118 protein-coding genes, 1 pseudogene and 1 riboswitch (1 of these 120 only partly in view) are annotated in these 108357 nt (G+C 67.5%); of the genes and pseudogenes, 70 read left to right on the top strand and 49 right to left on the bottom strand.

The window, feature by feature from the left end; all coding sequences use genetic code 11:
- Window positions 1-246, top strand: the 3' portion of a protein-coding gene (locus ACFTSF_RS37805; RefSeq protein ID WP_380159965.1) for a hypothetical protein. 165 nt of this gene lie to the left of the window's left edge; only the last 246 of its 411 coding nucleotides appear in the window; its start codon lies beyond the left edge, outside the window; the stop codon is at window positions 244-246.
- On the opposite strand, the gene ACFTSF_RS37800 is transcribed toward ACFTSF_RS37805, so the two are convergent.
- A complete protein-coding gene (locus ACFTSF_RS37800; protein WP_344160378.1) occupies window positions 247-1050 on the bottom strand; it encodes a deoxyribonuclease IV in 804 nt (267 codons plus the stop codon).
- Between the two features lie 59 nt (window positions 1051-1109).
- Between ACFTSF_RS37800 and ACFTSF_RS37795 the strand changes: the two genes are divergently transcribed.
- The 7 genes from ACFTSF_RS37795 (at window position 1110) to ACFTSF_RS37765 (ending at window position 5302) form a co-directional block, all read left to right on the top strand.
- A complete protein-coding gene (locus tag ACFTSF_RS37795; protein WP_380159963.1) occupies window positions 1110-1769 on the top strand; it encodes a DUF4241 domain-containing protein in 660 nt (219 codons plus the stop codon).
- A 212-nt stretch (window positions 1770-1981) separates the two neighbouring features.
- Window positions 1982-2272, top strand: coding sequence for a 30S ribosomal protein S6 (gene rpsF, locus ACFTSF_RS37790; protein ID WP_132211461.1), 291 nt, complete (start codon window positions 1982-1984; stop codon window positions 2270-2272).
- A gap of 92 nt (window positions 2273-2364) precedes the next feature.
- The gene (locus ACFTSF_RS37785; protein WP_344160372.1) at window positions 2365-2949 is read left to right on the top strand and encodes a single-stranded DNA-binding protein; all 585 of its coding nucleotides are present in this window, start codon (window positions 2365-2367) and stop codon (window positions 2947-2949) included.
- A gap of 82 nt (window positions 2950-3031) precedes the next feature.
- Entirely contained in the window at window positions 3032-3265 is a 234-nt protein-coding gene (gene rpsR, locus ACFTSF_RS37780; protein WP_012924539.1) for a 30S ribosomal protein S18, read from the top strand.
- Window positions 3266-3279: 14 nt separating this feature from the next.
- A complete protein-coding gene (gene rplI, locus ACFTSF_RS37775; protein ID WP_344160369.1) occupies window positions 3280-3726 on the top strand; it encodes a 50S ribosomal protein L9 in 447 nt (148 codons plus the stop codon).
- An 83-nt stretch (window positions 3727-3809) separates the two neighbouring features.
- Entirely contained in the window at window positions 3810-4649 is an 840-nt protein-coding gene (locus tag ACFTSF_RS37770) for a helix-turn-helix domain-containing protein (protein WP_380159960.1), read from the top strand.
- A gap of 65 nt (window positions 4650-4714) precedes the next feature.
- Complete coding sequence (locus ACFTSF_RS37765) at window positions 4715-5302, top strand: dihydrofolate reductase family protein (RefSeq protein ID WP_380159959.1); 588 nt, start codon at window positions 4715-4717, stop codon at window positions 5300-5302.
- A gap of 262 nt (window positions 5303-5564) precedes the next feature.
- On the opposite strand, the gene ACFTSF_RS37760 is transcribed toward ACFTSF_RS37765, so the two are convergent.
- Entirely contained in the window at window positions 5565-5807 is a 243-nt protein-coding gene (locus ACFTSF_RS37760; protein ID WP_380159957.1) for a hypothetical protein, read from the bottom strand.
- A complete protein-coding gene (locus tag ACFTSF_RS37755) occupies window positions 5804-7252 on the bottom strand; it encodes a hypothetical protein (RefSeq protein ID WP_380159955.1) in 1449 nt (482 codons plus the stop codon). The genes ACFTSF_RS37760 and ACFTSF_RS37755 overlap by 4 nt, the downstream gene beginning before the upstream one ends.
- A gap of 252 nt (window positions 7253-7504) precedes the next feature.
- Between ACFTSF_RS37755 and ACFTSF_RS37750 the strand changes: the two genes are divergently transcribed.
- Genes ACFTSF_RS37750 through ACFTSF_RS37710 form a run of 9 tightly spaced genes read left to right on the top strand, consistent with a single transcriptional unit; the run spans window position 7505 to window position 17152 of the window.
- Window positions 7505-8122, top strand: coding sequence for a DUF6668 family protein (locus ACFTSF_RS37750; protein ID WP_380159953.1), 618 nt, complete (start codon window positions 7505-7507; stop codon window positions 8120-8122).
- Window positions 8123-8136: 14 nt separating this feature from the next.
- A complete protein-coding gene (locus ACFTSF_RS37745) occupies window positions 8137-8415 on the top strand; it encodes a conjugal transfer protein TrbC (protein ID WP_380159952.1) in 279 nt (92 codons plus the stop codon).
- A 29-nt stretch (window positions 8416-8444) separates the two neighbouring features.
- On the top strand, window positions 8445-9284 hold the full coding sequence (locus ACFTSF_RS37740; protein ID WP_380159950.1) for a hypothetical protein: 840 nt from the start codon (window positions 8445-8447) through the stop codon (window positions 9282-9284).
- Window positions 9284-10192, top strand: coding sequence for a hypothetical protein (locus ACFTSF_RS37735; RefSeq protein WP_344160347.1), 909 nt, complete (start codon window positions 9284-9286; stop codon window positions 10190-10192). Before ACFTSF_RS37740 ends, ACFTSF_RS37735 begins: the two co-directional genes overlap by 1 nt.
- A 1-nt stretch (window position 10193) precedes the next feature.
- Window positions 10194-11843, top strand: a complete 1650-nt coding sequence (locus ACFTSF_RS37730) for a type IV secretion system protein (protein ID WP_380159948.1) — start codon at window positions 10194-10196, stop codon at window positions 11841-11843.
- A complete protein-coding gene (locus tag ACFTSF_RS37725) occupies window positions 11830-13338 on the top strand; it encodes an SCO6880 family protein (protein ID WP_344160341.1) in 1509 nt (502 codons plus the stop codon). The genes ACFTSF_RS37730 and ACFTSF_RS37725 overlap by 14 nt, the downstream gene beginning before the upstream one ends.
- Window positions 13335-14954: an ATP/GTP-binding protein gene (locus ACFTSF_RS37720; RefSeq protein ID WP_380159946.1), complete on the top strand. Its 1620-nt coding sequence runs from the start codon at window positions 13335-13337 to the stop codon at window positions 14952-14954. The genes ACFTSF_RS37725 and ACFTSF_RS37720 overlap by 4 nt, the downstream gene beginning before the upstream one ends.
- On the top strand, window positions 14947-16788 hold the full coding sequence (locus ACFTSF_RS37715; protein ID WP_344160336.1) for a TraM recognition domain-containing protein: 1842 nt from the start codon (window positions 14947-14949) through the stop codon (window positions 16786-16788). The genes ACFTSF_RS37720 and ACFTSF_RS37715 overlap by 8 nt, the downstream gene beginning before the upstream one ends.
- Window positions 16778-17152, top strand: a complete 375-nt coding sequence (locus ACFTSF_RS37710; protein WP_132414483.1) for a DUF4913 domain-containing protein — start codon at window positions 16778-16780, stop codon at window positions 17150-17152. Before ACFTSF_RS37715 ends, ACFTSF_RS37710 begins: the two co-directional genes overlap by 11 nt.
- Before the next feature lie 3 nt (window positions 17153-17155).
- Here ACFTSF_RS37710 and ACFTSF_RS37705 read toward each other — a convergent pair whose 3' ends face one another.
- Window positions 17156-17656, bottom strand: coding sequence for a hypothetical protein (locus tag ACFTSF_RS37705; protein ID WP_380159943.1), 501 nt, complete (start codon window positions 17654-17656; stop codon window positions 17156-17158).
- 27 nt (window positions 17657-17683) lie between these two features.
- Window positions 17684-19006 (bottom strand): MATE family efflux transporter, encoded by a 1323-nt coding sequence (locus tag ACFTSF_RS37700; protein WP_380159942.1) that lies wholly within the window; start codon window positions 19004-19006, stop codon window positions 17684-17686.
- Window positions 19007-19365: 359 nt separating this feature from the next.
- On the opposite strand from ACFTSF_RS37700, the gene ACFTSF_RS37695 reads away from it, so the two are divergent.
- Entirely contained in the window at window positions 19366-22500 is a 3135-nt protein-coding gene (locus ACFTSF_RS37695) for a replicative DNA helicase (protein ID WP_380159941.1), read from the top strand.
- Between the two features lie 1278 nt (window positions 22501-23778).
- On the opposite strand, the gene ACFTSF_RS37690 is transcribed toward ACFTSF_RS37695, so the two are convergent.
- From ACFTSF_RS37690 to ACFTSF_RS37680, 3 genes are all read right to left on the bottom strand, one after another.
- Window positions 23779-24489, bottom strand: coding sequence for a hypothetical protein (locus ACFTSF_RS37690; RefSeq protein ID WP_380159939.1), 711 nt, complete (start codon window positions 24487-24489; stop codon window positions 23779-23781).
- An 88-nt stretch (window positions 24490-24577) separates the two neighbouring features.
- On the bottom strand, window positions 24578-24805 hold the full coding sequence (locus tag ACFTSF_RS37685) for a hypothetical protein (protein WP_380159937.1): 228 nt from the start codon (window positions 24803-24805) through the stop codon (window positions 24578-24580).
- Window positions 24806-24810: 5 nt separating this feature from the next.
- Window positions 24811-25188 (bottom strand): hypothetical protein, encoded by a 378-nt coding sequence (locus tag ACFTSF_RS37680; RefSeq protein ID WP_380159935.1) that lies wholly within the window; start codon window positions 25186-25188, stop codon window positions 24811-24813.
- A 110-nt stretch (window positions 25189-25298) separates the two neighbouring features.
- On the opposite strand from ACFTSF_RS37680, the gene ACFTSF_RS37675 reads away from it, so the two are divergent.
- Together ACFTSF_RS37675 and ACFTSF_RS37670 are read left to right on the top strand one after the other, a co-directional pair.
- Complete coding sequence (locus tag ACFTSF_RS37675; protein ID WP_380159933.1) at window positions 25299-26297, top strand: helix-turn-helix domain-containing protein; 999 nt, start codon at window positions 25299-25301, stop codon at window positions 26295-26297.
- Between the two features lie 112 nt (window positions 26298-26409).
- Complete coding sequence (locus ACFTSF_RS37670) at window positions 26410-26559, top strand: hypothetical protein (protein WP_380159931.1); 150 nt, start codon at window positions 26410-26412, stop codon at window positions 26557-26559.
- 136 nt (window positions 26560-26695) lie between these two features.
- On the opposite strand, the gene ACFTSF_RS37665 is transcribed toward ACFTSF_RS37670, so the two are convergent.
- Window positions 26696-27508, bottom strand: a complete 813-nt coding sequence (locus tag ACFTSF_RS37665; protein ID WP_380159930.1) for a hypothetical protein — start codon at window positions 27506-27508, stop codon at window positions 26696-26698.
- Between the two features lie 133 nt (window positions 27509-27641).
- On the opposite strand from ACFTSF_RS37665, the gene ACFTSF_RS37660 reads away from it, so the two are divergent.
- Window positions 27642-28100, top strand: coding sequence for a hypothetical protein (locus tag ACFTSF_RS37660; protein WP_380159928.1), 459 nt, complete (start codon window positions 27642-27644; stop codon window positions 28098-28100).
- 420 nt (window positions 28101-28520) lie between these two features.
- Window positions 28521-29027 (top strand): hypothetical protein, encoded by a 507-nt coding sequence (locus ACFTSF_RS37655; RefSeq protein WP_344160319.1) that lies wholly within the window; start codon window positions 28521-28523, stop codon window positions 29025-29027.
- Here the strand turns inward: ACFTSF_RS37655 and ACFTSF_RS37650 are convergent.
- Window positions 29024-29647, bottom strand: a complete 624-nt coding sequence (locus ACFTSF_RS37650) for a MerR family transcriptional regulator (RefSeq protein WP_344160316.1) — start codon at window positions 29645-29647, stop codon at window positions 29024-29026. The two genes, ACFTSF_RS37655 and ACFTSF_RS37650, sit on opposite strands and share 4 nt — an antisense overlap.
- Window positions 29648-29727: 80 nt before the next feature.
- Between ACFTSF_RS37650 and ACFTSF_RS37645 the strand changes: the two genes are divergently transcribed.
- Both ACFTSF_RS37645 and ACFTSF_RS37640 read left to right on the top strand, forming a co-directional pair.
- The gene (locus ACFTSF_RS37645; RefSeq protein ID WP_380159925.1) at window positions 29728-30210 is read left to right on the top strand and encodes a hypothetical protein; all 483 of its coding nucleotides are present in this window, start codon (window positions 29728-29730) and stop codon (window positions 30208-30210) included.
- Window positions 30207-30608: a hypothetical protein gene (locus tag ACFTSF_RS37640; RefSeq protein WP_380159923.1), complete on the top strand. Its 402-nt coding sequence runs from the start codon at window positions 30207-30209 to the stop codon at window positions 30606-30608. The genes ACFTSF_RS37645 and ACFTSF_RS37640 overlap by 4 nt, the downstream gene beginning before the upstream one ends.
- Here the strand turns inward: ACFTSF_RS37640 and ACFTSF_RS37635 are convergent.
- Window positions 30595-31566 carry a helix-turn-helix transcriptional regulator gene (locus ACFTSF_RS37635; RefSeq protein ID WP_380159921.1) on the bottom strand — a complete coding sequence of 324 codons (972 nt, stop codon included), beginning with the start codon at window positions 31564-31566 and terminating at the stop codon, window positions 30595-30597. The genes ACFTSF_RS37640 and ACFTSF_RS37635 overlap by 14 nt on opposite strands.
- A gap of 42 nt (window positions 31567-31608) precedes the next feature.
- On the opposite strand from ACFTSF_RS37635, the gene ACFTSF_RS37630 reads away from it, so the two are divergent.
- A complete protein-coding gene (locus tag ACFTSF_RS37630) occupies window positions 31609-32862 on the top strand; it encodes an FAD-binding oxidoreductase (protein WP_380159919.1) in 1254 nt (417 codons plus the stop codon).
- Here the strand turns inward: ACFTSF_RS37630 and ACFTSF_RS37625 are convergent.
- From ACFTSF_RS37625 to ACFTSF_RS37610, 4 genes are read right to left on the bottom strand one after another with little or no spacing between them, the layout of a single operon-like run.
- On the bottom strand, window positions 32846-33241 hold the full coding sequence (locus ACFTSF_RS37625; RefSeq protein ID WP_380159918.1) for a RidA family protein: 396 nt from the start codon (window positions 33239-33241) through the stop codon (window positions 32846-32848). The genes ACFTSF_RS37630 and ACFTSF_RS37625 overlap by 17 nt on opposite strands.
- 42 nt (window positions 33242-33283) lie before the next feature.
- Window positions 33284-33703, bottom strand: a complete 420-nt coding sequence (locus ACFTSF_RS37620) for a protein phosphatase (RefSeq protein ID WP_380159916.1) — start codon at window positions 33701-33703, stop codon at window positions 33284-33286.
- A gap of 10 nt (window positions 33704-33713) precedes the next feature.
- Window positions 33714-34784, bottom strand: a complete 1071-nt coding sequence (locus tag ACFTSF_RS37615) for an ABC transporter ATP-binding protein (RefSeq protein ID WP_380159914.1) — start codon at window positions 34782-34784, stop codon at window positions 33714-33716.
- Window positions 34785-34803: 19 nt separating this feature from the next.
- Complete coding sequence (locus ACFTSF_RS37610) at window positions 34804-35718, bottom strand: LysR family transcriptional regulator (RefSeq protein ID WP_380159912.1); 915 nt, start codon at window positions 35716-35718, stop codon at window positions 34804-34806.
- Window positions 35719-35800: 82 nt separating this feature from the next.
- Here ACFTSF_RS37610 and ACFTSF_RS37605 point away from each other — a divergent pair, with 82 nt between their 5' ends.
- Complete coding sequence (locus tag ACFTSF_RS37605) at window positions 35801-37012, top strand: MFS transporter (protein WP_380159910.1); 1212 nt, start codon at window positions 35801-35803, stop codon at window positions 37010-37012.
- Window positions 37013-37022: 10 nt separating this feature from the next.
- Complete coding sequence (locus ACFTSF_RS37600) at window positions 37023-37712, top strand: dienelactone hydrolase family protein (protein ID WP_380159908.1); 690 nt, start codon at window positions 37023-37025, stop codon at window positions 37710-37712.
- Here the strand turns inward: ACFTSF_RS37600 and ACFTSF_RS37595 are convergent.
- Complete coding sequence (locus ACFTSF_RS37595) at window positions 37709-38644, bottom strand: AraC family transcriptional regulator (protein ID WP_344160284.1); 936 nt, start codon at window positions 38642-38644, stop codon at window positions 37709-37711. The genes ACFTSF_RS37600 and ACFTSF_RS37595 overlap by 4 nt on opposite strands.
- A 75-nt stretch (window positions 38645-38719) precedes the next feature.
- On the opposite strand from ACFTSF_RS37595, the gene ACFTSF_RS37590 reads away from it, so the two are divergent.
- Together ACFTSF_RS37590 and ACFTSF_RS37585 are read left to right on the top strand one after the other, a co-directional pair.
- Window positions 38720-39568 (top strand): NAD(P)H-binding protein, encoded by an 849-nt coding sequence (locus ACFTSF_RS37590; RefSeq protein ID WP_380159906.1) that lies wholly within the window; start codon window positions 38720-38722, stop codon window positions 39566-39568.
- 65 nt (window positions 39569-39633) lie between these two features.
- Window positions 39634-40770, top strand: a complete 1137-nt coding sequence (locus ACFTSF_RS37585; RefSeq protein WP_380159904.1) for a cytochrome P450 — start codon at window positions 39634-39636, stop codon at window positions 40768-40770.
- Window positions 40771-40825: 55 nt separating this feature from the next.
- Here ACFTSF_RS37585 and ACFTSF_RS37580 read toward each other — a convergent pair whose 3' ends face one another.
- Window positions 40826-41998 (bottom strand): zinc-dependent metalloprotease family protein, encoded by a 1173-nt coding sequence (locus ACFTSF_RS37580; protein ID WP_380159902.1) that lies wholly within the window; start codon window positions 41996-41998, stop codon window positions 40826-40828.
- Between the two features lie 157 nt (window positions 41999-42155).
- On the opposite strand from ACFTSF_RS37580, the gene ACFTSF_RS37575 reads away from it, so the two are divergent.
- From ACFTSF_RS37575 to ACFTSF_RS37565, 3 genes are read left to right on the top strand one after another with little or no spacing between them, the layout of a single operon-like run.
- A complete protein-coding gene (locus ACFTSF_RS37575) occupies window positions 42156-43121 on the top strand; it encodes a helix-turn-helix transcriptional regulator (protein WP_380159901.1) in 966 nt (321 codons plus the stop codon).
- Window positions 43118-43702: a YdeI/OmpD-associated family protein gene (locus ACFTSF_RS37570; protein ID WP_344160269.1), complete on the top strand. Its 585-nt coding sequence runs from the start codon at window positions 43118-43120 to the stop codon at window positions 43700-43702. Before ACFTSF_RS37575 ends, ACFTSF_RS37570 begins: the two co-directional genes overlap by 4 nt.
- Window positions 43703-43733: 31 nt before the next feature.
- Entirely contained in the window at window positions 43734-44069 is a 336-nt protein-coding gene (locus tag ACFTSF_RS37565) for an AraC family ligand binding domain-containing protein (protein ID WP_380159899.1), read from the top strand.
- Here the strand turns inward: ACFTSF_RS37565 and ACFTSF_RS37560 are convergent.
- The 4 genes from ACFTSF_RS37560 to ACFTSF_RS37545 are packed head-to-tail and all read right to left on the bottom strand — an operon-like array spanning window position 44066 to window position 48429.
- Complete coding sequence (locus ACFTSF_RS37560) at window positions 44066-44872, bottom strand: phytanoyl-CoA dioxygenase family protein (RefSeq protein WP_380159897.1); 807 nt, start codon at window positions 44870-44872, stop codon at window positions 44066-44068. The genes ACFTSF_RS37565 and ACFTSF_RS37560 overlap by 4 nt on opposite strands.
- A 46-nt stretch (window positions 44873-44918) precedes the next feature.
- A complete protein-coding gene (locus tag ACFTSF_RS37555) occupies window positions 44919-45827 on the bottom strand; it encodes a UbiA prenyltransferase family protein (protein ID WP_380159896.1) in 909 nt (302 codons plus the stop codon).
- A gap of 57 nt (window positions 45828-45884) precedes the next feature.
- Window positions 45885-46865 (bottom strand): virginiamycin B lyase, encoded by a 981-nt coding sequence (locus ACFTSF_RS37550; RefSeq protein WP_380159894.1) that lies wholly within the window; start codon window positions 46863-46865, stop codon window positions 45885-45887.
- Window positions 46852-48429, bottom strand: a complete 1578-nt coding sequence (locus tag ACFTSF_RS37545; protein WP_380159892.1) for an ABC-F family ATP-binding cassette domain-containing protein — start codon at window positions 48427-48429, stop codon at window positions 46852-46854. Before ACFTSF_RS37545 ends, ACFTSF_RS37550 begins: the two co-directional genes overlap by 14 nt.
- A gap of 103 nt (window positions 48430-48532) precedes the next feature.
- Between ACFTSF_RS37545 and ACFTSF_RS37540 the strand changes: the two genes are divergently transcribed.
- Window positions 48533-49099 carry a TetR/AcrR family transcriptional regulator gene (locus ACFTSF_RS37540; protein WP_380159891.1) on the top strand — a complete coding sequence of 189 codons (567 nt, stop codon included), beginning with the start codon at window positions 48533-48535 and terminating at the stop codon, window positions 49097-49099.
- Window positions 49096-49860 carry an SDR family NAD(P)-dependent oxidoreductase gene (locus tag ACFTSF_RS37535; RefSeq protein WP_380159889.1) on the top strand — a complete coding sequence of 255 codons (765 nt, stop codon included), beginning with the start codon at window positions 49096-49098 and terminating at the stop codon, window positions 49858-49860. Before ACFTSF_RS37540 ends, ACFTSF_RS37535 begins: the two co-directional genes overlap by 4 nt.
- A 6-nt stretch (window positions 49861-49866) precedes the next feature.
- Here ACFTSF_RS37535 and ACFTSF_RS37530 read toward each other — a convergent pair whose 3' ends face one another.
- Both ACFTSF_RS37530 and ACFTSF_RS37525 read right to left on the bottom strand, forming a co-directional pair.
- On the bottom strand, window positions 49867-51378 hold the full coding sequence (locus ACFTSF_RS37530; protein WP_380159887.1) for an LCP family protein: 1512 nt from the start codon (window positions 51376-51378) through the stop codon (window positions 49867-49869).
- Between the two features lie 147 nt (window positions 51379-51525).
- The gene (locus tag ACFTSF_RS37525) at window positions 51526-53508 is read right to left on the bottom strand and encodes a protein-arginine deiminase family protein (RefSeq protein ID WP_380159885.1); all 1983 of its coding nucleotides are present in this window, start codon (window positions 53506-53508) and stop codon (window positions 51526-51528) included.
- Window positions 53509-53662: 154 nt separating this feature from the next.
- On the opposite strand from ACFTSF_RS37525, the gene ACFTSF_RS37520 reads away from it, so the two are divergent.
- Window positions 53663-54520 carry a DUF3152 domain-containing protein gene (locus ACFTSF_RS37520; protein WP_380159883.1) on the top strand — a complete coding sequence of 286 codons (858 nt, stop codon included), beginning with the start codon at window positions 53663-53665 and terminating at the stop codon, window positions 54518-54520.
- On the opposite strand, the gene ACFTSF_RS37515 is transcribed toward ACFTSF_RS37520, so the two are convergent.
- Window positions 54517-55098 carry a MarR family transcriptional regulator gene (locus ACFTSF_RS37515; RefSeq protein WP_380159882.1) on the bottom strand — a complete coding sequence of 194 codons (582 nt, stop codon included), beginning with the start codon at window positions 55096-55098 and terminating at the stop codon, window positions 54517-54519. The genes ACFTSF_RS37520 and ACFTSF_RS37515 overlap by 4 nt on opposite strands.
- Window positions 55099-55227: 129 nt before the next feature.
- Here ACFTSF_RS37515 and ACFTSF_RS37510 point away from each other — a divergent pair, with 129 nt between their 5' ends.
- From ACFTSF_RS37510 to ACFTSF_RS37500, 3 genes are all read left to right on the top strand, one after another.
- Entirely contained in the window at window positions 55228-55989 is a 762-nt protein-coding gene (locus ACFTSF_RS37510) for an SDR family oxidoreductase (RefSeq protein WP_344160229.1), read from the top strand.
- 211 nt (window positions 55990-56200) lie between these two features.
- Entirely contained in the window at window positions 56201-56431 is a 231-nt protein-coding gene (locus ACFTSF_RS37505) for a hypothetical protein (protein WP_132413983.1), read from the top strand.
- Window positions 56432-56675: 244 nt separating this feature from the next.
- The gene (locus ACFTSF_RS37500; RefSeq protein WP_380159880.1) at window positions 56676-57533 is read left to right on the top strand and encodes a GNAT family N-acetyltransferase; all 858 of its coding nucleotides are present in this window, start codon (window positions 56676-56678) and stop codon (window positions 57531-57533) included.
- A 111-nt stretch (window positions 57534-57644) separates the two neighbouring features.
- On the opposite strand, the gene ACFTSF_RS37495 is transcribed toward ACFTSF_RS37500, so the two are convergent.
- Window positions 57645-60125: a glycoside hydrolase domain-containing protein gene (locus tag ACFTSF_RS37495; protein WP_380159878.1), complete on the bottom strand. Its 2481-nt coding sequence runs from the start codon at window positions 60123-60125 to the stop codon at window positions 57645-57647.
- A gap of 207 nt (window positions 60126-60332) precedes the next feature.
- Here ACFTSF_RS37495 and ACFTSF_RS37490 point away from each other — a divergent pair, with 207 nt between their 5' ends.
- Together ACFTSF_RS37490 and ACFTSF_RS37485 are read left to right on the top strand one after the other, a co-directional pair.
- A complete protein-coding gene (locus tag ACFTSF_RS37490; protein WP_380159876.1) occupies window positions 60333-62126 on the top strand; it encodes a PHP domain-containing protein in 1794 nt (597 codons plus the stop codon).
- Window positions 62087-62695 carry a hypothetical protein gene (locus tag ACFTSF_RS37485; RefSeq protein ID WP_380159874.1) on the top strand — a complete coding sequence of 203 codons (609 nt, stop codon included), beginning with the start codon at window positions 62087-62089 and terminating at the stop codon, window positions 62693-62695. The genes ACFTSF_RS37490 and ACFTSF_RS37485 overlap by 40 nt, the downstream gene beginning before the upstream one ends.
- Here the strand turns inward: ACFTSF_RS37485 and ACFTSF_RS37480 are convergent.
- Window positions 62689-64926: a HelD family protein gene (locus ACFTSF_RS37480; protein ID WP_380159872.1), complete on the bottom strand. Its 2238-nt coding sequence runs from the start codon at window positions 64924-64926 to the stop codon at window positions 62689-62691. The two genes, ACFTSF_RS37485 and ACFTSF_RS37480, sit on opposite strands and share 7 nt — an antisense overlap.
- Before the next feature lie 98 nt (window positions 64927-65024).
- Between ACFTSF_RS37480 and ACFTSF_RS37475 the strand changes: the two genes are divergently transcribed.
- The 3 genes from ACFTSF_RS37475 to ACFTSF_RS37465 all read left to right on the top strand — a co-directional run bounded on the left by ACFTSF_RS37475 (window position 65025) and on the right by ACFTSF_RS37465 (window position 67279).
- Complete coding sequence (locus ACFTSF_RS37475) at window positions 65025-65438, top strand: hypothetical protein (RefSeq protein ID WP_380159871.1); 414 nt, start codon at window positions 65025-65027, stop codon at window positions 65436-65438.
- Window positions 65439-65473: 35 nt separating this feature from the next.
- Window positions 65474-66082: an NADPH-dependent FMN reductase gene (locus ACFTSF_RS37470; protein WP_380159870.1), complete on the top strand. Its 609-nt coding sequence runs from the start codon at window positions 65474-65476 to the stop codon at window positions 66080-66082.
- Between the two features lie 192 nt (window positions 66083-66274).
- The gene (locus tag ACFTSF_RS37465; RefSeq protein ID WP_380159868.1) at window positions 66275-67279 is read left to right on the top strand and encodes an LLM class flavin-dependent oxidoreductase; all 1005 of its coding nucleotides are present in this window, start codon (window positions 66275-66277) and stop codon (window positions 67277-67279) included.
- A gap of 4 nt (window positions 67280-67283) precedes the next feature.
- Here the strand turns inward: ACFTSF_RS37465 and ACFTSF_RS37460 are convergent, their stop codons facing one another.
- The gene (locus ACFTSF_RS37460) at window positions 67284-67796 is read right to left on the bottom strand and encodes an Lrp/AsnC family transcriptional regulator (RefSeq protein ID WP_344163316.1); all 513 of its coding nucleotides are present in this window, start codon (window positions 67794-67796) and stop codon (window positions 67284-67286) included.
- Between the two features lie 143 nt (window positions 67797-67939).
- Between ACFTSF_RS37460 and ACFTSF_RS37455 the strand changes: the two genes are divergently transcribed.
- The gene (locus ACFTSF_RS37455) at window positions 67940-69106 is read left to right on the top strand and encodes a trans-sulfuration enzyme family protein (RefSeq protein WP_380159866.1); all 1167 of its coding nucleotides are present in this window, start codon (window positions 67940-67942) and stop codon (window positions 69104-69106) included.
- On the opposite strand, the gene ACFTSF_RS37450 is transcribed toward ACFTSF_RS37455, so the two are convergent.
- Complete coding sequence (locus ACFTSF_RS37450) at window positions 69078-69650, bottom strand: ATP-dependent Clp protease proteolytic subunit (RefSeq protein ID WP_344163310.1); 573 nt, start codon at window positions 69648-69650, stop codon at window positions 69078-69080. The genes ACFTSF_RS37455 and ACFTSF_RS37450 overlap by 29 nt on opposite strands.
- A gap of 126 nt (window positions 69651-69776) precedes the next feature.
- On the opposite strand from ACFTSF_RS37450, the gene ACFTSF_RS37445 reads away from it, so the two are divergent.
- The 3 genes from ACFTSF_RS37445 to ACFTSF_RS37435 all read left to right on the top strand — a co-directional run bounded on the left by ACFTSF_RS37445 (window position 69777) and on the right by ACFTSF_RS37435 (window position 72170).
- Window positions 69777-70124 carry a helix-turn-helix domain-containing protein gene (locus ACFTSF_RS37445; RefSeq protein ID WP_380159863.1) on the top strand — a complete coding sequence of 116 codons (348 nt, stop codon included), beginning with the start codon at window positions 69777-69779 and terminating at the stop codon, window positions 70122-70124.
- A 3-nt stretch (window positions 70125-70127) separates the two neighbouring features.
- Window positions 70128-71111 (top strand): pyridoxal-phosphate dependent enzyme, encoded by a 984-nt coding sequence (locus tag ACFTSF_RS37440; protein ID WP_380159862.1) that lies wholly within the window; start codon window positions 70128-70130, stop codon window positions 71109-71111.
- 174 nt (window positions 71112-71285) lie between these two features.
- Complete coding sequence (locus ACFTSF_RS37435; RefSeq protein ID WP_380159860.1) at window positions 71286-72170, top strand: hypothetical protein; 885 nt, start codon at window positions 71286-71288, stop codon at window positions 72168-72170.
- Here the strand turns inward: ACFTSF_RS37435 and ACFTSF_RS37430 are convergent.
- The gene (locus ACFTSF_RS37430; RefSeq protein ID WP_380159859.1) at window positions 72139-72534 is read right to left on the bottom strand and encodes a GNAT family N-acetyltransferase; all 396 of its coding nucleotides are present in this window, start codon (window positions 72532-72534) and stop codon (window positions 72139-72141) included. The genes ACFTSF_RS37435 and ACFTSF_RS37430 overlap by 32 nt on opposite strands.
- The gene (locus ACFTSF_RS37425) at window positions 72531-73286 is read right to left on the bottom strand and encodes a phosphotransferase family protein (RefSeq protein ID WP_380159857.1); all 756 of its coding nucleotides are present in this window, start codon (window positions 73284-73286) and stop codon (window positions 72531-72533) included. Before ACFTSF_RS37425 ends, ACFTSF_RS37430 begins: the two co-directional genes overlap by 4 nt.
- Window positions 73287-73544: 258 nt before the next feature.
- Here ACFTSF_RS37425 and ACFTSF_RS37420 point away from each other — a divergent pair.
- A pseudogene (locus ACFTSF_RS37420) lies at window positions 73545-74564 on the top strand (MFS transporter); the annotation flags it as partial.
- A 17-nt stretch (window positions 74565-74581) separates the two neighbouring features.
- Here the strand turns inward: ACFTSF_RS37420 and ACFTSF_RS37415 are convergent.
- On the bottom strand, window positions 74582-75355 hold the full coding sequence (locus tag ACFTSF_RS37415; protein ID WP_380159855.1) for a TetR/AcrR family transcriptional regulator: 774 nt from the start codon (window positions 75353-75355) through the stop codon (window positions 74582-74584).
- Between the two features lie 62 nt (window positions 75356-75417).
- Between ACFTSF_RS37415 and ACFTSF_RS37410 the strand changes: the two genes are divergently transcribed.
- A complete protein-coding gene (locus tag ACFTSF_RS37410; protein WP_380159853.1) occupies window positions 75418-76329 on the top strand; it encodes an SDR family oxidoreductase in 912 nt (303 codons plus the stop codon).
- A gap of 4 nt (window positions 76330-76333) precedes the next feature.
- Here ACFTSF_RS37410 and ACFTSF_RS37405 read toward each other — a convergent pair whose 3' ends face one another.
- From ACFTSF_RS37405 to ACFTSF_RS37395, 3 genes are read right to left on the bottom strand one after another with little or no spacing between them, the layout of a single operon-like run.
- A complete protein-coding gene (locus tag ACFTSF_RS37405) occupies window positions 76334-77134 on the bottom strand; it encodes an MBL fold metallo-hydrolase (RefSeq protein WP_380160053.1) in 801 nt (266 codons plus the stop codon).
- A complete protein-coding gene (locus ACFTSF_RS37400) occupies window positions 77134-77502 on the bottom strand; it encodes a hypothetical protein (RefSeq protein WP_380159851.1) in 369 nt (122 codons plus the stop codon). The genes ACFTSF_RS37405 and ACFTSF_RS37400 overlap by 1 nt, the downstream gene beginning before the upstream one ends.
- 20 nt (window positions 77503-77522) lie before the next feature.
- Window positions 77523-78119 carry a LysE/ArgO family amino acid transporter gene (locus ACFTSF_RS37395; protein WP_380159849.1) on the bottom strand — a complete coding sequence of 199 codons (597 nt, stop codon included), beginning with the start codon at window positions 78117-78119 and terminating at the stop codon, window positions 77523-77525.
- A 72-nt stretch (window positions 78120-78191) separates the two neighbouring features.
- Between ACFTSF_RS37395 and ACFTSF_RS37390 the strand changes: the two genes are divergently transcribed.
- A complete protein-coding gene (locus tag ACFTSF_RS37390; RefSeq protein ID WP_380159847.1) occupies window positions 78192-79079 on the top strand; it encodes a LysR family transcriptional regulator ArgP in 888 nt (295 codons plus the stop codon).
- On the opposite strand, the gene ACFTSF_RS37385 is transcribed toward ACFTSF_RS37390, so the two are convergent.
- The gene (locus ACFTSF_RS37385) at window positions 79030-80235 is read right to left on the bottom strand and encodes an FAD-dependent monooxygenase (protein WP_380159846.1); all 1206 of its coding nucleotides are present in this window, start codon (window positions 80233-80235) and stop codon (window positions 79030-79032) included. The two genes, ACFTSF_RS37390 and ACFTSF_RS37385, sit on opposite strands and share 50 nt — an antisense overlap.
- 101 nt (window positions 80236-80336) lie before the next feature.
- Between ACFTSF_RS37385 and ACFTSF_RS37380 the strand changes: the two genes are divergently transcribed.
- On the top strand, window positions 80337-80912 hold the full coding sequence (locus tag ACFTSF_RS37380; protein ID WP_380159845.1) for a TetR/AcrR family transcriptional regulator: 576 nt from the start codon (window positions 80337-80339) through the stop codon (window positions 80910-80912).
- Here the strand turns inward: ACFTSF_RS37380 and ACFTSF_RS37375 are convergent.
- On the bottom strand, window positions 80909-81757 hold the full coding sequence (locus ACFTSF_RS37375; protein WP_380159844.1) for a hypothetical protein: 849 nt from the start codon (window positions 81755-81757) through the stop codon (window positions 80909-80911). The genes ACFTSF_RS37380 and ACFTSF_RS37375 overlap by 4 nt on opposite strands.
- Window positions 81754-82254, bottom strand: coding sequence for a GNAT family N-acetyltransferase (locus ACFTSF_RS37370; protein WP_344163265.1), 501 nt, complete (start codon window positions 82252-82254; stop codon window positions 81754-81756). The genes ACFTSF_RS37375 and ACFTSF_RS37370 overlap by 4 nt, the downstream gene beginning before the upstream one ends.
- Before the next feature lie 72 nt (window positions 82255-82326).
- Here ACFTSF_RS37370 and ACFTSF_RS37365 point away from each other — a divergent pair, with 72 nt between their 5' ends.
- Complete coding sequence (locus ACFTSF_RS37365) at window positions 82327-83421, top strand: ionic transporter y4hA (protein WP_344163262.1); 1095 nt, start codon at window positions 82327-82329, stop codon at window positions 83419-83421.
- On the opposite strand, the gene ACFTSF_RS37360 is transcribed toward ACFTSF_RS37365, so the two are convergent.
- The 3 genes from ACFTSF_RS37360 to ACFTSF_RS37350 all read right to left on the bottom strand — a co-directional run bounded on the left by ACFTSF_RS37360 (window position 83387) and on the right by ACFTSF_RS37350 (window position 86369).
- Window positions 83387-84817: an ankyrin repeat domain-containing protein gene (locus ACFTSF_RS37360; RefSeq protein WP_380159843.1), complete on the bottom strand. Its 1431-nt coding sequence runs from the start codon at window positions 84815-84817 to the stop codon at window positions 83387-83389. The two genes, ACFTSF_RS37365 and ACFTSF_RS37360, sit on opposite strands and share 35 nt — an antisense overlap.
- 148 nt (window positions 84818-84965) lie before the next feature.
- A complete protein-coding gene (locus ACFTSF_RS37355; RefSeq protein WP_344163257.1) occupies window positions 84966-85322 on the bottom strand; it encodes a nuclear transport factor 2 family protein in 357 nt (118 codons plus the stop codon).
- A gap of 12 nt (window positions 85323-85334) precedes the next feature.
- On the bottom strand, window positions 85335-86369 hold the full coding sequence (locus ACFTSF_RS37350; protein WP_380159841.1) for an amidohydrolase family protein: 1035 nt from the start codon (window positions 86367-86369) through the stop codon (window positions 85335-85337).
- Between the two features lie 120 nt (window positions 86370-86489).
- On the opposite strand from ACFTSF_RS37350, the gene ACFTSF_RS37345 reads away from it, so the two are divergent.
- From ACFTSF_RS37345 to ACFTSF_RS37335, 3 genes are read left to right on the top strand one after another with little or no spacing between them, the layout of a single operon-like run.
- Entirely contained in the window at window positions 86490-86915 is a 426-nt protein-coding gene (locus tag ACFTSF_RS37345) for a hypothetical protein (protein WP_344163253.1), read from the top strand.
- Between the two features lie 3 nt (window positions 86916-86918).
- Complete coding sequence (locus tag ACFTSF_RS37340) at window positions 86919-87341, top strand: DCC1-like thiol-disulfide oxidoreductase family protein (RefSeq protein WP_380159839.1); 423 nt, start codon at window positions 86919-86921, stop codon at window positions 87339-87341.
- A complete protein-coding gene (locus ACFTSF_RS37335) occupies window positions 87313-87981 on the top strand; it encodes a TetR family transcriptional regulator (protein ID WP_380159837.1) in 669 nt (222 codons plus the stop codon). Before ACFTSF_RS37340 ends, ACFTSF_RS37335 begins: the two co-directional genes overlap by 29 nt.
- Here ACFTSF_RS37335 and ACFTSF_RS37330 read toward each other — a convergent pair whose 3' ends face one another.
- On the bottom strand, window positions 87982-88482 hold the full coding sequence (locus ACFTSF_RS37330) for a DinB family protein (RefSeq protein WP_380159835.1): 501 nt from the start codon (window positions 88480-88482) through the stop codon (window positions 87982-87984).
- Window positions 88483-88659: 177 nt separating this feature from the next.
- Here ACFTSF_RS37330 and ACFTSF_RS37325 point away from each other — a divergent pair, with 177 nt between their 5' ends.
- From ACFTSF_RS37325 to ACFTSF_RS37310, 4 genes are all read left to right on the top strand, one after another.
- On the top strand, window positions 88660-90315 hold the full coding sequence (locus ACFTSF_RS37325; protein WP_380159834.1) for a DEAD/DEAH box helicase: 1656 nt from the start codon (window positions 88660-88662) through the stop codon (window positions 90313-90315).
- Between the two features lie 219 nt (window positions 90316-90534).
- Window positions 90535-91431, top strand: a complete 897-nt coding sequence (locus tag ACFTSF_RS37320; RefSeq protein ID WP_380160052.1) for a phosphotriesterase — start codon at window positions 90535-90537, stop codon at window positions 91429-91431.
- Window positions 91432-91443: 12 nt separating this feature from the next.
- Entirely contained in the window at window positions 91444-91812 is a 369-nt protein-coding gene (locus ACFTSF_RS37315) for a DUF1304 domain-containing protein (RefSeq protein WP_380159832.1), read from the top strand.
- A 38-nt stretch (window positions 91813-91850) separates the two neighbouring features.
- Window positions 91851-93221: an MFS transporter gene (locus ACFTSF_RS37310; RefSeq protein ID WP_344163234.1), complete on the top strand. Its 1371-nt coding sequence runs from the start codon at window positions 91851-91853 to the stop codon at window positions 93219-93221.
- On the opposite strand, the gene ACFTSF_RS37305 is transcribed toward ACFTSF_RS37310, so the two are convergent.
- Window positions 93202-93843 (bottom strand): LysE family translocator, encoded by a 642-nt coding sequence (locus ACFTSF_RS37305; RefSeq protein ID WP_380159831.1) that lies wholly within the window; start codon window positions 93841-93843, stop codon window positions 93202-93204. The genes ACFTSF_RS37310 and ACFTSF_RS37305 overlap by 20 nt on opposite strands.
- A 122-nt stretch (window positions 93844-93965) precedes the next feature.
- On the opposite strand from ACFTSF_RS37305, the gene ACFTSF_RS37300 reads away from it, so the two are divergent.
- From ACFTSF_RS37300 to ACFTSF_RS37285, 4 genes are all read left to right on the top strand, one after another.
- Window positions 93966-94628, top strand: a complete 663-nt coding sequence (locus ACFTSF_RS37300) for a hypothetical protein (protein WP_380159829.1) — start codon at window positions 93966-93968, stop codon at window positions 94626-94628.
- Window positions 94629-94719: 91 nt separating this feature from the next.
- A riboswitch (cobalamin riboswitch) is annotated at window positions 94720-94784 on the top strand.
- Window positions 94785-94836: 52 nt separating this feature from the next.
- Window positions 94837-95034 carry a CbtB domain-containing protein gene (locus ACFTSF_RS37295; protein ID WP_344163225.1) on the top strand — a complete coding sequence of 66 codons (198 nt, stop codon included), beginning with the start codon at window positions 94837-94839 and terminating at the stop codon, window positions 95032-95034.
- 4 nt (window positions 95035-95038) lie between these two features.
- Complete coding sequence (locus ACFTSF_RS37290; protein ID WP_380159827.1) at window positions 95039-95794, top strand: CbtA family protein; 756 nt, start codon at window positions 95039-95041, stop codon at window positions 95792-95794.
- A complete protein-coding gene (locus ACFTSF_RS37285; protein ID WP_380159825.1) occupies window positions 95791-96342 on the top strand; it encodes a histidine phosphatase family protein in 552 nt (183 codons plus the stop codon). The genes ACFTSF_RS37290 and ACFTSF_RS37285 overlap by 4 nt, the downstream gene beginning before the upstream one ends.
- Before the next feature lie 181 nt (window positions 96343-96523).
- Here the strand turns inward: ACFTSF_RS37285 and ACFTSF_RS37280 are convergent, their stop codons facing one another.
- The 3 genes from ACFTSF_RS37280 to ACFTSF_RS37270 are packed head-to-tail and all read right to left on the bottom strand — an operon-like array spanning window position 96524 to window position 98162.
- Entirely contained in the window at window positions 96524-97384 is an 861-nt protein-coding gene (locus ACFTSF_RS37280) for a helix-turn-helix domain-containing protein (RefSeq protein WP_380160050.1), read from the bottom strand.
- Between the two features lie 2 nt (window positions 97385-97386).
- The gene (locus tag ACFTSF_RS37275; protein ID WP_380159824.1) at window positions 97387-97932 is read right to left on the bottom strand and encodes a DUF6879 family protein; all 546 of its coding nucleotides are present in this window, start codon (window positions 97930-97932) and stop codon (window positions 97387-97389) included.
- Window positions 97929-98162 (bottom strand): hypothetical protein, encoded by a 234-nt coding sequence (locus ACFTSF_RS37270; protein WP_380159822.1) that lies wholly within the window; start codon window positions 98160-98162, stop codon window positions 97929-97931. Before ACFTSF_RS37270 ends, ACFTSF_RS37275 begins: the two co-directional genes overlap by 4 nt.
- Window positions 98163-98316: 154 nt before the next feature.
- Between ACFTSF_RS37270 and ACFTSF_RS37265 the strand changes: the two genes are divergently transcribed.
- Window positions 98317-98721 carry a hypothetical protein gene (locus tag ACFTSF_RS37265; RefSeq protein ID WP_380159820.1) on the top strand — a complete coding sequence of 135 codons (405 nt, stop codon included), beginning with the start codon at window positions 98317-98319 and terminating at the stop codon, window positions 98719-98721.
- Between the two features lie 64 nt (window positions 98722-98785).
- On the opposite strand, the gene ACFTSF_RS37260 is transcribed toward ACFTSF_RS37265, so the two are convergent.
- From ACFTSF_RS37260 to ACFTSF_RS37245, 4 genes are read right to left on the bottom strand one after another with little or no spacing between them, the layout of a single operon-like run.
- Window positions 98786-99163 carry a VOC family protein gene (locus ACFTSF_RS37260; protein ID WP_380159819.1) on the bottom strand — a complete coding sequence of 126 codons (378 nt, stop codon included), beginning with the start codon at window positions 99161-99163 and terminating at the stop codon, window positions 98786-98788.
- Between the two features lie 9 nt (window positions 99164-99172).
- Entirely contained in the window at window positions 99173-99766 is a 594-nt protein-coding gene (locus ACFTSF_RS37255; protein WP_380159817.1) for a class I SAM-dependent methyltransferase, read from the bottom strand.
- A gap of 36 nt (window positions 99767-99802) precedes the next feature.
- Window positions 99803-100651, bottom strand: a complete 849-nt coding sequence (locus tag ACFTSF_RS37250) for a fumarylacetoacetate hydrolase family protein (RefSeq protein ID WP_380159815.1) — start codon at window positions 100649-100651, stop codon at window positions 99803-99805.
- Window positions 100652-100676: 25 nt separating this feature from the next.
- Window positions 100677-101372, bottom strand: coding sequence for a GntR family transcriptional regulator (locus tag ACFTSF_RS37245; protein ID WP_132413387.1), 696 nt, complete (start codon window positions 101370-101372; stop codon window positions 100677-100679).
- 123 nt (window positions 101373-101495) lie between these two features.
- Here ACFTSF_RS37245 and ACFTSF_RS37240 point away from each other — a divergent pair, with 123 nt between their 5' ends.
- From ACFTSF_RS37240 to ACFTSF_RS37215, 6 genes are read left to right on the top strand one after another with little or no spacing between them, the layout of a single operon-like run.
- A complete protein-coding gene (locus tag ACFTSF_RS37240; RefSeq protein ID WP_380159812.1) occupies window positions 101496-102584 on the top strand; it encodes a sugar ABC transporter substrate-binding protein in 1089 nt (362 codons plus the stop codon).
- Window positions 102581-103669 (top strand): mandelate racemase/muconate lactonizing enzyme family protein, encoded by a 1089-nt coding sequence (locus tag ACFTSF_RS37235; protein ID WP_380159810.1) that lies wholly within the window; start codon window positions 102581-102583, stop codon window positions 103667-103669. Before ACFTSF_RS37240 ends, ACFTSF_RS37235 begins: the two co-directional genes overlap by 4 nt.
- Entirely contained in the window at window positions 103666-104745 is a 1080-nt protein-coding gene (locus ACFTSF_RS37230) for an ABC transporter permease (protein WP_380159809.1), read from the top strand. Before ACFTSF_RS37235 ends, ACFTSF_RS37230 begins: the two co-directional genes overlap by 4 nt.
- Window positions 104742-105737: an ABC transporter permease gene (locus ACFTSF_RS37225; RefSeq protein WP_344163197.1), complete on the top strand. Its 996-nt coding sequence runs from the start codon at window positions 104742-104744 to the stop codon at window positions 105735-105737. The genes ACFTSF_RS37230 and ACFTSF_RS37225 overlap by 4 nt, the downstream gene beginning before the upstream one ends.
- On the top strand, window positions 105734-107251 hold the full coding sequence (locus ACFTSF_RS37220) for a sugar ABC transporter ATP-binding protein (RefSeq protein ID WP_380159806.1): 1518 nt from the start codon (window positions 105734-105736) through the stop codon (window positions 107249-107251). Before ACFTSF_RS37225 ends, ACFTSF_RS37220 begins: the two co-directional genes overlap by 4 nt.
- Entirely contained in the window at window positions 107248-108093 is an 846-nt protein-coding gene (locus tag ACFTSF_RS37215) for an amidohydrolase family protein (protein ID WP_380159804.1), read from the top strand. The genes ACFTSF_RS37220 and ACFTSF_RS37215 overlap by 4 nt, the downstream gene beginning before the upstream one ends.
- Window positions 108094-108357: the final 264 nt, after the last annotated feature.

Raw genomic sequence — 108357 nt, 5'->3', positions numbered from 1 at the left:
GTCATGACGGTGCTGGAGCTCGCGCTGGCCGGCATCTACGCGCTGTGCGCGCTGGAGCGGACCGATCTGCACCAGCGCGTGTACGGACGGCTCGACCTGTTCCAGGCGATGACGATCCTGTTCGTGGCGGCGGTGCTGGTCGGCGTCCTGATTCCGCCGCGCACCAGCACAGCACTAGGGCTGCTGCTGCCCTTCGGCATCGCCTACTGGCTCTACCACCTCAAATCGGCGGAGAAGAGCGAGTAGCTAGTTGAGGTGCGAGCGCAGGTAGTCGATGTCGGTCTTCTGACCGTGATCGGCGTTCGGCGTCTCGACCACGACCGGCGCACCGGCGGCCGCGACGACCGCGACGATGTGGGCCGGGTCGATGTGCCCGTCCTCGAAGTTGGCGTGCCGGTCGGCACCCGAGCCGAACTCGTCGCGGGAACCATTCGCATGCACGAGGTCGATCCGGCCGGTGATCGCCAGCACCTTCTCGACGATCGACGGCAGCTCCTCGCCGGCCGCGTGGAAGTGACAGGTGTCGAGGCAGAAGCCGACGTTCTCCAGGCGGTCGTTGCCGGACGCCTGCACGGCCTCCCAGAGCCGCTCGATTCGCTCCAGCTGACGGGCCATCGCGTTCTCACCGCCGGCCGTGTTCTCGATCAGCAGCGGAACCGGTAGCTCGGCGCGCTCGATGCACTTGCGCCAGTTGTCGAACCCGGCCTCGGGATCGTCCTCGTCACCGACGTGCCCGCCGTGCACGATGACGCCCTTGACGTCGATCTCGGCCGCCTTGTCGAGGGTCTGCTGGAGCAGCTTGCGGCTCGGGATCCGGATCCGGTTGTTCGTGTTCGCCACGTTCAGCCGGTACGGCGCATGCACGTACAGGTCGACGCCGGCCGCGGCGGCCCGCTCGCGCAGCGCCTCCTCGCCGTCGGCGTAGGCGACCTTCGGCGCCTTGTAGTCCTGCGGATTGCCCAGGAAGAACTGCACCAGGTCGGCACCCCGATCGGCCGCCTCGGCCAGCGGGTCCTCCTGGTCCACGTGTGCACCCAGCTTCAAGCTCATGGGCCCACCCTAGAACTGTCGTCCGACAGTTCTCGACCACCCGGGCCTACGCTGGCTTGGTGATCACCCCGAGCTTGTTCCGTGCGCTGCGCCCAGGACCCGTCGAGGTCGACGGCCGGACCTGGTCCCTGACCGTCCACGAGCTCGGCGTACTGCGGGTTCCGAGCGGCCGGCTCGAGGCCTCGGACCCGTTCGTGACACTGGGCGAGGGGCCGGTCGTCGACGTACCGCCGGGGGACTATCCGGTGTTCGTGACCGTGGCGGACGTGTCCGACGCCCAGGACGGCAGTCATCTGCGCGAGGCCTACCTGTCGGTGCGACTCGCCGAGGGTGAGGTCGCCGCGGTGGAGGCTGCGACGAGTGGGGACGAGGAGCTCGACGAGGACGAGTTCTGGCTGGTCGCGGTCGACGCGGGCACCGTCGCCTTCGCCGACGCCGAGGCGATTCGGACCAAGATGCCCGAGGGTGACTGGTACGAGGATCTCTTCGAGAACGACAGCGACGACAGCTGGTTCGCGCTGATGGACTCGCCCGAGCATCTGCGCGAGGGCTGCGCGAATATCGTGCTACCGCTGGCCACGGAGGGTGAGAATCTGGTCCTCGCGCACTCCGGCTGGGGTGACGGTGCGTACCCGGTGGTGCGGACCGTGGCCGCCGACGGGACCGCGCTCGGGATCCATATCGACCTGCTCGTCGTGGGCCCGGAGAGTGACGACTGATCGACCGGTAGTGAGGACGACGGCGTACGTTGCCCTGTGGATATGGTCAATCCGCTGTCCGAACGCTGGTATTCTTTGGATGTGGCCCGGTCCATCGACCGGGCTCGTTGCTTGACATCGGCGGCAAGTGCCGGTGCTCAAGTGCAATCGCATCGCCCTCCTGCCACGGAAAGACCGTGGCCGCCAAAGTCCGAAGGAGGTGGAGTTCGCGCATGCGTCGTTATGAAGTCATGGTGATCCTCGACCCGGAGCTCGATGAGCGCACGGTCGAGCCGTCCATCGACCAGTACCTGAACATCGTCCGCAAGGAAGGTGGCACCGTCGAGAAGCTCGACATCTGGGGCCGCCGCAAGCTTGCGTACGACGTCAAGAAGAAGGCCGAAGGCATCTACGCCGTCATCGACCTGACCGCGGAGCCCGCGGTGGTGAAGGAGCTCGACCGTCAGCTCACGCTGAACGAGTCGATTCTCCGCACCAAGGTCATCCGGCCGGACCAGCACTGAGCCTGGGGTCGTCAGCAGCCATCGGTACTGTCGGTTCCGGCCGGTACCAATAGCTGTAGACACAGTCACACCCGAAAGCAGGAGGAACGGCAATGGCAGGCGAAACCGTCGTCACACTGGTCGGCAACCTTGTCGACGATCCGGAGCTCCGGTTCACGCCGTCCGGTGCGGCCGTCGCGAACTTCCGGATCGCGTCGACCCCACGGACGTACGACCGGCAGTCCGGTGAATGGAAGGACGGCGAATCGCTGTTCCTGAGTTGTTCCGTCTGGCGCCAGGCCGCGGAGAACGTGGCCGAGTCGCTGCAGCGCGGAATGCGCGTGATCGTGCAGGGCCGGCTCAAGTCGCGCTCGTACGACGACCGTGAGGGCCAGAAGCGCACGGTCTTCGAGATCGACGTCGACGAGGTCGGTCCGAGCCTGCGCAGCGCCACCGCCAAGGTGACCAAGGCCATGCGGTCGGGTCCCGGCGGCGACGGCGGCGGCAACTTCGGTGGTGGCGGTGGCGGTAACCAGGGTGGCGGCAACAACTACGGCGGCGGCGGCCAAGGTGGCGGCGCCCCGCAGAACGACCCCTGGGCGACCCCGCAAGGCGGTGGCGGCGGCGGTCAGGCCGCTCCGCAGAACGACCCCTGGGCCAGCCAGGGCGGCGGCTCGATGGAGGAGCCCCCGTTCTGATCCGGCCCTGAGGTCGAGAACAGTCAACACAGACCATTCCGGCACCCGTGCCGGGCTCTGGAAGTAGGAAGAGAGCACCACAATGGCCAAGATCATTCGGAAGCCGAAGAAGAAGGTTTGCGGCTTCTGCAAGGACAAGGCGACGTACGTCGACTACAAGGACACCGCGCTGCTGCGCAAGTTCATCTCGGACCGCGGCAAGATCCGCGCCCGCCGGGTGACCGGGAACTGCGTGCAGCACCAGCGCGACGTGGCCACCGCTATCAAGAACGCTCGTGAGGTGGCTCTGCTGCCCTACACGAGCACCGCTCGCTGAGGGAGGTCCGACACATGAAGCTCATTCTGCAGCAGGAGGTCGAGGGCCTCGGTGCCCCCGGCGACATCGTCGAGGTCAAGGACGGCTACGGCCGTAACTACCTGGTTCCGCGCGGTCTGGCCCTCGGCTGGACGCGGGGCGCCGAGAAGCAGATCCAGTCGATCAAGCGGGCGCGCGACGCCCGGGCGATCCAGGGCAAGGAGCACGCGAGCGAGGTCAAGAACCAGCTCGAGCAGCTCTCGGTCACGCTGGGCGTCAAGGCCGGCGAGACCGGCCGTCTGTTCGGTTCGGTGACCCCGGCCGACATCGCCGGTGCGATCAAGTCCGCCGGCGGCCCGCTGGTCGAGAAGCGCGCGATCTCGATCGCGTCGCCGATCAAGACCACCGGTAAGCACCAGGTCTCGGTCCAGCTGCACCCGGAGGTGGCCGCTACGGTCCGCCTCGAGGTTGCGGCCGGTTGACCCAGCCACACAGCGAAGGCCCGCGTTCCCCCTGGGGGACGCGGGCCTTTCTGCGGTGCGGGCTGATCGGCGATGCTGTGGGGATGGAGTACGTCTCCAGAGTGCCGCGACCGCCGCTCGACGGGCTGATCGACGACCTCTACTACCTGGACGGTTCGCCGCCGTACGCCCGGCTGATGCTGCCGCCGAGCCCGTCCGCGTTGCTCATCGTCAATCTCGGAGCGCCGTTCCGCATCCGCGCGGGTGCCGAGGTCGAGATGGTCGAGTACGCCGACGGTTGCGTGATCACGATGCCGACTCGCGCGTTCGAGTTCGGCTATCCACTCCGGACGCGGTCGGTCGGCGTACACGTGAAGCCGTGGGGGCTGGCGCCGTTCTTGCGGATGCCTGCGGCGGAGCTGTGCGACCGGCCGGTGACGATCGAGCAGGTGTGGGGCCGGGCAGCCGTTGCTGAACTGCGAGACCGGTTGGCCTCGGCGGGTGGACCGCACGAGATGATGACGCTGCTCGAGGACGAGCTGATGCGACGGCTCTGCGAGACCGCGGGCCTGGGGCTGGTTCGCCATACGAGCAACGTCATCGCGGCGGCCAGCGGAGTGGTGGCGATCGGCGACCTGAGCGTGGCAGCCGGGGTTAGCAGCACTCATCTGGCACAGCGCTTCAAGGAACTCATCGGCGTCACCCCGAAGCGGCTCGCCCGCACCCAACGCTTCACCGCCACCGTGTTCTCGATCAACCCCGACGGACCGATCGACTGGAGCGACCTCGCCGCGCGCGCAGGCTACTTCGACCAGGCCCACTTCGGCCACGAGTTCCAGTCCTTCACCGGCCTCACACCAACCCGGTACGTCGAAGTCCGGCGGCGGTTCTTGCGCGAACACCCCGGCCACGTGTTGGACGGATGGTCGTTGCCGGCCGATTGATTTCTTACAAGAGCCGCAGCTCACGAGCCGCTAATTTGAGGACACCTCAAGCAAAGGAGAGTCCCGTGGGCAAGGTGGTCATGTACGGCTCAGTCTCGGTGGACGGCTTCATCGCCGACGAGAACGACCAGCCCGGACCGCTGTTCGACTGGTTGACCAGCGGCGAAGTCCCCCTGGACGACAGCGGCGTCCTCAAGGTCTCGCAAGCGTCCCACGACTACACCCGTGCCTACTGGTCCGAGATCGGCGTGACCATAGCCGGCCGCCACGTCTTCGACATCACCGACGGCTGGGACGGCAAACCCCCAGCCGGCATCGACCACGTAGTAGTCGTCACCCACCGCCCCGCCCCCGAAGGCGGGGACCCCGAGGCGCCCTTCCACTTCGTCAACGGCATCGAAGCAGCCATGGCCCAAGCCCAGGAACTGGCCGGTGACCGCACAGTCGAAGTAGCCGCCGGTAACGTGGGCGGCCAAATGCTAGCCGCAGGCCTGGTCGACGAAGTCCGCATGGACGTAGTCCCCGTAGTCCTAGGCTCCGGCAAACCCTACTTCGGCCCAGTCAACGCCCAACACCTACTCGAAGACCCCGAAACCCTCCAAAGCAACCGAGTCCTCCACCTCCGCTACCAGGTCCGCCGCCAACCGATCTGAGCGGGCACGCGCGAGAGCCACTTTGAGACCCCATCAGCCATCCGACCCCCGCCGAAACGGTTGAACCATGCTCAACGTCGCTCGGCCGGCTCACCTTGAGCGCTCGTCGATCACCTTCCGACCACGCAGATGACTGACACGTGCACAACGTCGCACCGGATTGCGTGGACGTCGCCGAACTCGTCTCCGCGGCGGGCTGAACAACCCCGCGGCCGCAGTTGCACGCCGAATGCAGTTGGCGGGAACACATGAGGCGTGTTCTTCAGCCTGCTTTTGGGGCGGGCCAGTGTGGGGGTTTGGGGTCTTCGTCGCCGCCTACGGCGTCGGGTTGTTCGATTCGGGGGTAGCGGACCGGGAGTGGGTCGCCGGTGTTGCTGCCTCGGTCGGGGCGTTCGATCTGGGGGTACTTCCACGGGGTGGGGTCGTCTTCGGTGGCTGCTGCTGGGGTCAGGGAGGCGGCGGTCAGCAGCAGGCCGGTGAGGGCGGCGGCCAGGAGGCGGTTCACTTCTTGGCCAGGGCGTAGACGACTGAGTCGTGCAGGACGATCGCGTGGCTGCCGGCGATACCCCACGGGCGTGCGGTGTCGGGATCCAGAGTGGTCGGCTTGCCGCCGGGGGTGATGGCGATCAGGTTGCTGCCCGTCGTACCGAAGATCGTCGTACCGGTGATCGAGTACGGACGGAAGTTCGCCACGATCGACGTGCGGCCGTTGCTGAAGTTGATCAGGCACTCACCCCAGGCCGCGATCTTCCGGTTCGGGTCCGGCAGCCACTGCCAGTTCTGGGCGTCGTTCACGTTCGTGGCCCGGCAGGTCGCGACGACCGCACCGGTCGCGGTCGACTGGACAGTCGGGATCACCTCGTCCTTCTTGCCGTTGGTGTAGAACACCAGCACGAGCTCCGGGCTCGCGGCAACCACTCGCTCGACGTCCTTGCCACCGCCCGGCTTCTTGAGGTCGACCTGCTGCAGGTTGCTACCCGGCTCGCTCCACCACAGCGGGCCGGCGTACCGGGCCATCAAAGCCTTGGTGCCTTGGGCAAGCAGGAAGGTCGACAGCCGCGGCTGGTTCGGAACCGTCTTCAGCTCGCTGCCGGTCACCACGCTGGCCCCGGCATCACCGGCCAGGTCGACGAGGGGCGACGTACCGAAGAATTGAACGGCCGACGAGTTCGGCAGCTCGACCTCGATCGCCTCGGCGCCGCCACCGGGCCAGTAGTACAAGGTGTCCTCGGACGCCACGGCCAGCACGGGCTTGCCGTCGATGTTCGTGTAGACGGGGCTCTCCGCGCCGTTCGGGACCTTGTCCTGCCACTGCACCTTGCCGTCGCTGTTGAAGACCGCGACCTTGTGGTCGGACGTCAGTACGGCGACCTCGCTGCCGTCCGGTGACACCGCGGGCGTGGAGTTCGCAGCGATGTCGACCGACCAGTCGGCCTTGGTCGACCAGCCCGGCGGGACCGGGCGGGCGGAGAAGTCGTCCGGCGCGACACTCGGTTCGGGCAGCGGGGGCAACTTGCCCGGCTCGGTCTTCGCGACCGGCGTGCCGCCCGAGTTGCGGAAGACCTTCAAGTACAGAACGGTGCCGAAGATCAGTACGCCGGCCAGGATGAACGCGACGATGATCGGCCAGATCGGCTTCTGCGCGTTGCCGCCGCCTCCACCGCCACCACCACCCCCGCCGTTACTGCGCTTGCGGGTCTGGGCCTCCACGGCCTCGACCTCGCCGTCGGGGTGGATGACCAGCGGCCAGGACGTGCCGTCGGTGTCGATCGCGGTGGCCTTCATCGGCCGGCCGAGCTGTGCGGCGCGCTCGGCCACCAGTGCGATCGCGGCCTGCCGCGGATCGTGGTGATTGACCGGATGACCGCGACCTGCGATCTTGACCTCGGCGTTGTGGTCGTCGTAGAGCCGAATCGTGACCTTGGGCCAGGACGGGATCTTCTCAGCCACGACGACCTCTCATTACAGCCACAGATCTCCCTCGTTCATCCGGAGCCGATGTACTCGTTCTAGCATGTCCACCGCACCTGAAGGCATGCCAGGAGACTTCCGGCAGGCAGAAACCCCGTGAGCCCGGCGGCTCCGCTGACCCCGACAAGGGGGTAGAAACATCCTCGCCTGTGGATGGGTCACGAACGTACACCCGGAAAGCGAGACAATACTGTGGGCGACAGCCAGTGACGCAGCGGGAGAGGAGGTCTCATGACGCAGAATCCGTGGACTCGGCAACAACAGCCGGAACCGGGTCCGGCGCCGGGACCCGCCCAGACTGCGAATCTGACGCCACGGGGCCCGTCCGCGCCCCAGCACGGTGTACCGGCGCCCGCGGAGGACCAGCGGCTGCCGAAGTTCGCGATCCCGGCCGCCGACACGCTGTGGTGGGTCGGCGCGCACGGCGGGGCCGGCGAGTCGACGATGGCGCAGCTGCTGCCCGGGACCCGCGCGGCCAATCACCGCTGGCCGATCCCGCCACCGCCGGTGCCGACCCCGGTGATCCTGGTCGCCCGGACGAACGGCTCCGGCCTGCGCGCCGCGCAGCGGGCGGCGACCGAGTGGGCCTCGGGTGTCGTGCAAGGAGTGGCCGTGCTCGGCCTGGTCCTGATCGCGGACGCCTCGGGCCGGCTGCCCCGGGTGCTCGACGACTTCGCCGACATCGTCGGCGGCGGCGTCCCCAGAGTCTGGGAACTTCCCTGGATCGAGGAGTGGCGCAGAGGGGAGGCTCCCACGCCCGAGAACACCCCCGACGAGGTTTTCGAAGTTCTTGAATCCATCTACGCTCTTCGCGCGTCCAACCCAGCGGACTATCCCGCCCCGTACTGAAAGGCTGTACTTCGATGATGTTGGCACACCTGATCTCGGAGGTTCCCTCCTTGCTCCCGCTCGGCGGCCAGCGGCCCCCGGGTGCGGACAAGCTCGATCTCGTCATCGACTGGGTGCGCTGGATCGCTTTCACCATCTGCGTTCTGGGCATCCTGATCGCCGGCGCGATGATGGCGGTCGGTCAGCGCCGTGGCGAGGGTGGCGAGCACGCCGCCCGGCTCGGTTGGGTGCTGGCGGCCTGCATCGTGATCGGTTCCGCGTCGCTGCTCGTCGGCGCGCTCCAGGGCAACTGACAGCGTCCCCGACGGGAGTCTGATCGACGGTGGGGCTGTTCAGCAGGAGTTCCGGCTCCGACGACGACGGCGGTGGTGACGAATCGACCGGCTTCTGGCAGGAGCGGGGGTTCGTCGCCGGCGCCGTCCTCCTCGGGGCGGTGGTGGTCTGTGCGCTGCTCTGGGTGTTCACCCGGGACACCACACCTGACGCACAGCCGTCGCCGACGCCGGTGCCGACGGTGACCGAGCCGACCAGTGCGCCCACCGACGAGCCCTCCGGGCCGCCTGCGACACCCGATCCCACCAGTACGCCGAGGCCCACGCCCCCGGTGCTGGGGACCGGAGGGTGCAAGACCGCCAAGCCGCCGCAGGGGATCCCGCGGATCGCACCGGTCGGTGTCACCTGGCAGTTCGAGAGCGACATGCTGTTCCCGCTCCAGCAGCAGGCCGGACCGGCCGCGATGGACCGCAACGGCGTTCGCTCCTGTTTCGCGCACTCGCCGACCGGTGCGGTGTTCGCGACGTTCGTGCTGCTGGCCCAGATCAAGAACCCCGCGCTGACCGCCGACGTACTGGCCACCCGGATCGCCCCGGGACCGGGCCGGGACGCCGCCATCGCGCTGAACCGAGTGACCCCGACTCCGCGGAACGAGGTTCGGGGCGGCCAGTTCGCCGGCTTCAAGGTGGTCGACTACGAGCCCGACCGGGCGATCATCTCGATCGCCGTCCGCTTCGACGAGCGCACCGTGGGCGCGCTGCCGGTCACCATGGTCTGGACCGGCAAGGACTGGAAGGGCAAGCTGCAGACCGACGGCAGCTTCAACGGCAGCACCGAGCCTGATCTGCTCGGCTCGATGGAGAGCTACGTCGGATTCCAGGGGGCCTGATGATCGTTCTCGGATGTTCGCTGGCGCCGTGGAACTGGGACGACTGCGTCGAGGAGTTCCTCGGCGAGGTGGTCCGCCGGACCCTCACCCCGATCTTCAAGTTGTTGCTCAAGGCAATCGCCGACGTGATCATCGCGGCCGTCGAAGCGGTGCTGAAGGCGGTCGGCTTCCTCTGGGTCTACATCAAGACGCCGGACATCGGCCAGAACGGCGCGGTCTGGTGGGTGCACGGCAGAACGACGTACATCATGATCGCGGTGGCCACCATCGCGGTCATCATCGGCGCGATCCAGATGGCGGTCTCGCACCGCGGTGAGCCGCTGCGGGACATCCTCAAGGCGCTGCTCACGATGGTCGTGGTGAACGCGGGGCTGCTGTTCGTCACCTCGACCCTGATCCGCGCGTCCGACGAGTTCTCGTCGTGGATCATCGGCCGGGCGCTGGCCGTCAACGACCACGACTTCGCCAAACAGCTCACCAAGACGATGGTCGATCCGCTCAAGGATCCAGGGGAGTTACTGGGGTTCGCCCTGGTGATCTTCATCGGGATCCTGATGGTGATCACGGCGATCATCCAGCTCGCGCTGATGATCGTCAGGTACGGGATGCTCGTGCTCCTGGTCGGGATCTTCCCGCTGACCGCCGCGGCGACCAACACCGAAGTGGGGATGATGTGGTTCAAGCGATCACTGGCCTGGCTGGGCGGCTTCATCATCTACAAACCCGTGGCCGCGCTGATCTATGCGGCCGCCATCACGATGATCTCCACGCCGGCCGTGCCCGAAGGGGTGACGGCGGACAAGGGAACACCGCAGCTGATGAACATCATCATGGGCATCACCATGATGCTGCTCGCCGTGGTCGCACTACCGGCCATCCTCCGTTTCGTCTCGCCGAAGACGTCCTGATATGAGCCCCCTCTACCTGATCCCGCTCTGCGGCAGCTGGCTGGACTGTGTGTGGCAGGCCATCAAGGACTGGATCGGCGACCAAGTGAAGTGGTTGATTGGCATGATCTTCCAGCCGATTCTCGATGCGATCTCCAACGCCGTGACGGTGATCATGGGGACGATCGGCACCTTCTGGGTCTACGTCGACACCCTGCCGGTCGGTAAGGACCCGATGAGCCGCGAGGCCGGCCGGCCTACCAGCGGCACCGTGCAGTGGATGTGGGACCACACGCAGTACATCGCCTTCTTCGTCGCCACCCTCGGCGTCCTGGTCGCCTGTATCAAGCTGGCCTACACCCAGCGGGGCGAGTCGCTGCGGGAGATCCTGCGCTCGCTGATCACGCTCGGCGTCGCGTCGGCGCTGGCGGTCGGCGTCACCCAGGCACTGATCGAGTTCGGCGACCGGTTCTCCCGGTGCATCGTCACCACCTCCTTGTTCGACGACCCGAACTCCCCGTGGATGTGCGACCCCGGCGATCTGGTGAACCAGATCGGCCCGGACGGCAAGGCCAAGAGTTTCGGCGGTGCGATGGTCGCGATGCTGGCGGTCTCGCGGACGGTCGGCCCGATCGGGATCGGGCTGGCGATCGCGATCGGCCTGCTGGCCATCATCGCCGGCGTCATCCAGATCATCCTGATGGTGGTCCGCAGTGCGCTGCTGATCCTGCTGGTCGGCGTACTGCCGATCGCGGCGGCCGCCACGCACACCGAGATGGGCCGGAACTGGTTCAAGAAGCTGCTCGGCTGGATGCTCGCCTTCATCCTCTATAAACCGGTGGCCGCGATCATCTATGCGACCGCGATCAGATTGACGTCCAACAACGGCCAGGGCCTGAACTTCGCCAACGGTGACGCCGCGGCGACCTCGGTGATGAACATGGTCACCGGTCTGACCCTGCTGGTCCTCGCGCTGTTCGCGCTGCCCGGCCTGATGCGGTTCATCGTGCCGATGGTCGCCGCCACGGCCGGCAACGCCGGTGCGGGCATGATCGCGGCCAAGATGGTCGGCGCGGACAAGCTGGCCGGCAAGATGCAGGACTCGCTCCAGGACGGCGGTAGCAGCGGCAGCGAGGGCGGTGGCGGCGGCGAGCCGACCGGAGCGAAGAACGTCGGCAAGGCCAAGCAGCAACCGCAGAGTTCGGGCGGCGCACCGGGCGGCGGTGGTGGCCAAGGAGCTGCCAGCGGAGCCAGTGGCGGCACCGGCGGTACGGCGGGCGCTGTCGGCGGAGGCGGTGGCGGTGCGGCCGGTGGTGCCGCGGCCGGCGGTGGAGGTGCCGCGGCAGGTGGTGGCGCAGCGGCGGCTGCCGGACCGGCCGCCGCAGTGGCAGCGCCGATCGCGATCGTCGCGGCCGGTGTCAAGGCGACCAAGCAGATCGGCGAGACTGCCGCGGCGGAGACCCTCGGCGACGACGCGCCGCAGGGCTCGGGTGGCGGCGGTGACAGCCAAGGCGGCAGCGGCGGTGGCGGTGGTGGCGGTGGCCCGTCCGGCAGTGGAGGATCGCAGCGGGACATGAACCGCGACCGCCAGCGTGACCAGCGCCAGTTCCGCGACGACGACCGGCGTGACCAAAGCAGACGAGACTCGGACGGACCACGTGGCAGCAGCTGACAACGTACGAAGCGCTCCGCGCACCTACGGCAACTGGCGGCAGCCCGCCTCGGCGGGTATCGCCGGCCTGGGATCGCTCGGTACGGCCATCATGATGGGCGGCCTGCTGGCGACCATCTTCTCGATGATGGCCGGCGGCATCATCGGCGCCGTGATCTGCCTGCTGGTCGTCGGCGTCATCCTGCTGCTGCTGATGTCCAAGGACAAACACAACCTGTCCGCCCTGCAACGGCTCTCGACTCGTATTGGATGGCAACGAGCAAAGATGGCGAAACACAACATCTACCGTTCCGGTCCGCTCGGCCGTACCGCCTGGGGCAAGTTCCAGATCCCGGGCCTGGCCGCCGCCTCCCAGCTGAGCGAGTTCAAGGACTCGTACGGTCGGCCGTTCGCGCTGCTGTTCTACCCGAGCACGCGGCACTTCACCGTCGTGATCAACGCCGAGCCGGACGGCGCGTCGCTGGTCGACGAGGAGCAGATCGACATCTGGGTCGCGCACTGGGGACAGTGGCTCGCCTCGCTCGGCCACGAGCCGGGCATCGTGGCCGCCTCGGTGACGGTCGAGAGTGCTCCCGACACGGGGATCCGGTTGCGCCGCGAGGTCAACCACAACATCCAGCAGGGGTCGCCGGCGATCGCGCAGGCGATGCTCGCCGAGGTCGTCCAGAGCTACCCGGAGGGTTCGGCGCTGGTCTCGGCCCGGGTCGCGCTGACCTTCAAGGGCACCGACCGCAACGGCAAGCGGCGCAAGGAAGACGACATGGGCCGCGAGCTCGCGTCGCGACTGCCCGCGCTGACCCAGAGCTTGAACGCAACTGGTGCGGGCGCGGCTCGCCCGGTTACCGCGCAGGAGCTGTGCGAGACGATTCGAATCGCCTACGACCCGGCGTCCGCCGTACTGATCGATGAGGCTCGCAGCCAGGGGATGGCGCCGGAGCTGCAGTGGACCGATGTCGGTCCGGCCGGTACGCAGGCGTTCTGGGACAAGTACCGGCACGACTCCGCATGGTCGGTGACCTGGCAGATGACGCAGGCGCCGCGCGGCGAGGTGTTCTCGTCGGTGCTGTCGCAGCTGGTCGGACCGCACAACGACATCGACCGCAAGCGCGTCACCCTGCTGTACCGGCCGCTCGACGCAGCCACCGCGGCGCGCATGGTGGAGGCGGACAAGCGCAATGCCACCTTCCGCGCCACGACCAGCGACCGCCCCACGGCCCGCACCATCGCCGAGGCCCGCGCGGCCGACCGGACCGCGCAGGAAGAGGCGCGCGGGGCCGGCCTGGTGAACTTCGGCATGGTCGTCACCGGAACCGTGATGACCGCCGAGCAGATCCCGGACATGATCGCCGCCATCGACAACCTGGGCGCGACCGCGCGAGTGTTGCTGCGACCGGCGTACGGGTCGCAGGACTCCGCGTTCGTGGCCGCGCTACCGCTCGGCGTAGTACTGCAGAGCCACTTGGCCGTCCCGGCCGGTCTGCGGGAAGCCCTGTGAGCAAGAAGAACGAGAAGACGACCGACCCGTCCCGGGGCGGCAAGCGGCCGATGCCGCGCGGCTGGCCGGGCATGGGCGCGGGGTACTCGACGTACGTCCAGGCTCCGCAGGAGTGGCGCGGTACGACGGTGCAGGTGTGCGGGTTGTGGCCGTTCGCGGCCGGGACCGGCAGCCCGATGGTCGGCGTACCGATCGGGCGCAACATCCTCTCCGGCGCGACCATGTGCTGCGACCCGATCAGCTGGTTCATGCGCGCCAAGCTGATCTCGAACCCGTCGATGTTCGTCCTCGGCAAGCCTGGCTTGGGGAAGTCGACCATCACTCGGCGAATGGCTCTGGGACTTGCCGGTTATGGGATTCAGCCGCTGGTGCTCGGCGACCTCAAGCCCGACTACAAGGACCTGATCGAGGCGCTGGGCGGCCAGGTCATCCAACTCGGTCGTGGCCGCGGGCACCTGAACATCCTTGATCCCGGTGAGTCACGGGAGGCCGCGCTGCGGCTGACCGGCAAGGCCCGCGAGGCGATCCAGGCCGACGCGCATGGTCGCCGGCAGACGATGGTCTCGGCGCTCATCTCGATCATGCGCTCGGCCCCGCCGACGGATCGCGAAGAGACGATCATCGACGAGGCGCTCAAGGTCCTCGACGAACGCCACACCGGTACGCCGGTTCTGCGCGATCTGCTCAAGGTTGTCCAGGACGCGCCGGACCGGGTCCGGAACGTGGCTCTCGACCGCGGCAGCCTGGACCGCTACCGGCAGATCACCGAAGGCCTCGAGGCCTCGCTGATCGGTCTGGTCGGCGGCGGCCGGCTCGGCGAGATCTTCTCCGAGCAGACCGACAACCCGATGAAGATGGACCGCCCGGTCGTCTTCGACGTCTCCAACATCGACGACTCCGAGACGAATCTGCAGGCCGCCGTACTGCTGGCCTGCTGGTCGTACGGGTTCGGCGCGGTCGCCGTCTCGCAGGCGCTCGCCGATGCCGGGCTGGAGCCGCGGCGGCACTACTTCGTCATCCTCGACGAGCTGTGGCGCGTACTGCGGGCCGGGCGCGGGCTGGTCGACCGGGTCGACGCGTTGACCCGACTGAACCGGCAGCGCGGTGTCGGCATGGCGATGATCTCGCACACCATGTCCGACCTGCTCGCGCTCGAGCACCCCGAGGACCGGATGAAGGCCAAGGGCTTCGTCGAGCGGTCCGGCATGGTCATCTGCGGCGGTCTGCCGCGGGCGGAGATGGACAACCTGTCCGAGGTCGTGCCGATGTCCGAGGAGGAGAAGAACATGCTCATCGGCTGGCAGGACCCGCCCGCGTGGGACCCGGCCACCGGTGAGGAGGCCGCACCTCCCGGCCGAGGCAACTTCCTGGTCAAGGTCGGCGGCCGCCCGGGCATTCCGGTGCACGTCGGCCTCACCTCGGTCGAGCGCGAGATCAACGACACGAACAAACTCTGGAAGACCGGTGCCGACGGTCGGCCGTTGAAGGTCGAGGTCGCACCGGACGGGACCGAGGAGGTCGTCGAGGAGTACAGCTTCGACGACCCCGCGATGCTGCCGCCGCCCGACCCGACCACCCGGGTTGTCGCGCGGCCGGAGGTGACCAACAATGGCTGACGGAAAACGCACCACCGGACCGGGCGGCCTGTCGGTCGAGACGGTCCTGATCTTCATCGGCTGCGCTGTGTTCGCGGTCGTGGTCGGCGGTGTCTGGGGCGCGCTCAAGGCGGCCGCCGCGATCGACGGGACGCGCGCCGTACCGGGTAACCCGGTCAGCGCGCTGTCCCAGCTGATCCAGGGCCGGCTGCACTGGTCCGGCGCGGCAACCGGTGTGCTGATCCTCGAGATCGTGCTGCTGATCGTGATCGCGGGTGCGGTCTGGTTCCTGCTCCGGCGCCGCAAGGAGTCGGTCGGCCGCGTCGACAAGCAGGCGTTCCTGATGTCGAAGCGGTCCGAGATCTACAAGCTCACCCGCGAGGGCGCGCAAGGTATCGCCGACCGCCTCGGCGCCGGCCACGCCGGCCCGGGCATCCTGATCGGCCGAACTGTCCGGGACGGCCTGGAGGTCTTCGGGTCCTGGGAGGACATGCACGTCGACATCTGGGGACCCCGAACCGGTAAGACGACCTCCCGCGCCGTACCGGCGATCCTGGACGCTCCCGGCTCTGTCGTCGCCACGTCGAACAAGCGGGACATCGTCGACGCCACTCGCGGGCCGCGGCTCGACAAGGGTCCGGTGTGGGTGTTCGACCCGCAGGAGGTCTGTGAGGAGCCGCCGAACTGGTGGTGGAACCCGCTGACCTACATCACCGACGAGACCAAGGCACGGGAGATGGCGGAGCACTTCGTCGCCTCACAGCGTCAGGTCGGTGCCCAGACCGATGCGTTCTTCGACTCCGCCGGTACTGACTTGCTGGCTGGTCTGCTGCTCGCCGCTGCGGTGGCCAAGCGTCCGATCACGCAGGTCTACACCTGGCTTGCGGACCAGCGGAACGACGAGCCCGAGCGGATCCTGCGCAACACTCCGGGTCTGCAGCTGTCGGCCGACGCGCTGTCCGGTGTCATCAACGCACCTGACAAGCAGCGCGCCGGTGTGTACGGCACTGCGCAGCAGAGCGCGCAATTCCTGGTGAACCGCAAGGTCACCCGCTGGGTCATCCCGCAGGGACCGAACGACACGCGCCCGCAGTTCAACCCGCATGAGTTCGTCCGCAAGGGCGGCACGCTCTACAGCCTGTCCAAGGAAGGCGCCGGTACGGCGGGGCCGCTGGTCACCGCGTTGACCGTGGCCGTCGTGGAGGCGGCCGAGGAGTACGCCAAGGGCATGCCGATGGGCCGGATGCCGAACCCGCTGGTCGGCGTACTGGACGAGGCGGCGAACGTCTGCCGCTGGAAGAACCTGCCCGACCTCTACAGCCACTTCGGCTCCCGCGGCATCGTGCTGATGACGATCCTGCAGTCCTGGGCCCAGGGGCAGGAGTGCTGGGGCGAGCACGGCATGGAGAAGCTCTGGTCCGCCGCGAACATCCGCGTGTACGGCGGTGGCGCGTCCGACGCGAATTTCCTGGAGCGGCTCAGCAAGCTGATCGGTGACTACGACATCATCTCCAGCTCGGTCTCGTACAACGAGGGCAAGCGGGGCACCAGCCGGCAGACGCAGCGGCAGAACATCCTGGAGATCTCCGACCTGGCCGCCATGCCGCCCGGGCGGGCTGTAGTGTTTCCATCCGGCATCCCGGCGACCATGGTGAAGACGGTGCCGTGGTTCACCCGTCCGGACGCCGGAGTGGTCAAGGCGTCGCTGGCGAAGTACGACCCGGGTGCCTCGGCGCCGCAGGTCACGCAGGGCTCGGCCAACCCCTGGGTGACCGGTCCGCAGGGGGGACCGCCGCCGATGCCGACCGGCGTACCGGTGTGGGAGCAGACTGAGGAGCAGCGTCGTGGATGGTGAACAGGAACTCTTCTATCCGCATGTCGCGGCGTTCGTCGAAGACCGCCTGATCTACCTGTACTCGCGACGCATCGGCCAGCAGTACGTGTGGTGCCCGGAGTGGTTCCGGCACGCGGAAGCACTCAGCCGGCTGGACTCGATCTGGCGCGCCTGGGAGCACCTGCGGCTGGACCCGGCGACCGGTATGTCGGTCTGGTGGCGGGACCACGCGGACCCGCACATGATGACGCTGCTCGACCCGGACGGCCCGTTCGCGGCGTGCCGGGGTGCGCACACCGACTACCCGATCCCGCCGCTCCCGGTCGAGGAGCCGCCGGCCGGGCTGTTCTTCGACCAGCGTCAGCCGAACGTGCGGGGGATCTGAGCCTCAGAGGTCGAGGTCGAGCCCGGTGTCCTTCTCGCGCTTCTTGGTCTTGCGCGGCTGGACGAACTTCCGGGCCTCGGGCGGCTGAGCGGGACGCCGGGCTGCATCGCTGGCCGGCGCCTGCTGGCCGGCGTACCGGTCGGCGACACGGTCGTCGTACGCCGCCTCGCGGTCCTCGCGGTCGCCTGCCCGCTGGTAGCGGCGACCGGCGGCCGCAGTGGCGTCCGCACCGGGTTCGTCCGGGCGGGCAGCCGCCTCGTCGAGCAGGTGGTTGCCGTGGGCATGGTCGCTGCGCGCCTGGCGCCGTTCGGCGTTGGCCAGCTCGCGGTGCCGGGCGCCGGCGGCCTCGTTGGCCTCCGCGAGCCGGATGGCTTCGGTGGTCTCCGCGGTGGCGTCGAGCAGTTCACGGCGGTCGCGCGTCTCCTCGAGCTCACGCTCCTCGTTCGCTTTTTCGAGCGCTTCCTCTTCGCGGTCCTCGGCCAGTTCGTCGTCCTTGTCGACCATGGGCCCCACGATGCCGCATTTCCGGGGTCAGCGGGTAGCCCCTGTGACCAGCCAGCCGTCTCGCCGCTCCCTGGTCACCAAGGTGACCAGGCGGGCCAGCATGAAGCCGCCGAAGGCCCACCACAGCGCCACGATGCCACCGTCGAACCACAGCACGCTCAGAGCCAGTGGGATATAGAGGAGGAACGCTATGACACCGGCGATTGCCAGGTAGCGGCCGTCGCCGGCCCCGATGAGGACGCCGTCCAGGACGAAGACCACGCCGTTCAGCGGCTGCCAGATGGCTGCGACAAGGAGCACTGCGGCGAGTGTTCGCCGTACGTCGGGGTCTGCGGTGAACCATGGCACGTAGACCGCGCGCAGACCCCAGAGTGCGAGTCCACAGACCGCTCCGGACCACAGGCCCCACCACATCATCCTTCTGGTGATGGAACGGGTACCTGCGACGTCTCCGGCACCCAGTGCGCGGCCGGTGAGCGCCTGGGCGGCAATGGCGATCGCGTCGAGTGCCAGCGCCAGGAAGTTCCAGAAGGTGAAGGCGACTTGGTGCGCCGCGACGGACGTCGTACCGAGGGCGGTGGCGACGAACGTCAGCAAGATGATTGCCGCACGCAACGTCAGGGTGCGGACGATCAGCGGGACACCCATCTGCGCGGACGCGAGAATGCCTGGCAGGTCCGGGACGAGCTTGGCGCCGTCACGTCGGGCGCCTCGGACCACCACCACGACCAGTGCGACACCTGCTGCGGTCTGGGCGAGCGCCGTGCCGAGTGCTGAGCCGGCGATGTCCAGGTGCAGGCCGTAGACCAGCAGGAGGTTCAGAACGACGTTGAGCAGGTTGGCGGAGATGGCGACGACCATCGGGGTCTTGGTGTCCTGCAGTCCGCGCAGCACGCCGGTGGCTGCGAGGAGGATGAGCATGGACGGGATGCCGAAGCAGGAGATGCGCAGATAGGTCACTGCGTAGTCAGCTACGTCAGGGGACGGGCTGAAGGCGTTGATGGCGTGGGGCGCGAACACAACACCAGCCAGGGCGAGTACGACGCCCAGCAGCAGCGCCAGCCAGAGTCCGTCGATGCCCTGCGCCAGTGCGCCCCGGTGATCGCCTGCGCCGATCCGGCGTGCGACGGCTGAGGTGGTCCCGTAGGCGAGGAAGACGCAGATGCCGACGAGGGTCTGCAGCACGGTCCCCGCGATCCCCAGGGCGGCCAGCTGAGGCGTCCCGAGGTGGCCGACGATGGCTGAGTCCGCGAGCAGCATCAGAGGCTCGGAAACCAGGGCCACGAACGCGGGAACGGCCAGCCGCAGGATCTCCCGATCCTGGCCCCCGACCCACTGTCTGCGACTCACTGGAGGCAGGTTACCCACGGGCTGTGGGGTTGCCTGTGAAAAGTACCCCGACTTTTTCTTCTCCACAGTTGTGCATTGGTGAAACCGCAGGTCAGAGGCTTGCTGGGGATTGTTGTCCGCAGATATCCACAGGGTTGTTCCCAACCTGTGCACAGGGGTTCGCGGGGTTTCCCACAGTTCGTCCACACCCCCTGTGGACGGCTGGCTACCACCTGGGGACGAGACCGGCGTACGGTCGCGTGCCTGGGTACACAGGCGGGCGGCAGATTTCTGTCGGTCGATGCGGCTACGGTTCGATCAGGTGTTCGAACCCCGGTCGTCGGTGGTTCGGGGCAGCGGCGAACGAGAGGTCGGACGAGATGAGCGTGGCGGAGTTCCGCGGCCAGGACGGCGGCGGTCGCGAGGAGCGCAACCCCGAGATGGGGTTCGATCGCACGCCACCCCAGGATCTGGCCGCTGAGCAGTGTGTGCTCGGCGCGATGATGCTGTCCAAGGACGCCATCGCCGATGTCATCGAGACCCTGCGCGGGACGGACTTCTACCGCCCGGCGCACGAGTCCGTCTTCGACGCGATCACCGACCTGTACGCCCGCGGTGAGCCGGCCGACGCGATCACCGTCGCCGCCGAGCTGACCAAGCGCGGCGACATGGCCCGGATCGGCGGCGCGCCGTACGTGCACACCCTGGTCGCCTCGGTGCCGCTCGCGGCGAACGCGGGCTACTACGCGCACATCGTCCGGGAGAAGGCGATCCTGCGCCGGCTGGTCGAGGCCGGTACCAAGATCGTCCAGCTCGGGTACGCGGGTGAGGGTGAGGTCGACGACGTCGTCGACGAGGCGCAGGCCGAGATCTACTCGGTCACCGACAAGCGCACCACCGAGGACTACGCCCCGCTGAAGGACATCATGGAGGGCGCCCTCGACGAGATCGAGGCGATCGACTCCCGCGGTGACTCGATGGTCGGCGTACCGACCGGCTTCACCGACCTCGACGAGCTGACCAACGGCCTGCACCCCGGCCAGATGATCATCGTCGCCGCCCGACCCGCCATGGGCAAGGCGCTCGCCCTCGACACCCCGCTCCCCACGCCGACCGGCTGGACCACAATGGCCGAGGTCACAGTCGGCGACCAGCTCCTCGACGCCGAAGGCCTGCCGACCACGGTCGTCGCGGCGACCGACGTACTGATCGACCGCCCCTGCTTCCGGCTCTCGTTCTCCGACGGCAGCGCCATCATCGCCGACGCCGAGCACCAGTGGCTGGTCGAAGACGGCGGCCGCCCGCTGATCTGCACCACCGCCGACCTGTTCACCGCGATGTCCGCCAGCCCCGGCCTCACCCCGCCGATCCCCGGCTCAGCCCCTCGCCAGATCACCGGCCACGGCTTCCCCGCTGCCCTCGCCGGCGAAGGCGAGCGCCGCATCGAGTGGATCGACGAGGTCGCCAGCGTCCCCGTCCGCTGCGTAGAGGTCGACAACGCCGCCCACCTCTACCTGGCCGGCAAGACCATGATCCCCACCCACAACTCCACCCTCGGCCTCGACTTCGCCCGCTCCGCCTCCATCAAGCACGGCCTCACCTCCTGCGTCTTCTCCCTCGAGATGAGCCGCAACGAAATCACCATGCGCCTCCTCTCCGCCGAGGCCAAGGTCCCCCTGCACCACATGCGCAACGGCAAGATGACCGACGAGGACTGGGCCCGCCTGGCCCGCAAAATGGGCGAAGTCTCCGAAGCCCCCCTCTTCATCGACGACTCCCCGAACCTCACCATGATGGAGATCCGCGCCAAGGCCCGCCGCCTCAAACAGCGCCACGACCTCCGCCTCATCATCATCGACTACCTCCAGCTGATGACCTCGGGTAAAAAGGTCGAGTCCCGCCAACTCGAAGTCTCCGAGTTCTCCCGCTCCATCAAACTCCTCGCTAAGGAGCTGGAACTCCCCGTAGTAGCCATCTGCCAGCTGAACCGAGGCTCCGAACAACGCTCCGACAAACGCCCCATGGCCTCCGACCTTCGTGAGTCAGGCTGCCTGACCGCGGACACCCGGCTGATGCGGGCCGACACCGGCGCGGAGATCTCGCTGGGCGAACTGCTGGCCTCGGACGCGCGAGACATCCCGGTCTGGTCGCTCGACGACCGCCTCAAGCTGGTGCCGCGCACGCTGACCCATGCCTTCCCCAGCGGGGTGAAGGAAGTCTTCCGGCTCAAGCTCGCCTCCGGCCGCGAGATCAAGGCGACCGCGAACCACCCCTTCCTCACGTACGACGGCTGGAAGCCGCTCGGTGAGCTGGCTCCGGGTGCACGGCTTGGCTCTCTGCGCCATGTCCCACCGCCGCTCGACGTCACCCCGTGGGACGAGGACGAGATCACGCTCCTCGCCCACCTGCTCGGTGACGGCTCGTTCGTGAAGCGCCAGCCGATCCGCTACGCGAGCATCGACGAGGCCAACCTGACCGCGGTCGGTGAGGCGGCCAACCGCCGCTTCGGCATCACACCGATCCGCGACGAGTACGCCGCCGCCCGCGTGACCACGCTGCGCCTCCCCGCGCCGTACCGGCTGGCCCGCGGCAAGCGGAACCCGATCGCCGCCTGGCTCGACGGCCTCGGCCTGTTCGGCCTCCGCAGCCACGAGAAGTTCGTGCCCGACGGCGTCTTCAGCCTCCCCAAGGCGCAGGTCGCCCACTTCATCCGCCACCTCTGGGCCACCGACGGCTCCGTCCGCTGGGACGCCAAGACTGGCCAGGCGCGCATCTACTACGCCAGCACCAGCCGCCGCCTGGTCGACGACCTCGCCCGCCTCCTCCTCCGCCACAACATCTTCACCCGCATCAAGGTCGCCAAGAAGGCCGGCTACCGCGACGGCTACCACCTGCACATCTACGGCGCGGCGAACCAGTTGCGCTTCTGCGACGAGATCGGTGTCCACGGCCTCCGCGGCCTGAAGGTGCTCGAGGTCGCCACCGCCCTCCGCGACGTGAAGGGCAACACCAACCTCGACACGGTCCCGAAGGAGGTCTGGTCCCAGGTCCGCCAGGTCCTCGCCGACCGCCAGGTCACCCACCGCGAATTCGCCGCGGCCATGGGCACCCAGTTCTCCGGCTCCACCCTGTGGAAGCACGCCCCCAGCCGCCAGCGCCTAGCCAAAGTAGCCGACGTCCTGGACTCCGCCGACCTGGAAGTCCTCGCCACCAACGACATCTTCTGGGACACCATCACCTCAGTCGAAAGCCTCGGCGACCAAGAGGTCTACGACGCCACCGTCCTAGGCACCCACAACTTCGTCGCCGAAGGCATCGCTACGCATAATTCCTTGGAGCAGGACGCCGACATGGTGATCCTGTTGCATCGGGAGGATGCGTACGAGCGGGAGTCGACGCGGCCGGGTGAAGCGGACTTCATTGTGGCCAAGCACCGTAACGGCCCGACCGCCGACATCACGGTGGCGTTCCAGGGCCACTACTCGCGGTTCGTCGACATGGCGCACGACGGGTAAAGGTGTCGAGATGCAGCCAAGATGAGCCGAACCCGCTCGGCAGCTGAGCAGGAGAACAAGTACGTCCTGCGGCCGGCATCGGGTATCAGCCCTCTCCGACTGAAGGCCGCCGCCGTACGAGCCAAGGCGGCCGCGAGGTTCCTGTCCGACACCTACACCGACGGAGCTTCTCTGGTGCTGGGGGGTACGGCCGTTGCTGGACGAGATCGTTTGGGACGTGGAGCGAACCGATGCGGCCGAGGCCGCGTGGCTCGAGCTGGGCAACCACCTGGGATTCGCCAGCTCGCGATCGGAGAAGCTGTGCGATGTGGGCTCTGAATCCTGAGCGGCATGCGGTGGCCGAGCTGAAGACCGGCTGCGTCACGCCAACTATCGCAAAGAAGGATCTGGATCAGCTCGGCGGCAGCGTCCGCTGGGATCAGGAGCAGCACCCGGCATCAGCAGCCTCCCGATCATGGTCCACCACAGCCGCGACATCGACAGTCGCACGATCGCTGTGCCGAACATGCGGGTGGTGACGCCGGCGAAGCTGGAAGAACTGAAGGCGGCCGTCAATGCCTACGCCGTAGCCCTGGCCGATGGCCAGGGCCGGTGGGCCGACGAGCAGGCAGTCGCAGCACAGCTCGCACACGGCAAACTCACCGCGGGCACGATCTTCAGACCTATGCGGAGCTGCCGCGGACCTGAGAGGCCGCGCCGAGACCGGGCGCCTGCGGCGCTCACAGTCCTGCAGGGGCGGCAGGCCCCAGGTCGTTGGCCACACCTGCCATGGGGCTCGTCGCTGGTGCCCGTCTGGTGCTCGCGTTGCGCTTGGAAATCGGCGGTGTTCTCAGCGAGGGTCTGTCCACGGGCGGCCGCCAGCGCGCCAGCCGCCACTGGAGTGCTGCATGGGCCGCGCAGCGCACTCCCTCGCAGCTGATGCAGCGACCAAGCCGGGGCCGAGTGGACAGTCGAGGGCGGCGGTCAGTCGGCGCGGCAGGCCATCGCGCCGTTGGGGTTTGATCGTGGGTCGCTGTACAGGTCGGCTTGCAGCTTGGTCCGCAGGCTGGAGGTGATCGGCCTGGTCGAGCGGGATGGCCGAGCCCTGGCGCCTGAGCTGGTGCACGATCGACTGCAACTGGGCGTCATCCAGCTCGATAGCGGGTCTGACGAGTCCGATTGCGACGGTCCCCGGTGGGTGTGTCCGGTCTGACACCTGGTGTTGCTCCTTCTTCGGTGCTCGCTGGGTCAGGGGGCAGATCTGGGCAAAAGTCTTGGAGGTCGTCGCGTCGGGCCGTCTCAGGAGCTGCAGGTGGGGATGGTGCCGTTGTGCCCGGCGGGGATGGCGTAACCGGCGAACACCCAGCCTTGGGCCGGGTCCTTGGGCTGCGAGTTGGCCCACTGGGTGCCGGTGGTGTGTGGCCAGTGGATCTTCAGCCAGACCGGTCCGACCTTCATGCTGGGGTCCGCGTTGAAGTTCGACTTCAGTTGGCAGTCGGCCCACAGGATCGACCGGTTGCCCGCGGAGCCGAACTGCTCGTCGTTCAGCTCGGGTCCGGTTCGCACCTTGAGTCCGAGCTTGCCGGTGTCCACCACGACGTACTGGTACGGCCCGGCGGCTGGGGGCTGGTTGGTGGAGACCTTGGCCATCTCGGTGCGGAACTGCGGATCGGTCAGGGTCTCGTCGGCCATCAGTTGCTGGACACAGTGAGCCGTGGAACCGGTCCCTGATGCGGTGCAGTTGTTGCCGCCGGAGTTGTTGCTGCCGGTGTTGCCGATGTTGTTGTCGCCGCCGCTGTTGCTGACGTTCCCGGTCCCGCTGCTGGTGCTGGCGGGCTTGTCGGCGCTGGACTTGTCGTCTCCGGAGAACGGCTGAACGGCGGCGAGGACGCCGCCGAGCGCCGTGAGTAGGGCCGCCACTGCTGCGGCGATCTTCAAGTTCCGCCCGAGATGTGAGGTCCGCCGAGGCGGGGTCGGGCTAGGCGGGGTCGGCGTGCTGGTCGACGTCATGTCAGGGTCCTCTTTCTCTCGCTCGCGTCGGTTCTCTCGGGCTCCGCGCTCGTCGCGTCCGCATACGTGGGGAGCCACCGTTTCGTTGTCAAAAGCCTCGTGATCGCAGCCATCGTTCGATCTGCTGCAGCTCGGCCGGGGTGAGGAAGTTCAGGCGGCGGACCGCGGCGCGGATGCGCTGGCGTGGCCAGTGCCGGGCCAGGATCGGCAAGATGTCGGTCACGAAGATCCGGGCGCTCTGCGCGCTGCACAATGCCCGGCCGGCCCAGGCCAGCTCGGGCGTCCTGGGCCGGTAGTTCTCCAGGGAGGTGGTCACGCCGCTTACCGCTCCAGGTAGCGGGTCCGCCGGCGCTGCCTCGCGATCTCCATGTCCAGGGCCGCGTCGGCCGCGATGTCGTCATCGAGACCCGCCCGCTCCAACGCGTTGCGCCCCCACTGGTAGGCGGTTGCCGCCGCGAGGATCGGGACGATGTCGCGAGTGATGACCCGCGCCCGCTGGTTCATCAAGGCGATCTGAACCCGCTGCTCGTGCACCGACTCGACCGCGACGACCGTCACCTCACGCGCCACCGCGGCGAGCGTGCGGATGGTCGTCGTGATCGCCGGCACCAGCGCCTTGACCGCGATCTGCCCGGCGAGATGTCCCGGGACCTGGACCAAGACGTCGCGCTCATCGATCTTGACTAGTTCGTTGCCCACTGCGTTCTCCCAGCTTCTCGTCCCCCGCCGTTGCTAGTCAGCTTGCGCCAGCAGCCGGTTGCGTGGAGCAGAGGCTGCAAAAGCTGCAAAATCTTCGCTAGCGTGGTCAGATGACGCCGCCCGAGCTCGACGAGCCCGACCTGGGTCCCGCGGTCGCCACGTCGCGAGGCAGCCTCGGGGAAGCTTTGAAGGACCTGCTGTATCGGGTCGAGCGTTCTGGCCGCAACGTCGAAGTAGCGGTGCTCGCTCGTGAGACCAAGCTGAGGCCGCGCACCGTCTACGCCTACTTGTCCGGCGAGAACGTGCCGCCTCGCGGCTCGCTGGACAGCCTGCTGAACGTGTTGAACGTGTCTGTCGCCGAGCGGGACTGGCTTCAGGACCTGCGCGAGGACGTTAAGCGCTTCCCCAAGCCCAAGAAGGCCGGCGCGGCCGATTCCGGCGAGCCGCTCATAGAGATCAAGTTGCCCGACGGCTCGGTCCGCGTGGCCGAGATCGACGAGGCCGCGGACGTCCCGGACGACGAGAAGAGCCTGGCTGGGCCCTACGAGATCGTGGAGCTGAGCGAGCACGCGTACGTCGATGCGCAACGGACCATCCCGCGGGTCGACTGCCACCGCAAGATCCGGGCTCTTGCCACCGATGTCGAGCGCTTCTCGTACGCGTTCGAAGGCCCACCCGACTCCGGCCTGAGCCGTGTTGTCGTCGAGTCGCACAACGACGCTGTCGTCTTGCAGGTGGTCCGCGTCGGGCGGAACTCCTACGTCTTTCACTTCACCTTGCCAGAGGTCCTCGACGCCGGACAGACCGCGGACATCAGCTTCTCCCTGTTCACCTTCGAGAACCCGAACACCGATCCCCAAAACATCTACGGCAAGCGCCAGTTCGTCGACACCGACAAGGTCGAGCTCACCGTCGAATTCACCGATGACGGTGCGCCAGCCAGGGTGCGCTGGTTCGCGGCAGCCTTCCCGATCGGCAACTTCCCCGACGGCTACACCTTCCCGCCCGGGAACGTCATCGAACCCGCATCCGGGCATCGCTACGAGCAGACCTTCTCGGGTATCGACCTGCCGCAGGGCCGCATTGTCGGCATCGTGTGGAACTACTAGCGAAGCAAGATCACCTGATGCCGGCTCCAAGCCCGTTTCAGCGACTTCAACCTCCGCGCTGGCACCGCGAACGCCCAGGCTGCCGACGCCATCGTTTACAAAGGGCCGCACCATGACGCTGGAATCGAAGTTCTTGGACGAGCAGGGCAGCCGCCCCGAGGTCTTGGTGGCCGCACCGGGGTACTGCGTGATCACGCCGAAGGTCGCAGCGCCAGTTGGCGACGATGGCGTGCAGATGGATTCAGGGGATGGCGACAGCTAGGACAACTGGAACGCTTAGTGCCGTATACCCGTCGACCGCCGAGCGATCCTGCTCGCATCGGCTCTGAAACGACAGAACGAGGTGGACCAGACCGGGCGCAACGTTCGCGCGACGGCAATGCGGCCACGGTGATTTTCTACTCCTCCTCATCGGCGTCGAAACGGTGCTCGGCGAAGTACTCGCGAAAGGCTTCGTCGTCCCAGCTGGCCGGCACGAGCTCTGGCTGTGGGCCAGGCGCTTTCGAGCCTTGTGTCTCACTGAACTGGAGTAGCCGAAGCAGGTACGTGTAGTTGCGTTGCACCAGCTTCGGATCGGTCGACCACAGCCCGAACTCGACGTGCTGCACCGAGGCATATGTCCAATTCGCTGAACCCATCCAGGTTCGGGTCGGGGTGAACTGCAACATGTCCCCGGAGAACGTCTCGTCGTCTTCGTGGTAAGTGGTCACTCCGAGCACCAGGAGCTTCGAATGCAGCAAGGGCTGGCCCTTGCCTTGCCAGCCGGCGATTCGCACAGGACCGAGCATCACGGATTCAAGCGACCCGCTGTAGGGGTGGATCAGCGGACCTGCGCCGTTCTCGTCCGGGAGGGCCAGCTCCTCGAACCCCTCCAGGTAGCCGCTCGCCAGTGGGGTCGCGGTGTCGCTCAGCAACTGCACTGCTCGGTAGGTCGGCTGCTGCTTGTCGACCACGATGCAGCAGCTTCCCAGTCTCGCGAGCGCCTGACTGACACCGTTGTGGGTGAGCCAGGGGACGCAACCGATTGCGGCCGGTCTAGGCGAGACCCTGCTCCAGTAGCGTCCGGTTGCGGTCTCGCGATGGTTGTCGATTCCACTGATCAGGTCGTCGACAACGTGGACACCATGGGCGACCGTGTTACCCGCCGACGTGCCCCACCCTGCCGGTTCGAAGGTCGGGAAGGAGTTATGACCTTCCGATGGTGACTTCACACCGGCACCCTACTCAGCTGGGACTGGCGGCGATGGCGGGCCTTCCTGGGTAGGCGAGCTGATCGTGCTGGGAGTCCGCTATCGCCGTCGTTGGCCGGCCGGGGGTGTCGAGGCGGTAGGAGACAATTGTTAGATGAAATGGATCTGGATCTCTGACGTGGCTGCTCCTTCCGACGAGATCGGGGCAAACGGGCCGGGATCGGATTGGCAGCGGATCGGGACCATTAACTCGACGCACGAGACCGACTTGTGGCGCACAGTACGGCAGCACCTCGGGCAACTCAGTGGCTCCGCGAGGGCGACCGACTTCTACGTCGATGCCGAAGTTGAGCACCCGTGGGTCGCGAGCCTTCTCGAACGTCTCCCTGGACTGTCGGGCCTCGCGCTTGCCAGCGAGGAGTTCTGGCTTGCCATCGATATCTACGGCACCGGCGAGCCCTACCTGGTGACGCGCAAGAAGGCCCGGCTGGTGAACTTGGCCAGACGCGCCCCAGAACGGCACCCCGGATCTCTGGTCAAAACCGCCCTCATCGGCGTGCGGGTAGCGCCACTTGCGCGGCGCGGCGTCTTCAGATCGCTCAACGTCGGCTAGGACCAGAGGGGCACCGCAGCCCTGGTTCGGGTGGCTACGCACTCAATTGCGAAAGCGATCCCTAGCCGCATTCGCAGATGACACCTGACGGGGGTGGCTGTCCGGGCGTCACGTTGCTTGTCTGTCGCCAGTCGCTGAACCTCAATCGGGCAACAGTCTGTTGCCCGATTGACGACGTCGTACGAATGCGTGGGTCCGGTCCGACGCAGTTGGCCGGCGGACGTTACAGACAGCTATATGAGCTGCCGCTCTGATGGACGAACTCCTGGCTCACATGCGTGCTACAACCTGGGCTCGTCCTGACTGCATCTCAACAAAAGGCGTCGCGTTGGGGGCGTGAGGTCCGCGATCATCGAGTGGTGATGACGCCGGGCAAAGCCGATGCGGCGATGCTGCGGTCACCTTCCATGCGGGGATCCGATGACAGTTGTTGTGCAGTGGGTGCGGACCACCTGGACGAAACGGTCGCGGGGTGAGCCGGGCGCGAGTCGGCGGAACGCGGTACCTGTTGGGTTTCGGCTACCTGACGACGAGGCACCGTTCGTGCATGGCGTGGTCATGCGGGAGCAGGACGATTTCAAGGTGTGGGAGGGGACCCGAAGCGGGCTCCCCGATGAGGTCACCCCGACGCGCGGCCGCGAACAGCTCGAGAGTGGAGTCGAGGTGACGCCAGTCGGTGGGTTGATCCAGGTGCAGCTGACGGCGACGCCGTACGGGTTGCCTCCGCGGCCGAATCGGGCGCGGGCGGTGCGGCTGGCGCCGGATGAGTGGGTCAGGTGGCAGATCAACTATCGGTATCCGAGCCATTGGGGCGAGGACTGGGTCTACCGGCTGGACACGTTGAACCTGTTCCACGGGTCGCCACCGCTGGACGCGTTCCTGGGAGAGCCGACGTACGAGGTGAAGGAGCTCGCCTCGTTGTTCTAGCGCCAGTGGTGGGCGGAGATTGACTCTTGGGCTAGGAGGCGGAGGGAGGAGATGAGGGTTTCGCCGAGGATGGTGCCGATGACTACGGATTCGGCTAGTTGGTCTCGGGTGGGGGCGGAGACTGCTTCTACTTCTAGGTGGGCGAAGCGGTCTACGGCTTCGGCGTAGGCGTCCAGGAAGGCGACCAGGTTGTCCTGGCCCAGGGTGCGGAGGGCGGCGACGGTCTCGATGAGGGTGGTCAGGGCGGGGGCTTCGGGTTCTACGGTCCAGCCTCGGCGGGTGATGAGGGCGTTGACCTCGGTGGTTGCGGCGGCTCGGGCTTCGGGGGTGGCGGTGGGTTTGCGGGTGGGGGTGAGGGCTCGGTGGGCGCGGCCGATCTGGTCGTGGAGGGGGACGTCGTCGGCGTCCAGGGACTCGACGATCTCCTTGACCTGGGCTACGGGGACCTGAGCCAGGTCGACGAGGGCGCGGATCAGACGGAGGCGGCGGATGTGGGACTCGCCGTACGAGGCCTGGTTGGGGCTGGTGAGTTCGCCGGGGGCCAGCAGGCCTTCGCGGAGGTAGTACTTGATGGTCGGGACCGGGATTCCGGTCGCCTTGCTGAGTTCACCGATCCGCATCGCTTGCCTTTCGTTTGCGTACGACGGATAGTATCAGTATCCATAAGCGGATACCGTGACTATCCATTGAAGGGAAGCTGATGATCGTCCTCGTACTGCTGCTGGCGACGGCCGCGTTCCGGGGCCTGGGGGTGCTCGGGGTGCGCCGGTACGGCGAATGGCGGGTGGCCGCGGCGCACGGGATGGCCGTGATGCTGCTGTTCACGGCGAGCGCGCATTTCGTACCGGCCGGTGTGACCGTCATGCCCACGCATGAAGACCTGGTGGCGATGGTTCCGCCGTTCGTGCCGTATGCCGACGGGCTCGTCTACCTGACCGGCGTCTTGGAGTTCCTGGGGGCGGCCGGGCTCGTGCTGACCGCGACCCGGAGACTCGCGGCGGCGGCGCTGGCCTTGCTGTTCGTATTGTTGCTTCCGGCAAACATCTACGCAGCTGTTGCGGATGTCAGTAAAGCAAGTCCTTTGTGGCAACGGATTCCCGAGCAACTGCTGTACATCGCCTGCGTCCTCTGGGTCGCCAGCGTCAAGACCAAGATCAAGACCAAGGAAGAGGTGTCCGTATGACCGACGCATCGCGCATTCTGGCCGGCGTCATCCTGCTCACGATCGTCACGATCCAGTTCGGCGGCTACTTCATGACCAAGATTGTCCGTGGTCAAGTGCCGATGACGGACTTCCAGAAGTCGTTCGCGCGGGCCGGACACGCGCACGCCGGCGTCCTGGTGATCCTCGGCCTGGTCGGACTCCTGTACGTCGACCACACCACCCTGACCGGCGTCCCGCTCTGGATCGCCCGCGTCGCGATCCCGCTGGCGGCGATCCTGATGTCGGGCGGCTTCTTCGCCTCGTCCGCAGGGAAGGGGCGAACGGAACCCAACCAGTTCCTCTGGGTGCTGTGGCTGGGAGCCGTGTCGCTCGCCGTTGGTGTGGTGACGCTCGGCATCGGACTCATCGTGGCGTGAACGACTGCAAGCGTCGACCGGCATCGGCGATCAGCGCGGCTGTCTCGGCCGAGGCCTCGTCGACCGTGTATGCAGCGCCCAGGGCGACGATTCCGGCGACGAGTTGCAGCAGCAACGACGGCGTCTCGACAGCGAACTCGACGACACACGCGGCATCCCCGGCCGGCGCGACCCGGCCCGGGGTGAACCAGTGGATGTTGGCCGCCACCTCATCCGCCGGCAGTTGCACGATGAGCCGGACGCGATGCCGGTACGGCGCCGCCATGAACGACTCGGCCAGGTACGACGAGGCGTCGCCCGCCGGCAGTGTTCGCGGACGGAACCGGTGCAACGCCGGACTGACCGAGGCGATCCGGTCGACCCGGAAGAACCGCCAGTCCTCGCGGGACGGATCGAACGCCAGCAGGTACCAATGCCACGCGACCGTGATCAGCTGATGCGGTTCGACCCGGCGCCGCGTCGATGCGTCTCGGCGGTTCACGTAGTCGAAGGCGACGATCTCGTGGTTCCGGCAGCAGGCGGCCAATGTGGCCAGCGTGTCCGGATCGACCTGCGGGATCCCGCGGCGAGGAATGGCCTCCGCCGAACCCATCGCCGCCAACTGAGGCCGTAATCGGGCCGGCAGCACCTGCGTGAGTTTGGCCAACGCACTCATCGAGCTGTCCGCGATCCCGGCCAGCCCACCGCTCCCCGCGCTCACCAGTCCGAGCGCGACCGCGATCGCCTCGTCGTCATCCAGCAGTAGCGGCGGCAGCGTCGTACCGGATCCGAGTCGATAACCGCCCGCCGTACCGGTCGTCCCGGTGACCGGGTAGTCGAGGGCGCGCAGCCGCTCGACATCGCGGCGTACCGTCCGCTCGGTGACGCCGAGGCGCTCGGCCAGCTCGCGGCCGGACCACTCGCGCCGGCTCTGCAGCAGCGACAGCAGGCGAAACAGTCGGCCAGGAAGTCCACTCATTAAGGACAGGATATGTCCGCAAGGGCTCCTAGCGTGGGTCGCATGATGTTCACGAGACAAGCACCCGAGTACGACGACGCCCGCCTCGGCTACCAGCGGCTGGATCCGCACCGGCCCGAGGTGATCTTCGAGGTGACGAGTGCGGCCGAGATCGAGGAGGCCATGCGGTACGCCATCGACCATGACCGAAAGGTCGCAGTCCAAGGAAGTGGTCACGGGCTCACGAAAGGGATCGACGGTGGCGTGCTGATCGCGACCCGCCGGTTCAATGGGGTCCGCGTCGATGCGGCCGCGAAGACCGCCTGGGTCGAGGCCGGCGCGACCTGGCGAGACGTGATGACGGCGACCGCGCCGTACGGGCTGGCTCCGCTGTCCGGCAGCTCCCCGGGCGTCGGCGCCGTCGCTTACACGCTCGGCGGCGGGATGGGGCTGATGGCGCGCAAGTTCGGGTACGCCGCCGATCACGTCCACCGGATCGAGGTCGTGACACCCGACGGTGTACGACGCAATGCCGAGGACGACCCGGATTTGTTCTGGGCGCTCCGCGGTGGCGGCGGCAACTTCGGCGTGGTCACCGGGATGGAGATCGCCCTCTTCGACGTCCCGACCCTGTACGGCGGCAGCCTGTACTTCGATCTCGCCGAGTACCCGACCGTCGTCGAGGCCTGGCGGGACTGGACGCGATCGGTCCCGGACGAGGTGACGTCGGGAGTCGCGATGATCCCGTTCCCGGACGTCCCGCAGGTCCCGGAGCCGTTGCGTGGCAAGCACATCGCGCAGATCCAGGTCGCGATCCTCGCCAACCCCCAAGCGATCGAACCGCTCAGAGCGATCGGTCAACCGGTCCTCGACACCGTCGGTGACCTGCCCTACGTCGAGTCCGGCAAGATCTTCGCCGAACCCGATAACCCGGACAGCTACCGCTCCCACAATGCCCTGCTCAGCGACCTCGACTCGCAGGCTCTGCGGACCCTCCCGAAGACAGCGATCGTCGCGATCCGGCATCTCGGCGGTGCGCTAGCCAACGAGGTCGACAACGCAGTTGGCAACCGCGATGCGTCGTACTCGCTGATCGTCCTGGCGCCCGGGAGCAAGGAGGTCGATCGGCGCGTGTTCGAGCCGTGGCAGGCCTCGACCGTCGGCCGGTTCCTCAACTTCAGCTACGAGAACCTGACGCCGGCCGAGATCGCCGAGGCTTACGCGCCCGGCGATTTCGCCCGACTCGTCAAGCTTCGCGAGCAGTTCGACCCCGACAACCGGCTGGCGCCGAACCACGAATTCAGAGCGCAGCGGTGACGTCGATTTCGACGAGCTGACCGGTGAAGCCGAGCTGTGCGACGCCCAGCAAGGTGCTGGCGGTCGTGAACGCCGGTGCAAGGGCGGACTCGTTGAGCTGCGTCCAGACGGCGCCCAGCTCGTCCCGGTCGGCGCTGTTCACATAGATCACTGTCCGTACGACGTCCTCCGCCGTGGCGCCGGCCGCGCCCAGTGCGGTGAGGATGTTGTCGATGACCTGCGCGGTCTGCCCGCTCAGTCCGCCCTCGGCGACGTCGCCGGACGGGGTGAGCGGGCACTGGCCCGCGAGGTAGATCAGGGTGTCGGCCTGGACCTTGGTCACGTGGTGGTAGCCAGGGGTCGAGTGGAGTCCGTCCGGATTGGTGCGCGAGATCGTCACCCGACCGAGCCAACGCGACAGCGGTTGCCGCGGTCAACAGGTTTACTGGAAGCGCCGGACAAACCGCTTCTGCCACGGCGTTTCGACGGCGTGCGGATCGTAGTGGCGTCGCACATAAGCCACCGCCTCAGCCGCGGGGGCGCCGTCCAAGACCGCCAGACACGCGAGGGCCGTACCAGTCCTCCCTCGGCCGCCGGCGCAGGCAAACTCAACCCGCGATGATCCCGAACGCTCCAACGCATCCAGAAAGACCTCGCGAGCCTCAGAGCGAGAAGCGGGCAGTCGGAAGTCCGGCCAGCGCAACCACCGCGACTCCCACTCGACAGCCGGCGGCGTCGCGGCGAGCAGATAGACGCCGTACGCCGGAAATGGCGCTGCCGCCGGGCCGTTGCGCAGACCGCGTCCGCGCACCATCCGTCCCGACGGCAACTCGAGCACTCCAGGTGCTCCCTTGACCCACATCCACCAAACCCTAGACGAGCCGCTCCTCGGTGGACGTTGAGAACAGATGAAGCTTTGCGGGGTCCGCCGCCAGGTGTACGACGGCACCCTTGTCGTTGTGCAGGCGGGTACCGATCCGGGCGATGATCTGCTGGTTCGTGTGCACGGCGGTCCCGTACAGGAACGCATCCGAGCCGAGCTCCTCGATCACCGCGACATTCACCGGCATGCCCTCATCGGCCAGGTGGAACGCCTCCGGCCGAACGCCCAGCGTCACGGTCTTGTCGGACCCGGCCTTCGCCAGTACGTCGCGAGCAATCGGTACGACGTAGTCGCCAACCTGAGCGCCTCCGTCGACGATCGATGCGTCGAGCAGGTTCATCGCAGGCGAGCCGATGAAGCCGGCCACGAACTTGTTCACCGGCCGGTCGTACAGGTTCAGCGGGGTGTCGACCTGCTGCAGCACACCGTCCTTCAGTACGGCGACGCGGTCGCCCATCGTCATCGCCTCGACCTGGTCGTGCGTGACGTACACCGTGGTGACGCCCAGCCGGTGCTGGAGTTCCGCGATCTGGGTGCGGGTCTGGACCCGCAGCTTCGCGTCCAGGTTCGACAGCGGCTCGTCCATCAGGAAGACCTGCGGACTGCGGACGATCGCGCGCCCCATCGCGACGCGCTGACGCTGTCCACCGGACAACGCCTTCGGCTTCCGGTCGAGGTACTCCTCCAGGCCGAGCAGCTTCGCCGCCTCGAGCACGCGACGAGCGCGCTCCTCCTTGTGGATGCCCTGCATCTTCAGCGCGAAGCCCATGTTCTCGCCGACCGACATGTGCGGGTACAGCGCATAGTTCTGGAACACCATCGCGATGTCCCGTTCCTTCGGCGGTGAGTTGGTGACATCGCGATCGCCGATGGAGATCGCTCCGTCGTTGACCTCTTCGAGCCCGGCCAGCATCCGCAGCGCGGTCGACTTACCGGAGCCGGAGGGTCCGACGAGGACCATGAATTCGCCGTCCTGGATCTCGAGATCCAGTCGATCGACGGCCGCAGTATCGGTTCCCGGGTAGACCCGGGTAGCCCCCTTGAACGAGACAGTTGCCATATCCGGGACAACCGCGGTACTAGGAGATCAATTCCCCGGTGAAGTAAGTGCCGGGCCGGACCGCCTCGCTGAGCAGTTCCTGCAGTGCGACCACGGCTCGGCTCGGTTGCCGTCCGGCGATCGTTGCCACCGACAAGGTCCACGTCAGCCCGGGCTTTGTCAGTGGCAGATGCACCACACCGGCAACCGACGGTGAAATGTCCGGTACGACGGCGATCCCGAGCCCGGCGCGAACGTACTCCGGCACCTCGCTCAGATCCGGCACCTCGACCTGCACCTGTCGCGGAACGCCGGCCCGTTCGAAGGCCTGATCCACCATCCGCCGATTGCCGAACCCACGCAGCATGTCGACGAACCGCTCCCCGGCCAACTGCTCAAGCGCCACCGACACCTCCGAGGCCAGCCGATGCGAAGGCGGCACCAGTACGGCGAATGGCACCGACGCCAGCTCGCGGACGTCAAGCCCACCCAGCTCCGCCAGCGGCAGACCGACCAGCGCAACATCGAGCCGCCCATGCCGTACGTCGTCGGCCAGCCCGCTCGACCCGGTCGGCGACGTCGTCACCTGTACGTCGACCAACGGATACGTCTGGTGGAAGGCCCCGAGCAGCGGAGCGAGGTCGACCAGGCCGAGCCGCGTCATCGTGCCGATCCGGAGGTTCCCGCGCAGCCCGGTCGAGGCCTCCTCCACCACCGAACGCGCCCGGTCGAGCGCCTCCAGCGCAGCCTTCGCCTCCGGTAGCAACGCCGCTCCCGCTGCCGACAGCGTCACCCGCCGGGTCGATCGGTCGAACAACGTCGTCCGCAGATCCGTCTCCAGCGCGCGGATCGCGGCCGACACCGTCGACTGGACGGTGAACAACCGCTGCGCGGCCCGCGTGAAACTCAGCTCCTCCGCGACCGCGACGAAGTACTCGAGCTGCCGACTGTCCACAGCGTCAATTATCGCCAGCCTCGATAAGACAGTGCAAGAACTTTCGTTGGACTCGATAGATCATCGGAGGGACTCTGTTGACATGTCCACAACACTGAACCCGGTCGAGTCCCGGGTGCGGTTCGCCCATCAGCCCGGGTTCTGGGTGATCGCCGCCGCCTTCCTGATCACGATGGCCTTCTCGACCGTCCCGACCCCGCTCTACGCGATCTACCAGCGGCGGGACGGCTTCCCGACGTACCTGATCACGGTGATCTTCGCGGCCTACGCGGTCGGCGTGATGGTCAGCCTGTACCTCGCCGGCCACGTCAGCGACTGGCTCGGCCGACGCCGGGTCGCGCTGCTCGCCGTACTGGCCGAGGCGGTCTCAGCCGCGATCTTCCTGATCTGGCCGGACGTCCCCGGGCTGCTGCTAGCCCGCTTCATCTCCGGCGTCGGCGTCGGTGTGCTGACCGCCACCGCAACGGCTCACCTCTCCGAACTGCGCAAGATCGCCCGACCGGACGAAGACCCGAGCCGGTCCGCGCTGATCTCCAGCATGGTCAACCTCGGTGGCCTGGCCTTCGGTCCGCTGGTCGGTGGCGTGCTCGCTCAGTACGTCGCCTCTCCGCTCGAGCGCCCGTACGAGATCTTCCTCGTGCTGTTGCTGCTCAGCGCCGTCGGGATCGCGCTCGTCCCCGAGACCGTCGAGCGGCTGGAAGAGCGACCGGCGTACCGGCCGCAGCGGGTCGCATTGCCGTCGGCCGCGAAGCCGCTGTTCTTCGCGAGTGCGATCGGTGCCTTCGCGGCGTTCTCGATCTTCGGGCTGTTCACCTCACTCGCGCCGACGTTCCTGGCCGGCGTGCTGCATCAGCCGTCGCGGATCCTGGCCGGTGTCGTCACCTTCGCGGTCTTCATCGCCGGAGCCGGCAGCCAGGTCGTCTTCGTCCGGATGGAACGCCGCAACCAGCTGCGCCTCGGCCTGACCTTCATGTCCGTCGGCCTGGTGGGTATCGCGGTCGGTGGCCTGATCCCGAACCTCGCGCTGTTCGCCATCGGCGGCGTGATCGCCGGAGCCGGTGTCGGTCTGGTCTTCCGCGGCGCGGTCGCTACGGCCGCCGCACTCGCCGATGCAGGCTCCCGAGGCGAGGTCCTCGCCGCCCTCTTCCTGATCGCGTACGCCGGTCTGGCGCTTCCCGTCCTGGCCATCGGCCTGGGCATCGCGCTGCTCCCGGCCGCCACGGCCCTGCTGATCTTCTCCGTGCTGATCTTCATCCTCGTCAACGCTGCTGTCCCGCGGATGCTCAAACACTAAGATCCACCGCATGGGTGTGACTGTGACTGTTGGGGACCAGGACGCATATCTGGCGCGCGTCGGCCGGGCAGGGATGTTGCTGCTACCGATGATCACCGGGATCGGCGAGCAGATCCGCGACTGGGCGGACGAGCTCGCCGCCGCCGGGATCACCGCGCTCGTCTGGGATCCGTTCAAGGGCAAGAGCCTCGACAACTCGACCCGGGAAGAGTTGTCCGAGCTGCTGGCGGACATGGACGACGACCAGGCTCTGGCGGAACAGCAGGCCTTGCTGGACTACCTGTTCGACGACCTCGGCTGCAACAAGGTCGGTGCGATCGGTTGGTGCCTCGGTGGGCGGTTCTCGCTACTCCTCGGCGCCCGCGACCAGCGCCTGGCCAATGTCGTCGCCTTCCACCCGACGATCCCGTCGAACCTGCCACCGCACCACACCTACGACACGACCACCGACGCGCCCGGCATCACCGCGCCAGTCCTCGTCAGCTACCCGAGCGCCGACACTCTCGTGTCGAACGCCGAGTTCGAGGCTCTGCAAACCGCACTCCAGTCCCGCCCCACCGGCGCGACCTTCACGCACTACTTCCCGGGCGCCCTCCACGGCTACACCGACAAGTCCCGCCACGACAACCCCGTCAACGCCGCCGCGTTCCGCCTGGCCTGGCCGCAAGCCCTCGCGTTCATGAAGGCGACAACGAGCTAGGCCGCCTGTCGCCGGTGGGCCGTGGGCGTCGTACCGCGGACCCGTTTGAAGGCGACGCTCAGAGCGAAGGCGTTTGCGTAGCCGACGCGGCGGGCGATGGTTTCGACGGTGTCTTGAGTACTGCGGAGTTGGTCGGCCGCGAGGGTGATCCGCCAGCTCGTGAGGTAGCTCATCGGGGCTTCGCCGACGACTGCGGTGAACCGCCGGGCGAGGCTGGCGCGCGACACTCCGACCCGATCGGCGAGCTCGGGAACACTCCACGGGTACGCCGGATCTGCGTGCAGTAGACGCAGTGCCGACCCAGCGACCGGATCGGTCTGCGCCTGGTACCACCCGGGCGCCTGTGATTCCGGCCGGTCGAACCACGCTCGTAGGGTCACGATCAACGCGAGATCGAGCCACCGATCCAGCACACTCTGCTGACCGGGGGACTCGCGGCGAATCTCCCCGGCGATCATGTCCATCACCGGCCCGGCCAGGTCGGCGGCCGGAACCACCAGCACCGACGGCAGTGCGTTGAGCAGTCGGCGACTGACATCACCGGCCACCTGATAGGTGCCGCTGGCAACCATCGCCGAGCCCTCCGCGCGACCGCCGTACGTGCGCAGGCCGAGTCGCTCACTGTAGTCAGTAGGGGCCCCAGGCAACGGTTGGCAGATGTTGCCGGGCAGGATCCGGAGCTGGGGTGCGGTCGTGACGCTGTCACCGACGACGTACGGCGTGGTGCCGGTGAAGACCGCGACGTCGCCGCGTTCCATCCGGAGCGGTTCGATCCCGTCCCGGGTGATCCATGCGTCGCCGCGCACCATCGTCGCCAGCGCGAGCGGCGCCTCCTCGCGGATCTCCAGCGCCCACGGCGGCTCCAGGATGCCGAGGTTGAACACCCCGTCCACCGCGCGGGTCCCGGTCAGCAGGTCATCGAGCACGTCCATACCCTGAGCGTATCGGACATGGAACTGCGCTGAACAGCCATGGTTAAGCTCAATCTCTCGCGATGAACTAGAGCCATGACAAACACTTCGGAAATCCTCATCGTCGGTGGCAAGGGCAAGACCGGACGCCGCGTCGCGGCCCAGCTCGACGCCCGCAACGTCCCCTACCGCCTCGCCTCCCGATCCAGCGCGCAGCGCTTCGACTGGTACGACGAGAGCACGTGGTCCCCGACGATCGCCGGCGCCGACACGGCGTACCTGGCACCGCCGGTCGGCCCGACCGGGCTCGCCGCAGCGGGCCGCTTCGTGCAGCAGGCCGCCAACGAAGGACTGCGCCGCATCGTCCTGCTGTCCGGCCGCGGTGTCGGCAGCCCCGGTCGCGAGTTCGCCGTCTACGAAGGCCAGCTCGGACTGGAGCACGCCGTACAGGCCAGTGGTGCGGACTGGACGATCATCCAGCCGGCCTGGTTCGCTCAGAACTTCAGCGAGGAGTTCTTCCGGTACGACGTCCTGGCCGGCGAGATCCGGTTGTCGGCCGGCGACGGTGGCGAGGCGTGGATCGACACCAATGACGTCGGTGACGTGATGGCCGCCGTACTGCTCGACGAGGCCTACACCGGCGCGACCTACGCGCTGTCCGGTCCGCGCACCCTCACGATGGAGGAGGTTGCCGCCGAGCTCACCGTCGCCACCGGCCGGCCGATCACCTACGTCGACCTGGACCCCGAGCAGTATGTCGCCGAACTGATCGAGCAGGGGCAGACCCGGGAAGACTCGGAGGCCGTCCGCGACCTGTTCGCGGTCATCCGCAACCACCGCTCGGAGTACGTGTCGGACGGCGTCGAGCAGATCCTCGGCCGCAAGCCGCGCGACTTCACCGACTGGGCCCGCGAAACGGCGACGACCGGAATCTGGGCTGATTGACCGACCGTGATCGATCGGACACGGAAGATGATGCGAGTCGGCGGCGGCGATGTTTTGATCGATGAATGAGCATCCGCCGAACGGTCACCTCTACTGGTGACCCCGCCTGGCTCGTCTCCGACTACCCGACCGTCAAGGCCCTGCTGCCGGACCCGCGGCTCGGCCGAACGCATCCCGATCCGTCGACCGCCCCGCGGTACTCCGAGTCGGTGGTCTTCGGGCCACCCGCTCCGGAGACACCGACCTCCGCCGCGGATCACAAGCGGATGCGCAAGCTGCTCGGACCATGGTTCAGTGCACGCCGGCTGGAGCAGTTCCGGCCGCGCGTCGAGGAGCTGGTGACTCAGGTCCTCGACGATCTCGCACTGCGGGATCGGCCGACCGACTTCCACGAGGCGGTGTCGTTTCCGCTGCCGGCGTTGGTGATCTGCGAACTGCTGGGCGTCCCGCCGGAGGATCGCGAGCGCTTCCGCGGCTGGTCCGAGGACACCGCGGACATGATCGATCCTGGTCGATCGATCGCCGGGTACGCCGCATTGGCGGAGTACATCGGTGGTTTGCTCGCACAGCGATTGGAGCGGCCGACGGATGATCTGTTGTCGAGCTTGGCAGCGGCTCACCTCGAGGACCCGGAGGGATTCCCGTTGGGCGAGGCCGCGCAGATGGGCGGTGGGGTGCTGTTCGCCGGTCACGAGACCACGGTCACCGCGATCGACACCGGCGTACTGCAGTTCTCGTTGCACCCCGAGCAGCAGCAGGCGCTGCGGGTCGACCCCTCGCTCGTGCCGGCCGCGGTCGAGGAGATCCTGCGCTCGTCGATGCCGCTCCCCGGCGAGACCGCCCGCAATGACGAGGCGTTCGGACTACCGCGCTGGGCGAACGCGCCGATCGAGCTCCCCGAAGCGACGATCGCGGCCGGTGATCTCGTCGTACTGCAACTGCTCGAGGCGAACGAGGATCCGGTGGTTGTCGGAGCCGACACGGGTTTCGTGAGTACCCGGCAACCCAATCCACACGTGTCTTTCGGGCACGGACCGTACTTCTGCATCGGCGCACCACTCGCCCGGCTGGAACTCCAGGTGCCGTTCAGCCAGCTGTATCGACGCTTCCCGCACCTGGCGGTCGCCGTACCGGCGGAGGCGTTGACCGCTCGGCCCAATCAGTTCACCGGCGGGATCGAGGCGTTGCCGGTCACCTGGTAGCAAACAAGAAGGCCTTCACACCCACCTGAGTGTGAAGGCCTTTCTGTTCAGTGAACTACTTGTGGTCGTGCTGGAGTTCGGTCCACTCCTGGCGGGTCATCTCCTGGAGCTCCGCCGGCGCGGTCTTCGACTGGATGTTCGCACCCTGACCGACGGCGCCGCCGCCGAACGTGATGTTGGCCCAGTTGTTCTGGGTGGTCAGCGTGTTGGTGAGGTTGTCGTCGTTGATGTCGGCCGCACCGGTGTCGGTGGTGTCACCGTCGCAGTTCCAGTCGATCCGGCCGCTGGCGGTACCGGTCGTCGTGCGGCTGGTGCCGTCCGGGCACTTCCAGCTGGTCTTGTACACCTCGAGGTTCGGGCCCAGGCCGATCGACTCCTTCAGGGCGGTCTCGTTCAGCGCTCCCGGGGCGACGTTCGAGTAGCTCCAGTAGCGGGTGCCGTCGGCCTTCGGGACACCGCCGAGCTGGAAGAAGTAGTTCATCACGCTCAGGTAGTTCGGCTTGTAGTTGACGTGGTCCGAACCGCCGTGCCGGAGACCAAGGTTGTGACCCAGTTCGTGGATGAACGTGCCGACGTTGGTGTTGTCGGTCGCGTTCCAGTTGCACTTCGGGCCGACCGTGACGATGAACGTGTCGTTCGGGATCGCGAACGCGTTGCCGCTGCTGCAGCCACCGCCGTAGCTGTCTCCGAAGAGTGCGTAGTGGAAGACGGCCTTGCGTACCGGCTTGAAGTGGGTGTTCTTGATCGCCGTGGTCTCCGTGGCAGCCGGGTTCAGGTCGGCGTCGTAGGGGACCTCGTTGCCACCGCCCAGGTTGTACTTCGTGCCTCCGGCCGGCCCGGCGTCGAGGTGGATGTTGATACCGGCGGTGCCGTTCGGGTTCATGACCGGGGCCTGGGCGAAGACCTGGACGATCCGGTCCAGCGCGGCCACGCTGGCCAGTCGCCCGGCCATGTAGTCCAGCTCGACGAACAGGTCCTTCTTCTTCGGATCTGCACCCATCGCCTTCAGGTCGACGTCGACGACGCCGTCACCGTTGGCGTCGTACCCGTTGGTCTCCCAGGTGTCGGGCAGCGAGTCGCCGTCGGTGTCGGTGGCGAGCACGGCCTGCGACACGGGCGGGGCTGCGTTCGGGCCGTCGGACGGTACGGCGGCGACCGCGCTGGTCGCGGCGAGCGCGGCGGCGGCGAGTGAACCGAACACGGTCAAAAAGGCAGGGCGGGGCCTCATACAGATCTCCTTGAGGGGCGGTCAGTGATCTCCCGTTACCGTAGGTGGTTCCGGTACTTTTTGGCGACCTAACTGCGCCATGGCTCAAGTGGGTCAAGCGGTTAAGGCAGTCAGGTAGCGGACAGAACCCGGCCGCTATTGATGGCAAGCTGGTCCCATGTCCGAAACCTCAGCCCGGCTTCTCTCGCTGCTCTCCTTGCTCCAGGCGCGCCGTGACTGGCCGGGCGCGCTCCTGGCCGACCGCCTCGAGGTCAGTGCGCGCACGGTACGGCGGGATGTCGACCGCCTGCGCGATCTCGGCTACCCGGTGCGCGCGATCAAGGGCCCGGACGGCGGCTACCGCCTCGACGCCGGCGCCGAGCTGCCGCCGTTGCTGTTCGACGACGACCAGGCGATCGCGGTCGCAGTCGCCCTGCAAACCGCGACCACCACGGTGACCGGTATCGAGGAAGGCGCGTTGCGAGCACTCGCCACGGTTCGCCAGGTGATGCCCGCGCGACTGCGACAGCGCGTCGACGCGCTCCAGGTGACCACCATCGATCGATACCCAAACCGCCGTACGACGGTTGATTCGAACCAGCTCATCGCGATCGGGATGGCGGTTCGCGCCCAGGAGGTACTGCGGTTCGACTACCAGTCACCGGGTGCGCCCGAGGGGGAGTGGTTGCCGCCACGCAAGGTCGAGCCGCATCACCTGGTCACGTGGGGCGGCCGGTGGTATTTGATCGGCTGGGACCTGGATCGCAAGGACTGGCGGACGTTCCGGGTCGACCGGATGACGCCGAAGACGCCGACCGGGCCTCGGTTCATCCTGCGCGACCTGCCGGGCGGAAACGTCTCGGAGTACATCGCGCGGCAGTTCAAGACCAAGGAGCAGTTCCCCTGCCGCGGTGAGGCTGTGCTGCAACTCCCGGCCAGCGAGGTCGCGCCATGGTCCGGCCAGGACACGATGGTCGAGGAGGTCACTGCGACGAGCTGTCGAGTGACCATGACGGCCTGGTCCTGGGGCGGACTCGCGGCCCGCTTCGCCATGTTCGAGTGCGACCTGGAGCTGGTCGGCCCGCCCGAGCTCATCACCGCCGCCCACCACATCGCCGCCCGCTTCCAGGAGACAGCATCATGACCGACGAACTGATCCTCGCCGACGCAGCCGCCTGGCACGACTGGCTCGCCGCGAACCACCAGACCAGCGACGGTGTCTGGCTCGTGTGCGCGAAGAAGAACGTCACCACGCCCACCAACCTCGCCGTCGCCGACGCCCTCGACGAAGCCCTGTGCCACGGCTGGATCGACGGCCAGCGCAAGACCCGCGACGAATACACCTTCCTCCAGCGCTACACCCCGCGCCGCGCCCGCAGTACCTGGTCCCAACGCAACGTCGAATACATCGCCCGCCTCGACAAAGCCGGCCGCATGCAACCAGCCGGCTGGGCCGAAGTAGACCGCGCCAAAGCCGACGGCCGCTGGGCCAACGCCTACAGCGGCTCCGCCAACCTCGAGATCCCCGCCGACCTGGCCGCCGCGATAGCCGCCGTACCGCAAGCCCAAGCCATGTTCGACATCCTCACCAGCGCCAACCGCTTCGCCGTAGTCCACCGAGTCAACAACGCCAAACGCCCCGAAACCCGCACCCGCCGCATCACCCAGTTCGTAGCCCAACTAACCCGAGGCGAAACCATCTACCCCCAGAAGCGAACTCTGTAGTTCTGTACCTATTGGTATGTACACTCCTGGCATGAGCATTGAAGCGATTACTCGTGAGGTTGTTCTTGATCAGGTGCTTCCGGCTGACTTGGCGGTTCGGCGGGTGCAGGCTCGGCGGATCACGATGTTGCCGGATACGGCCGTCGGGGTGCATACGCACAACGGGCCGGTGTTCGGGAGTATCGAGTCCGGGTCGGCGATCTATCAGTTGCGCGATGAGCCTGAGCTCGTGCTGAACCCGGGCGACCTGTTCTACGAGCCGGCGGATGAGCTCATCCGGTTCGACGCCGGGCCCGACGGTGTCACGTTCCTGGCGTACTTTCCGGTGACCGACGGGCAGGAGCCGTTGCTGGAGATTGTCGGCTAGTAGAGGACCGGGTTGAGTGGCGAGGAGATGACGTCGCCGGGTTGGGTGCCGGGCATCCAGGACAGGTCGTTGCGTTGGGCGTCGTTGACGGGTTCGGAGATTTCCATCGTGGCGTCGACGTAGATGACCGTCATGACCCGGCGCGGTACGTCGGTCGTGTTGGGTGGCGCGTGGTGGAAAGTCCAACCCAGGTGGTAGCTGACCTCGCCGAGTTCGAAGGGCTCGGAGACCTCCGGAAACTCCTGTTCAGCAAGGGCTTTCTGCAGCACTCGCTCGGATTCGTCGCTGATCGGGAGGTCGCGGCCGTGCTCGAAGGTGTGGCTGCCTGCGGCGAAGGAGAGTGGGCCCATTTCCATCGGAGTCTCCTGCAGCGGTACCCACACCGTCACGCACCGGTCGGTAGCGAACGGCCAGTAGTACTGGTCCGCGTGCCACGGCGTCACGCCGCCGCCGGACTCCTTGTACAGCGCCTGATCGTGGTACAGCCGCACTGACTGCACGCCGAGCAATTGCGCCGCGATCCGCGCGAGCCGCGGTGACGACACGAACTCGAGCACCCGCTCGCTGTGCTGCCACAGGTTCGTCACCTGCAGGAACGCCTTGCCGTACGTGTCCCGCTCCGCCAGCGGCAGGTGCTGGGTGTTCAGCTCGATGACCTTCCCGGTGATCTCCGGCTCGTACGCCGCGATCGTCTCGGGGCTCAGCACGTTCTTCAGTTTCACGAAGCCGTGCTGGCGGAAGTGCGCGCGGTCAGCCTGGCTGAGGGTGTAGCCGGCCTCCAGCTCGGAGCGAGTCACTGTCATGGGTCACGAGGGTCCCTGGCGTTTCTGTCGTTGTAAAGATCACTGATCAAATCTTTCCTGTATACGTCAGCGCGAACGTCGCACACGGGAACAGGAAGAGCGATGCCAGCACGATGATCCCCTTGAACGACTGCTGCGGCCCGATCAGCTTGCGGTAGGCCACAACCAGCACCGGCACCATCACCACCTCGAGCACCAGCATGCTGCGCGGAATGATCGTGTCCGTCGCGGCCAGGATGACCGACAACGCCGCCGCCGCGACCCAGGCGCCGTACCCGAGCCTGTACGTCGTTCCTGCGCCGTACCGGACCGCGATCGTCTGGTACCCCGCGGCCCGGTCGGCCTCCAGATCGGCCAGCGTGGTCGGCAGATAAAGGCCGATCGCAGCGAGTGTCCCCTGCAGACCCATCAGCCACGGGAAGTCGCTCAGGTCGGGGTTGATCGCAGCCCAACCAGCCAGCGGGCCGAAGGCGCCGAGCGCCAATGCGTTGACCGCAACGTCGAATCCGGCGCGGGTCTTCAGCCGCACCGGCGGCACGCTGTACGCGTACCCGAGCAGTACCGCGAGCAGCACGCCGAGCGCGAACACGATCCCGACATGCAGGCTGATGCCGACCGCCGCGACCGCCGCCGCGAAGGCCAGTCGCTTCGCCTGGCGGAGCGTGATTCGCCCGTCCAGCAAGGGCGATTTCGCCTTGCGGGGATTGAGCCGGTCACTCGGCAGGTCGTATGCGTCGTTGACCGCGAGTACGGCGAGCCAGACCAGCGGGCCCATCACGACCGCGCCGACGATCAGCCGCGGCCACTGGTCGAGCGGCGGGATCAGCTCCCGCGTCGCGAGCAGGATGCCGACGTAGTAGGGAACGATCGAGACGACCCAGAACGCGGGCCGCCCGACCGCGATCACATCACGAACTCTGTGCGGTGCTGTCCGGGTCATCGCCGTGGTGGCCACACCACCACTCTCCTCCTGTCGCGCCGGACAGCACCTCCCTCTACCGCGTGAGACCCCTCACTCTCCAGCGTGGATGTGAGCAAGCGAACCATTCTCGAGCGCCACCCAGACCGAACCGTCGCTGTCGACGGCCAGCCCGTGCGGCTCGGATCCTTCACCCAGCTCAATCGTCTCGACCACCGTGCCGTCAGAATCGAGCCGCACGAGCGAACCCGAGCCCCACAACGTGATCCAGCACCCGCCATCCGGAGTCGCCACTACCGCATGCGGCTTCGACCCCGCCGGCAACGCGAACTCCTCGATCTTCCCGTCCGCGCTGATCCGCCCGGCCTGGTCGGCCTGCAGTTCCACGAACCAGACCGCCTCCGGCCCGGCGCTGATCCCGACCGGCCCGGCACCTTCAGTCGGCAACGGGTACGTCGTCACGGCGCCGGCGGTGGTCATCCGCCCGATCGCGTTCCCCTGGTTGAGCGTGAACCACAGATCCTCGGCGGCAGTGATCACCGCCGGGAACGCACCGGCAACCCCGATCGGGTACGTCGTCACCTCCCCGTCGACCGTGATCCGCGAGACCTCATCCGTGCTCATCAACGTGCACCACAAGGCGTTGTCGGGCCCAACGCAGATCCCGTACGGCGCACCCGGAACCGCGATCGCGGACACGTTGCCAGAGGCATCGATGTGCCCGATCTGATCGTCACCGCTCCGGGTGAACCAGACGCCGTCGGCGCCCGAGGTGATCACCATCGGACGAGAACCGGGCGCGCCCAGGTCGTACCGCTGCCGGGGCGAGGCGGCAGCGTCGCGCTGCCCGGGCCCGCCCAGGTCGTGACGCTGCTCGGATCCGCCCAGGTCATGACGCTCGGGCTCGCCGAGGTCATGGCATTGCCCGAGTTCGCCTGCGGGCGAGTGCTTCGACGCATCCGGGTTCAGGCGGACGATCGCGCCGGCGTGCACCAGGGTGGTCCACACCTCGCCGGCTGCGATCGCGACGCCGTACGGGCCCTCACCCGGGCCGGAGATTTCAGTGTGTGACAAGGCAGGACTCCTTCAGATCGAGTACGGCGCCACGCCAGCGCGAGACGAACCGGCGGTCGTGGCTGACCACGACGAGCGCTCCGGCGTACCGGTCGAGCGCTGCCTCCAGTTCCTCGACCAGGACGAGCGACAGGTGGTTGGTGGGTTCGTCGAGCAGCAGCACGTCGTACGGCGTACTCAGCAGGCGGGCCAGGGCGAGTCGGCGGCGTTGTCCGGTGGACAGGTCGCCGACCCTCGTCGACAACTGGTCCGCGCGGAACAACCCCAGCCCGGCTGCGCCCTGATGACGGGAGAGTGCCATCCGGAGCGGTTCATCGGGACGCGGTTCGGTCACCTCCTGGTGGAGATAGCCGATCCGGCCGCGGCGTTCGACGTACCCGGAGTCCGGTTGCAGCCGGCCGGCCAGGACGTCGAGCAGCGTGGACTTGCCGATGCCGTTCGGTCCGGTGATGAGCAGGCGCCCACCGGCCGGTACGTCGATCGAGGTCGGCCGGAGCCGTCCCGCGACCGCGACACCGATCGCGTCCAGCCCGGCCGCCGAACCGGTCGTGCGCAGTGACGCGGTGAAGCGCAACGGCTTGGCCGGAATCGGTGCCGGATCTTCCTCCAACCGGCGCAACCGCTCCTTGGCATTGCGGATCTTGCTCCGCTCCGCCTGGTTCACTCGGCCGGTTGCACGGTCGTACGCGACCTTGTTGTTGTCCTTCATCGGCCGCCCGTAGGCAACCCGGTCCGCGGTCGTGCGAACGGTGACGCGCATCTCGGCGACGTCGTCCTCCCACTGCTGCCGGGCCTGTTCGAGCCGCGCCCGCTCGGCCGCCTTCTCCACCAGGTAGCCCTGGTAGCCGTTGCCGTACCGCGTGATCCGGTGCGTGTCACCGTCGACCTCGAAGAGCGTCGAGGCGACCCGCTCCAGGAACGCGCGGTCGTGCGAAACCACCACGGTCGTACCGCGCCGGGACCGCAGGTGATCCTCCAGCCAGGTCGCGGCCGTCATATCCAAATGGTTGGTTGGTTCGTCGAGCAGCAAGATCTCCGGCGACGAGGCGAGAACCGCGGCCAGGTGCAGCCGGGCGAGCTCGCCACCCGACAACTCCGACAACCGACGGTCGGCCGGGACCGTGCTGAGCCCGAGCCCGTGAGTCGCACGAGCGAACCGAGCGTCCGCGTCGTACCCCTCCCGAGCCTCGAACTCGGCCTGCAGATCGCCGTACTCATCCAGTACGTCGAGCGCACCCGCCGCGAGCCGACCTTCCAGCTCGCGCAGCCGGGCCTCGATCCGGCGCAGGTCCGCCAGCGCGTGGTCGGCGAGAGCAGCGACGTCGAGGTCGAGCGGCAACGGATTGTCCTGGGCAAGGAAGCCCAGGCTGCCGGTCGCGGTCACCGAACCCTCGTCTGCCGGCTCCAGGCCGGCGGCGATCCGCAGCAGCGTCGACTTGCCGGAACCGTTTTCGCCGATCAGCCCGCTGACCTGCCCAGGCGGGAAGGCGCAGCTGACGCGGTCGAGGACTAGCTGGTGATCGAACGACTTGGTGATCTCATGCAAAGACAGCTGGGTAGACATACAGATGCTCCTGACTCTCGCGGGTTCGGATTGGCGAACAGCGGGTCAGAAGAGATCACTGGCTAGCTCCTTAATGCGACGAATGTTGCGTTAAGATGATGACATGACCGAGACCGATCGCGCAAGTAGGCCGGGTGGACGGACCGCGCGCGTGCGCGCCGACGTACTGGCTGCTGTCGCCGCCGAGCTGACCGAGCACGGGTACGACGGGCTGACCATCGACGGCGTCGCGGCGCGATCCGGGGTGCACCGGACGACCGTGTACCGACGGTGGAAGACGGTCGCCGGACTGCTCGTCGACCTCCTGCAGACCGACGACGACTGGGCTCCCGCCGACACCGGCTCACTCAAGGGCGATCTGATCGCGCTCAACCGCGAGGTGTACGACGCCCTGACCGAGCAGCCGTCCATCACCCAGGCCGTGATCGCCGCCTCCTTCCGTACGCCGGAAGCCGCGGACGCGCTCACCGCGTTCTGGGCCGACCGCTACCGCCGCTCGGCCGTCGTCGTCGAGCGGGCAATCGCGCGCGGCGAGGTGCCGGCGACGACGAATGCCCACGAGACGGTGGTCGCGGCGACCGCGCCGCTCTACCACCAGCTCGTCCTGCTCAAGCAGCCGATGAGTCGGGCGGCAGCCGACCGGTACGCCCGACTAGCCTCGGGCATGTGACTGGGCGCTTGAGCGATGAAGTCGTGTTGGTGACCGGGGCTGCGCGCGGAATCGGTCGTGCGGTCGCCGAGAAGGCAGCCGCCGAAGGTGCCGCGGTCGGGCTGATCGACGTACTGGCTGGTCAGCTCGCGTCGACCACCGCCGAGCTACAAGCAACCGGCGCCCGAGCCGCCTCCGCGATCGGCGACATCACCGACGAGCGCTCAGTCGCAGCAGCCGTCACCCAACTGGCCGCCGACCTAGGCCCCGCGACCGTCCTGGTCAACAACGCCGGCAAGAACGCCTACGCCGACGCAACCCAGATGACCGTCGCCGAATGGGACTCAGTCTTCGACGTCGACCTGAAAGGCGCCTGGCTGATGGCCCGCCAGGTCCTCCCCTCGATGATCGAGAACAACCACGGCGCGATCGTCAACATCGCCTCCATCCACTCCTCCCTCACCACCGCCGGCATGTTCCCCTACGCCGCCGCCAAGTCCGGCCTGGTCGGCATGACCCGCTCCCTGGCCCTCGACGTAGGCCCCCACAACATCCGAGTCAACGCCGTCAGCCCCGGCTACATAGCCACCGACCTACTCGAAGAGTTCTTCACCAACTTCCCCACCGAACGCACCCACGCCCTCACCGTCCACCCCCTCGGCCGCATCGGCACCCCCGAAGACGTAGCCGAAGTCGTCTGCTTCCTGGCCTCCCCCGCCGCCGCCTTCGTCACCGGCGCCAACTGGTCGGTAGACGGCGGCCTCGGCATCCGCTACGCCTGACCCCACTCAGCCGGTCGGGTTGTAGGCGCAGGCTTCGGCGAGGTCGGGGGTGGTTGGTTTGGGGTTGGGTTTGCGGGTGGCGGGGGCGGTCGGCTTGGGTGCGGTGGGTTTGGGGGTTGCGGGCTTGGTTGGTGGGTTGAGGTGCTGCTGGATCAGTTGGCGCATCGCCGCGTAGTTGGGGTTGCGGCCGCTGGGGTAGTTCTTCTTCTTGTCGAGGTCGATGTTGGTGATGGCGCCGTTCTTGATCCGCTGGCCGAGGGTGACGAAGGCGGGCAGGATGGTTTGCGGGATGTCGGTGCGGATCAGGCTCTCGCCGGCCTTGGCCAGGTCGAGGTAGTTGGCCAGGACGTTCTGCGGAGTGGCGCGTTCGACGATGGCTTTGACGGTGCAGCGCTGGCGGGCCTGGCGGGCGACGTCGGCGCCCTGGACCTTGTAGCGGCCGCGGGCGAACCAGAGGGCGTCGGTGCCGTTGAGGTGCCGGTTCGGGCCGGGGTCGAGGTAGCGGCTCGGGGGGATCTTCTTGTCGTCGTTGCCGCCGACGGGGACTTTGTAGTTGATGTTGACGGTGATGCCGCCGAGCGCCTCGACGAGCTGGGCGAAGCCGGCCAGGTTCACCTGCACGTAGTAGTGCAGCTTCAGGCCGAGGGCTTCGCTGACCGACATCTTCAGTACGTCGGCGCCCGGGTTGTCCGAGGGACCGATCAGGTCGCGGTGCTCGGCGGGCACCATTCGGTACATCGCGTCGAGGTAGTAGTTCGGCTGTTCCTTCAGACCGTTTGGGTCCCAGAAGCCGGTCGGGAACTCCTTGTGCAGAGCGGTTCCTTCCGGGAACGGCATTCGCATCCAGTTCCGGGCCAGCGAGATCAGGGCCGTCTTCCCGGTGCGGGTGTCGATACTCGCGATCATCACCGAGTCGGTCCGGGTGTTGTCGCGGCCTTCGCCGTCGTCGGCGCCGAGGAGCAGGATGTTCAGGCGGGGGAACTGGGCCCACGGGTCCTTGGTGTTGTTGATCTTCGGCCGGGTCTGGCTCTTCGACTGCTCACCGGAGAACACCTTCTCCACAAGCTGCCGTTGCGCCATCAGCGTCTGCGCGCCGAGCGCCGTACTCGACGCCATCCCGAAGCAGACCAGCCCGATCACCGCGGACCCGGCCAGCCGCGCGCCAGGTCCTGCCGTCAGCGGCCGGAGCATCTTGTACGACGTGACGAGGACCGTGACCCAATACAGCGCGATCACGCCGAGCGCGACCACCATCAGCAGCAGTACGTCGGGGTTCAGTGCCCACGTGATCACGTCGTCGCGACGAGCGAGCGCCAGGTACGCAGCGGCGCCGTACAGGGTGAGGCTGAGTGTGACCAGCACGGCTCCGAGGCGTCGCCGCCCGGCCAGGAGGTAGCCGAGCCCCGGTAGCAGCACCCCCACGATCGCCAGTGCGAGTGCCGCGATGCCGGACCGCTCACGACGTCTGGCCCGCCGCGCACGGCGAGCTCCGGACCCAGGATTGCTGCTCGAGGACATGGGCTCCACTCATCAACCGGCGACAGGACAAGGACGCGGCCCCGAACCGCGTCCAGCCCTACGATTCGCTGACTCCGCAAAAAGTTCGCTGGGGTCGCGAATCCTGACCTGTTCCTGCCAGTCGGTCTCACCAGGTGGCGGCAGCCATCACGACCACCACGGGGTGGCGCCGGAGACATCGCGGAGTGCGTTCGTCGCGCAGTGCACCTCGCCGCCGCCCAGATGCGACCAGAAGAAGTTCTCGACCCAGTGCACCCGGACGCCGTTGCGCGCGAGCGCTCGCTCGGCCGACTGCCGGAAGACATCACGACCGTTGAGCTTGGGACCGTGCGGATCCGGTACGGCGAACTGTCGATCGGTGAGCGAGAGTCCGTTCACGAGCCCCGGCGTGAGCGCCTTCAGCAGGCCGTATTCGGGAACGCGGTCGAAGAACACGGGGAGCCGGACGAGCTCATCGGGTCGCAGACCGGTCGCCCTGAGCAGAATTGCGAGCTGCTTGTCGATGTGCTGAGCGGCGGCCTCGTTGTCGGCCAACTTGGTGAGGAGCGAATCGACTGTCGGCTTCGAGGTGGAGTTGGTGTCGGCGAAGAGGCGCTGGTTGCCGCCGCCTCGCTTCTGTACGTCGCGTAGGAGCTGCGCCGCGAGCCGCGGATCGGCGACCGCGAGCGTCCACCCGCGAGCGTTGTTCGCTCGGACGACATGCGTGGTCTCGTCGGCATGGCCGACCATCAGCCAGGAGGTGTCGATCACCACCGGCGGTTGGTAACCCTGGCTCGTGACCATCTTCAGGTACGCCGGATCGGGGTGGCGCTCGCCTGCGCCGTACACGATCCTGCCCTGTGGATAACCGTCGTACGGCGGGAGGGTTTCCAGGTTGCCGCCCATGTTCAGCAGGTCGTCGAGACCCGGTGATGCCTTGGTGGCGAGCTCTTGGACGACACCGACATTCGGGCCGCGCAGGTCGCGGTAGATCAGCCGTCCCGCGGGTCGCGGAGTGGCGACTCCGTCGAAGTCCCAGACGTTGCCAGACCGGATCAGAATCCGCATCGTGTGCGGACCGGCGGTGGCCGGCATGCTCGCGGTCGCCGGCTCGAACGTGTCCTGCAACCACATGTCCTTCCAGCCATCCGCCGTACCGGTCACGAACTTCACTCGCGCTCCGGCCGAGGCGGACGCCGCACGCAACGTCCCAGCAAACGGCTCCCACTCACCCGGCACCCCGTCCTGGTACGGCGCCGATCCGCCCCACCACCCTGGTCCGTCGTTCGGCCGCCCGGCGAGCACGGTCTTGGCCGCCTGCAAGTCGTTCTGCAACATCAACGGAGCCACCCGCAGCTGTACGACGTCAGTCCAGTCGCGACCGCGATCCCGCACGGTCAACGTGACCGTGATCCGCCCATCCCACCGAGCCGGATCACGAACCACATCCCGCCCCTCCAACCCAAGCCGAACGCCCCGCCGCAACTGAGCCGCGGACAAGACGCCGACAGGACGTGCGCCCACGAGGTCGCCGCCCCCACCCCTCGCCCCGCTGCTGCCCAAGGCGCCATCCTCCTGCGCCGCCCCGCCTTCTGCGAAGATGCGTGCCTTGTTTGCCGGGCTGATGGTCAGGGTTCCTGTCGCGGCTGACGAGATGTTGCGTAGGGCATCGATCTTCAGCGGGGCGAGATCGGCGGCGTCACGCGGGCCGTTGATGCGGTCGTCGGCCGCGTCGTTGCAGGCGGCGAGCTTGTCGTCGACCGCTCGGCCGGGCGCGTCCAGGTCGGCCGGGGCGACGGTGCAGCGGCGTTCGTCGTCGTCGAGGTTGGGCAGGAAGATCGCGCCGCGCTTGTCGGTCCACGTGTCCCGACCCGCGTTGTCGGCCGGGGTGAGCAGCCCGTCGCGATTGACGTCCGCGGTGAGCAACGTGTCGCGGGTGACGTGCGCGGTGAGCAGGTTGGTGTCCGCGGCGAGCAGGCTGGTGCGGTGGACTCCCTCGGCCGGCAACCCGCCGCGGTTGAGGTCGGCGGTCGGCAGCCCACTGCGGTTGGTGGTCGGGTGCGGGCTGGGTGTGGCCGCCCAGGCGGCAAGCGCGGGGGTTCCGGCGGTGAGGAGGGTCGCGGTGGCGAGGGCCGCGGTCCAGCGTCTCATCGGAGCTTCTCCTTTGTGATACGAGCGTACTTTTTCCAACTCGAATCTAGCACGGTCGTATTGGAACCGGGGTGGCGGCGAGAAGGGTTCCGGAGGCTGCAGGCAAGTAGAGGTGACTGGATGCCCGCCGGGGTGTCGTGAGGAGAGGGACCGGATGCGCCGCTGGACTGCTGTCAGGATCGCCGGACTCGCCGTAGTGGCGGTGGTCGGCGCCGGGGTGCTCTTCCAGCTCCCGGCCAGCCCGTTCGAGCGCGGTGGCAAACCCGAGCGGCCGGCCACCGAGACGCCCGCGCGGACCGCGGCGCAGCCGCCGAAGGGCGACCCCGGCGACAAACCGGCACCGGCTCAGTCATCCCAGGCGCCGGCTGAGAACGAGCAGTCGTCCAAGACGCCCGACCGCCCCGCCGCGGCGATCACCTACCCGCAGCGCGGCACCGTCAACTTCACCGTGCTCCCGGCCGACCCCGACCACCGTGTGATCGGCACTGCGGGTCAGCTGCTCAAGTTCCAGATCGCCATCGAAGGCGGCATCAAGGGCATCGACCAGGCCGCGCTAGCCAAGTTCGTCCGCGACACCTACGGCGCCCAGCAGGGCTGGACCGCCGGCGGCAAATGGAGGTTCCAGCAGGTCGGCCCGGGGGAGCAGAGCGACCTCCGGCTGATGTTCGTCACACCGGAGACCCGCGACACCTACTGCGGCTACGCCCCCGACCGCTACACCAGCTGCCGGATCGGCGACCGAGTCGTGCTCAACATCGCCCGCTGGGTGCACGGCGTCCCGAACTACGGCGCCTCACTCACCACCTACCGCCAATACATGGTCAACCACGAGACCGGACACCGCCTCGGCTACGCCCACCAGCTGTGCCCGGGTGCCGGCCAGCCCGCCCCAGTCATGCAGCAGCAGACACTCGGCTTGCACGGCTGTACGGCGTACCCGTGGCCCTTCCGCGGCGACTCGCTCTACCGCGGTCAGCTCGGCAAGTACAACGACGCCATCCCAGGAACCTAGTTCTGCAGCAGCACGTTAGGCAGCGCCTGACTGGGACCAGAGCTGACCGCAGCGGACTCCAGACCGTCGGCCACCGTGTGCAGCAGCCGAACCAGGTGAGCGGCGTCGTCCGGCCCGAGGATGCCGGTGACGACATCGAGGACGCGGACGGTCAGACCGTCCAGCTGGGACAGGCGGGCCTGGCCCAGCGCGGTGACCACGACCTGCCGACCACTCCGAACCATGCCCAAAGCGGCCAGGTCCGAAATAGCTAGCTCGGCCTCAGCCGTAGTGGTACCTATCTGCTCCGCGACGCCCTCCGCAGTACTCCGCCCGTTCGCAATAGCGCTCAGCACCAGCGCGGCCGGCATCTTCAAACCGACCGCGTCCTGCAGGCCGAGGATGAGCGGATGAGCATGGCCACGCACTCGCTCGACCGCGTCGAGCAGCCGCAGCGCGTCCCCGACATCACCGATCAAGTGCTCGGTCTGCACGGCGGCGAAGGCCGTCGGCTCGACCGGGGCAGGCGATCCCACAACCCCGTCCGCTGCTGGCTTGCGCAGCGCGAGGGCTCGGGTTTCCTCGTCTTCGATGGTCACGAGATCCAGCGTACGGAGTCGTTCCGACAGCTCGGCGTGTCGTTCCTGAGGAAACCCTATGAATCGTTCGGGGCGGTGGGGCGGGGAAGGTATCGAGCCCAGCCCCCACCGTGGTCTACCGTCACGCCCATGCAGCTGAGTGGGAAGCGAGCCTTGGTCATCGGTGGCGGCGGAGCGGGAATCGGCCGCGCAGTCACCAACCTGTTCGGTGCCGAGGGCGCCGCGGTCGTGATCGCGGATCTCGACCCGGCCCGCGCGGCCGAGGCTGCTGACCAGGTTCGCGCGTCCGGCGGTACGGCGTACCCGGTGAGCGGTGACGTGCGCTCACTCGCCGACCTCGAAGCCATGGTCACCGCAGCGGTGGAGAGCCTCGGCGGACTCGACATCCTGGTCACGGTCGTCGGCGGGCAGGTCGCGTTCGTCCCCGCGGTGAAGCTGCACGAGATGGCCGACGAGGACTGGGACACCATCTACGAGGTCAACCTCCGGTACGTCGCCCGCGCGGTCCGAACCGCCCTGCGGGTATTCCTCGAGCAGGGCACCGGCGGCTCGATCGTGAGCGTCGGCTCGGTGACCGGATTCATGGCCGCACCCGAGCAGGCGGCGTACGGCGTGATGAAGGCCGGCATCCTCAGCCTGGCCCGCACTGTCGCCGCCGAGTACGCCGCCAATGGCATCCGGATGAATGTCGCCGCGGCTGGCGCGATCGCGACCGCCGTCAATACGGCCCCGACCGATGAATGGGTCGACGAGATCCCCCTCGGCCGCTACGGCCGCTCCGAAGAAGTCGCGGCCGCTGTCGTTCACCTCGCTTCCGACGCTTCGGCGTACACGACCGGGCAGCAGCTGGTCCTGGACGGCGGCGTCTCCGTGCGCGGGCCTTTCGGGTAAATAGCGCGACAGTCGAAAACGTGCTCGAACAATGCGAGTCCGGCTGGTCCGAAAAAGTTTGCCCGGAGTCGGAGAAATCGAGATCGGTGCGTGACCTCCGGCTCTGATGCTCCGTTGCATCTGATGTGACGGTGAACACCTACGGCGCATCGTCACCGCGCTCGCCCGCGAATCCCTTGCCGACCATCGCGAGAATTTGCCAGGAGGACCAGTGACAACCGCCACCGCCACCCAGACCATCGAGCGCCGTCGCGTGCGGGTCTGGTTCGGTGAGCACGTGATCGCCGACTACAACGCCGAGCCGGCGTTGGCCGAGCGGTACGCCCACGCCATGAGCCGTCGCTTCGCCGGACTGCGGGTCACCAACGACCCGATGCCTGCCGTCGACCGGCTCCCCGACCCCCTGCCCGGCGAGCGCATGTGGGATGTAGCACCCCGCTGAGAAGATTCTTCCGAAGTCTTTCGTCTCCGTTTCTCACCAGACAACCCACCCGGACGACGGCCGGCCGAGAACCTCACCTCGACCACGAAGACTTCGGTTTCGGCGGCAAGTGAGCGTTGGCGTTCTGCTCCTCACTTGCCGCCGCATTTTCTCAGCAACCAAATGCGCCTGATTACTGAATTCCTTTCACCGTCCGCACCGGCCTCCCCAGTCCGGTGCGGACGTTTTTGTTTAGAGTGCTGTCATGGACAGTGCCCTGACGCCCGAGCACACCGCAGCAATCGTCGAGGTCGCCAACGCAATCGCCGCCGCCGACAACAGTGGCGAGTACGTCGCCCCGGCCGACATCGAGGCCGCGGTCACCGCGGCCAAGCACACCCGCGGTCTCTGGCGCGATGATCGCCTCGTCGGCTACGGCCTCGTCGACGACGTCTTCAAAGGCGGCATCCACCCCGACCATCGTCGTCAGGGTTTCGGCGCCGAGCTCCTCGACTGGGCGCTGACCACCGGACCGGCGTTCGACCTCGAGATCCAGAGCATCAACACCGGTGCCGAGGCCCTCGCGGTCTCCCGAGGCTTCGACCCGATCCGCTACTTCATCGTCATGCAACGCCCGTACGACGACGCCCCGCTTCCGCCCGTCGAGCAGCAGTCCGTCGCGTTCACTCCCGAGTACGACGAGCGCCTCCGCCTCGCGCACAACGAGATCTTCGCCGACCACTGGGGAACCGAGCCGAAGACCGAGGACGACTGGCAGACCTGGTTCACCGGCCACCGCGCTTTCCAGGCCGGTCACTCGCGCCTCATCGTCGACGAGGGCCGGATCGCGTCGTACGCGCTGGCCTATGAATTCGACGCCGACACCGAGGCGACCGGTGTCCGCGAGTTGTGGATCGGTCAGGTCGGTACCCGTCGCGAGGATCGCGGCCGCGGCCTGGGCACCGCGGCGGTCTCCGCAGTGCTCCAGGCCGGCGCCGAGGCCGGCTTCGAGCGAGCCGGCCTCGGCGTAGATTCCGCGAACCTCACCGGCGCCGAGCGAATCTACGCCCGGCTCGGGTTTGAAACGGTCAGCACGAAGATCTTGTATCGCCGTACTGCATAGACGCGGACCGCCCCCACTCACCAACGCTGTTCGGCCCGTCCAACTCACGCTCAGCGCGTCCTGCCGGAGTGGCTGAGAAGAGGGTTGGACAGTGGCGCAGGTCCGCCCACCTCAGTAGACCTCGATGTCGTCGAGGAACACCCCGTCGGCCGACGGGATGAAGGTCCGGGTGAAGGCGACCTTGACGTGCTGCGCCCGGACCGGCGCGAAGCGCACCTCGAAACGGTTGCCCGAGGCATCATTCGGCCGCGTCACCACCGGACCGCGGTCGGACCAGCTCGAACCGTCGTCGCTGGTCAGCACGCGCACGGTGTCGGGACGGTAGCCGGAGTACTCGACGTACCCCTGGACGTCGACCGCGCGGACGGTCTTGCGGCTCCCGAGGTCGAAGCTGAGGTCGAACGACTTCGTCTCCCCGGCACCGCCCTGGATCACGTACGGGCGACCATCACCGAAGTTGTCCGAGATCACGCCGTCGGTCGACTCGCGCTCGCTCGAGTCCGGGAACCCCTTTGGCGGCTCCCACGACTTCTTGTAAGCGAGCCCACCAACCAGGTTCTCCCGCGGTAGCGGCGCTCCGGCGACCTTGAACGCGAGCAGCCCGTCCGTCGGCGCCTTCAACCGGACGTACCGCGCCTTCGCGTTCAGCCCGACGAAGTCCTCGCCACCGTTGGCCTTCGTCCGCCGACCCGCATCGACCCAGGTCACAGCGTCGTACGACGTCTGGATCGTGTACTCGGCCGGATACGTGGCACCCCACTTCAGGTACACGCCGTCGACCTGGTGCTGCGAACCGAGGTCAGCCGCGCCACCGGTCTTGATCGTCGCGGCCAGATCGCGCGCGGCGAATGGCTTACCGGCGGCCGCATCCAGCACCAGGGCGCGGATCCGCTCCAGGTAGGTGACGTCGCCGGTGAAAGTGCCCGGCTTGCTGGCCAGTGCCATTGCCAGGTCGGTGGCCAAGTCCGGATGTGTCTTCTTCAGGATCTCGACGACCTCCCAGTCCTCGATCCCGTCCCGCATCGACTCGAGCCGGATCGTCCGCTCGAGCAGGTTCTTGTGCTTCTGATCCGGGTTGACCACCCAGAAGTCACCCTTGACGTCCTGGTCGTCCATCGAGATGTTCCAGTTGTTGAAGGCCCAGTGCAGATGCCCGTTGGCGCCACGGGCTGCGGCCAGCCAGCCGATCAACCGCTGGTAGTACTCGGGCTGGTCGATGAAGCGGTTGAGGAACCCCAGCGTCGGGATGTTGCAGTTGTAGAGCCAGAGGTCCTTGCCCTTGGCCCGTTCCGCGTCGAAGGTCTTCGGGTTCGACTCGTAGTTGAGCAGGTTCGGGATCAGGATGTCCTCACGCTCGGCCACCTCGGAGGCGACCGGGTCGTGGAACGTGGCGTCGCCGATCTTCACGTCCGGCCAGACAGCCTTCACCTTGTCGAAGATGCCGTTCCAGCCGTCGCGGCCCGAGGCGCCCTGCGGCTCGTCACCGATGTGCATCCACCACTTGTCCGCCCAGCCCTTGGCCCGCACGTGATCACGCAGCGCCCCGACGTACTGCTGGATGAAGTCGTCCGCCTCGGCCGACGTGTAGGGGACGTACTTCTTCACGGTCTTCCCGTCGGCGTCGCGCGCCAGCGTCTCGACGTCCCAGGTGGTCCAGTAGCCGGGACCACCGTTCACCCAGAAGCCCTCGAGCCGGCTGACCGTGCCGCGGTCGGTGAAGAACTTCACCACCTGATCGACCTTCGACCAGTCGAAGTGAACCTTGCCGGCGGCATCGACTGTCGTGTCGCCGGCCAGCAGCAACGTGTTCATCGGCAACGTCAGGTTGTTGTTGCGGTAGTCGCGGCGCAGGTCCGCGTAGTCCTCCATCAGCTTCCACCACTTCGGGGTGAACGGGGAGAAGCCGTAGTTGGCGAGCATCGTCTCGACACCGCTCGGGGGCGGCTGGTGCGAGACTGTGCCGAAGAAGAGCGTCCACTCGACGTCGGTGAAGCCGCTGTCCTTCGCGTCCGGGATCGTCACCGGCCGGACGTTCACCGACAGCGGGATGGTCTCGGTACCACGGTCGGTCTCGATTCGGACCGTACCGCGGTAGACCCCACCGGCGACGTACTTCGGGACGTGGACGCGGACCCAGATCGGCTGGGTCTTGTTCGCCGGGACTGTGGTCGAGCGGTCGTTGGACAGGCCGTCCGGGAACTCGTCGGGAGCGGGTCGACTCGGCGCGTAGACGTACTGGTTGCCACCGAAGACCGAGTTGTGGTTGAGCGGGGTGAACTTGACGAAGTTGTAGCTCAGTTCGGACGGCGGGATCTGCCGGAATCCCGCGGTGAGCGGGCTGAAGCTGACCCGCTTGATCGTGAACGCGCGCTCGCGGCGGATGACCACCTGGCCGGCCTCGAACTCATTGCGAGCAGAGTCGAGAGCGAGCGTCGTACCAGCGGCTGTGTCGGCCGGCAGTGAATCGGGGAAGACGTGCGTCGCGGCGCGCACCGCCCACACCTGGGCAGTGGCTTGGGCGACGGATGGGGTGGTGACAGCGGTGATGCTCGCCGTCACCAGGATCGTGGCGAGCACTCTGGACGGTTTCATGACGGGGAACCCTCCTGCCGATGGTGGGGGCGGTCCTCATTCTTCGAGCGTGCGGCGCCGAGGGCCAACAACCTGACTAGACCACTTCCCGGAATTCCGCGTCGCGACGGGGTCGCAGGTGCGTCGAATGGTTCACCGGAGGAACACCCGCCAGACATCCGGGAGGGCGATGATCCGGCGGATTTCCCTTTGTCAGGAGGAAGCAAGATGGGGCACTCGCACGGCGCCGGTCACGGACATGGTCACGGCCACGGTCATGGACACGGGCATGGTCACGACCACTCGCACGACCATCACCACCCCAACACCGAACTGGACGCGGCCACGCTCGCCGCGCTCGACGAGTCGGTGCCGGACAGCGACCTGACCCCGACCGAGGTCTCCCGCCGCGGACTGCTCCGCTCGGCCGGCATCCTCGGCGGTACGGCGGCCCTCGCGGTCACCGGCGCTCAGTTCGCCGCGGCCAGCGCCCCGAAGGACGGCTGGATCTTCAGCCACGGCAACCGCCCGAACGTCTGGCTGGCCGGTGACCACCACATCCACACGCAGTTCAGCTCCGACGGCATGTACCGGGTGATCGACCAGGCTCGCCACGCGGCGGCGTACGGGTTGGACTGGCTCGTCATCACCGACCACGGCGGTGCGACGCACGCCCGGATCGGTGTTGACCTGGTCAACCCGCAGATCAAGGCCGCCCGCTCGGAGCTGCGGGACACCCTGATCTTCCAGGGTCTGGAGTGGAACATCCCGGCCGCCGAGCACGGCACGATCTTCGTTGCCCCGGGCAACCGTGAGGTCGAGGTGCTCAAGCAGTTCGAGAACAACTACGACGGCAGCGTGAAGGGCGCCGGTGCGAACACGCCGGTCAACGAGGCTCTCGCGGTCTCGGGCATTCAGTGGCTCGGTCAGCAGGTCGACAAGCGTCGCGTCGCCGACGCGCTCTTCCTGGCCAACCACCCGGCCCGCAATGGCATCGACAGCCCGCACGAGATCCGCAACTGGCGGGACGCCGACCCGCGGATCGCAGTCGGCTTCGAGGGTGCGCCCGGTCACCAGGCCGGCGGTCTGCCGAAGGGGATCGGCCCCGCCGGAGCCCGCGGTATCTACGGCAACTCCCCGAACGCGAACTCGTTCCCGGCGTACCCGCCGGAGAGCTACCGCACCTGGGGCGGTTTCGACTGGATGACCGCGACGGTCGGCGGTCTGTGGGACAGCCTGCTCGCCGAGGGCAAGCCGTGGTGGATCAGCGCGAACTCCGACTCGCACAACAACTGGAACGAGACCGCCCGCCGCCCGGACGGCTCCAGCCAGGAGCAGTTCGACCGCGACGGCCGCTACATGGACCCGGTCTACGGCAACCAGGTGCTCGCCACGAACAGCGACTTCTGGCCGGGCTTCTACAGCCGCACGCACGTCGGCGCGGACCGCCGCGACTACCTCTCGGTGATGGAGGGTCTCCGCAACGGCCGTGTGTGGGTCGATCACGGCATGCTTGTGAAGGGTGTCGAGGTCGAGGTTCGTGAGGTCGGCAAGACCGGGGCGGTGGGGTGGGGAAGGAATCAAGCACAGTACGGCGAACCGCTCGGCGGCGCGCTCGTGGTTCGCAAGGGACGTCCGGTCGAGCTCGTCGTCCGGATCACCACCCAGACGATGCCGAACTGGGCGAACTTCGTCCCGTCGCTGAACCGGGTCGACGTGATCCAGGGTGCGGTGACCGGTCCGGTTGCCGACCGCGATACCTTCGCCGCGCCGAAGACGAAGGTCGTCCGGCAGTGGGACACCTCCGGCAAGCGCGGCACCTTCGAACTCGTCTACCCGCTGGGCCGGGTCGAGGAAGCGTCGTACCTCCGCGTCCGCGGCACCGATGGGAACCGCAGTCAGGCCGGGTACCACGGTGCTGCGGTCGACCCGGCCGGGCCGGCTCTCGATGTGGTCGGCGACGCGGACCCGTGGGTCGACCTGTGGTTCTACACGAACCCGATCTGGGTGCTGCCGAAGTGATTGTCGCCGTCGACGCGGACAGCAGGGACACGGCTGCGGCCGACCACCTGCTGTACGAACTGCTCGAGGCTGTGGACCAGCCGGTCGTCGCCTGTACCCACATGGTCGTGGGCGGCGACCGTCCGCACGTGGCGGTGTCGCTGGCCGGCGCCGCCGACCTGGCCGAACCGATCCGCGCAGCCGTCGCGGATCGGGGTGCGGGCCTGGCGATCACCCGGCCGGGCGCGTCCCAGCCGGAGCTCGCCGGACCCAGTCAGCTCGTCCGCGGTGCCTACGTGGCCGCGGTCGAAGCAGCACTCGGTACGGCGGGTCGCGTCGTCCGCTGGCCCGGACACGAGCGCGGTCGCGGGGTACTACCAGCGGCCGAGCTGCGCAGTCGCTGCGGAATCGACCACCTGGAAGCGGTCGGCGGTCTACCGATCACCGACGACGCACTGGTCGACACGCTCGACTTCCTGCGCCCAGTACGTCGGGACGGTCAACTCGTACTGCAGTTGCAGCCGGCCGCTGGCAACCTGTTGATTCCGTTCGAACTCCAGCACCAGCAGAAGTGCTGCGCCGATCACTGAATCCACTGGTGATCGGCGAGCAACTCGGGGAGTTCGCCGATCACGCCGAGACGCTGGGTGCAGCGGGTCAGAGCGACGTACAGATCGCGCAGTCCACGCGGGGACTCGATCACGATGCCGTCTGGGTCGACGACCAGGACCGAGTCGAACTCGAGTCCCTTCGCCTCGCGTGCGGTCAGGACGGTGACGCCGCTCAGGCCGTCGACTGCCTCCTGGATCAGCTCGAGCCTGCTGCGTGACGTGACCACGCCGACCTCGCCGTACTGGGTCTCCTCGGACGCCATCTTGTAGACGTACAAGGCCTGCTCGGCCGGCGGAACGTCCGCGTGCCACGGCTGGACGCCGGTCGATCGGACCGAGCGCGGCGGCTTCGCTGTCGGGTCGACCTCGTGCAGTACGGCGTTCGCCAGGTCCATGACCTCGGCCGGGGTGCGGTAGTTGAGCGTCAGCTCGGCCAGCCGCCAGCGGTCGCCGAAGGTCTCGCCGAGTGCCGAGGACCAGCTCGTGCCGCCGCCGATCGCGCTGGTCTGCGCGACATCGCCGACCACGGTCATCGACCGCAGCGGACAACGTCGCGCGATCGCCCGCCAGGCCATCGGGGTGAGCTCCTGCGCCTCGTCGACAATCACGTGGCCGTAGGTCCAGCGCCGATCTGCACCTGCGCGCTCGGCCAGCGTGCGATCGTCATCGGCTTCGTAGCGCTCGGCAAGCATCTGTGCGTCGAGAATGTCCTTCGCGGTCAGCATCTCGGACGCGTCGTCGTCGTCGAAGTCGGTCGAACCTGAACCGGACAGGACATCCAAAGCGCCTTGTGCATAAGCGATTGCGCGCGCCCGGGCGGCGCGTTCTCTCGCCGCCTCAGTACCGTCGTCGCCGAGAAGTTCGGCCGCCTCGTCGAGTAGCGGTACGTCGGCCGGGCTCCAGTCGGCGCCGTACCGGAGGAGGTGCTCGCGGTCGAGGACACTCAGCTGGGGCGCGGCTTCCGCGAGGCGCTGCTCATCGCCGTACAGGTCCTCGAGGAGTTGTTGCGGGCTGAGTTGCGGCCAGAGTTGGTCGAGCAGCGCCTGGATCGCGGGCTCGGCGAGAACCTCCTTGCGGAGCTCGGCGATATCCCACTCGTCGAGGAGGTTCTCGCCGTCGAGCGGGTCGGTGCCGATCAGGTCGGCGTACTGGCTGGTGAGGCCGTCGACGATCTCGGTCAGGAAGAACGGCCGGGCCTGGTTGTGCGTCAGGTTTCGCCGACGGGCGCGGTCGCGGGTCGTGCGAGCGAACTCCGGGTCGAGGGTGAGCGTGGTCCGGTCGACGCGGACCTCGATCGGCTGGTCCGGGACCCACTGGCGGTCGGCGACCGCCTTCTCGATCACCGCGGCCATCACCGTGCGGCCCTTCACCTCGGCACTCTCCGGAGCCTCCGGCCGGGTCGCGGTCAGGCCCGGGTACAGCTCGGCGATCGTGACGAGCCGAACCCCGTCCTCACCGAGTGACGGCAGCACCTGTCCGATGAACTTGAGGAATGCCGCATTCGGCCCGACGACCAGAATTCCGCGCTTTTCCAGCTGTTCCCGATGCGTGTACAGAAGATAGGCAGCGCGATGCAGCGCGATCGCGGTCTTCCCGGTGCCCGGACCGCCCTGGACGACCAGGATTCCGGGCAGTTCGGAGCGGATGATCCGGTCCTGATCGGCCTGGATCGTCTGCACGATCGACTCCATCCGGCCGGTCCGGCGCGCATCCAGCGCCTTCAACAGCACGGCCTCGCCGATCACTCCCGTCCCGGGTTTGGACGCGTCCGCGGCCTCCCGATCGAGGTCGAGTTGCTCGTCCTGTACGTCGACGACTCGGCGCAACCGGGTTTGGATGTGGCGCCGCCGTACGACGCCCTGGTTCGCGACTGCGGTCGCGATGTAGAACGGGCGAGCGGCCGGAGCGCGCCAATCGATCAGCAGCGGCTCGTAGTCCGCGTCGTGCAACCCGAGCCGGCCGATGTGCAGCACCTCGCCATCCGCCGCGTCGAGGCGCCCGAAGTACAGCCCGTCCTCGGCCGCGTTCAGCCGCCCCAACCGCACGCCGAGGTCACGGATCCGCCCGTCCCGCTGGTTCAACGCCTGCGCGTTCCGCGTGCTGACCAGCAGTTCTTCCTGGGTACGCCGCTCGGTCCGCTCCCGCTCGTGATCGAGCGCAGCGTAGAAGGTGCTGAGGTGCACTTGTTCGGCATCGACCGGATTCGGCAATTCAAACCCCTTGTGATAAAATGCGTCTTTGTTGGCTCCCGAATGCATTTCTCGGTAGCAGCCACAAATCCATGAGTTTATCTCGTGTGGAGCATTTATTGAAGCCGTGGCTATGGATCGCGAACGTGGTGGCGACGATCCTGGTGGGCGCGGCCGCGATCCTGCAGCTGGTCGACGCCTCCTCGCCTGACTCCTCCTGTGGGCCGCAGTGTGATCCGCACGGCTACATCGTGATCTTCACCGCCATTCCCGTCCTCGTCGTCCTCCTGGTTGCCCTGTCCGCGCTCGGGTCTCTCGTGATGCGCCATCGGGCGGGCTTCTGGCTCGAGCTGGTCGCCGCCGCGGGCTGTGCCTTCGAACTGCTCTTGCTGCGGTCGCTCCTGACGGTCGTGCACGCTGTGTCGGTCGGCGCTGTCATCGCGGCGACTGTGGTGTTGGCGATCGTCGGTCTGCGCAAGGCGCCGGTGCGTCGGCAGTACCGACTGCCGGAGCCGCCGTACCCGGCAGCTTGACCTCAAGTCGTCTTGAGGTATTAGCGTCACCCGGCGTGACTGTCCACCCGCTCCGCCTCGCCGTGCTCACCCGCAACCTCGAGCCCGGCCGCTTCGGCACCACGGTCACCGAGTGGTTCGAACGCCAGGCCGACCGGCACGACGAGTTCAAACCCGATCTGATCGACCTCAGCGCCGTACCGCTGGCCGACCTCCCCGCCCGGGTCGACGAAGCCGATGCCGTCGTCATCGTCACCGCCGAGTACAACCACGCCTACCCCGGCGACCTCAAGACCGCCATCGACGCGGTCCGCCGCCCCTGGTACGCCAAACCCGTCGCCTTCGTCGTCTACGGCGGCCGCTCCCGAGGCCTCCGCGCCGCCGAACAACTCCGCCTCGTCTTCGGCGAACTCCACGCCGTCCCCATCCGAGACACCCTCGCCTTCCACGAATCCGACTTCACCCCCGCCGGTGAACCCCTCGACCCGACCACCCCCGCGGGCGAGCCCCTGGACCCCGCCGGCTCCGCGCGTGACCGCCGTACCGCCATCGGCGAGCCTGTCGACCCGACTACCCCCGCCGCGGCCACCGCCCTCCTCGACCAACTCGCCTGGTGGTCCCGCCCCCTCCGCGAAGCCCGCGCCACCACCCCCTACCCCGCCTAACCCCCTCCGCCCGCCCGTCCCGGCCGAGCCCATTTGGTGGGTGCACCCACCGCGTTGGAGGTTCCCACCCCGGAATCTGGTGGGGGAACCTCCCACCGCGGACGTCCACCCACCAAACGCGGGGGCGCGACACGCCGGGGCGGAATACGGGGTGGATGGAGGTGGTTGGCGTGTGGTGTGAGTAGCGAAGCTATGCCTTTGTCCGTGCTCGACCTGTCGCCCGTGCCTTCGGGGAGCAAGCCTTCACAGGCGCTGCACGAGACGCTGGAGTTGGCGCGAGTGGCCGAGGCCGCCGGCTACCACCGGTACTGGCTTGCTGAGCACCACAACATCCCGAGCGTCGCGAGCTCCAGTCCCGAGGTGATGATCGCGGCCGTAGCCGGCGCCACCTCGACCATCCGAGTCGGAGCCGGCGGGATCATGCTCCCGAACCACTCGCCCCTCAAGGTCGCCGAGACGTTCCGAGTCCTCGCAGGCCTGTACCCGGACCGCATCGACCTCGGCCTAGGCCGCGCACCCGGCACCGACCAGCGGACCGCCCTCGCCCTCCGCCGGAGCCGCGAGACGCTCGGCGCGGACGACTTCACCGAGCAGTACGCCGAACTCCGCGCGTACGCCGAAGGTTTCCCAGCCGGCCACCCCTTCGAACCGATCACCGCGCAACCGTCCGACGTACCGCTCCCGCCGGTCTACATCCTCGGCTCCAGCACGTACGGCGGTCAGGCGGCCGCCGCCCTCGGAACCGGATTCGCCTACGCCGGTCACTTCGGCACCCTCGATCCGGCCGGCGTGATCTCGTCGTACAAGACGAACTTCGAACTGTTCGACCACCAGACCGAGCCCTACGCGATCCTCGCCCTCGCCGCGATCGTCGCCGAAACCGAGGAACGCGCCCACCAGCTAGCCGAGGCGAACGCCCTCTCACTCCTCCGCCTCCGCTCCGGCCGCCCCGGCCCCCTCCCCTCACCCGAAGAAGCGGCCGCCTACCCCTGGAGCGAAGGCGAACGAGCAGCCGTCGAAGAATGGGCCGGCCTCGCCACCGTCGGCACCCCCGACCAGGTAGCCACCGAACTCCGCCGCCGAGCCAACAAAGCCGGCGCCGACGAACTGATCATCACCACCCACATCCACAACCCCGCCGAACGCCAACGCTCCCTCCAACTCCTAGCCAAGTCCTGGGGCCTAACCCCCCGCTGACTCATCAAACGGGGGAGGTGGCTCGGACGTGTTCGAAGATGAGGCTGGTTTCGGCGTGGGCTACTGCGGGGTCCGCGGTGAGGTGGTCCAGGACGAACTCGCGGAGGGCGTCGGGGGAGGCTGCCGACACGTGCAGCAGGTAGTCGTTGGCGCCGCTGACGTGGAAGAGGGACAGTACGCCGGGTAGTGCGGGGACCTTGGCGCGGAATCGGTCGATCTCGTCGCGCGAGTGGGTGCTGATCCGGATCGCGATCAGCGCCTGCAGGGGTTGACCCAGCGCGCCGAGATCCACGTCGGCGTGGAAGCCGCGGATGACACCGCGTTCGCGGAGTGCCCGCACGCGGGTGAGGCATGTCGACGGCGCGATGCCGGTCGCCTCGGCAAGGGCGTTATTCGGCATCCGGCCGTCGACGGTGAGCAGCCGGACCAGCTCGCGGTCGACCTCGTCGAGGCCGCCCGACAGCGCACCCGGTACCGCCCGTGGGGCCGGTCCGGGGCTCCGGCGATCCTTCGGCATGGCACCACTGTAGAGCGCGCACACAGAATCCACAGCGTGTGGACATCCCTGTGGACGAATTTTCTTCGGAACTATTGCGCTCAATCCGCAGAAGATTCCATCCTCAACCTCGCCAGTGCCTGTGGATAACTTTGGGAGGCGTCATGCAGCTCGACACCCGCTCGGTGCACGCCGGCCGCGACGACCTGACCGCCCTCGGGGTGCACGTCCCGCCGATCGACCTGTCCACGACGTACCCGCTCCCCGACGTCGGGACCGGCGGCGCGTCGTACGACGCACTCGCGCAGGGCAACGGCCCGGACGGCGGGAGCCTCGTCTACCAGCGCCTGTGGAACCCGACCGTGGCCCGGTTCGAGGACGCGCTCGCGGAGCTCGAGCAGACCGACGGCTCGGTCGCGTTCAGCTCCGGCATGGCCGCGCTCACCGCCTGCCTGCTCGCCACCGTCGCCGCCGGCCGCCCGCATGTGATCGCGGTCCGGCCCATCTACGGCGGTAGCGACCACCTGTTGTCCACAGGCCTCCTGGGGACAGCTGTCACTTTCGTCCGGCCGAGCGAGATCGCCGCTGCCGTCCGCGCCGACACCGGGCTGGTCATCCTCGAGACGCCGGCCAACCCCACGGTCGAGCTCGTCGACATCGCCGCGGCGGTGCGGCAGGCGGGCGACGTACCGGTGCTGGTGGACAGCACGTTCGCGACTCCGGTGTTGCAGCAGCCGGCTCGGCACGGGGCGAGCCTGGTGTTGCACTCGGCAACGAAGTACCTGGGTGGTCATGGCGACGTCATGGGCGGCGTCGTAGCGGCCGGCCGGGACTGGGTCGGCCGGCTCCGGCAGATCCGCGCAGTAACAGGTGGCCTGCTGCACCCGTTGGCGGCGTACGAACTGCACAGGGGACTGCAGACGCTGCCGGTGCGAGTGCGGGCGCAGCAGGCCACCGCTGCCAAGGTGGCCGACTGGCTGTCCGCACAGCCGGCCGTGGAGCAGGTCTACTACCCCGGTCTCTCCGACCCGCTGGAGCTCGTCGGCCGTCAGATGTCCGGACCGGGCGCCGTACTGGCGTTCACCGTCGCCGGTGGCTACTCAGCTGCGGCACAGGTCGCTGGAGCGCTGCAGCTGATCACCCACGCGGTCTCACTGGGCGGCGTCGACACCCTGATCCAGCACCCCGCCGCCCTGACCCACCGCCTGGTCGAGGCGACCGCCAAGCCCTCCGACGCCCTCCTCCGACTCTCCCTCGGCCTGGAGGACCCCGAGGACATCACTACCGACCTCGAACAAGCCCTCAAGCAGGTACGGCGACCGGTCGCGTAAGCACGCGGTCGACGATCCCGTACTCCCGGGCATCCTCCGGAGTGAACCACCGATCGCGGTCGAAGTCCGTGGTGATTCGCTCCAACGGCTGACCGGTCCGTTCGGCGATCAGCTGGGCCAGGTCCTCACGCGCCTTGATCGCCTGTTCGGCCTGCACCTTGATATCGCTCGCCGTTCCGCCCATGCCGCCGGTCGGCTGGTGCATCATGATCCGCGCATGCGGCAGCGCGAACCGCTTGCCCGGCGTACCGCAGGTCAGCAGCACCTGTCCCATCGACGCGACCAGACCCATCCCGTACGTCGCCACGTCGTTGCTGATGAAGTTCATCGTGTCGTAGATCGCCAGTCCGGCCGAGACCGAGCCGCCCGGGGAGTTGATGTAGAGCGAGATGTCCGCCCGTGGGTCCTCGGCGTTCAGCAGCAGCAGCTGGGCGCACAGCGCGTTGGCGTTCGCGTCCTTGAGCTCGTCGCCGAGGACGAGGATGCGCTGCCACATCAGGCGTTCGTAGACGTTCTTGTCCAGGTTGTTCAGTAGCTCGCTCATGGAATCCAGAGTGCGGGCGGACCGCCTGATCAGGCCCAGGAATCTGCCCGTGGCAGATCTGCCCACCGCAGAGACCATGGGGATGGCACACTCGGTACAGGACATCGGAGCCGAGGAGGGCCACACGTGTTGCTACGCGAGGTGATCGGGAACGTCTTCCGCCGGTTGCGGCGCGAGCGCGGGATCACCCTGCGCGAGCTGGCCGAACGGGCGCAGGTGTCGGTGCCCTACCTGTCCGAGATCGAGCGTGGTCGCAAAGAGCCGTCCTCGGAGATCCTGGCGGCGATCTGCCGGGCCCTCGAGCTCGAGCTCACCGACCTGCTGAACGAGGTGCAGTTCGACCTCGCGACCGCGGTTCGCGCCACGCTGCCGATCCGCCTGCAGACCACCTCCATCCAGGTCCGCCAGTCCGAGCCCCGCACGGTCGGCTCGTCTCCGACGGCCCAGTACGGCGCTTTCGCGCTCGTCGCTTAGTTGGTGGACTGGTACGAGAACCCTCCCGCCCGGGAGTGGCGGACGACGCCTGCCCCGGTCGAGGTGCTCGCGTTCCACCAGAGCCTCCCGGCGTACCGGCCGACACCGCTGACCGCGGTTCCGTCGTTGGCTCATGAGCTCGGGGTCGGACAGGTCCTGGTCAAGGACGAGTCGCAGCGGCTCGGTCTGCCCGCGTTCAAGGCGCTGGGTGCATGGTGGGCGATCCACCGCGCGCTGCGTGAACGCCCCGGCCCGGCCGAGCTCGTCACCGCGACCGACGGCAACCACGGCCGCGCGGTCGCACGCCGGGCGGCGATGCTCGGTCTGCCGGCTCACGTGTTCGTCCCGGATATGGTGAGCTCGGCCGCGATCGACGCGATCCGGAATGAGGGTGCGACGGTGAGCGTCGTACCGGGCTCGTACGACGACGCGGTCGCCGAGGCGGCGTCGTACGCCGGAGACGAGCGGCTGCTGATCCAGGACTCGGCGTGGCCCGGGTACGACGTCGTACCGCAGCTGATCGTGGACGGGTACTCGACGCTGTTCCGCGAGATCTCCGTCGAGCCCGATCTGGTCGTCGTACCGATGGGCGTCGGTTCAGTCGCGCAAGCCGCAGTCACCCACTACCGCAGCGAGGCGCCCGCCCCGATGATGCTGGGCGTCGAACCAACCGCCGCCTCTTGCGTCACCACCAGCCTCCTAGCCGGCGAGCTGCTGAGCATCCCCACCACGAAGACAGTCATGGCCGGCCTCAACTGCGGCACCCCCTCCACCCTCGCCTGGCCCATCCTCCAAGCCGGCCTCGACCACGCAGTCACCGTCGACGACGCCGCAGCCCTCCAAGCCTCCACCGACCTAGCCGCCGCCGGCATCTCCTCCGGCCCGAGCGGCGCCGCCACCCTCGCCGGCCTAAGAGCCGCCCGCCCCCGCCTAGACCTCTCGCCCGACAGCACAGTAATCCTCATCAACACCGAAGCCGCCCCCTGACATCCGCCCGGGCTCAGCGTGGTTGTGGGGTTGGTGCGGACCTGGGGGCCATTGCAATTGGTCGCGCTCATCGCCTTCCCCGCTCAGCGCCTCTCGATTCGTGCAGTTGTGATGGCGTCTAGGTTCGGATAAATCGGGAGCGTCGGGGGACTGCGGTCCGGCAGAGTGGTGATGGTGGATGTCAGTGAGCGGTTCTGGGGGAAGTTGCCGGCGGGGAGCCGGGAGGCTCTGGTCGACGGGTTGAGTGCTTCTGAGTTGCAGTCGGTGTTGCTGGATGTGAGTCGGGAACGGGCGGCGAAGGTGACGCCGGCGCGGTTGATGCAGCGGTGGCGGGACGATCGGTTCGTGCGGCCGTCGACTGCTGATCCGCGGGCGTTGGTGCGGACGCAGCAGCGGTTGTGGGAGGCGTTGCCCGAGCGGTTCGCCGGGGTGGAGTTGTCGCCGGTGACGCCGTTGGGGACATCGTCGGCGGTGGCGACGATCAACCAGCACCAGGTGCTGAGCACGATCCGCGGTACCGAGGTCGCCAGCGATCCCACCAACGAGCTGGCGATCGAGGCCGCCGTACGGCGTCGTGCTGGGCAGGCGCGTGTTGATCTGGCCGCGTGCCAGCGGGTGGTTCGGGCTCAGCCGGTCGACGGGCCGGGGATGTTCGCGCACTTCCAGCTGTTCGTGTTGGTGTCGAGTGCTCGCGACACTGGTTCGGGACGGACCGAGGCTGAGCTGCTGATCGATCATCTGAACTTCTGGGCGGACGTTCTCGGTGAGTCTGCCGACCTGACGTTCACCACGTTCACCCCGTCCGCGGTCACCGAACGCATCGCCGACACGGTTCGTCCGGCGGTGCGGGCGCCACTCCGCGAGGATGCCGACCGCACCAAGAGCGCGACCTACTACACCGGTACGGCGCTCGGTGTCGGAATGCGGGATGCGGAGTTGGGCGACGGTGGATTCACCAGCTGGACCGCCGACCTGCTCGGGGATGCCAAGGAACGTTGCTTGACCTCGTGCATCTCGACCGAGCGGCTCACCGCAGTTTCAGCAGACCCGCGTCAGTAGGCCGGAACCCGCACGCGTCCAGGTAGAACGCGGTCAGGTGCGGCTCGAAGTCGACGTGCAGCCACTCACACCCAGCCTGCCGAGCCTCGGTCGCCGCGGCTGCCACCAACTGCTGCCCAATTCCACGCCGGCCGAACTCCGGATGCACGGCCGTGTCGAGCACGAACGCGTGCGCGCCGCCGTCCCAACACACCTGGACGAATCCCACGAGCCGATCGTTGCTAAAGGCACCGACCCAGGTGAGTGCCCACCGCTCCAATCGCTCCGCCCACGGCTGCACCTCCGGTTCACCCTCAAACGCGGCCGCATGCAGCTCCGACAACACCCGATCATCAACCGCGAACCGCACTACCAGTTCGATCACAGCATCCCCACCCCAGCCGCAAGCCGCGCCTCGAACGCGACCGCCTCAGCCGATTCCTCCGGCCAATCGGCCATGCTCAAGAATCCCTGCACCATCGCCGAGGGCAGTACCGCCGACAGCCCCTCGACCGGCCCGTAAGCATCCAAGGCCTCCGCCCACCGCACCGGCTCGACGGACGAGACCAGGTGCCACGTCAGATCGACCACTCCCGGCGCGGCTGACACGTCTTCCCAGTCCAGCAAGGCGATCTCACCGTCCGGCGCAGTCCGCAGGTTCTGCGTCGACGCGTCCCCGTGCACCAACGTCAGCGGTCCGGCGTTGAGCACCCGCGCCTCAACCTGCTGCACCTTCCCAACCAACCGCTCCCCGAATTCCCGCACCGGCCCCGACAACGACCTGGCAGCCAGCTTGGGCCACGTGTCGTCGTACAGGCGAGCAACCAATTCGTCCCCCGCCCCAATCGGCCGCAACCACGGCCAGCGCACGTCGGCGCGGTCGGCCCACCGCTCATGCATCGACCGCAGCAGCCCAGCCGCCGCCACTGGCTCAGCGCCCTCGCGCCAGTCGGACAGATCCTCAAGCTCCAGCAACGAACCTTCGTCGTTCACCTCAGCCCGGTAGCACCGCGGTACCCGAACCCCGATCTCCGGTGCGATCTCCCGGTAGAACCGCACCTCCGACTCAGCCATCCGCAACTCCGCCGCAATAGACCCAGGCTCCGCCGGCAACCGTCGCTTGACGTAGTTCCCCATGCCCCGACCCTAGGCCCGCCCCCACCAAACCGCCCCCGATTTAGACCACTCCCGAGGCGGCGGATCCCAGGCACTCACCAACTCGGGTGAGGTGTGGAGGGGCAGGCTCAGGGGAGGCGGGGCGAGAGGGCTGGAGTGGGGTTGGTGAGTGGGGGCGGTCCGCGAATCCGGGGTGCGGGTGCGGAGGTTCAGCGGTACCTTCGGGGTATGAGGTTTCCGAGTTCGCATCTTTGACGTAGGGCTGGGCGTGGTGACCGGGTGCCGGGTGGGTTGGCGGCCCGGGTTGTGGCGTATCAGGCGTTGCAGGACTTCATTCCGTTGTATCCGCTGTACCAGTTGCTGTTCACGGATCACGGGTTGTCGACGGCGCAGATCTCGACGTTGTTCGTCATCTGGTCGGCGACCGGGTTCGTGGTCGAGGTGCCGTCTGGTGCGTGGGCGGACTCGTATTCGCGCCGCAAGCTCCTGATCCTCGGTGCGCTGATTGGTGCCGCCGGCTACGCAGCCTGGATCGTCCTGCCGACGTACGCCGGTTTCGCGCTCGGGTTCGTGCTGTGGGGGATCTCGTCCGCCCTCATCTCCGGGACCTACGAAGCCTTCGTGTACGACGAATTGGCGGCCCGCTCGCTGACCGCGCGGTACGCGACCCTGCTCGGCCGAGCCCGCTCCGCGTCCTTCGTCCTCAACCTCGCCGCCACCGCACTCGCGTCCCCGCTCTTCGCGCTGGGCGGGTACGCGCTGGCGGCGGCGGTCAGCATCGCGAGCAACCTCACCCAAGCGATCGTCGCCTGGACCCTGCCTGAGGCTCCGCGCGCAACCAGGCAGTCCGAAGGCACCAACTACACTGCCATGCTGCGATCCGGCCTCACCGAAGTGCTCACCACCCGGACCGTACGGCGGGCCGTCGTGCTGACCGCGTTGGTTGCCGGCTTCCTCTCGTTCGACGAGTACTTCCCGTTGCTGGCAAGAGAAATCGGCACCCCGACCCCAATTGTCCCGCTGCTCATCGCAGGCACAGTCGCGGCCCAGGCGATCGGCGGCGCACTCGCAGGCCCGGCGTACAAGTTGCCCGCAGCAACCTTCGCCGGAGCGCTCGGCATCACCGCGGTCCTGATCGCGACCGGCGCACTAAGCAAGGCAGCCTGGGGCTTCCTGCCGATAGCCCTCGGGTACGGCGTGATGCAGCTGGTGATCGTGGTCGCCGACGCGCGGTTGCAGGACGCGATCACCGGACCGGCCCGCGCAACCGTCACCTCAGTCGCGGGACTGTTCAGTGGGATCTTCGCGATCGCCGTCTACGCCGGGTTCGCGCTCGGATCACTCTGGTTCACCATGTCCACCCTCGTCGCCGCACTCACAATCCCCGTGCTGTTGACCGCATTCGTCGTACCAGCGGCAATGCCCGCCGTGAAGATCGACAACGCCGATTCGAACCCGCTGTCGAAGTCATAAGCGAGCCCATCAGCCCCCAGCTCTGACACAACCCGGACGAGCGTCGGCGCCTTACCCGCAGGCAGTTCCGCCACCCGACTAAGCAAATCAGGCCCAAGATCGAACGTCTCGGCCCGCACAGCGACCTCACCCAGCAAGAATCCGTGGATGAAGTCGATGAGCGTGTTCACCGCCTCCACGATCGACCGCGCCGGCAACCCACCACGGTCGAGCGCGCGATAGAACGGCTCAACCGTCACCACCACAACCGCCGACACCGTCGAGGTATCGGACAGAATCTGCAGCGCGAGATTCGGGTGTGCCCGCAGTGCGTTCCGATACGCACGCGCCGCGTCCTTCAACTGCTCCTGCCACCCAACCGCGTCCCCAGGATCCGGGAATTCCAGGTCGGCGAACACCAGCTCCGCCAGCCCAGCCAGTACGGCGGCCTTGTTCGGCAGGTGGTGGTAGAGCGACATCGGGTTCACGCCGAGCGTCGCGGCCAGCCGCCGCATCGTCAGCGAGTCGATCCCCTCGTCGTCGACGATCCGCAGCGCCGCGGTCAGGATCGCCTCCCGGCTGAGCCGCTCCTCGCCTGCTCGGGGCCGCCCACCGGAGCGCTTGCCAGCATTAACCATACGTCGTATGGTACATAACCATACAGCGTATGGCCAAGTCATTTAGAAGAGGGATGAAGACGATGAAGCCGTTGGCGGGGAAAGTCGCATTGGTGACCGGTGGCAGCCGGGCGGCCGGGCGGGGGATCGCGGTGCAACTCGGCGCGGCCGGCGCGACCGTGTACGTGACCGGCCGGACCACTCGCGCCAGTCGCTCGGAGATGAACCGCCCCGAGACGATCGAGGACACCGCCGAGTTGATCGACGAGGCCGGCGGCCGCGGCATCGCCGTACCGGTGGACCACCTCGATCCCGCGCAGGTGAAGGACCTGATCGACCGGATCGAACGTGAGCAGGGCGCGCTGCACATCCTGGTCAACGACATCTGGGGGCAGTTCGGCGAACCCGAGTGGGACAAGACCGTCTGGGAGAGCGACCTCGACGGTGGACTGCGCCTGCTCCGGCTCGGCATCGACACGCACGTGATCACCAGCCACTTCGCCCTACCGCTGCTGATCAAGTCACCCGGCGGTCTGGTGATCGAGATGACCGACGGCACGAACGAGTACAACAAAGACAACTACCGCGTCTCGTTCTTCTACGATCTCGCGAAGGGCGCAGTCAGCCGGATGGCGTTCGCCCTCGCCCACGAACTCGACAAGCACGAAGCAACCGCCGTACTACTCAGCCCGGGCTGGCTGCGCTCCGAGGCCATGCTCGAAGGCTTCGGCGTCACCGAGGAAACCTGGCGGGACGCGACCGAACGCATCCCGCACTTCGCGATCTCCGAGAGCCCCTCGTACGTCGGCCGTGCGGTCGCCGCGCTGGCCGCGGATCCCGACGTACGTCGCTGGAACGGCAAGTCCACCTCAAGCGGCGAGCTGGCCCAGATCTACAACTTCACCGACCTAGACGGCTCAAAGCCTGACGCCTGGCGCTACATCGTCGAGGTCCAAGACCCCGGCAAGCCCGCCGACACCATCGGCTACCGCTGAAAACCTAAAGCCGGTACGGCGGGCAGACCTCCGAGCCCGTTGTCGGAGTGGGCAAAGAACGTCCCTCGGCGTCCAGGGCCGAATGTGGATGCGCGGCCGCAATCGGGATGCCGGACGCGGCCGCCAGCGCGAGCACCTCACGCCGAGACGTGACAGCCAGCGCCGGATCAAGCTCGTACACGTAGGTCAACTCCGGCCACCGAGCCTGCGCAGGATGCACGAGCACATCCCCACCCAGCAACGCCCGGGACGTCAGCACCGACTGATGCCCGGGCGTGTGCCCCGGCGTCGGCAGCAACCGCATCCCCCGAAACCCGACATCCCCGTCCACCACCCGCAACTGCCCGGCATCCTCGATCGGCCGGATCATCCGCTCGTACGTCTCCCCGCCGCGAACATGCGCCAACTCAGAGGCCTGTACGACGTACTCCGCGTTCGCGAAGCGTGGTCGTGTCCCCTCCGCGCTCCACCCGACGTGATCCGTGTGCACGTGCGTCAACACGACCGCATCCACCTCGTCGACGCCAACCCCCGCCAACTCCAGCAAACCCGGCAATCGCCCCGCGACCCCCAACCACTCAGCCGCCGCACCGCCAGCCGGTCCGATCCCCGCATCGACCAGCACCACCCCAGCATCCCCAGTCACCAAGTAACTGTGGAAATGCAGCCACCACCCACCCGCGCTCACATTCCCCGGCGCCACCCGCGACGTCCACTCCGCGTGCTCGGCGCTCCAATCAGGCATGGCCTCCGACAGCGTCTCCGGAAAAACCGCCACCGCATCGCACAGCACAGTCACGTCCATCACGAGGGAAGGCGGCGAATGACGGCCTCGGCGATGTCGTGAAGACCCTGGTTGAGGGCGATCTGCGCGGTGGGGGCGTGCTGGTGGACGAGATTGAGGATCCGTTCGAAGAGGTCGAGGAGCTCCTCGTTCTTGCGGATGCCGGCGCCGACGAGGACGCAGTCCCACGCCTGGGACTGAAGGGCGGTGATGAGGGCGGGAACGTCGTCGCTGCCGTCGAGGCCGACCAGGGACAGGTGGGATTCGATGCCCTCGTCACGGAAGCGGTCTATCGCGGCGTCCATCGCGTTGGCCACCGGGGCCGGGTCCCACGGGCCAGGGATGCGGTGCGGGTCGAGACCGATGACGAGGACCTTCGGAGTAGTCACCAGTCGACCGTAGTCCGCGATCAGCTCACGAGCATCACCGCAGCGAGGCCCGTCATCAGGAGCGCGATGGTGCTGTCGAGGAACTGCCACGCACGCGGCCGGGCGAAGACCGGAGCCAGGCGGCGGGAGAGGAATCCGAGGGCGAAGAACCAGGTGAAACTGGCGGTGACGGAGCCCAACCCATAGAGCCACCGAGCGTCAGGCCCGTGCTGGTTGGCGAGGCTGCCGAGCAGGACGACGGTGTCGAGGTAGACGTGCGGGTTGAGCCACGTGAAGGCGAGACAGGTCAGTACGACGGTACGGACCGCGGCCGGCGCGTGGTCGGTGGCAGCCATCGTCGTCGGGCGGAAGGCGCGGCGGGCGGCGAACGCGGCATAGGCGAGCAGGAAGGTGGCGCCGCCGTACTTGGCGATCGAGAGCGCCAGCGGGCTGGCCGAGATCAGAACGCCGAGGCCGGCGATACCGGAAGAGATCAGTACGGCGTCCGACAGCGCGCAGACGAGGACTACCGGCAGAACGTGTTCCCGGCGCAGGCCCTGGCGCAGCACGAACGCGTTCTGCGCGCCGATGGCGACGATCATGGCGAGAGTGGTGGCGAAGCCGGCGAGGAGGGACATGCTTCGACGGTAGGAAGATTCGCGGGCGTAAACCAGCTAAAGATTTTCACGTGCCATTAGGATTGCTTCACCATGCAGATCGACTCCGCGCAGCTGGAGACGTTCGCGGCGGTCGTCGACGAGGGCAGTTTCGACGCCGCGGCGCAACGGCTCCAGGTCACGCCGTCCGCGATCAGCCAACGGATCAAGGCGTTGGAGAGCCGCCTCGGTCAGGTGGTGGTGATGCGCGGGAAGCCGGCCCGCCCGACCGCGGCCGGTGAGGCGGTACTGCGGTTGGCGCGGCAGGTCGCGCTACTTGAGTACGAGGCGATCGCCGCCGTACAAGGCACGGTCGATGCGCTCCGCCTGCCGATCGCGGTCAATGCGGATTCGCTCAACCACTGGTTCCTCGACGCGATGCTCGATCTGTCCGAGCAGTTCCCCGCGCGGTTCGTGGTCCATCGTGAGGATGAGGAGTACTCCGCGGAATTCCTTCGCAACGGGACTGTCCTCGCCGCAGTCACCGGCGATCCGCGCCCTGTCCAGGGCTGTCGCGTCGTACCGCTGGGCAAGATGCGCTACCTCCCCGTCGCCACCCCCGAGTACGCCGACCGCTGGCTGGCCGGCAAACCGCTGGCCGACGCGCTCGGCGACGCCCCGCTGATCGTGTTCAACGAGAAGGACGTCCTGCAGCACCGACTGATTCGCAAGATCACCCGGCGTCGGCTCGATCCGCCGTCGCACGCCGTGCCGGCGGCCGGGGCCTTCCACCAGGCGGTGCTGATCGGGCTCGGCTGGGGGATGATCGAGGATCAGGTCGCCGACCCCGCCATCGCTTCCGGCCAACTCGTAAACATTGCCCCCGGCAAGTATCTCGATGTACCGCTGTACTGGCAGCACTGGAAGCTGGAGTCCGAAGTGCTCGCAGCACTCACCGCGGCGGTACTGCGCGCAGCGGCTGCAAGTCTTCGTAGGTCCTGAGCTCGATCGCGTTGCCCACCTTGAGCGACATCTCGTCGATCGTGTTCCGCCACGGCATGTAGGGCAGTATCCGGAACATCAGGTTGCGCAGCTTCAGGAACGACTTGGTCGCCGGAATGAACCACCGCGCCCCCTCGACCCCCTGCTTCTGACAGGCCGTCACTAAGTCCCGCATCCGTACGTCGTACGCCGCGAACGCCCGCACGTGGTCACCGCCGGCCAAGTGCAGTTCGCCGGCCAGCACATACGCACCGACGATGGCCAGGCTGGTACCCATCCCGGATAGCGGCGAGGCGCAGTACCCGGCGTCGCCAACCAAAGCGATCCGCCCGCGCGAGTAGCGGTCCATCTTGATCTGGCTGACCGAGTCGAAGTAGAAATCCGGTGCGTTCCGCATCCCCTCGATCAGCCGCGGCGCCTCCCAGCCGATCCCCGCGAACTGCGCGGCGACGAGCTCCTTCTGCGCCGGAATGTCCCGCCGGTCATAGTCGAGCTTGGCCGAGCTGAAGTAGAACAGCGCCTTCGCCTCGGTGTTCTGACGCGAGCTGTAAGCCCCAATCGTCCTGCCTGGTTCGTTGTAGAGCCGGCCGGCATAGTCGAGGCCCATGTGGTTCGCGACCGTGCTCACCGACACGTAGTACCCAAGATCGTGCAGGTACGACGATTCCGGGCCGAACGCGAGCCGTCGTACCGCGGAATGCAGCCCGTCCGCCCCGATGACGAGATCGAACCGGCGTTTCCGGCCGCTCTCGAAGACGACGTCGACTCCGGTCTCGTCCTCGGTCAGCGACAGGATCGAGTCGCCGAACACGTACTCGGTGTGCTCCGAAGTCTCGGCGTACAGGATGTCGACGAGATCGCCTCGGAGAATCTCGAGCTCGCCGCTGAGCGCAGTGGACGAGGTCGACGCGACCCGCTTGCCGGCCGCATTCACGTACTCGACCTCGCCGAGATGCGTCGCCTTCTCCTGGACCTTGGCCAGGATGCCCATCCGCTCGAGCACCGTCATCGACGCGCCGCGGAAGTCGACCGCGTACCCGCCCGGGCGCGGTGCGGGCGCCCGCTCGACGACGGTCGGCGTGTAGCCGTAGCGGTGCAGCCAGTACGCCAGCGCCGGCCCGGCCACGCTCGCGCCGGAAATCAGAACCGTGGTCATCTCGGAAACCTCCAGGTCAGAGCTCGATGACCACGACTGTACGATGGTCTTAGACGTTTGTGCAAGACGTTCGTATCAGACGCGGTGTTACGCTGCGTGCCATGGGTAACCGGGAGGCGCTGGTCGAGGGCGCGAAGCAGTGTCTGGTCCAGAAGGGGTACGGCCGGACGACCGCGCGCGATATCGCGTCCGCGGCCGGGGTCAGCCTGGCGGCGATCGGCTACCACTTCGGCTCCAAGGAAGCCCTGCTCAACGAGGCGATGCGCGAGGCGCTCGACGAATGGGGTGCCGATGTCGGGCGCGCGCTCGCGCCCGCGGCCGGCCAGAACACCAGCTACGAGCGCTTCGTCGGGACCTGGCAGCAGGCGATCGGCAGCCTCTCCGAGGCCAACGTGAAGGCGCTGTGGACCACCCAGTTCGAGGTGCTCAGCGCCGGGCAGCCCGGTCTACTGGCCGAGCTCTCGAAGCTGCAAGGTGAGGCGCGCGAAGGGTTGGCGCACCTCTTCGGCGGTGTCGATGCCGACGCGGACCAAGCCGAGGTCGACCGGATCGGCTCGTTCTTCCAAGCGCTCCTGCTCGGCGTCGTCGTGCTCTACCTGTTCGACCCGGCCAAGGCCCCCAGCCCGGAAGACCTGGCCGCCTCGATCCGCACGATCGCCGAGCGGATCGGGAGCTAGTCCCAGCGCAGACCCATCGGGTTGTCCGGCGGGAGCAAGCCGCCAGACATCAGTACGGCGCTCAACGGGTACACCAGGTCGTGCAGCTCGGTCGTGAGGTCGTCGCCGAGCGCGCGCCAACCGGTGTCAGCCAACGCATCGGTGGTGTCCTCGACCTGCTGGCGAAGCGCCCGGCCGGCATCGGTCAGTGCACCGGCCGCGTCGAGCAGACCCCGCGAACGCAGGTCGTCCTCGGCCGCCGCCCACTCCTCCGCACTCCAGCGCCGGGCAATGTCGAGGAGCTCCTTCGTCGGACCACCCGCTGCCGCGGCCGTCACCAAGGCCTGGCACGGACCGAGTTCAGCAGCGACGAGTGCAGCCACGTGCCCGTCACCACGCGACTCACGCAGAATCGTCGTCGCGTGCCACAGCACGAGGTGCGGCTCATCCGGCCAGTCGAGCGCCGCATTGGCCGCCCCGAGCGCGCGTCCAGCCAGCGGGGCAGCCTCGGCTGCCCGTCGCGCCACCTCAGCCACGCGTTCGAACGACGGCAACGGATCGAACAACCGTCGTACGGCGGTATCGACCGCAGCGAGCCGTGCTTCCAGCAACTGGGCCGGGGTAGCGCGGTCCCACACGTCCGGGACTGAGCGGGCGACCATCGCCGGGTGGAAGTTGTAGAAGATCGCGGCCACCAGCTCGGGTGACGCGGCGCCGAGCGGCGCAGCGCGACAACCGAAGTAGCTCATCCAGCCGCCCTTGAGCCCCAAGGCATCGGTCGCCTGCCTGGTCTCGGGCGCAAAGAAGCTGATCGCTTGGAAGGGCTCGAGCGTCTTCCACATCCGGCGTGCGCGGTTGTCCCTCACACCAGCGGACGGTACATCACATGGAGCCCGACGTACCCGAGTTTGGCGTGTTCGAAGGCCTCCGGCACGGTCCCGGCGATCCGGAACCCGAGCGCCTGCCACAGATGGACGGCCGGCTCGTTCGTCTCCACCACCGCGTTGAACTGGATCGACCGGAAGCCCTCCTGCTCGGACCACGCGATCATGTCCTCGCAGAGCAGGCGCCCGACGCCGAGACCGCGGGCTTCCGGGCTGACCATGAAGCTGGCGCTGGAGACGTGCGCGCCCGGACCGGGACGGTTCGGGTACATGTTCGCGCTGCCGAGGACGGTGCCGTCGGCATCGACAGCGACCGTGGTGCGGCTGCGGGGCGCGGTGGTCATCCACATCGCCTGTGCCTGCTCGTAGGTGAGGTCGGGATCGTAGACGTACGTCTCCCGTGCGGCGACGATGTCGTGGAAGAACGGCCAGATGGCCGGCCAGTCGGCGTCGGTCGCGACCCTGATCTGCACTGTCATGATGCGAAAAGCATCACCTTCACCGCTGCAACTGCCAACCGATTTAGTGTCGGTCTCATAGGATGAGTGGGGATGACAAGCTCCGTGGTCCATGGGTTGCCGCGCTGGAGTCTGGCCGTGCCCCCGCTCGCCTTCGTCGTCCTGGTGCTGTCCTGGGGCCGTGATCTCGGTGCGATCCTGCTGATCCTGGTCTGCGCCGGTCTCGGTGCCGCGGTGATCGCGGCCGTGCACCACGCCGAGGTCGTCGCGCACCGCGTCGGGGAACCCTTCGGCACGCTGATCCTCGCGCTCGCGGTGACGATCATCGAGGTCGCGCTGATCGTCACGCTGATGGCGTCCGGCGGTGACAAGGCCGCGTCACTGGCTCGTGACACCGTGTTCGCCGCGGTGATGATCACCTGCAACGGCATCCTCGGCATCGCGCTCGTGGTCGGTTCGTTGCGGCACCACGTGCAGGAGTTCCGGGTCCACGCATCGAGCGGCGCACTCGCGGTGATGACCGCGCTGGTCACGCTCAGCCTGGTGCTGCCGACCTTCACGACGAGCGCGTCCGGGCCCCGGTTCAGCGGGCCGCAGTTGGCTTTCGCCGGCGTGGTCTCCCTGGTCATGTACGGCGTTTTCGTCTTCGTGCAGACCGTCCGGCACCGCGACTACTTCCTACCGGTGAAGTCTTCGGATGACACCGATGACGATCACGCCGCTGCGCCCAGCGGGAAGGTCGCGCTGATCAGTCTCGGCCTGCTGTTCGTCTGCCTGGTCGCCGTGGTCGGACTGGCCAAGACGGTCTCGCCGAAGCTGGAATCCGCGGTCGAGTCGGCCGGCGCTCCGCTTGCGGTGGTCGGTGTTGTCATCGCACTGCTCGTGCTGCTGCCGGAGACGGTTGCGGCCACGCGAGCGGCACTCCGCAACCGCCTCCAGACCAGCGTGAACCTGGCGCTCGGCTCGGCACTCGCCAGCATCGGCCTGACCATCCCGGCGATCGGGATCGCCTCGATCTGGCTCGACGGCCCGCTGGTGCTCGGGCTCGGCGGCAAGGAGATCGTGCTGTTCGCGCTGACGGTCGCGGTCAGCACCATCACCCTTGCCACCGGCAAAGCCACCCTGCTGCAGGGCGCCGTTCACCTCATGGTGTTCAGCGCCTTCCTGTTCCTTGCCGTAAGCCCTTGAGGTAGTCCGCCACGGCCTTCTGCTGATTGTGCTCGGCCCAGCCGAGCGCATCCGCGTCGTACATCCGATCGTGGAGCCAGGGGTCCGCACCGAGCTCGACCAGTCGCTTGACCGTTGCCAGGTGACCGTTCAGAGCAGCGCGGTGGATCGGTGCAGCACCCGCCATGTTGTTCACGTCGAACCCCAAGCGCTGCAAGGGTTCCAGCGCTTGGGTCTGCCCGGTCTCAGCGGCGCGCATCACCAGATGCGGGTTGCGCGCAACCGCACGAGCCGCCAGCCCTGCATCGACACTTGGTGACTCCCCGCGCCAGGCTGCGGCGTACAGTTCATGTATGTCGTCCAGCGGTGCCGCGCCGTGAGCGCGCAGCAGCTCCGCGATCTCGGTATGCCCTTGTACGGCGGCAAATTCGTACGCACGATGCCCGCCGAACGCCGGGTGTTCGGTCCCACGTCCCTCCGGATCGATGCCCTGGGCAAGCACCAGTTCGACGCGACGCAACAGTCCCGCGGACGACGCGAACACCAGTTCGTCCTCCAACAATTGCTGGGGCGTCGGATGCGCCGCCGTCATCCGCTCATGCCACGGACCACCGTCACCCCGACCCAGTCCGAACTCGAGCAACAGCTCCAGGTGCACTTCGTCGTACGGCGGGGGTGAGCCCGGACCGCAGTTGTACATGGTCTGGCTGTCGTTCGGATCCGCGCCGGCCTCGAGAAGTACCCGCGCCAGCTCGGCGCGGTTGTGATGCGGAGGCTGGTCGCCTTCGCCGCGGCCGAAGACTCCGGTGAGCGCGGTGAACGGCGAGGGTAGGCCTTGCCAGAGGTATCCCGCGTTCGGATCGGCGCCGTTCGCCAGCAAAAGTCGCGCGATCTCGACCTGGTTCGGCGAGTCCATGCGGCTGTAGGTGAGATAGACCAGCGGCTCCCACTGGAATGGTCCGCCCTCGGTGCCGGCCAGCTGGAGATTGCGGCGGACACCCTCCAACTCGCCGGTCACCACCATCGTGTAGATGTTGCTCTGGGCAACTTCAGGCAGGAACGCCTGGGCTGCTTCCTGCCGGGCCGGATCGTCCTCGCCGTAGTGCAGTGTTGCCAGCCGGAGGAATTCGTCGGCGCGCTGCTCGGGAGTGTCCAGCGGGCCGCCGACCTGTTGGCGATGAGGGAAGCGGGTGTAGCGCCCGACGAGCTCGAGATGGCGGACGATCCGCGGCCAGCTGGGGAATCCGTAGCTGCGGGCGATCACCAGTTGCGCGTCGGCCAGCGTGTTCACCGGATGGAACTCGGAAGCCAGCGCGACCGCGGTCGGATCACCGGCTTGGACCTTGGTGAGCAGCCGTTTGGCCTGCTTGCGGAGGTGATCCAGATTCGGTTCGTTCGGAAGATTACGGGTCGGCATGGCCGACCTCCTCTCTACGAGCCTGCTGTCCGCGTCGTCAGGCGAGAAAGGAGGTGTACGAACGTGTCACCAACTCACTGCAACAGGTGGGCTGAGCCCTTCCCGCGGACCGGTGGCGCCCTGAGCGCCTACCCGAAACAGTAACCGATCAAGGCTTTTCCATCCACCACTCGGTGAACTCGTGCGCCCGGTCCTTGGTCAAACGGATCACCCACAGGTTGCTGAACTCACCCGGCGGCTCGGTCAGGTACGTCGTCCAGCCGCGCACGAATCCGACCCCGTCACCGAAGCCGAGCACCTCGTACTCGAAGGCCGTCTCACCCGGCGCGTCCGCGACCTCGGCCCAGGCCTCCACGATCGCGTCCCGCCCGACCACCGGCTCCTCGTCCGGCCGCCGGTACCAGACCGCGTCCTCGGTCCACAGCGCCGCGACATCGGCCGGGTCGTTCGACTCCCAGGCCTTGCGGTACTTCGTCACCCACCGGTCCAGATCCTTCTCCCGCATACCGGCATCGTCTCAAGCGATCCGGTTCCCGTTCAGTACGACGCTCGCCGGGGTCGCGAGGATTTCCGGGTGCTCGCGCGGATCCGCGTCGTACGTGACGAGGTTGCCGTCGCCGGTCAGGCCGAGGTACTCCTGCGCTCCGGTGGAGGCGGCGACGAGCGCCTGGGTGACGGTCAGCCCGTGCTTCACGAGTTGGTCGACCTCACCCGCAACCGAGCCGACCACATCAGAGCCGGCCAGCACGCGAACGCCGTACTGGTCGGCTAGTTTCACCATTGCGCCGAGGTGTTCGGAGCGAGCCAGTCGGCGTGCTCGCCGTTCCGGGGTCTCATTCGGGCTCTCCCCGACGGAGGCGCACAGCGTTGGGGTCCAGGCGCCGCCGCGGGCGCCCAGGGTCTGCAGATCGGCCTCGCTGATCACGGTGCCGTGCTCGATCGAGTCGACGCCGACGCGGATCAGCTCGCTGACGACCTCGGTGTTGCAGTGCGCGGCGACCCGGGCGCCGCGACTGTGCGCGAGCTCGACCACGGCCGCGACCAGGTCGATCTCGTACGTCTGGGCCGGCGGACTGCCAAGAAGCGAGCCGTCCGGCGCCATCTCGGGGAAGTCGGCGACCAGCTTCAACCAGGTCGCGCCGTCGGCCATCTCCGCCTCGACCGCGGTCAGCAGTTCCTCGGGGGCGACCGGCTCGTGCATCCGCGGGAAGTAGTACCCGGCGGGCGCGAGGAACCGGCCGGCCGCGATGACGACGGGCCGGCCGTCGTCCGGCGTACTGGCCAGCTTGAGCGTGACCGAGCGGTCGCCGCCCACGTCGCGCACCGCGCTGACGCCGGCCGCAGCCAGCCCGGCAAGCCGCTCGGTCGCGAAGTCGCTCCCGAACAGCCGCGGCCCGAGCTCATCCGTCCCCACCGTCAGGTGGCAGTGCGCGTCGACCAGCCCCGGTACGGCGAATCGTCCGGGGAGCGACTGCGGATCGCCCGAACCGACCGTCAATCGGGTGCTGTCACCGGCGGGAAGGGCGGTTCCTTCGAAGACCCAGGTCGTCATCCCACCATCCTCACCCCGAGCGAGACCCAGGTCACCACGGACTCCACTTGAACATGTTCAAAACCTCGGCGTACGCTCAACTCACGATGATTTGAACGCGTTCAACTGTGAGGAACGAACATGAGCATGACTGTGACGACGTACCTGACCTACCTGGCGGTCGCCGTACCGCTGACGATCTGGGTGGCCCGCACCCTGAGCCGGAACGGCCGGATCTTCCTGATCGACGTCTTCGACGGCAACGAGGCCTTCGCCGACGCGGTGAACCGGCTGCTCGTGGTCGGCTTCTACCTGCTGAATCTAGGTTTCGTGACCCTGTTCCTGCGCTCGAAGAACCCGGTCCTGGACGCCAGTGGGGTCTTCGAGGCCCTGAGCGTGAAACTCGGCATCGTGATGCTCGTCCTCGGCGGCATGCACCTCGCCAATGTCTGGGTCTTCAACCGCATCCGCCGCCGCAGCCAGGCCGAGCGCCTGGCAACACCCCCGGTCCCGCCCAACGCCGTACTGGCTCCCCAGCCCGAGCCCCCGCTCAACTACGGCTACTGATCCATGCGGGAGCTGACGGTGTTGTACGACCCGCACTGTGGCCTGTGCCGCCGGTTCAAGTACTGGCTGACAGCCCAGGCGCCGGCTCCCGACGGTCGGGGCGGGGTGGTGCGCACGCGCTTCGTCGCGGCGGGGTCGGCGCAAGCGCGGGCGCTCTATCCCACCCTCGACCACGAGGCCACGCTGCGAGATGTGACGGCGGTCGCCGACGACGGATCCGTGTACGTCGATGAGCGGGCCTGGATCATGTGCTTGTGGGCGACGTTCGAGCACCGCGCCACGGCCGTCCGGCTGGCGACTCCGGCGATGCGGCCGGTGGCGCGGGTGATGATCCAGGCGGTGGCGGGTGTGCGGCACCTGACCGTTGAGACGCGTGGGGGTGACTACGCTGACGGGTGTGACGGACAGTGCGACCACCAAGGGTGAGCAGACGCGTGAGCTGATCCTGTCCACCGCGCTGCGGATGTTTCGCGAGCAGGGGTATGGCAAGACGACGATGCGGGCGATCGCGGCCGAGGCGGGGGTGTCGGTCGGGAACGCCTACTACTACTTCAGCTCCAAAGACCATCTGATGCAGGCGTACTACGACCACCTGCAGGATCAGCACAGGGAGGCGGTCCAGGCCGTCCTGGCTGGGGACAAGAGCTTCAGCGCCAGGATGATCGGCGTACTGCGGGTGTGGCTGGACGTGTCGGCGCCGTACCACGAGTTCGCGGGGACGTTCTTCAAGACGGCGGCTGATCCGAAGAGCCCGCTGTCGCCGTTCAGTGCGGAGTCGCAGCCGGCGCGGGATGCGAGTGTCGAGGTCTTCCGTCAGGTGATCGCCGGGTCGGATCTGAAGCTCTCGCCGGAGTTGGCGGCTGAACTGCCCGAGCTGTTGTGGCTGTTCCAGATGGGGATCGTGCTGTTCTGGGTGCACGACGACAGCGACGACCTTCGCCGCACCAAGCTGCTGATCGACCGCTCGGTACCGCTCATCGACCGGCTGCTGCGGCTGACCCGGATCCCCGGTGTGCGCGGAGTGGTCAACGACATCGTCGGACTGATCCGCGCCATCAAGGTCTGACTACTCGCCGGTGCTGCCGTCGATGCGTTCGCGCAGCAGGTCCGCGTGGCCGTTGTGCCGCGCGTACTCCTCGATCAGGTGGATGTAGAGATAACGCACGCTGTATTCACCCTCGCGACGCGGACGCAGGAAGGTGTCATCGAGGCTGTAGCGCACCGCGATCTCCTCAGACTCCTGTACGGCGGCCGCGTACGTCTGCAGGTCGGCCTCCGCCTCCGCAGCATCGACGAGGTCGAAGTCGCCATCGGGGTGTTCGTCGGTCCAATAGCGGTCCGGAACCACCTCGCCGGCCAGGCAGGTTTTGAACCAGTACTGCTCGACTTCCGTGAGATGGCGCACTAAGCCGAGCAACGACATGCTGGACGGCTCGACACTGCGCCGTACCAGGTCCTCCCCGCTCAGACCGCTCACTTTGAGCAGCAATGTCTGTCGGTGGAAGTCGAGAAATCCCTGCAGCAACTCGCGTTCGGCGGCGATCTGGGGCGGGTCTGTTCTGGTCACGGAGACAAACTAGCTGGGGGATGGACCTCCGGTGCCGTACACTGACTGTGACGGCCCGCCCAGTTCTGCCTCGGGCCAGGAGCACTCTGTGACAGAGGTGCTCGCAGTCGACCCCCAAGCGCCGCGGCCCCTGACGGCCGCGCCGGGCAGGACGACCCCACGATTTTTGGAGTACTTATGGCGGCCCGCCGCCCCCTTTCGCAAGCCACAAACACGTCCACCTCCGCCCCGTCCTCCCGCCCGCGCCGCCGGCGCCCGGCCGCGAAGAAGACCGGTGAGAATGTTGCACAGAGCAACAACTCGGTCACAGCTTCGGAGTACGACTCGGTGATCCCGCTCGAGGTCCCGGACGACCTGACCTTCGCCGATCTCGGCGTACCGGCTGCTCTGACCGCGGCGCTCGCCGCGACCGGGGTGACCAAACCCTTCCCGATCCAGGCCGCGACGCTGCCGGATTCGCTGGCCGGCAAGGACGTTCTCGGCCGCGGCCGGACCGGCTCCGGCAAGACCTACGCCTTCGTGCTGCCGCTGCTGGCCCGCCTGTACCTGCGCGGTAACAAGCGGCAGTCGAAGGCTCCGCGGGCCCTGATCCTGGCGCCGACGCGGGAGCTGGCGACCCAGATCCAGGCCTCGATCCAGCCGCTGGCCGATGTGCTCGAGCTGCGCACGATGACGATCTTCGGCGGGGTCGGCCACGGCCCGCAGACGACCGGACTGCGCAAGGGCGTCGACATCGTCGTCGCCTGCCCCGGCCGCCTGGAGGACCACCTCAAGGCCGGCAACGTGAAGCTCGACGCGGTGGAGATCACCATCCTCGACGAGGCCGACCACATGGCCGACCTGGGCTTCCTGCCCGCCGTCCGCCGGATCCTCGAGGCAACGCCGGTCAAGGCCCAGCGGCTGCTGTTCTCGGCCACGCTGGACGCGGGCGTCAACGTCCTCGTGCAGCGCTTCATGACGAACCCGGTCACGCACAGCGTCGACTCGGCGCAGTCGCCGGTCTCGAAGATGACCCACCACGTGCTGCACGTGAAGGCCGACAGCCGGCTCCCGGTGCTGGTCGACCTGACCGCGGCACCCGGCCGGACACTCGTCTTCACCCGCACCAAGTACGGCGCCAAGTCGCTCACCAAGAAGCTGATCGCCCAGGGCGTTCCCGCGGTCGAGCTGCACGGCAACCTGTCCCAGGGTGCGCGCACGCGCAACCTGGAGGCGTTCTCGGCCGGTACGGCGAAGACGCTCGTCGCGACCGATATCGCCGCCCGCGGCATCCACGTCGACGACGTCACGCTGGTCATCCACGCCGACCCGCCGGTCGAGCACAAGGCCTACCTGCACCGCTCCGGCCGCACGGCCCGGGCCGGCGCCGAAGGCACGGTCGTCACCCTGATGACCGACGACCAGGTCCGCGACGTGCGCGACCTGACCCGCAAGGCCGGCATCGCCCCCAAGACCACCAAGCTCGCCGTCGGCGACCCGCTCCTGGCCGAGTTGGCCCCAGGCGAGCGCGTCTTCATCGAGCCCCCGGCCAAGCCCGCCGCCACCGAGGTCACCACCTCGGGCCGTGGTCGCGGCCGAGGTCGCGGAAACGGCCGCGGCGGAGCCACGTCTCCCCGCGCAGCTGGCACCTCACCCCGCGCCGCCGGTAGCACCTCACCCCGCGCCGCCGGTAGCACCTCACCCCGCGCCGCCGGGACCACCTCGTCCCGTCCCGCGGGTGGCGGCGCACCGAACCGCGGTGGCGCCAAGTCCCCGCAGGCTCGTGTCGGCGACAGCCCGTCCGCCTCGCGCGGCGGTCGCCGTCGTCGCGGCCCCCGCAAACAAGCCGCCTGAACCACCCATGCACGCCGCGCCCCCGAGCACCTAGCCCGGGGGCGCGCCCTTCCCCGGCCACTTGTCGTGGCCTGGCACAAGAACCGGTGGCCGGAGACAACGAGTAACCTGTCCCAGCCCACCGTGCGGTCTCCGCACCCCCGACTGGTGGGCGCATCCACTAGATGAGCCTCCCCCGGAGGTGGGGGTGGGGTGGTGGGTGTTTAGGTTGGGGTGGTGATGATTCGGACGGTGTTGGGGGAGCTCAGGCCGGATGGGCTGGGGATTTGTGACGCGCATGACCATCTGTTCTTCCGGTCGGCAATGCTGCCCGGCCAGGAGCTTGATGATGTAGACGCGGCCGTGGCAGAGGTCGGCGAGTTCGCTGACGCGGGCGGTCAGGCGATCGTGCAGTGGACGCCGCACGGCTTGAGCCGCCGCGCCGAGGAACTGCCTGGAATCTCAAGGCAGACAGGGGTTTCGCTGATTGCGGCGACCGGTCTGCACCGAGCCGAGCACTACCCAGATGGTTTCGTCGAGAAGGTCTGGCCGCGGCTCGCGGAGGTCTTCCACGACGAGCTGACCGTTGGCATCGGCAACAGTTCGGTCCGGGCCGGGCTGATCAAGGTGGCCGGTGGATTCCATCGGCTCGACGACCACGCGAAGTTCGTGATGCGCGCTGCCGCGGAAACGCATCACGCGACCGGCGCACCGATCGCGATCCACCACGAACTCGGGTCCGCGGCCGACGCCGTACTGGACCTGCTGGTCGACACCCTCGTCGTACCGCCGGAAAGTGTCATCCTCGGACACCTCAATCGCTTTCCGGACGCGCGGGCGCATCGCGACCTGGCGAGGCGTGGTGCGTGGCTGGCGTTCGATGGCCCATCGCGGGCCAACAACGCGACCGATCCGCACCTGCTCGACTGCCTGGCCGGGCTCATTGACGCCGGGTACGGCGACCGCCTGCTGCTCGGCGGGGACACGACGACTGCGAAGGCGCGGGGCGCGACCGGGGAGGGGCCGGGGATGTCGTTCCTGCTGACCACGCTCCGGCCGCGGATCATCCGCGAGTTCGGCGCCGACACGGCGGATGCGATCTTCCGGAGGAATCCGGCTCGGGCGTTCGCCTGGTAGTACGGTTCGGCCATGAGTGTCGTCGCACAGGTGTTCGTGGTGGTGGCCGGTCTGTTCCATGTCGCGATCTTCGTCATGGAGAGCCTGTTGTTCCGCAAGCCGAGCACGTATCAGCGGTTCCTGGTCAAGGACGAGGCCGAGATGAACGCCGCCCGGCCGTGGGCGTTCAACCAGGGGTTCTACAACCTGTTCCTGGGCGCCGGCGCGCTCGGCGGGCTGATCGCGGGCGGCGACAAGGGCCACGCGATCGCGCTCTTCAGCTGCGCCTGCATGGCCGGCGCCGGGATCGTGCTGGTCGCCTCCGACCGCCGGATGCTGCAGGCCGCGGCCACCCAGGCCCTGCCCCCGATCCTCGCCTTGGTACTCGCCGCAGCGCTCTGATTGACTTCAACCGCACTTGAAGTCGGAAGGTGTTCGGCATGACCACGACTGCCGAACCAACGCTTTCGACTCCAGGTGTGTTGTCCCCGCAGTACCGGGCGCTGACGATCGGCATGGTCGCGCTGATCACGCTGGTCGCGTTCGAGAACCTGGCCGTGACGACCGCGATGCCGACCGTCGCCCAGGCGCTCGACGGTCTGTACCTCTACGCGCTCGCGTTCGGCGGCCCGCTGGCCTCCGGCGTGGTCGGGATGGTTGTCTCCGGCACCTGGAGTGACCTGCGCGGCCCGACCCGCCCGCTCTGGCACGGGACCGCCTGGTTCCTCGGCGGCCTGGTGATCGCCGGGATCGCGCCGAGTATGGAGGTCCTGGTCGCCGGCCGGATCATCCAGGGCTTCGGCTCAGGCCTGCTCACCGTTGCCTTGTACGTCGTCGTCGGGCAGCTGTACCCGGCGATTCTCCGCCCGCGGATCTTCGCCGCGTTCGCGACCGGCTGGGTGGTGCCGTCACTCGTCGGCCCGGCGATCGCGGGGCTGATCGTGGAACACACCAGTTGGCGGATCGTGTTCCTCGCCGTACCGGTGCTGGCGATTCCGGCGGCCTTCGTGATGCGGCCTGGGCTTGCGCGGGGAGACCGGTACGACGTTCGTTCGGGGCGGCTGTGGGACAAGCAGGCGCTGTGGGCGATCGCGGCCGCGGTAGGTGTCGGGGTGCTGAACTACGGCGGCCAGCAGCACGGCGTACTGCAGATCGCACTGCTCGGTGTCGGACTGGCCGCGATCGTGGTCTTCGCGCCGAAGCTGTTGCCGCGCGGAACGTTCGCCTTCGGGCGCGGGCTGCCGTCGGTGATCGCGTTGCGCGGGCTCGTTGCCGCAGCCGGGTTCGGAGCCGAGGTATTCCTGCCGCTGATGCTGACCCGCGAGCGCGGATTGTCCCCGGCCGTCGCCGGCCTCGTGCTCACCGTGAGCGCGCTGAGCTGGACGCTGGCATCGTGGTGGCGCGGTCGCCCGAAGCACCGGTTCGGACCGTCGGTCTTCTTGCAGGTGGGCATGATCGCGATCGTGCTGGGGATCGGGATCGCCGTACTGACGCTCGATCCGCACGTGCCGGTCGTCGTCGGCATCCTCGGGTGGAGCCTGACCGGGTTCGGGATGGGCACGGTCTTCCCGACGCTGTCGGTGCTGGTCCTCGAGTACTCCGAACGTGCCGAGCAGGGTGCGAACAGCTCTGCCCTGCAACTCAGCGACTCGTTGTCCACGGCAACGGTCCTGGCCGTCGGCGGCTCACTCTTCGCGGCGATCGAGCCGCACTCCCCGGTCACCGCATACCTGGTCGCCTTCGGAGTCCCCGCCGTACTGGCTCTGCTCGGGGTTCAAGCGGCGCGGCGGACTACTCCTTCGTCCCGCTGACCGCGATCCCGGCTCCAAGCCCGATGATCATCAGCCCGCCCGTCCCACCGACAAGCTCGAGCCGGCGCGGCGACCGCGCGAACCACTCCCGCGCCGTACCGGCCACGAACGCCCACAAACTGTCGGACAACAGCGCGATCGTGATGAAGACCAGCCCCAGCACCAAGATCTGCGCCCAAGCCGGGCTCCCCGCCCCCTGATCCACAAACTGCGGCAACGCAGCGGCAAAGAACACCGCAGTCTTGGCGTTAGTCACCCCCACCAAGAACCCCTGCCGCAAGGTCTTCCGAGTACTCCCCGGCCGGGCGGCAGTGGTCATCGCCTCGACCAGCGACTTCCGCGTCCGAAACGCATGCACCCCGAGATAAATCAGGTAAGCCGCCCCCGCCAACTTCACCACAGTCAGCGCGACCGCACTGGCCGCAATCAACGTCCCCAACCCCAGCGCCACCAACACCAACATCACCGACGCACCCAACGTATTCCCCAACATCGTGAGCACCGCCTCCCTGCGCCCAACCGCCAGCGCCCGCCCCACGATGAACAACACGCTAGGCCCCGGAACGATGATGATCACAAGCGCGGTAACAGCAAACGCAACCAGATGATGAGCGGAAGGCATAAGCACAGCCTAATGCGAACGCTCCCTGCCCCGCCTCAACTATTCGAACCCCTTCGAACGGCTTCCACGCCCCCACCCGCCATGCCACGGTGACGCCTCCACCAACCAAAGGGGAGCCCTCCGTGACCCACCTCTCCCGCCGGTCCGCCCTCGGACTGGCCGCGGCCGCGGCCGTCGCGCCGCTCGCAGCCACCCTCCCGGCCCGCGCGACTGCGTCGACATCTTTCGACCTGCCCGTCGACTGCTATGGCTTCGTCAAGAGCGCCAGGCCGAACCAGGCCTTCGTCGCCTACAACTCGGGCTTCCCCGCCCGGGATGAGTTTCAGCCGTTGACCGGTCCCGTCTACGAACCGGCAGAGGACGGGGAACCAGCTGCCCAAGGCGTCCGGCGAAGCTGGTTTCGGGTCCCACTGAGCAAGCTCGCGGGACTGACTGTCGACAATGCGTTCCTGATCATCACGCTGCTGGACTCCAAGAGCCCGCTGCGGACCCCGGTCGATCTGTACCGCGTGAGTGACATCGACAACAGTTTCCCAGCCTGGAGCGATTCCGACTCGCCGGCGTTCTGGCTGCAGCGACTCGCGACCGTGTCAGCCAGTGCTTACAACGCCCAACCGCAGCCTCTCCAGTTCGACAGCTCCGCGCTGTTCAGCGGGGTTCGGACTGCGGTCGCCGAGGGCTCGCAGTCCATCTCCTTCGGTCTACGCAGCCCGTCGGAGAACGATCGGGCTCAGTACAAGAAGTTCGACGGCTTCTCGCCACGGCTCATCGTCTCCGCGCACTGATGGTCTGAGGGGATTGTCACGCCGCGCCGTAGCTCGTTGACCCCTCTGTGGGGCGGCGGCTACGGTTCGGAGGACAACTGCGATGCCCGAGGGAAGCCGGTGAAAGTCCGGCGCGGCCGCGCCACTGTGAGCGAGCTTGCTCGCGAGTCAGGATGCTCGGGCACCAGCAGCCTTTCGAAGGGGACGCGCACTTCCCCAGGAGGTTCAGATGGCAGCTCCTGCCCAGTCGGTCGGCGTACCGGCGATCTCGTCCCGGTTGCTTCTTCTTTCCGCGCTCAGTGTCGGCCTGATGCTGCTGCTCGCTTACCTGGTCGGGTTCGACCAGGGGGCGGTGTCGCAGTCCGGGATGTACCTGCACGAGCTGATGCACGACGGTCGGCACCTGCTCGGCGTGCCCTGCCACTGATCAGATGCGCACCTTCGGATCACTCCTGGTGCGCGGCCTGATCGTCGGACTCTTCGCCGGCCTGCTGGCCGGAACCTTCGCTTATGTGATGGGCGAGTCGCGGATCGATGCCGCGATCGCGATCGAAGAGGCCAACGCGGGCGCGCACACCCATGACCACGGCGACGAGCACGCCGCCGACCCCACTGCCGAGGAAGAGCCCCTGGTCAGCCGCACCGGCCAGAAGGGCGGCCTCTTCCTGGCCACCGGCCTGTACGGCGTCGCCCTCGGCGGCATCTTCGCCGTCGGCTTCACCCTGCTCCGGCGCAAGCTCCGGACGGACAACGACTCGTACGCCGCCCTCGGCCTGGCCGCCGCCGGTTTCATCGGCATCGTGCTCGTCCCGTTCCTCAAATACCCGCCGAACCCACCGGCCGTCGGCGACCCCGAGACGATCACCCGCCGTACCGTCACCTACCTGCTGACGATCGTGATCGGCCTGCTCGCGGTCTGGGCCGGCGTCGCGCTGTCACGCTGGACCGCCCGGTACGGCGAAGTGGCCCGCCTGGCCGGCGGTGTCGCGGGACTCGTGCTGACCGTGGTGGCGGCGTACCTGATCCTGCCTCGAATCAACGAGGTTCCGGACACGTTCCCCGCTACGCTGCTCTGGCAGTTCCGGTTCGCCTCGCTCGGTACGCAGGCGACGCTGTGGCTCCTGCTCGGTTTCGGGTACGCCGCCACAGTGGCCCGCCGGCCATCCGAACAGAAGGTGTCTGTTTGAGCTCGTTGACGCTGGTCGCCCACGCACTGACCCCCGCGCTGCGCGGCCTCGTCCTCGGCGGCGCCCCCGACCCGGACCCGGCGAGCGTGGAATCAGCGCGCGAACTCAAGCTCGAGGCCGACGCCACGTACGCCGGCCCCGAGCCCGCCGCCATCCAAACCGCCGAAGCCCTAGGCCTGACCCCAACCGTCGAACCGGCCCTCCGAGACCGCGACTACGGCGACTGGTCCGGCCGCGGCCTCGAAGACCTCCTGGCCGCAGACCCCACCGGCGTCGCCGCCTGGCTAGAACGCCCCCACACGGCCACTCCCGGCGGCGAGACCGAGAACGACGTCATCACCCGAGTAGCAGACTGGCTAGGCGACCTAGTAGAACGCCACGACGACCGCAGCACCCTCGTCGCCGTCGTACACCCGGCAGTCGTCCGCGCAGTAATCCTCTACGTCCTAGACGCCCCAGCCGAGTCCCTACGCCACGTAGACATCCGCCCCCTCGCAACCGTCACCCTCTCCCACCACACCGGCAACTGGTCCCTCGCCTTCCACTGACGACTGCACGGGCAGGAAAGGGAGGGGAAGGGAAAGGGAAAGGGAAAGGAAGGCAAACAAGAGAAAGGAAGGTCAACAACAAAGACAAAAGAGCAAAAACAAGAGAGAGAAAAGACAAAGATTTAGATTGGGCTGGGTGCCCAGATCCGTTGCCTGCAAGGGCACCGCCGCTCGGGAACCCTCACGCTGCCGTGAGCTCCTGCCGGATGCGACGAATCAGGTCCACCGCCCGGTCGCCGGTGAGTGCGAGAGCAGACAACCGCTCAAAGGCATCGCGGTATGCAGCCGTCTGCTCCGGGTCGGTGATGTCGACCGTCGCCGTCTCGAGTTCGACATGAACAAGATCGGGCTCTTCGTCGTCCCGATCTGCCATCACGCTCCAGGCGTGATAGGAGAATGCCCCGAACGGACGCGCGAACGGAACGATGCCGAAGCGAACCGTTCCATCGGCGGCGAACAGGGACAGCCGGTCAAGCTGGGCTACAAGCGTCGCGACGCTGGCGATCGGCCAGCGCAACGCGGCCTCGCCAACCAGTAGCCGAACTGCCCGATCCGGGTCGTAGAGGAGCGCCTGCCGGGCCATCCGCGCAGCGACCGCCGTGTTGAGTTCGGGTTGCTCCATCTCGGTGCACGCGAAGATTTCACGAGCATAGGCTGGGGTTTGAAGCAAACCTGGAATCAGGCGAGGATGCCAGGTCAGTGTCAGCCCGGACGCACTCTCGACCTCGGAGACCCTGCCCTGGCGCTGGGCGATTCCGTCTGCTGCTCGGCCGTGCCAGGGAGCCGGAGATGTTTCCGTGGCGATCTGCTCAGCGAGGTCTGAGATCTCGCCGGCGCGTTCCGGTGAGATCCCACAGATCGTCGACCACCGCCCCGCCAGATCAGGCGTCGGGCTTGATTGGCCGAGCTCGATCCGTGACAGTTTCGACTGCGAGACACCCAACCGCGCGGAGAGCTCCGTACCGGACAAACCTGCGAGTTTGCGAGCACCACGAAGCAGTCCACCAAGCCGCTGATGGACTGCTTCGCCGGAGCCGAACATGCTCATGTCTGGTGCGGATCGTCCTTTGTATCGTCGATGAACTGCAGTAACGGCACAGAGTTGGCCACCGCCAGATCGCGGTAATGCTGACATTGCGCAAGGGTCGCCGGATCGTCGTCGAGCTCCCAGCCGAGTTTGACACCGGTCTCCATGTTGTACCGGTACCAGACCAGGGTGTCGTCGAACAACGCGAACTCTGACGGGATCTCGGCGAGACCGGGATGACTGCTCCGGAGTGCGATCCGCACATCCTGGCCGGTTGCCAGATTGTTTGCCTGGTACGCCGCGAACTCATAGCGGAGGTAGTCGTTCAGCGGCAGATCGATGACATGCAGCAACGTATTTGTGCAGCCGTCGCTGATCTGGTCGGCCGTCTCCTGCCATTGCGGGTCGGTCGAAGGCGTCACGCTGCCCGTCGCACGCCACTCCGCGATCCGGTCGGCCTCGTCGGGCCAGTCATAGGACTGCAGAAGCTCGATCCGGAACACCGCACGCTTCGCGCTCCAGTACAGCTCTCGCAAGGTGGTGACGTCGAGAGATTTGATCACCGGCGTGCCCGGATCGCGTCGGCGGCTTGCAGCAGTGTCTCGACGGGCAATCTACCCAACAGTTCACCGGCCGGAATCCGTGCGGGAGCGATGCGGTCGATGCCATCCGGGGCTTCATAGAGCTGAACGAGCACGGTCGCGTCGCCGGCATCCTCCAGCCATACACGGGCACACCCATCGGTGCTGGTGGTGCCGGGCTTGTCCTCATGAGCGATCAACCGCAACGTCATGGCGTCCTCCATTGATGTGGGGCGGTGCTCTGCAGACATTCACCCATCACCCCTGGGTACCTGTCAATGCCCGGAACTACCCGTTGCGTGGATGGGTAGAAATGGGTAGATTGCATCGTGTCAGCTTGGACTGAAGGAGGTACCGCGAGTGGGCATGTCCACGATCAGCCGGAGCGGGGCCTCGACGCCAGAGGACGTGCTTGCTGAGGTGCGTCGGCTCCTCGGTGAACGCCGGTCGCCGGAGGAGTTCGTCCGGGCGATTCGGCGGCTGCTCGATCCCCTGGCCAAGCGGCAGGTGGTCGAGCTGACCGAGCGAGGTTGGCCCGTCTTGCGAGCGGCGGCTGCCGGCAGGCCTCCGGTCGATGAACTGCGATGGTGCGACCTGACGTCCGGTCAGCGCGTCCACCACTTCGAGTACGGCGCAGGAACGGTCGACAGCTCAGGACCGGACTGGATCTACATCACGTGGGACAACCCCGACGAACACCTCAACCATCACACCGCGGCAATCGTCCGCCACCTCACGCGAGGAAGTCCCGCCGTACCGACCGACGTGTAGCCCGGCATCCGCGCCGAGGGAGCGGTAACCACGTATCGAATTGCACTATACGGAAAACAGATAGTCAGCTGGTGGCGGCTCGTTCGGTGGCGCTTCGGAGGACGCAGAATTCGTTGCCTTCGGGGTCGTGCATGACTACCCAGCCGGTGCCGTCGGGGTTGCGGAAGTCGGCGCCGATGGTGGCGCCTAGGGTCAGGAGCCAGGCGACCTCTTCGTCTCTAGGGCCGTCTGGTTCCAGGTCGAGGTGTAGGCGGTTCTTGCCGGCTTTGCCGTCGTTGTTCTGCTCGAACAGGAACGTCATCGACTCGGTCGGGACGCTCGCGTAGGGATCGCCTGGGTGGTCGTCGTCGGGGCGCTCGGTTCGCAGCACCTGTAGCCAGAAGCCGGCCAGTTCGTAAGGGTTGTGGCTGTCGAAGGTGACGGTCCGCACGTGAGAGGTCATTTGCCGACCCTACTTCCGGAACACCAGCCGGTTCTCGGGATTTTCCGCGTCCTGGTACGGCGTGAATCCGGCCGCGACCGCCAGTTCGGTCAGCTGCTCCGGCAACCAGAGGTGTACCCAGATGTCCATCGGGAGGTCGCCGTACCCGGATGTCTTGTGATTGGACTCCTCGCCGACGTGGAAGCCCAGCAACAGCACTCCGCCAGGTGCCAGCACGCGGTGGAACTCGGCGAGGGCCTGCGGTACGACGTCGCGCGGCAGATGGATGATCGACCACCAGCTGACCACCCCGCCGAAGGACTCGTCGGCGAACTCCAGATCCGTCATCGAGCCGACACGGAAGTCGAGCTCGGGGTGATCTCGGCGGGCTACGCCGATCATGCCGGGGGAGAGGTCGAGCCCGATCGCGGGCCCGCGGGCGGCGAGCAGCCCGGTGGTGCGGCCGGGGCCGCAGCCGGCGTCGAGGACCGGCAGGCCCGCCGCCAGTTGGATGACCAGGTCGAATCCTTCGATCTCCCAGTCGGGACCGTCGACCACGCGCTCGGCGTACGAGGTCGCCACGGTGTTGTACGACTCGCGGATTCGTCCCAAAGCTTCTGTCATGGCGCGACCCTAGAAGGCCGCGCCGACAGAATTCGGTCAGGCCTTGCCGAGGGACTGCTTCTGCTTGCCGAGACCTTGGATCTCCAGCTCCATCACGTCACCCGGCGCCAGGTACGGGAAGCGGCCGGACAGCGCCACACCTTCCGGCGTACCGGTGTTCAGGATGTCGCCGGGGCTGAGCACCATGTACTGCGAGAGGTCGCGGATCAGGGTGGCCACGGAGAAGATCAGGTCCCGGGTGTTCGAGTCCTGGCGGGGCTCGCCGTTCACGAAGGACTTGAGGTCGAGGTTGGTGGGGTCGACCTCGTCGGCCGGGATCAGCGCCGGGCCGAGCGGGTTGAAGGTCTCACAGCACTTGCCCTTCGACCACTGGCCGCCCGACTCCTCGATCTGGAAGGCACGCTCGGAGACGTCGTTCGAGACGGCGTACCCGGCGATGCAGGCCAGGGCCTCCTCGTCGGTCTCGACGTACCGGGCCTCCTTGCCGATGATGACGGCGAGCTCGACCTCCCAGTCGGTCTTGGCCGAACCGCGGGGGATCAGGACCTCGTCGTACGGGCCGACGACGGTGTTCGGGTGCTTGAAGAACACGATCGGCTGCTTCGGCGGTGCGGAGCCGGACTCGGCCGCGTGGGCGGCGTAGTTCATGCCGATGCAGACCACGGCGCCGGGACGGGCGATCGGAGCGCCGACCCGGAGGCCGTCTGTGGAGGCTGCCGTCAGCTCACCGGCCTCCAGTGCGGCGCGGGTGCGGGCGATGCCGTCGGCGGCCAGGAAGGCGCCGTCGATGTCGGCGGTGAGGGGGCTCAGGTCGTAGACGGTGCCGTCGGTGGCGCGCACGTACGGGCGCTCCTCGCCGACCGCGCCGAGGCGCAGCAGTTCCACAGGTGTCTCCTACCTCAGGACGGAATCACTCTTGATCGAACATAGGCCGCAACCGCTCGCGGGACGCCTCGATGTGCGCCCGCATCGCTGCGGCCGCCTCCACCGGGTCGCCCTTGCGGACCGCGGCCACGACGGTCTTGTGCTCCCGCAACGCCTTTGTCGCGATTCCACCGCCGTAGTACAGCCGGAACAGGTGCAGGTGGCAGTGTGTGCGGGCGAAGGACAGCCGCGCGGTCTCGTTGCCGGACAGCTCCAGCACCAGGTCGTGGAAGCGCTGGTCGTGCGCAGCCATCGCCCGATAGCTCTCGTACGCCGGTCTGTCCGGTACGTCGGTGTAGCTCAGCATCTCGTCCTTGAGCCGGACCAGGTCCTCGGTGCCGGCGCGTTCCGCGGCGCGACCGGCCGCCCAGGGCTCGATGTGCAGCCGGAACTCGAACAGGTCCTCGAACTCGGGCCGGCTGAGCCGTGACGACACCCGGTAACCGCGTAGCGGCTCCTTGATCACCAGTCCGTCGGACTCCAGCCGGGCCAGCGACTCCCGGATCGGGGTCTGCGAGATCCCGAGCTCCCGGGTCAGGGCGTCGATGTTCAGCCGGGTGCCCGGCTCGACCACGCTGTCCATGATCAGGCCTTTGACGGTCTCGTAGACGTCGTCGCTCAGCACCTGTCGCTGGGGCAAGCGGGCGAGCTGCCCCGCCAGACCCACATGCGCATCAGTCACAGTGCACTCCTCCCGAACCATATTCTGCCCGACTTGTCATCGTTACCTCGACGAGTCTTGACGGCTCCAGTGTGAGGCGGCAGCATCAGGTTCGCAATATCCTATAGGATCTGGAGTCCGCTGATGACCGTCGCCCGCCGTCGAACCGCCCTCTGTCTGGCCACCGTCGCGCTCGTCGCGACCGGTTGCACGACCAAGCCCGCCGACTCCACATCCGGTGGCGCACCGAAGGACGACGCGTCCAGCGGGGCCAGTTCGGGCCCGGTGACCCTGAAGGACGGCTCGAAGGTCAAGCTAGCGCTGATCCCGGGCGGCGCACACCCCTATTTCCAGCCGTGGAAGACCGTCGCCGCGGTCGACAAGGCCGACTTCAAACTCGGTGACGCGACCTTCAACGAGACCGGCGAGTGGGACCAGGGCAAGCAGAACAACGTGATCAACTCGCTGGCCGCGCAGGGCTACAACGCGTTCGGCATCTTCGGCGTGTCGCCGACCGACATCAACTCGACGTTCGAGGACCTGAAGGCGAAGGGGTTCGCGGTCGGTTCGCTGGCCTCCTGCCCGGCCGGTGACACCAACGCGGCCGACTTCTGCCTGTCCACGGATGTCGAGGCGGCGGCGTACAAGGCGGCCAAGGCAACCATCGAGGCGATCGGCGGCGAGGGCACGATCGTGCACCTGACCGGCAACAACGTCGACTCCAACACCCAGCGCCGGATCGCGGGGGTGAAGAAGGCGATCGCCGAGACCAACGGCAAGGTCACCGAGCTGCCGGTGATCACGGACATCGACAAGGACTTGTCCACCGCGCAGAAGGCGGTCGCCGACCTGCTTGCCTCCAAGGGCAAGGAGATCAAGGGGATCGTCACCACGGCGTACAACCCGGCCGTGGCCGCGGCCGATGGTGTTGCCTCCAGCAAGCTTCCGATCAAGGTCGTCGCGATCGACGACGACGCGAAGATCCTGGCCGGGATCAAGTCCGGTGGCGTCGCCGCGACGGTGACGCAGAACCCGGCCGGCCAGGCGTACATCGGTGGCTGGCTGCTCGCGCTGCTGCAGTCCAAGCAGTGCACGATGAAGACGCCTGGTGTGATCGTGGACTCCGGCTCGTTCGTGGTCACGAAGGCCAACGTCGACACGTACGACGAGGAGCGCAAGGCGAAGACCAAGGCGCTGCAGCCCGAGTTCGAGAAGCAGCTGAGCTGCCAGTGAGCGCTGTTACGCGTGCCGAGGCCTACCTGGTCGATCTCGAGGTCGAGACGGTCCGCACTGATGCTGTGCAGTCGTTCCTCAAGCAGGAGACGATCTTCGTCTCGCTGGAGACGGCTGACGGGCTGAGCGGGCTGGGGTACTCGTACACGATCGGTACGGGCGGAACCGCCGTACTGGCGTTGCTGCGGGACCATCTGTTGCCGCGACTGATCGGGAAGGACGCCCGGAACGTCGAGGCGTTGTGGTCCGACCTGTTCTGGTCGACCCACGCAACCACGGTCGGTGCGATCACCTCACTGGCACTGGCGGCCGTCGACACCGCGCTGTGGGACCTGCGGTGTCTGCGGGCGGCTGAGCCGTTGTGGCGGTTGGCCGGTGGGTATCGGCAGCAGGTGCCTTTGTACGACACCGAGGGCGGCTGGCTGCACCTGACCACGGATGAGCTTGTTGCGGGTGCCTTGGCGTCGCAGAAGGCCGGTTGGCCCGGTGTGAAGCTCAAGGTGGGCAAGCCGCGGGTTCACGAGGACCTGGAGCGACTGCGCGCCGTACGGGATGCAGTTGGTCCTTTGTTGGACATCATGGTTGATGCGAACCAGTCGATGACGTACGCCGAGGCCAAGCGGCGTGCTGCTGCTTTCGAGTCGGTGGACCTGTCGTGGTTCGAGGAGCCGTTGCCGGCTGACGATCTGACTGGGCATGTGCGGCTGGCGCAGTCCACGTCGATCCCGATCGCGGTGGGTGAGTCCCTGTACTCGGTGTCGCAGTTCCGTGAGTACGTCGCGGCCGGGGCGGCCGGGATCGTCCAGGTGGACGTAGCGCGCATCGGCGGGATCACTCCGTGGCTGAAGGTCGCTCATCTGGCTGAGGCGTTCAACCTCGAGGTCTGTCCGCACTTCCTGATGGAGATCCACGTCAGCCTGACCGCCGCCGTACCGAACGGCCGGTACGTCGAGCACATCCCGCAGCTGCGAGCCATCACTCGTTCTGAGATGGCCGTGGTGGACGGGCACGCGGTTGCGCCGGATGTGCCGGGGCTGGGGATCGACTGGAACCCTGACGCCATAGACGATCGGCGTGTCTCGTGAGCGCGCCGGTGTCGGAGACCGCCACTCAGGCGCTCCAAGAGGACACACCGGTCGAGAAGCCGCCGCGTGGCACGCCCTGGTGGGCCAACCAGCGGATCGGGTTGCTACTGCTCGTCGTACTGCTGGGTGCGCTGTTCGGTGTGCTGCGGCCGGCGTTCTTCAACCAGCAACTGGTGATCTTCCCGCTGCTGCGTGACATCGCGATGTTCACCGTGGTCGGTCTGGCACAGCTATGTGTGCTGTCGATCGGACACATGAACCTTGCCGTCGGCCGGATGGCGGCGTTCTCGATGATGATCACCGGCATCTCCTACGACCTGTGGCACTTCACCCTGTACTCCGGACTCCTGGTGGGACTGGTGGCCGGTACGGCGATCGGTGCGCTGGCGGGCTGGGTGATAGCGCGGACCGGGGTCAACTCGTTCGTGGTGACGCTGGCACTCGACTTCCTGCTGCTGGGGATGATTCCGCTCGTCTACACGTCGCTGACCGACAATGCGGCGTTCGTGACCAAGCCACCGGGCATGCGGGAGCTGCGGAACTACTCGCTCGCGGATGTGTGTGTCGGCAACGTGTGCGGATCGCCCGCCGTACCGCAGCTGGCTCTCTTCGCTCTGATCGCCATGGCAGTTGTCGGCTGGATCTACTCGCGGACCCGGCTCGGCCGCGAGCTGCTGATGACCGGGTCGTCGGTGCGCGCCGCTGAGCTCTCGGGGATCCCGACTGCTCGCCGGGTAATCACTGCGCACGCCATGTCGGGCTGCCTGGCCGCGCTGGCCGGATTCATGCTGGCTGTCTCGACCGGCTCGATCAAGGCGACCATCGGCGAGGAGTTCATGCTCCCGTCGTTCCTCGGACCGATTCTCGGTGGCACTTTGCTGGCCGGCGGTTTCGTCTCGATCTGGGGCACCTTGATCGGTACGGCGCTCACGTCGGTGATCCGCAAGGGGCTCGACCTGCTCGGTGTCGGTCTGGAGAGCCTGAACATCTACCTCGGTCTGATCCTGCTGCTCGCGCTGTCCACCGACCGCGTCCGAACAGTCCTGTCCGAGCGGCAGGAGGTGCGACGACAATGAAGCGCTTCGCCCGATCGACCGAGATGACCTTGCTTGTCATCGGCATCGTGTTCTTCATCGGGTTGGTCATCGCGTCCGGCGGTGACCTGCTCGCAGCGAATTCCTTAAGAGTGCTACTTCAGTTCCTTGCCGTGCCGATCCTGATCGGATTGGCTCAAATGGTGGTGCTCGCAGTGGGTCAACTCAACTTGGCCGTCGGCGCGATCGGTGGATTCGCGGCGGCGGCAATGGGCGTGCTCATGGCCGATCACGGCGTACCGGTTCCGCTGGCGCTGCTGATCGGGTTCCTGCTCGCCGGAGTTGTCGGCCTGCTGAACGGTGTGCTCGTCGTGCTGACCCGGATCAACGGGTTCATCGTCACGCTGGCGACGATGACGATCCTGCTCGGCGTGCAGTACCGGTTGGTCGGCACCCGGACCGTCGATGCTTATCCACAAGGGCTCAAGACCTTCGGGTCGGCCGCGCTGTTCGGCGTCATCCCGTGGATCTTCGTCGTGGCGCTGATCGTGGCCGGGCTCCTCGCGGTGATGCTGAAACGGACAGTGCCGGGTCGGCAGCTGCTCGCCTCCGGTGGGAACCCGATCGCCGCCCGGCTGTCCGGGATCTCCAACGACCGCTCGGTGATCGTCGCGCACGCGTTGTCCGGCGCGATCCTCGGCGTTGCTGCGATTCTCACGGTCGCCTCGTCGCCAGGCGTGAACAAGAGCATCGGCGGTGACTGGCTGCTGCCTTCGTTCGCGGCACCGATCATCGGCGGCGCATTGCTCACCGGCGGATCGGCCGTCGTACTGGGAACCGTGCTGGCGGCGTTCATCGTGCGCTTCGTGGACACCGCACGGGCCGAGTTCTCCCTCGAACCCTCCTGGGTGAACTTCGTGGTCGGCGCGGTCGTCCTCGGCTCGGTCGTGCTCGGGCAGGTTCGCACTCGTCGGCAGGACCGGCGTTCGGTGGTGAAATCGCCCGACGCGGCGGTGGCCGGAGGTGTGTCATGACGCTGTTCGAGGCTTCGGAGATCGTGAAGGTCTTCCCCGGCGTCCGCGCGCTGGACGGCGTCACGTTGTCGCTCGAGGCCGGCTCGGTCCACGCCTTGCTGGGTGAGAACGGCGCCGGCAAGTCGACGCTGATCAAGGTCGTCACCGGGCTCTACCGTCCGGACGGCGGCCGGTTGCTGCTCGACGGGCGCGAGGTGTCCTTCGGCTCGCCGCACGAATCGGCCGCGGCCGGGATCGGCGTCGTCCACCAGGAGCGCAACCTGATCCCCGGCTTCACGGTCGGCGAGAACATCCTGCTCCAGAAGCTGCCGACCAATCGCGGTCTGGTCGACCGGGCGGCGATCCGGTCCGAGGCGACGCGCTGGCTGGCCGAGCTGGAGCTCGACATCGATCCGGATCAGCCGGTCACGGAGCTCTCGGTCGCGCAGGCGCAATTGGTCGAGATCGCCAAGGCGCTATCGGTGGAGAGTCGTGTGCTGCTGCTCGACGAGCCCACCGCGTCGATCACGCCGAACGAGGCAGCTCTGCTGTTCCGCGTCGTGGAGAAGCTGAAGGACGACGGACGCGCAGTGCTGTTCGTCAGCCACAAGCTGGAAGAGGTCTTCCAGATCTGCGACACCGTCACCGTCCTGCGCGACGGCGCCTCGGTGCTGTCCGGCGGCGCGTTGTCCGAGCTCACCCGTGACCAAGTGGTCGACCTGATGGTCGGCCGCGTCCACGAAGCCCTCAACCTGCCCGATCGAACCGTCGACACCACGGTCGCCCCGATCCTGGAGCTCCGCGGCGTCGGTACGGCGACCGGTCACGCGGAGGTGGATCTCACCGTCCGCCCCGGCGAGATCGTCGGCCTGTACGGACTGGTCGGCGCCGGCCGGAGTGAGTTGGCCAAGGCCCTGCTCGGCCTCGACCGCATCACCGCCGGTGAGGTCCTGGTGCGCGGGCAGGCGGTCAAGATCCGCACAGTCCGCGACGCCCTGCGCAACCACAAGATCGGCTACGTCACCGAGAACCGCAAGGAAGAGGGCGTCTTCCTCGAGCAGTCGATCGCCCGCAACATCGCCGTCACCATCTGGGACCGCCTCCGCAAACTCCTCGGCTACGTCCCCGCCAAGTCCGAGACCGAGATCGTCTCGTCGTACGTCGAACAACTCGGTATCCGGATCGCCTCGCCGTCCCAACACGCCGGCACGCTCTCCGGTGGCAACCAGCAGAAGGTCTCCCTGGCCAAATGGCTGGCCGCCCAGACCGAGATCCTCATCATCGATGAGCCCACGGTCGGCATCGACGTCCGCACCAAAGACGCCTTCCATACGCTCATCTGGGACCTCGCCGCGAATGGCCTCGCCATCCTCCTGATCACCTCCGACCTCCCCGAGATGATCACGCTCGCCGACCGCGTAGTCGTCATGCGCGACCACCGCATCCAGGGCGAACTCCCCAACACCCACGACTACGACCAGATGAGCCAACAAGTCATCCGCCTAATCCACGCAGAAGGCACCACAGCCGCATGAGCAGAGTCGACGCCCACCACCACGTGTGGGACCTGTCCGTCCGCGACCAGACCTGGATGGTCGGCCCGGACTTCGCCCCCATCCGACGCAACTTCACCGCCGACGACCTCGCACCCCTGGCCGCCGCAGCCGATATCACCGCCACCGTCCTGGTCCAGACAGTCGGTGTCCTGGCCGAGACCGGCGAGTTCCTGGAGGTTGCTGCCAGCAACGACCTCGTCGCCGGTGTCGTGGGCTGGGTTGACCTGACCGCACCCGACATTGCGGACGTCCTCGCCAACCTCCAGGCCCGCCCGGATGGCCAGTACCTGAAGGGCATCCGCCACCAGGTGCACGACGAGCCGGATCTCGAGTGGTTGCTGCGCTCCGACGTACAACGCGGCCTGGCCGCAGTCGCCGACGCCGGTCTCGTCTACGACCTGCTCACCAAGACCCCGCACCTCCCAGCGGCAATCAAGACAGCCCAGGCGCTCCCACAGCTCTCCTTCGTGGTCGACCACATCTCCAAGCCCGCCATCGGCGGCTCGCTGGACCCCTGGGCCACCGACCTCCGAGCCCTCGCCGCCCTCCCCAACGTCACCTGCAAACTCTCCGGCATGGTCACCGAGGCCAACTGGACCTCCTGGACCCCCGCCGACCTCAAGCCGTACGCCGACGTAGTCCTGGACGCCTTCACGCCCGACCGCGTCATGTTCGGCTCCGACTGGCCCGTCTGCCTACTAGCCGCGTCGTACGGCGACGTGGTGGCAGCCGCCGAGACCCTCACCGCCGACCTAACCCCCGCCGAACGCGAGGCCATCTTCACCACCACAGCCACCACCACCTACAACCTCACAACCTGACGAGCCAACCCCCAGCCACCCAATGCCGTCCTACGCCCTCGCCGCCCGGGCACCTGACGGGTGAACCCATCGGCTTGTCGGACCCCAAGGCCGGCTAGCGGGCCTCCGCATGAGCCGGTGCGACGTTGTGCCCGGTTCAACCACGCGCGCGGCCAGCAGGTGGTCGATGGGATGCTCCTATAGCTGTCAAGTGGTGGTTTGTGGTTGGAGTGCTTGGCGGATGTGGGGTAGGAGTTCGCGGGCGATGTAGCGTTTGAGGCAGCG

It is taken from the genome of Kribbella sp. NPDC056951 (assembly GCF_042674205.1).
In the GTDB taxonomy this organism is placed as follows: domain Bacteria; phylum Actinomycetota; class Actinomycetes; order Propionibacteriales; family Kribbellaceae; genus Kribbella; species Kribbella yunnanensis.
This window is presented reverse-complemented; position numbering and strand designations above follow the sequence as displayed.

Bases quoted from the DNA above. Each gene is read 5' to 3' on its own strand.
- ACFTSF_RS37370 (WP_344163265.1), bottom strand. From the start codon at position 82,254: ATGACAGTGCAGATCAGGGTCGCGACCGACGCCGACTGGCCGGCCATC.
- ACFTSF_RS37325 (WP_380159834.1), top strand. From the start codon at position 88,660: ATGGCGGCCCGCCGCCCCCTTTCGCAAGCCACAAACACGTCCACCTCC.
- ACFTSF_RS37675 (WP_380159933.1), top strand. From the start codon at position 25,299: ATGACGCCGCCCGAGCTCGACGAGCCCGACCTGGGTCCCGCGGTCGCC.
- ACFTSF_RS37595 (WP_344160284.1), bottom strand. From the start codon at position 38,644: ATGGACGTGCTCGATGACCTGCTGACCGGGACCCGCGCGGTGGACGGG.
- ACFTSF_RS37705 (WP_380159943.1), bottom strand. From the start codon at position 17,656: ATGGTCGACAAGGACGACGAACTGGCCGAGGACCGCGAAGAGGAAGCG.
- rpsF (WP_132211461.1), top strand. From the start codon at position 1,982: ATGCGTCGTTATGAAGTCATGGTGATCCTCGACCCGGAGCTCGATGAG.
- ACFTSF_RS37280 (WP_380160050.1), bottom strand. From the start codon at position 97,384: ATGTTCGGCTCCGGCGAAGCAGTCCATCAGCGGCTTGGTGGACTGCTT.
- ACFTSF_RS37405 (WP_380160053.1), bottom strand. From the start codon at position 77,134: ATGGACGTGACTGTGCTGTGCGATGCGGTGGCGGTTTTTCCGGAGACG.
- ACFTSF_RS37390 (WP_380159847.1), top strand. From the start codon at position 78,192: ATGCAGATCGACTCCGCGCAGCTGGAGACGTTCGCGGCGGTCGTCGAC.
- ACFTSF_RS37510 (WP_344160229.1), top strand. From the start codon at position 55,228: ATGCAGCTGAGTGGGAAGCGAGCCTTGGTCATCGGTGGCGGCGGAGCG.
- ACFTSF_RS37695 (WP_380159941.1), top strand. From the start codon at position 19,366: ATGAGCGTGGCGGAGTTCCGCGGCCAGGACGGCGGCGGTCGCGAGGAG.
- ACFTSF_RS37565 (WP_380159899.1), top strand. From the start codon at position 43,734: ATGAGCATTGAAGCGATTACTCGTGAGGTTGTTCTTGATCAGGTGCTT.
- ACFTSF_RS37350 (WP_380159841.1), bottom strand. From the start codon at position 86,369: ATGACGACCTGGGTCTTCGAAGGAACCGCCCTTCCCGCCGGTGACAGC.
- ACFTSF_RS37715 (WP_344160336.1), top strand. From the start codon at position 14,947: ATGGCTGACGGAAAACGCACCACCGGACCGGGCGGCCTGTCGGTCGAG.
- ACFTSF_RS37380 (WP_380159845.1), top strand. From the start codon at position 80,337: ATGGGTAACCGGGAGGCGCTGGTCGAGGGCGCGAAGCAGTGTCTGGTC.
- ACFTSF_RS37615 (WP_380159914.1), bottom strand. From the start codon at position 34,784: ATGGCAACTGTCTCGTTCAAGGGGGCTACCCGGGTCTACCCGGGAACC.
- ACFTSF_RS37340 (WP_380159839.1), top strand. From the start codon at position 86,919: ATGCGGGAGCTGACGGTGTTGTACGACCCGCACTGTGGCCTGTGCCGC.
- ACFTSF_RS37220 (WP_380159806.1), top strand. From the start codon at position 105,734: ATGACGCTGTTCGAGGCTTCGGAGATCGTGAAGGTCTTCCCCGGCGTC.
- ACFTSF_RS37320 (WP_380160052.1), top strand. From the start codon at position 90,535: ATGATTCGGACGGTGTTGGGGGAGCTCAGGCCGGATGGGCTGGGGATT.
- ACFTSF_RS37575 (WP_380159901.1), top strand. From the start codon at position 42,156: ATGTCCGAAACCTCAGCCCGGCTTCTCTCGCTGCTCTCCTTGCTCCAG.
- ACFTSF_RS37745 (WP_380159952.1), top strand. From the start codon at position 8,137: ATGATGTTGGCACACCTGATCTCGGAGGTTCCCTCCTTGCTCCCGCTC.
- ACFTSF_RS37215 (WP_380159804.1), top strand. From the start codon at position 107,248: ATGAGCAGAGTCGACGCCCACCACCACGTGTGGGACCTGTCCGTCCGC.
- ACFTSF_RS37570 (WP_344160269.1), top strand. From the start codon at position 43,118: ATGACCGACGAACTGATCCTCGCCGACGCAGCCGCCTGGCACGACTGG.
- ACFTSF_RS37460 (WP_344163316.1), bottom strand. From the start codon at position 67,796: ATGCCGAAGGATCGCCGGAGCCCCGGACCGGCCCCACGGGCGGTACCG.
- ACFTSF_RS37365 (WP_344163262.1), top strand. From the start codon at position 82,327: ATGACAAGCTCCGTGGTCCATGGGTTGCCGCGCTGGAGTCTGGCCGTG.
- ACFTSF_RS37605 (WP_380159910.1), top strand. From the start codon at position 35,801: ATGTCCACAACACTGAACCCGGTCGAGTCCCGGGTGCGGTTCGCCCAT.
- rplI (WP_344160369.1), top strand. From the start codon at position 3,280: ATGAAGCTCATTCTGCAGCAGGAGGTCGAGGGCCTCGGTGCCCCCGGC.
- ACFTSF_RS37590 (WP_380159906.1), top strand. From the start codon at position 38,720: ATGACAAACACTTCGGAAATCCTCATCGTCGGTGGCAAGGGCAAGACC.
- ACFTSF_RS37545 (WP_380159892.1), bottom strand. From the start codon at position 48,429: ATGTCTACCCAGCTGTCTTTGCATGAGATCACCAAGTCGTTCGATCAC.
- ACFTSF_RS37800 (WP_344160378.1), bottom strand. From the start codon at position 1,050: ATGAGCTTGAAGCTGGGTGCACACGTGGACCAGGAGGACCCGCTGGCC.
- ACFTSF_RS37410 (WP_380159853.1), top strand. From the start codon at position 75,418: ATGAAGCCGTTGGCGGGGAAAGTCGCATTGGTGACCGGTGGCAGCCGG.
- ACFTSF_RS37655 (WP_344160319.1), top strand. From the start codon at position 28,521: ATGACAGTTGTTGTGCAGTGGGTGCGGACCACCTGGACGAAACGGTCG.
- ACFTSF_RS37660 (WP_380159928.1), top strand. From the start codon at position 27,642: ATGAAATGGATCTGGATCTCTGACGTGGCTGCTCCTTCCGACGAGATC.
- ACFTSF_RS37385 (WP_380159846.1), bottom strand. From the start codon at position 80,235: ATGACCACGGTTCTGATTTCCGGCGCGAGCGTGGCCGGGCCGGCGCTG.
- ACFTSF_RS37425 (WP_380159857.1), bottom strand. From the start codon at position 73,286: ATGGGGAACTACGTCAAGCGACGGTTGCCGGCGGAGCCTGGGTCTATT.
- ACFTSF_RS37530 (WP_380159887.1), bottom strand. From the start codon at position 51,378: ATGTCCTCGAGCAGCAATCCTGGGTCCGGAGCTCGCCGTGCGCGGCGG.
- ACFTSF_RS37640 (WP_380159923.1), top strand. From the start codon at position 30,207: ATGACCGACGCATCGCGCATTCTGGCCGGCGTCATCCTGCTCACGATC.
- ACFTSF_RS37355 (WP_344163257.1), bottom strand. From the start codon at position 85,322: ATGCGGGAGAAGGATCTGGACCGGTGGGTGACGAAGTACCGCAAGGCC.
- ACFTSF_RS37540 (WP_380159891.1), top strand. From the start codon at position 48,533: ATGACCGAGACCGATCGCGCAAGTAGGCCGGGTGGACGGACCGCGCGC.
- ACFTSF_RS37415 (WP_380159855.1), bottom strand. From the start codon at position 75,355: ATGGTTAATGCTGGCAAGCGCTCCGGTGGGCGGCCCCGAGCAGGCGAG.
- rpsR (WP_012924539.1), top strand. From the start codon at position 3,032: ATGGCCAAGATCATTCGGAAGCCGAAGAAGAAGGTTTGCGGCTTCTGC.
- ACFTSF_RS37520 (WP_380159883.1), top strand. From the start codon at position 53,663: ATGCGCCGCTGGACTGCTGTCAGGATCGCCGGACTCGCCGTAGTGGCG.
- ACFTSF_RS37255 (WP_380159817.1), bottom strand. From the start codon at position 99,766: ATGACAGAAGCTTTGGGACGAATCCGCGAGTCGTACAACACCGTGGCG.
- ACFTSF_RS37345 (WP_344163253.1), top strand. From the start codon at position 86,490: ATGAGCATGACTGTGACGACGTACCTGACCTACCTGGCGGTCGCCGTA.
- ACFTSF_RS37490 (WP_380159876.1), top strand. From the start codon at position 60,333: ATGGGGCACTCGCACGGCGCCGGTCACGGACATGGTCACGGCCACGGT.
- ACFTSF_RS37630 (WP_380159919.1), top strand. From the start codon at position 31,609: ATGATGTTCACGAGACAAGCACCCGAGTACGACGACGCCCGCCTCGGC.
- ACFTSF_RS37495 (WP_380159878.1), bottom strand. From the start codon at position 60,125: ATGAAACCGTCCAGAGTGCTCGCCACGATCCTGGTGACGGCGAGCATC.
- ACFTSF_RS37295 (WP_344163225.1), top strand. From the start codon at position 94,837: ATGGCAGCTCCTGCCCAGTCGGTCGGCGTACCGGCGATCTCGTCCCGG.
- ACFTSF_RS37315 (WP_380159832.1), top strand. From the start codon at position 91,444: ATGAGTGTCGTCGCACAGGTGTTCGTGGTGGTGGCCGGTCTGTTCCAT.
- ACFTSF_RS37465 (WP_380159868.1), top strand. From the start codon at position 66,275: ATGCCTTTGTCCGTGCTCGACCTGTCGCCCGTGCCTTCGGGGAGCAAG.
- ACFTSF_RS37360 (WP_380159843.1), bottom strand. From the start codon at position 84,817: ATGCCGACCCGTAATCTTCCGAACGAACCGAATCTGGATCACCTCCGC.
- ACFTSF_RS37395 (WP_380159849.1), bottom strand. From the start codon at position 78,119: ATGTCCCTCCTCGCCGGCTTCGCCACCACTCTCGCCATGATCGTCGCC.
- ACFTSF_RS37290 (WP_380159827.1), top strand. From the start codon at position 95,039: ATGCGCACCTTCGGATCACTCCTGGTGCGCGGCCTGATCGTCGGACTC.
- ACFTSF_RS37310 (WP_344163234.1), top strand. From the start codon at position 91,851: ATGACCACGACTGCCGAACCAACGCTTTCGACTCCAGGTGTGTTGTCC.
- ACFTSF_RS37635 (WP_380159921.1), bottom strand. From the start codon at position 31,566: ATGAGTGGACTTCCTGGCCGACTGTTTCGCCTGCTGTCGCTGCTGCAG.
- ACFTSF_RS37305 (WP_380159831.1), bottom strand. From the start codon at position 93,843: ATGCCTTCCGCTCATCATCTGGTTGCGTTTGCTGTTACCGCGCTTGTG.
- ACFTSF_RS37270 (WP_380159822.1), bottom strand. From the start codon at position 98,162: ATGACGTTGCGGTTGATCGCTCATGAGGACAAGCCCGGCACCACCAGC.
- ACFTSF_RS37690 (WP_380159939.1), bottom strand. From the start codon at position 24,489: ATGACGTCGACCAGCACGCCGACCCCGCCTAGCCCGACCCCGCCTCGG.
- ACFTSF_RS37225 (WP_344163197.1), top strand. From the start codon at position 104,742: ATGAAGCGCTTCGCCCGATCGACCGAGATGACCTTGCTTGTCATCGGC.
- ACFTSF_RS37730 (WP_380159948.1), top strand. From the start codon at position 10,194: ATGAGCCCCCTCTACCTGATCCCGCTCTGCGGCAGCTGGCTGGACTGT.
- ACFTSF_RS37670 (WP_380159931.1), top strand. From the start codon at position 26,410: ATGACGCTGGAATCGAAGTTCTTGGACGAGCAGGGCAGCCGCCCCGAG.
- ACFTSF_RS37525 (WP_380159885.1), bottom strand. From the start codon at position 53,508: ATGAGACGCTGGACCGCGGCCCTCGCCACCGCGACCCTCCTCACCGCC.
- ACFTSF_RS37265 (WP_380159820.1), top strand. From the start codon at position 98,317: ATGTCCACGATCAGCCGGAGCGGGGCCTCGACGCCAGAGGACGTGCTT.
- ACFTSF_RS37785 (WP_344160372.1), top strand. From the start codon at position 2,365: ATGGCAGGCGAAACCGTCGTCACACTGGTCGGCAACCTTGTCGACGAT.
- ACFTSF_RS37560 (WP_380159897.1), bottom strand. From the start codon at position 44,872: ATGACAGTGACTCGCTCCGAGCTGGAGGCCGGCTACACCCTCAGCCAG.
- ACFTSF_RS37645 (WP_380159925.1), top strand. From the start codon at position 29,728: ATGATCGTCCTCGTACTGCTGCTGGCGACGGCCGCGTTCCGGGGCCTG.
- ACFTSF_RS37770 (WP_380159960.1), top strand. From the start codon at position 3,810: ATGGAGTACGTCTCCAGAGTGCCGCGACCGCCGCTCGACGGGCTGATC.
- ACFTSF_RS37620 (WP_380159916.1), bottom strand. From the start codon at position 33,703: ATGTGGGTCAAGGGAGCACCTGGAGTGCTCGAGTTGCCGTCGGGACGG.
- ACFTSF_RS37750 (WP_380159953.1), top strand. From the start codon at position 7,505: ATGACGCAGAATCCGTGGACTCGGCAACAACAGCCGGAACCGGGTCCG.
- ACFTSF_RS37240 (WP_380159812.1), top strand. From the start codon at position 101,496: ATGACCGTCGCCCGCCGTCGAACCGCCCTCTGTCTGGCCACCGTCGCG.
- ACFTSF_RS37650 (WP_344160316.1), bottom strand. From the start codon at position 29,647: ATGCGGATCGGTGAACTCAGCAAGGCGACCGGAATCCCGGTCCCGACC.
- ACFTSF_RS37585 (WP_380159904.1), top strand. From the start codon at position 39,634: ATGAGCATCCGCCGAACGGTCACCTCTACTGGTGACCCCGCCTGGCTC.
- ACFTSF_RS37500 (WP_380159880.1), top strand. From the start codon at position 56,676: ATGGACAGTGCCCTGACGCCCGAGCACACCGCAGCAATCGTCGAGGTC.
- ACFTSF_RS37260 (WP_380159819.1), bottom strand. From the start codon at position 99,163: ATGACCTCTCACGTGCGGACCGTCACCTTCGACAGCCACAACCCTTAC.
- ACFTSF_RS37600 (WP_380159908.1), top strand. From the start codon at position 37,023: ATGGGTGTGACTGTGACTGTTGGGGACCAGGACGCATATCTGGCGCGC.
- ACFTSF_RS37580 (WP_380159902.1), bottom strand. From the start codon at position 41,998: ATGAGGCCCCGCCCTGCCTTTTTGACCGTGTTCGGTTCACTCGCCGCC.
- ACFTSF_RS37735 (WP_344160347.1), top strand. From the start codon at position 9,284: ATGATCGTTCTCGGATGTTCGCTGGCGCCGTGGAACTGGGACGACTGC.
- ACFTSF_RS37455 (WP_380159866.1), top strand. From the start codon at position 67,940: ATGCAGCTCGACACCCGCTCGGTGCACGCCGGCCGCGACGACCTGACC.
- ACFTSF_RS37450 (WP_344163310.1), bottom strand. From the start codon at position 69,650: ATGAGCGAGCTACTGAACAACCTGGACAAGAACGTCTACGAACGCCTG.